Origin of the sequence: Ensifer sp. KUDG1 (assembly GCF_050434285.1) — a bacterium.
GTDB lineage: Bacteria > Pseudomonadota > Alphaproteobacteria > Rhizobiales > Rhizobiaceae > Ensifer.
The window spans coordinates 168482-279451 of record NZ_JBNDIG010000007.1; the positions used below are offsets into that span (position 1 = coordinate 168482).

116 protein-coding genes and 1 tRNA gene (2 of these 117 only partly in view) are annotated in these 110970 nt (G+C 63.0%); 49 read left to right on the forward strand and 68 right to left on the reverse strand.

Features of this window, described 5'->3' with window-relative positions; all coding sequences use genetic code 11:
- The 3 genes from mmsB to chvE form a co-directional block, all read right to left on the reverse strand.
- Nucleotides 1–706, reverse strand: partial view of a multiple monosaccharide ABC transporter permease gene (gene mmsB / locus M2267_RS18690; RefSeq protein ID WP_043611659.1) — the 5' portion only. Its footprint begins 503 nt before the window's first position; the window shows 706 of its 1209 coding nt (coding positions 1–706); the start codon lies at nt 704–706; its stop codon lies off the left edge, out of view.
- The gene (gene mmsA, locus M2267_RS18695) at nt 706–2241 is read right to left on the reverse strand and encodes a multiple monosaccharide ABC transporter ATP-binding protein (RefSeq protein WP_192446992.1); all 1536 of its coding nucleotides are present in this window, start codon (nt 2239–2241) and stop codon (nt 706–708) included. Before mmsA ends, mmsB begins: the two co-directional genes overlap by 1 nt.
- 98 nt (nt 2242–2339) lie before the next feature.
- The gene (gene chvE, locus M2267_RS18700; RefSeq protein ID WP_034793892.1) at nt 2340–3407 is read right to left on the reverse strand and encodes a multiple monosaccharide ABC transporter substrate-binding protein; all 1068 of its coding nucleotides are present in this window, start codon (nt 3405–3407) and stop codon (nt 2340–2342) included.
- A gap of 287 nt (nt 3408–3694) precedes the next feature.
- Between chvE and M2267_RS18705 the strand changes: the two genes are divergently transcribed.
- Together M2267_RS18705 and M2267_RS18710 are read left to right on the forward strand one after the other, a co-directional pair.
- Complete coding sequence (locus M2267_RS18705; protein WP_429116123.1) at nt 3695–4666, forward strand: LysR family transcriptional regulator; 972 nt, start codon at nt 3695–3697, stop codon at nt 4664–4666.
- Nucleotides 4667–4741: 75 nt separating this feature from the next.
- Nucleotides 4742–5191: a hypothetical protein gene (locus M2267_RS18710; protein WP_429116125.1), complete on the forward strand. Its 450-nt coding sequence runs from the start codon at nt 4742–4744 to the stop codon at nt 5189–5191.
- A 3-nt stretch (nt 5192–5194) separates the two neighbouring features.
- On the opposite strand, the gene M2267_RS18715 is transcribed toward M2267_RS18710, so the two are convergent.
- Entirely contained in the window at nt 5195–5449 is a 255-nt protein-coding gene (locus tag M2267_RS18715; protein ID WP_429116127.1) for a hypothetical protein, read from the reverse strand.
- Nucleotides 5450–5786: 337 nt separating this feature from the next.
- On the opposite strand from M2267_RS18715, the gene iolG reads away from it, so the two are divergent.
- Nucleotides 5787–6779, forward strand: a complete 993-nt coding sequence (gene iolG / locus M2267_RS18720; RefSeq protein ID WP_034793914.1) for an inositol 2-dehydrogenase — start codon at nt 5787–5789, stop codon at nt 6777–6779.
- An 84-nt stretch (nt 6780–6863) separates the two neighbouring features.
- Here iolG and M2267_RS18725 read toward each other — a convergent pair whose 3' ends face one another.
- Together M2267_RS18725 and M2267_RS18730 are read right to left on the reverse strand one after the other, a co-directional pair.
- Nucleotides 6864–9224, reverse strand: a complete 2361-nt coding sequence (locus M2267_RS18725; RefSeq protein WP_429116129.1) for a bifunctional diguanylate cyclase/phosphodiesterase — start codon at nt 9222–9224, stop codon at nt 6864–6866.
- Nucleotides 9225–9341: 117 nt separating this feature from the next.
- On the reverse strand, nt 9342–10568 hold the full coding sequence (locus M2267_RS18730) for an ROK family transcriptional regulator (RefSeq protein ID WP_429116131.1): 1227 nt from the start codon (nt 10566–10568) through the stop codon (nt 9342–9344).
- A 346-nt stretch (nt 10569–10914) separates the two neighbouring features.
- On the opposite strand from M2267_RS18730, the gene xylF reads away from it, so the two are divergent.
- From xylF to M2267_RS18745, 3 genes are all read left to right on the forward strand, one after another.
- Nucleotides 10915–11952, forward strand: coding sequence for a D-xylose ABC transporter substrate-binding protein (xylF, locus tag M2267_RS18735; protein WP_043611674.1), 1038 nt, complete (start codon nt 10915–10917; stop codon nt 11950–11952).
- 227 nt (nt 11953–12179) lie between these two features.
- Nucleotides 12180–13505, forward strand: a complete 1326-nt coding sequence (locus tag M2267_RS18740; RefSeq protein WP_429116133.1) for a sugar ABC transporter permease — start codon at nt 12180–12182, stop codon at nt 13503–13505.
- A gap of 12 nt (nt 13506–13517) precedes the next feature.
- On the forward strand, nt 13518–14303 hold the full coding sequence (locus M2267_RS18745) for an ATP-binding cassette domain-containing protein (RefSeq protein WP_034793927.1): 786 nt from the start codon (nt 13518–13520) through the stop codon (nt 14301–14303).
- A 68-nt stretch (nt 14304–14371) separates the two neighbouring features.
- Here the strand turns inward: M2267_RS18745 and M2267_RS18750 are convergent, their stop codons facing one another.
- Nucleotides 14372–14797, reverse strand: coding sequence for a GtrA family protein (locus tag M2267_RS18750; protein ID WP_429116136.1), 426 nt, complete (start codon nt 14795–14797; stop codon nt 14372–14374).
- Nucleotides 14798–14888: 91 nt separating this feature from the next.
- A complete protein-coding gene (locus M2267_RS18755) occupies nt 14889–15314 on the reverse strand; it encodes a hypothetical protein (RefSeq protein ID WP_429116137.1) in 426 nt (141 codons plus the stop codon).
- A 55-nt stretch (nt 15315–15369) separates the two neighbouring features.
- Here M2267_RS18755 and M2267_RS18760 point away from each other — a divergent pair, with 55 nt between their 5' ends.
- Nucleotides 15370–16842, forward strand: a complete 1473-nt coding sequence (locus M2267_RS18760) for a GMC family oxidoreductase N-terminal domain-containing protein (RefSeq protein ID WP_429116139.1) — start codon at nt 15370–15372, stop codon at nt 16840–16842.
- A gap of 36 nt (nt 16843–16878) precedes the next feature.
- The gene (locus tag M2267_RS18765) at nt 16879–17907 is read left to right on the forward strand and encodes an NAD-dependent epimerase/dehydratase family protein (RefSeq protein ID WP_043611680.1); all 1029 of its coding nucleotides are present in this window, start codon (nt 16879–16881) and stop codon (nt 17905–17907) included.
- Here M2267_RS18765 and M2267_RS18770 read toward each other — a convergent pair.
- The 3 genes from M2267_RS18770 to M2267_RS18780 are packed head-to-tail and all read right to left on the reverse strand — an operon-like array spanning nt 17891 to nt 21242.
- A complete protein-coding gene (locus M2267_RS18770; protein ID WP_429116142.1) occupies nt 17891–18649 on the reverse strand; it encodes an HAD family hydrolase in 759 nt (252 codons plus the stop codon). The genes M2267_RS18765 and M2267_RS18770 overlap by 17 nt on opposite strands.
- Entirely contained in the window at nt 18646–19653 is a 1008-nt protein-coding gene (locus tag M2267_RS18775; RefSeq protein WP_429116144.1) for a UbiA family prenyltransferase, read from the reverse strand. The genes M2267_RS18770 and M2267_RS18775 overlap by 4 nt, the downstream gene beginning before the upstream one ends.
- Nucleotides 19654–19697: 44 nt before the next feature.
- On the reverse strand, nt 19698–21242 hold the full coding sequence (locus tag M2267_RS18780; protein ID WP_429116145.1) for an ArnT family glycosyltransferase: 1545 nt from the start codon (nt 21240–21242) through the stop codon (nt 19698–19700).
- 367 nt (nt 21243–21609) lie between these two features.
- Between M2267_RS18780 and M2267_RS18785 the strand changes: the two genes are divergently transcribed.
- Nucleotides 21610–21686: transfer RNA gene (locus tag M2267_RS18785), tRNA-Arg, on the forward strand.
- Between the two features lie 113 nt (nt 21687–21799).
- On the opposite strand, the gene M2267_RS18790 is transcribed toward M2267_RS18785, so the two are convergent.
- The 5 genes from M2267_RS18790 to rfbC all read right to left on the reverse strand — a co-directional run bounded on the left by M2267_RS18790 (nt 21800) and on the right by rfbC (nt 24941).
- The gene (locus M2267_RS18790; RefSeq protein ID WP_429116147.1) at nt 21800–22336 is read right to left on the reverse strand and encodes an OmpA family protein; all 537 of its coding nucleotides are present in this window, start codon (nt 22334–22336) and stop codon (nt 21800–21802) included.
- 13 nt (nt 22337–22349) lie between these two features.
- The gene (locus M2267_RS18795) at nt 22350–23027 is read right to left on the reverse strand and encodes a L,D-transpeptidase (protein WP_043611686.1); all 678 of its coding nucleotides are present in this window, start codon (nt 23025–23027) and stop codon (nt 22350–22352) included.
- Between the two features lie 275 nt (nt 23028–23302).
- On the reverse strand, nt 23303–23617 hold the full coding sequence (locus M2267_RS18800; protein ID WP_429116149.1) for a hypothetical protein: 315 nt from the start codon (nt 23615–23617) through the stop codon (nt 23303–23305).
- A gap of 228 nt (nt 23618–23845) precedes the next feature.
- Complete coding sequence (locus M2267_RS18805) at nt 23846–24316, reverse strand: aminoacyl-tRNA deacylase (protein WP_034794215.1); 471 nt, start codon at nt 24314–24316, stop codon at nt 23846–23848.
- A 64-nt stretch (nt 24317–24380) separates the two neighbouring features.
- Entirely contained in the window at nt 24381–24941 is a 561-nt protein-coding gene (gene rfbC, locus M2267_RS18810) for a dTDP-4-dehydrorhamnose 3,5-epimerase (protein ID WP_429116151.1), read from the reverse strand.
- Between the two features lie 189 nt (nt 24942–25130).
- On the opposite strand from rfbC, the gene M2267_RS18815 reads away from it, so the two are divergent.
- The 10 genes from M2267_RS18815 (at nt 25131) to M2267_RS18860 (ending at nt 34444) form a co-directional block, all read left to right on the forward strand.
- Nucleotides 25131–25883, forward strand: coding sequence for a cephalosporin hydroxylase family protein (locus M2267_RS18815; protein ID WP_043611694.1), 753 nt, complete (start codon nt 25131–25133; stop codon nt 25881–25883).
- Nucleotides 25868–26404, forward strand: coding sequence for a GNAT family N-acetyltransferase (locus M2267_RS18820; RefSeq protein WP_082005872.1), 537 nt, complete (start codon nt 25868–25870; stop codon nt 26402–26404). The genes M2267_RS18815 and M2267_RS18820 overlap by 16 nt, the downstream gene beginning before the upstream one ends.
- A 1-nt stretch (nt 26405) precedes the next feature.
- Complete coding sequence (locus M2267_RS18825; RefSeq protein WP_043611697.1) at nt 26406–27131, forward strand: WbqC family protein; 726 nt, start codon at nt 26406–26408, stop codon at nt 27129–27131.
- Nucleotides 27128–27985 carry a phytanoyl-CoA dioxygenase family protein gene (locus M2267_RS18830; RefSeq protein WP_043611700.1) on the forward strand — a complete coding sequence of 286 codons (858 nt, stop codon included), beginning with the start codon at nt 27128–27130 and terminating at the stop codon, nt 27983–27985. The genes M2267_RS18825 and M2267_RS18830 overlap by 4 nt, the downstream gene beginning before the upstream one ends.
- A complete protein-coding gene (locus tag M2267_RS18835) occupies nt 27982–29133 on the forward strand; it encodes a methyltransferase domain-containing protein (RefSeq protein ID WP_043611702.1) in 1152 nt (383 codons plus the stop codon). The genes M2267_RS18830 and M2267_RS18835 overlap by 4 nt, the downstream gene beginning before the upstream one ends.
- Before the next feature lie 99 nt (nt 29134–29232).
- On the forward strand, nt 29233–30342 hold the full coding sequence (locus M2267_RS18840; protein ID WP_429116154.1) for a DegT/DnrJ/EryC1/StrS family aminotransferase: 1110 nt from the start codon (nt 29233–29235) through the stop codon (nt 30340–30342).
- 100 nt (nt 30343–30442) lie between these two features.
- The gene (rfbF, locus tag M2267_RS18845) at nt 30443–31210 is read left to right on the forward strand and encodes a glucose-1-phosphate cytidylyltransferase (protein ID WP_043611707.1); all 768 of its coding nucleotides are present in this window, start codon (nt 30443–30445) and stop codon (nt 31208–31210) included.
- On the forward strand, nt 31207–32274 hold the full coding sequence (gene rfbG, locus M2267_RS18850) for a CDP-glucose 4,6-dehydratase (RefSeq protein WP_429116156.1): 1068 nt from the start codon (nt 31207–31209) through the stop codon (nt 32272–32274). Before rfbF ends, rfbG begins: the two co-directional genes overlap by 4 nt.
- A gap of 8 nt (nt 32275–32282) precedes the next feature.
- Nucleotides 32283–33515: a methyltransferase domain-containing protein gene (locus tag M2267_RS18855; protein ID WP_429116158.1), complete on the forward strand. Its 1233-nt coding sequence runs from the start codon at nt 32283–32285 to the stop codon at nt 33513–33515.
- A gap of 191 nt (nt 33516–33706) precedes the next feature.
- A complete protein-coding gene (locus tag M2267_RS18860; protein ID WP_429116160.1) occupies nt 33707–34444 on the forward strand; it encodes a hypothetical protein in 738 nt (245 codons plus the stop codon).
- 77 nt (nt 34445–34521) lie between these two features.
- Here M2267_RS18860 and M2267_RS18865 read toward each other — a convergent pair whose 3' ends face one another.
- Genes M2267_RS18865 through M2267_RS18890 form a run of 6 tightly spaced genes read right to left on the reverse strand, consistent with a single transcriptional unit; the run spans nt 34522 to nt 40893 of the window.
- Complete coding sequence (locus M2267_RS18865; RefSeq protein ID WP_429116162.1) at nt 34522–35289, reverse strand: ABC transporter ATP-binding protein; 768 nt, start codon at nt 35287–35289, stop codon at nt 34522–34524.
- Nucleotides 35286–36119 (reverse strand): ABC transporter ATP-binding protein, encoded by an 834-nt coding sequence (locus M2267_RS18870; RefSeq protein ID WP_043611715.1) that lies wholly within the window; start codon nt 36117–36119, stop codon nt 35286–35288. The genes M2267_RS18865 and M2267_RS18870 overlap by 4 nt, the downstream gene beginning before the upstream one ends.
- Nucleotides 36116–37048: an ABC transporter permease gene (locus M2267_RS18875; protein ID WP_043611718.1), complete on the reverse strand. Its 933-nt coding sequence runs from the start codon at nt 37046–37048 to the stop codon at nt 36116–36118. The genes M2267_RS18870 and M2267_RS18875 overlap by 4 nt, the downstream gene beginning before the upstream one ends.
- Nucleotides 37045–38106 (reverse strand): ABC transporter permease, encoded by a 1062-nt coding sequence (locus M2267_RS18880; RefSeq protein ID WP_043611720.1) that lies wholly within the window; start codon nt 38104–38106, stop codon nt 37045–37047. The genes M2267_RS18875 and M2267_RS18880 overlap by 4 nt, the downstream gene beginning before the upstream one ends.
- A 42-nt stretch (nt 38107–38148) precedes the next feature.
- On the reverse strand, nt 38149–39789 hold the full coding sequence (locus tag M2267_RS18885) for an ABC transporter substrate-binding protein (protein ID WP_429116165.1): 1641 nt from the start codon (nt 39787–39789) through the stop codon (nt 38149–38151).
- Nucleotides 39790–39837: 48 nt separating this feature from the next.
- On the reverse strand, nt 39838–40893 hold the full coding sequence (locus M2267_RS18890; protein WP_429116167.1) for a dipeptidase: 1056 nt from the start codon (nt 40891–40893) through the stop codon (nt 39838–39840).
- A gap of 340 nt (nt 40894–41233) precedes the next feature.
- Here M2267_RS18890 and M2267_RS18895 point away from each other — a divergent pair, with 340 nt between their 5' ends.
- Entirely contained in the window at nt 41234–42508 is a 1275-nt protein-coding gene (locus M2267_RS18895) for an alpha/beta hydrolase (RefSeq protein ID WP_245281562.1), read from the forward strand.
- 36 nt (nt 42509–42544) lie between these two features.
- Here M2267_RS18895 and M2267_RS18900 read toward each other — a convergent pair whose 3' ends face one another.
- The 6 genes from M2267_RS18900 to M2267_RS18925 form a co-directional block, all read right to left on the reverse strand.
- A complete protein-coding gene (locus tag M2267_RS18900; protein ID WP_043611760.1) occupies nt 42545–43588 on the reverse strand; it encodes a Gfo/Idh/MocA family protein in 1044 nt (347 codons plus the stop codon).
- A gap of 5 nt (nt 43589–43593) precedes the next feature.
- Nucleotides 43594–44385, reverse strand: coding sequence for a ThuA domain-containing protein (locus M2267_RS18905; protein WP_371258817.1), 792 nt, complete (start codon nt 44383–44385; stop codon nt 43594–43596).
- Between the two features lie 109 nt (nt 44386–44494).
- Entirely contained in the window at nt 44495–45523 is a 1029-nt protein-coding gene (locus tag M2267_RS18910) for an ABC transporter ATP-binding protein (RefSeq protein WP_043611727.1), read from the reverse strand.
- Nucleotides 45524–45535: 12 nt separating this feature from the next.
- Nucleotides 45536–46366, reverse strand: a complete 831-nt coding sequence (locus M2267_RS18915; RefSeq protein WP_043611729.1) for a carbohydrate ABC transporter permease — start codon at nt 46364–46366, stop codon at nt 45536–45538.
- Nucleotides 46366–47349, reverse strand: a complete 984-nt coding sequence (locus M2267_RS18920; RefSeq protein ID WP_043611730.1) for a carbohydrate ABC transporter permease — start codon at nt 47347–47349, stop codon at nt 46366–46368. The genes M2267_RS18915 and M2267_RS18920 overlap by 1 nt, the downstream gene beginning before the upstream one ends.
- 116 nt (nt 47350–47465) lie before the next feature.
- Nucleotides 47466–48728: an ABC transporter substrate-binding protein gene (locus M2267_RS18925; protein WP_043611732.1), complete on the reverse strand. Its 1263-nt coding sequence runs from the start codon at nt 48726–48728 to the stop codon at nt 47466–47468.
- Nucleotides 48729–49090: 362 nt separating this feature from the next.
- On the opposite strand from M2267_RS18925, the gene M2267_RS18930 reads away from it, so the two are divergent.
- Nucleotides 49091–50113: a substrate-binding domain-containing protein gene (locus tag M2267_RS18930; RefSeq protein WP_043611733.1), complete on the forward strand. Its 1023-nt coding sequence runs from the start codon at nt 49091–49093 to the stop codon at nt 50111–50113.
- Between the two features lie 19 nt (nt 50114–50132).
- Here the strand turns inward: M2267_RS18930 and M2267_RS18935 are convergent, their stop codons facing one another.
- On the reverse strand, nt 50133–50474 hold the full coding sequence (locus M2267_RS18935) for an SMR family transporter (RefSeq protein ID WP_043611735.1): 342 nt from the start codon (nt 50472–50474) through the stop codon (nt 50133–50135).
- Between the two features lie 120 nt (nt 50475–50594).
- Nucleotides 50595–51155 carry a TetR family transcriptional regulator gene (locus M2267_RS18940; protein ID WP_429116170.1) on the reverse strand — a complete coding sequence of 187 codons (561 nt, stop codon included), beginning with the start codon at nt 51153–51155 and terminating at the stop codon, nt 50595–50597.
- A gap of 142 nt (nt 51156–51297) precedes the next feature.
- On the opposite strand from M2267_RS18940, the gene M2267_RS18945 reads away from it, so the two are divergent.
- A complete protein-coding gene (locus tag M2267_RS18945) occupies nt 51298–51690 on the forward strand; it encodes a globin (protein ID WP_192447034.1) in 393 nt (130 codons plus the stop codon).
- A gap of 2 nt (nt 51691–51692) precedes the next feature.
- On the forward strand, nt 51693–52061 hold the full coding sequence (locus M2267_RS18950; RefSeq protein WP_429116172.1) for a DUF423 domain-containing protein: 369 nt from the start codon (nt 51693–51695) through the stop codon (nt 52059–52061).
- Between the two features lie 89 nt (nt 52062–52150).
- On the opposite strand, the gene M2267_RS18955 is transcribed toward M2267_RS18950, so the two are convergent.
- The 5 genes from M2267_RS18955 to M2267_RS18975 form a co-directional block, all read right to left on the reverse strand.
- Nucleotides 52151–52465 carry an antibiotic biosynthesis monooxygenase family protein gene (locus M2267_RS18955; RefSeq protein WP_043620682.1) on the reverse strand — a complete coding sequence of 105 codons (315 nt, stop codon included), beginning with the start codon at nt 52463–52465 and terminating at the stop codon, nt 52151–52153.
- Nucleotides 52466–52474: 9 nt separating this feature from the next.
- On the reverse strand, nt 52475–52744 hold the full coding sequence (locus M2267_RS18960) for a hypothetical protein (RefSeq protein ID WP_043620684.1): 270 nt from the start codon (nt 52742–52744) through the stop codon (nt 52475–52477).
- 28 nt (nt 52745–52772) lie between these two features.
- A complete protein-coding gene (locus M2267_RS18965; RefSeq protein WP_043620688.1) occupies nt 52773–53186 on the reverse strand; it encodes a DUF2325 domain-containing protein in 414 nt (137 codons plus the stop codon).
- Nucleotides 53187–53389: 203 nt separating this feature from the next.
- On the reverse strand, nt 53390–54295 hold the full coding sequence (locus tag M2267_RS18970; protein WP_043620691.1) for an energy transducer TonB: 906 nt from the start codon (nt 54293–54295) through the stop codon (nt 53390–53392).
- A gap of 78 nt (nt 54296–54373) precedes the next feature.
- Nucleotides 54374–54811, reverse strand: a complete 438-nt coding sequence (locus M2267_RS18975; RefSeq protein ID WP_043620694.1) for a hypothetical protein — start codon at nt 54809–54811, stop codon at nt 54374–54376.
- Between the two features lie 251 nt (nt 54812–55062).
- On the opposite strand from M2267_RS18975, the gene hemP reads away from it, so the two are divergent.
- From hemP to M2267_RS19010, 7 genes are all read left to right on the forward strand, one after another.
- Nucleotides 55063–55200: a hemin uptake protein HemP gene (gene hemP, locus M2267_RS18980; protein WP_034794249.1), complete on the forward strand. Its 138-nt coding sequence runs from the start codon at nt 55063–55065 to the stop codon at nt 55198–55200.
- Nucleotides 55201–55210: 10 nt separating this feature from the next.
- On the forward strand, nt 55211–56272 hold the full coding sequence (locus tag M2267_RS18985) for a hemin-degrading factor (RefSeq protein ID WP_043620792.1): 1062 nt from the start codon (nt 55211–55213) through the stop codon (nt 56270–56272).
- A gap of 22 nt (nt 56273–56294) precedes the next feature.
- A complete protein-coding gene (locus M2267_RS18990; protein ID WP_043620697.1) occupies nt 56295–57245 on the forward strand; it encodes a heme/hemin ABC transporter substrate-binding protein in 951 nt (316 codons plus the stop codon).
- Nucleotides 57232–58350 (forward strand): FecCD family ABC transporter permease, encoded by a 1119-nt coding sequence (locus M2267_RS18995; protein ID WP_043620700.1) that lies wholly within the window; start codon nt 57232–57234, stop codon nt 58348–58350. The genes M2267_RS18990 and M2267_RS18995 overlap by 14 nt, the downstream gene beginning before the upstream one ends.
- 8 nt (nt 58351–58358) lie before the next feature.
- On the forward strand, nt 58359–59150 hold the full coding sequence (locus M2267_RS19000; protein ID WP_043620703.1) for a heme ABC transporter ATP-binding protein: 792 nt from the start codon (nt 58359–58361) through the stop codon (nt 59148–59150).
- A gap of 176 nt (nt 59151–59326) precedes the next feature.
- Nucleotides 59327–59695, forward strand: coding sequence for a DUF883 family protein (locus tag M2267_RS19005; protein ID WP_034794036.1), 369 nt, complete (start codon nt 59327–59329; stop codon nt 59693–59695).
- A 76-nt stretch (nt 59696–59771) separates the two neighbouring features.
- Entirely contained in the window at nt 59772–60203 is a 432-nt protein-coding gene (locus tag M2267_RS19010; protein WP_043620707.1) for a hypothetical protein, read from the forward strand.
- Nucleotides 60204–60310: 107 nt separating this feature from the next.
- On the opposite strand, the gene M2267_RS19015 is transcribed toward M2267_RS19010, so the two are convergent.
- From M2267_RS19015 to M2267_RS19025, 3 genes are all read right to left on the reverse strand, one after another.
- Nucleotides 60311–61813 (reverse strand): sensor histidine kinase, encoded by a 1503-nt coding sequence (locus M2267_RS19015; RefSeq protein ID WP_043620710.1) that lies wholly within the window; start codon nt 61811–61813, stop codon nt 60311–60313.
- A 198-nt stretch (nt 61814–62011) separates the two neighbouring features.
- Entirely contained in the window at nt 62012–62566 is a 555-nt protein-coding gene (locus tag M2267_RS19020) for an RNA polymerase sigma factor (protein ID WP_043620713.1), read from the reverse strand.
- Between the two features lie 8 nt (nt 62567–62574).
- Nucleotides 62575–62769, reverse strand: a complete 195-nt coding sequence (locus tag M2267_RS19025; protein WP_034794063.1) for a NepR family anti-sigma factor — start codon at nt 62767–62769, stop codon at nt 62575–62577.
- A gap of 154 nt (nt 62770–62923) precedes the next feature.
- Here M2267_RS19025 and M2267_RS19030 point away from each other — a divergent pair, with 154 nt between their 5' ends.
- Both M2267_RS19030 and M2267_RS19035 read left to right on the forward strand, forming a co-directional pair.
- The gene (locus M2267_RS19030; RefSeq protein WP_043620716.1) at nt 62924–63718 is read left to right on the forward strand and encodes a response regulator; all 795 of its coding nucleotides are present in this window, start codon (nt 62924–62926) and stop codon (nt 63716–63718) included.
- Between the two features lie 42 nt (nt 63719–63760).
- On the forward strand, nt 63761–63982 hold the full coding sequence (locus M2267_RS19035; protein WP_156134182.1) for a hypothetical protein: 222 nt from the start codon (nt 63761–63763) through the stop codon (nt 63980–63982).
- A gap of 193 nt (nt 63983–64175) precedes the next feature.
- Here the strand turns inward: M2267_RS19035 and M2267_RS19040 are convergent, their stop codons facing one another.
- From M2267_RS19040 to M2267_RS19080, 9 genes are all read right to left on the reverse strand, one after another.
- Complete coding sequence (locus M2267_RS19040; protein ID WP_043620719.1) at nt 64176–65759, reverse strand: FGGY-family carbohydrate kinase; 1584 nt, start codon at nt 65757–65759, stop codon at nt 64176–64178.
- Between the two features lie 148 nt (nt 65760–65907).
- Nucleotides 65908–66576 (reverse strand): HAD family hydrolase, encoded by a 669-nt coding sequence (locus tag M2267_RS19045; protein ID WP_043620722.1) that lies wholly within the window; start codon nt 66574–66576, stop codon nt 65908–65910.
- A gap of 6 nt (nt 66577–66582) precedes the next feature.
- A complete protein-coding gene (locus M2267_RS19050) occupies nt 66583–68067 on the reverse strand; it encodes a mannitol dehydrogenase family protein (protein WP_429116178.1) in 1485 nt (494 codons plus the stop codon).
- A 40-nt stretch (nt 68068–68107) separates the two neighbouring features.
- Entirely contained in the window at nt 68108–68881 is a 774-nt protein-coding gene (locus M2267_RS19055; protein ID WP_429116180.1) for an L-iditol 2-dehydrogenase, read from the reverse strand.
- Nucleotides 68878–69879: an ABC transporter ATP-binding protein gene (locus tag M2267_RS19060; RefSeq protein WP_034794095.1), complete on the reverse strand. Its 1002-nt coding sequence runs from the start codon at nt 69877–69879 to the stop codon at nt 68878–68880. The genes M2267_RS19055 and M2267_RS19060 overlap by 4 nt, the downstream gene beginning before the upstream one ends.
- Nucleotides 69880–69890: 11 nt before the next feature.
- Nucleotides 69891–70721 carry a carbohydrate ABC transporter permease gene (locus M2267_RS19065; protein ID WP_034794097.1) on the reverse strand — a complete coding sequence of 277 codons (831 nt, stop codon included), beginning with the start codon at nt 70719–70721 and terminating at the stop codon, nt 69891–69893.
- Between the two features lie 5 nt (nt 70722–70726).
- A complete protein-coding gene (locus tag M2267_RS19070) occupies nt 70727–71599 on the reverse strand; it encodes a carbohydrate ABC transporter permease (RefSeq protein WP_104668038.1) in 873 nt (290 codons plus the stop codon).
- Nucleotides 71600–71761: 162 nt separating this feature from the next.
- Nucleotides 71762–73072, reverse strand: coding sequence for an ABC transporter substrate-binding protein (locus M2267_RS19075; RefSeq protein WP_043620732.1), 1311 nt, complete (start codon nt 73070–73072; stop codon nt 71762–71764).
- A gap of 199 nt (nt 73073–73271) precedes the next feature.
- On the reverse strand, nt 73272–74225 hold the full coding sequence (locus M2267_RS19080; RefSeq protein WP_043620734.1) for a sugar-binding transcriptional regulator: 954 nt from the start codon (nt 74223–74225) through the stop codon (nt 73272–73274).
- A gap of 314 nt (nt 74226–74539) precedes the next feature.
- Between M2267_RS19080 and M2267_RS19085 the strand changes: the two genes are divergently transcribed.
- Entirely contained in the window at nt 74540–75901 is a 1362-nt protein-coding gene (locus M2267_RS19085) for an NAD(P)-dependent oxidoreductase (RefSeq protein ID WP_429116184.1), read from the forward strand.
- Nucleotides 75902–75921: 20 nt separating this feature from the next.
- Entirely contained in the window at nt 75922–77235 is a 1314-nt protein-coding gene (gene preA, locus M2267_RS19090) for an NAD-dependent dihydropyrimidine dehydrogenase subunit PreA (protein ID WP_104668042.1), read from the forward strand.
- A 76-nt stretch (nt 77236–77311) separates the two neighbouring features.
- Here preA and M2267_RS19095 read toward each other — a convergent pair whose 3' ends face one another.
- Nucleotides 77312–78334 (reverse strand): zinc-dependent alcohol dehydrogenase family protein, encoded by a 1023-nt coding sequence (locus M2267_RS19095; RefSeq protein ID WP_429116186.1) that lies wholly within the window; start codon nt 78332–78334, stop codon nt 77312–77314.
- 107 nt (nt 78335–78441) lie between these two features.
- On the opposite strand from M2267_RS19095, the gene M2267_RS19100 reads away from it, so the two are divergent.
- The 3 genes from M2267_RS19100 to M2267_RS19110 all read left to right on the forward strand — a co-directional run bounded on the left by M2267_RS19100 (nt 78442) and on the right by M2267_RS19110 (nt 82424).
- Nucleotides 78442–79341: a LysR family transcriptional regulator gene (locus M2267_RS19100; protein WP_429116188.1), complete on the forward strand. Its 900-nt coding sequence runs from the start codon at nt 78442–78444 to the stop codon at nt 79339–79341.
- A gap of 327 nt (nt 79342–79668) precedes the next feature.
- Nucleotides 79669–81345, forward strand: a complete 1677-nt coding sequence (locus M2267_RS19105; RefSeq protein ID WP_043620745.1) for an adenylate/guanylate cyclase domain-containing protein — start codon at nt 79669–79671, stop codon at nt 81343–81345.
- A gap of 149 nt (nt 81346–81494) precedes the next feature.
- The gene (locus tag M2267_RS19110) at nt 81495–82424 is read left to right on the forward strand and encodes a DMT family transporter (protein ID WP_429116189.1); all 930 of its coding nucleotides are present in this window, start codon (nt 81495–81497) and stop codon (nt 82422–82424) included.
- Between the two features lie 17 nt (nt 82425–82441).
- Here M2267_RS19110 and M2267_RS19115 read toward each other — a convergent pair whose 3' ends face one another.
- Nucleotides 82442–83095, reverse strand: coding sequence for a TetR family transcriptional regulator C-terminal domain-containing protein (locus M2267_RS19115; RefSeq protein ID WP_402320278.1), 654 nt, complete (start codon nt 83093–83095; stop codon nt 82442–82444).
- Nucleotides 83096–83375: 280 nt separating this feature from the next.
- Between M2267_RS19115 and M2267_RS19120 the strand changes: the two genes are divergently transcribed.
- Together M2267_RS19120 and hydA are read left to right on the forward strand one after the other, a co-directional pair.
- The gene (locus tag M2267_RS19120) at nt 83376–84626 is read left to right on the forward strand and encodes a Zn-dependent hydrolase (RefSeq protein ID WP_429116191.1); all 1251 of its coding nucleotides are present in this window, start codon (nt 83376–83378) and stop codon (nt 84624–84626) included.
- Between the two features lie 83 nt (nt 84627–84709).
- Nucleotides 84710–86164 carry a dihydropyrimidinase gene (hydA, locus tag M2267_RS19125; protein ID WP_429116193.1) on the forward strand — a complete coding sequence of 485 codons (1455 nt, stop codon included), beginning with the start codon at nt 84710–84712 and terminating at the stop codon, nt 86162–86164.
- Between the two features lie 93 nt (nt 86165–86257).
- Here the strand turns inward: hydA and M2267_RS19130 are convergent, their stop codons facing one another.
- Nucleotides 86258–86671 carry a cupin domain-containing protein gene (locus M2267_RS19130; RefSeq protein WP_429116195.1) on the reverse strand — a complete coding sequence of 138 codons (414 nt, stop codon included), beginning with the start codon at nt 86669–86671 and terminating at the stop codon, nt 86258–86260.
- Nucleotides 86672–86792: 121 nt separating this feature from the next.
- Between M2267_RS19130 and M2267_RS19135 the strand changes: the two genes are divergently transcribed.
- The 9 genes from M2267_RS19135 to M2267_RS19175 all read left to right on the forward strand — a co-directional run bounded on the left by M2267_RS19135 (nt 86793) and on the right by M2267_RS19175 (nt 97048).
- On the forward strand, nt 86793–87584 hold the full coding sequence (locus M2267_RS19135; RefSeq protein ID WP_429116197.1) for an ABC transporter ATP-binding protein: 792 nt from the start codon (nt 86793–86795) through the stop codon (nt 87582–87584).
- Entirely contained in the window at nt 87574–88038 is a 465-nt protein-coding gene (locus tag M2267_RS19140; protein WP_429116199.1) for an N-acetyltransferase family protein, read from the forward strand. Before M2267_RS19135 ends, M2267_RS19140 begins: the two co-directional genes overlap by 11 nt.
- Nucleotides 88035–88370, forward strand: a complete 336-nt coding sequence (locus M2267_RS19145; protein WP_402320292.1) for a hypothetical protein — start codon at nt 88035–88037, stop codon at nt 88368–88370. The genes M2267_RS19140 and M2267_RS19145 overlap by 4 nt, the downstream gene beginning before the upstream one ends.
- A gap of 2 nt (nt 88371–88372) precedes the next feature.
- Nucleotides 88373–89257, forward strand: coding sequence for an ABC transporter permease (locus M2267_RS19150; RefSeq protein ID WP_205238009.1), 885 nt, complete (start codon nt 88373–88375; stop codon nt 89255–89257).
- Nucleotides 89254–90123 carry an ABC transporter permease gene (locus M2267_RS19155; RefSeq protein ID WP_429116202.1) on the forward strand — a complete coding sequence of 290 codons (870 nt, stop codon included), beginning with the start codon at nt 89254–89256 and terminating at the stop codon, nt 90121–90123. Before M2267_RS19150 ends, M2267_RS19155 begins: the two co-directional genes overlap by 4 nt.
- Before the next feature lie 51 nt (nt 90124–90174).
- Complete coding sequence (locus M2267_RS19160) at nt 90175–91167, forward strand: ABC transporter substrate-binding protein (protein ID WP_043620767.1); 993 nt, start codon at nt 90175–90177, stop codon at nt 91165–91167.
- Between the two features lie 524 nt (nt 91168–91691).
- Nucleotides 91692–92879 carry an efflux RND transporter periplasmic adaptor subunit gene (locus tag M2267_RS19165; protein ID WP_429116204.1) on the forward strand — a complete coding sequence of 396 codons (1188 nt, stop codon included), beginning with the start codon at nt 91692–91694 and terminating at the stop codon, nt 92877–92879.
- Between the two features lie 14 nt (nt 92880–92893).
- Nucleotides 92894–96208, forward strand: coding sequence for an efflux RND transporter permease subunit (locus tag M2267_RS19170; RefSeq protein ID WP_429116206.1), 3315 nt, complete (start codon nt 92894–92896; stop codon nt 96206–96208).
- Between the two features lie 159 nt (nt 96209–96367).
- A complete protein-coding gene (locus tag M2267_RS19175; protein WP_429116208.1) occupies nt 96368–97048 on the forward strand; it encodes a Crp/Fnr family transcriptional regulator in 681 nt (226 codons plus the stop codon).
- 45 nt (nt 97049–97093) lie between these two features.
- Here M2267_RS19175 and ureG read toward each other — a convergent pair whose 3' ends face one another.
- The 14 genes from ureG to M2267_RS19245 form a co-directional block, all read right to left on the reverse strand.
- Nucleotides 97094–97705, reverse strand: a complete 612-nt coding sequence (gene ureG, locus M2267_RS19180) for an urease accessory protein UreG (protein WP_034794155.1) — start codon at nt 97703–97705, stop codon at nt 97094–97096.
- An 80-nt stretch (nt 97706–97785) separates the two neighbouring features.
- Complete coding sequence (locus M2267_RS19185) at nt 97786–98457, reverse strand: urease accessory protein UreF (protein ID WP_429116318.1); 672 nt, start codon at nt 98455–98457, stop codon at nt 97786–97788.
- Complete coding sequence (gene ureE / locus M2267_RS19190) at nt 98450–98923, reverse strand: urease accessory protein UreE (protein ID WP_429116210.1); 474 nt, start codon at nt 98921–98923, stop codon at nt 98450–98452. Before ureE ends, M2267_RS19185 begins: the two co-directional genes overlap by 8 nt.
- A 2-nt stretch (nt 98924–98925) precedes the next feature.
- Nucleotides 98926–99222, reverse strand: coding sequence for a putative quinol monooxygenase (locus M2267_RS19195; RefSeq protein WP_429116212.1), 297 nt, complete (start codon nt 99220–99222; stop codon nt 98926–98928).
- A gap of 170 nt (nt 99223–99392) precedes the next feature.
- Nucleotides 99393–99932: a peroxiredoxin gene (locus M2267_RS19200; protein WP_034794163.1), complete on the reverse strand. Its 540-nt coding sequence runs from the start codon at nt 99930–99932 to the stop codon at nt 99393–99395.
- 276 nt (nt 99933–100208) lie between these two features.
- A complete protein-coding gene (locus M2267_RS19205) occupies nt 100209–100880 on the reverse strand; it encodes a TIGR02117 family protein (protein WP_429116214.1) in 672 nt (223 codons plus the stop codon).
- 18 nt (nt 100881–100898) lie between these two features.
- Nucleotides 100899–102611 (reverse strand): urease subunit alpha, encoded by a 1713-nt coding sequence (gene ureC / locus M2267_RS19210; RefSeq protein WP_429116216.1) that lies wholly within the window; start codon nt 102609–102611, stop codon nt 100899–100901.
- A 3-nt stretch (nt 102612–102614) separates the two neighbouring features.
- Complete coding sequence (locus M2267_RS19215; protein ID WP_429116217.1) at nt 102615–103259, reverse strand: Urease operon accessory protein; 645 nt, start codon at nt 103257–103259, stop codon at nt 102615–102617.
- A 3-nt stretch (nt 103260–103262) separates the two neighbouring features.
- The gene (locus M2267_RS19220) at nt 103263–103673 is read right to left on the reverse strand and encodes a lysozyme inhibitor LprI family protein (RefSeq protein ID WP_429116219.1); all 411 of its coding nucleotides are present in this window, start codon (nt 103671–103673) and stop codon (nt 103263–103265) included.
- The gene (locus tag M2267_RS19225) at nt 103670–103975 is read right to left on the reverse strand and encodes an urease subunit beta (protein ID WP_060518934.1); all 306 of its coding nucleotides are present in this window, start codon (nt 103973–103975) and stop codon (nt 103670–103672) included. Before M2267_RS19225 ends, M2267_RS19220 begins: the two co-directional genes overlap by 4 nt.
- 72 nt (nt 103976–104047) lie before the next feature.
- Entirely contained in the window at nt 104048–104350 is a 303-nt protein-coding gene (locus M2267_RS19230; protein ID WP_043627336.1) for an urease subunit gamma, read from the reverse strand.
- 124 nt (nt 104351–104474) lie between these two features.
- Nucleotides 104475–105308 (reverse strand): urease accessory protein UreD, encoded by an 834-nt coding sequence (locus tag M2267_RS19235; RefSeq protein ID WP_429116220.1) that lies wholly within the window; start codon nt 105306–105308, stop codon nt 104475–104477.
- Nucleotides 105309–105482: 174 nt separating this feature from the next.
- Entirely contained in the window at nt 105483–106457 is a 975-nt protein-coding gene (locus M2267_RS19240) for a 2-hydroxyacid dehydrogenase (RefSeq protein WP_429116221.1), read from the reverse strand.
- 142 nt (nt 106458–106599) lie between these two features.
- A complete protein-coding gene (locus M2267_RS19245) occupies nt 106600–107610 on the reverse strand; it encodes an alpha/beta fold hydrolase (RefSeq protein WP_429116223.1) in 1011 nt (336 codons plus the stop codon).
- Between the two features lie 194 nt (nt 107611–107804).
- Between M2267_RS19245 and M2267_RS19250 the strand changes: the two genes are divergently transcribed.
- On the forward strand, nt 107805–108257 hold the full coding sequence (locus M2267_RS19250) for a MarR family winged helix-turn-helix transcriptional regulator (RefSeq protein WP_429116225.1): 453 nt from the start codon (nt 107805–107807) through the stop codon (nt 108255–108257).
- A gap of 91 nt (nt 108258–108348) precedes the next feature.
- Here the strand turns inward: M2267_RS19250 and M2267_RS19255 are convergent, their stop codons facing one another.
- From M2267_RS19255 to M2267_RS19270, 4 genes are all read right to left on the reverse strand, one after another.
- Nucleotides 108349–109467 carry a branched-chain amino acid ABC transporter substrate-binding protein gene (locus tag M2267_RS19255; protein ID WP_043626781.1) on the reverse strand — a complete coding sequence of 373 codons (1119 nt, stop codon included), beginning with the start codon at nt 109465–109467 and terminating at the stop codon, nt 108349–108351.
- Nucleotides 109468–109581: 114 nt separating this feature from the next.
- Entirely contained in the window at nt 109582–109926 is a 345-nt protein-coding gene (locus M2267_RS19260) for a DUF6867 family protein (protein ID WP_043626784.1), read from the reverse strand.
- A gap of 24 nt (nt 109927–109950) precedes the next feature.
- Nucleotides 109951–110676 carry an ABC transporter ATP-binding protein gene (locus M2267_RS19265; protein ID WP_043626786.1) on the reverse strand — a complete coding sequence of 242 codons (726 nt, stop codon included), beginning with the start codon at nt 110674–110676 and terminating at the stop codon, nt 109951–109953.
- Nucleotides 110676–110970: the 3' portion of an ABC transporter ATP-binding protein gene (locus M2267_RS19270; protein ID WP_043626789.1), read on the reverse strand. The gene runs 590 nt beyond the window's last position; 295 of the gene's 885 nt are visible here — the last part of the coding sequence; the start codon falls outside the window, past its right edge; its stop codon occupies nt 110676–110678. Before M2267_RS19270 ends, M2267_RS19265 begins: the two co-directional genes overlap by 1 nt.

The window sequence follows — 110970 nt, forward strand, 5'->3', positions numbered from 1 at the left end:
CGGCGGCAATGACCGCCATCTGCACGGCGAAGAAGATGAACGGCTCGTTTTCCGTGCCGTGCTGCTCGTTGATCTTGCGGTCGCGAATGCCCGCATAGATCGCGTAGCCGACGAGCGCGATGACGGCGACGAGCGCCACCATGTTCTGGATGGTCTCGGGCGCCGGGTTGAGGAAATAGAGGAAGTCCGGAACGAAGCCCGTCGACAGCAGCTGGAATTCCTTCGGGAACGGACCGATCGGGCGGCCGCCGAGCACCACATAGGTGAGCCCGCGGAAAACTAGCATGCCGGCCAGCGTCACGATGAAGGACGGGATCTTCTGGTAGGCAACCCAATAGCCCTGTGCCGCCCCCATGATGCCGCCAACGATCAGACAGGCGGGGATGACGACGATGGCCGGCAGCCCCCACTTGACCAGCATGATCGCCGAGATCGCGCCGATGAAGGCGACGATCGAGCCGACCGACAGGTCGATATGCCCGGCAACGATGATCAGCAGCATGCCGAGCGCCATGATGACGATGAACGAGTTCTGCAGCACCAGGTTGGTAATGTTGACCGGCTTGAACAGCACGCCATTGGTGACGAACTGGAAGAACAGCATGATCACGACGAGCGCGACCAGCAGGCCGTATTCGCGGATGTTGTTCTTGAGGTAGTCCCCGATCGAGGGCTTGTTGTTTTGGGTGCTCGTATCGGCGACCATTAGTGTTTCTCCCCTGAACGCATGATGGCACGCATGATGGATTCCTGGCTCGCTTCCGCCTTCGAAAGCTCCGCGACGATGCGGCCCTCGTTCATGACGTAGATGCGATCGCAGGTTCCAAGCAGCTCCGGCATTTCCGATGAAATCATCAGGATGCCCTTACCCTCGGCGGCAAGCTGGTTGATGATGGTGTAGATCTCATACTTCGCGCCGATATCGATGCCGCGTGTCGGCTCGTCGAGAATGAGAACTTCCGGATTGGTGAACAACCACTTCGACAAGACGACCTTCTGCTGGTTGCCACCCGAAAGGTTGACCGTTTCCTGATAGATCGAGTGCGAACGGATGCGCAGCTTCGAGCGATAGTCGGAAGCGACCTTCGCTTCCTTGCGATCGTCGATGACGCCGTTCGCGGCCACCGCCTTCAGGTTGGAGAGCGTCGTGTTCTCCTTGATGTTGTTGATCAGCACGAGGCCGAGCTGCTTGCGGTCCTCGGTGACATAGGCAAGCCCCGCATCGATCGCCCGCGGAATGGTGCTGACGTCGACGGGTTTGCCGCGCATCTTCACGTCGCCGGTGATCTTGTGGCCCCAGGACTTGCCGAAGAGGCTCATCGCCGTTTCAGTGCGCCCTGCCCCCATCAACCCGGCGATGCCGACGACCTCGCCGGCGCGCACCGTGAAATTGACGTCGTGCAGGAACTGCCGATCGCGGTGCTGCTGGTGGAAGACGTTCCAGTTCTTCACTTCGAGCAGCGTCTCGCCAATCTTCGGTTCGCGCGGCGGATAGCGGTCTTCCATGGCGCGGCCGACCATGCCCTTGATGATCCGGTCTTCGCCGATGTCTTCGCTGTGACAGTCGAGCGTCTCGACCGTGCCGCCGTCGCGCAGGATGGTGATCTGGTCGGCGACCTTCCGGATCTCGTTCAGCTTGTGCGAGATGATGATCGAGGTCATGCCCTGCGTGCGAAACTCCATCAGCAGCTTCAAAAGCGCGTCGGAGTCCGTTTCGTTGAGCGAGGCGGTCGGCTCGTCGAGGATCAAGAGCCGCACCTTCTTCGACAGCGCCTTGGCGATCTCGACCAGCTGCTGCTTGCCGACGCCGATGTCGGTGATCAGCGTCGCCGGGCTCTCGCTGAGGCCAACCTTCTTCAAGAGTTCCTGTGTGCGGGCGAAGGTCTGCGGCCAGTGGATCACGCCGTTGCTGGCGATCTCGTTGCCGAGGAAAATGTTCTCGGCGATCGACAGCAGCGGCACCAGTGCCAGTTCCTGGTGAATGATGATGATGCCGAGGTCTTCGCTGTCGGAAATCGTCGAGAAGCGGCGGGCTTCGCCGCCATAGTGGATCTCGCCGTCATAGGTGCCGGCGGGATAGACGCCGCTCAGCACCTTCATCAGCGTCGACTTGCCGGCGCCGTTTTCGCCGACGAGTGCGTGGATCTCGCCTTCGCGGACCTTGAAGCTGACATTGTCCAGCGCCTTGACGCCCGGAAACGTCTTGGTGATGCCCCGCATTTCAAGAATGATATTGTCCATGTTCAGTCATTCCAGCGGCAGTCTTTGAAGAGAGTACCGGCTCCGTCATCTGGATAAAAGGGCCCGCGCGCATGCACGGGCCCTCACGCTCAAAAAGATCAGTTGTTGATCTGGTCTTCGGTGTAGTAACCGGAGGAAACCAGCACGTCCTTGATGTTGGACTTGTCGACGGCAACCGGCTTCAAGAGGTAGGACGGTACGACCTTGACGCCGTTGTCGTAGGTCTTGGTGTCGTTCACTTCCGGCTCCTTGCCTTCCATGATCGCGTTGACCATGCCGACGGTGACCTTGGCGAGTTCGCGGGTGTCCTTGAAGATCGACGAATACTGTTCGCCGGCAAGGATCGACTTGACCGACGGCAGTTCGGCGTCCTGACCGGTGACGGCAGGCATCGCCATGTCGCCCGAGCCATAACCGACGCCCTTCAGCGCCGAGATGATGCCGATCGACAGGCCGTCATAGGGCGACAGAACGCCATCGACCTTGGCGTCGGTGTAGTTCGACGACAGCAGGTTTTCCATGCGGGCCTGGGCAACCGCACCGTCCCAACGCAGCGTGCCGACCTGGTCCATGCCCTTCTGGCCGGACTTGACGACGATCTTCTTGCTGTCGATCAGCGGCTGCAGGACCGACATCGCGCCATCGTAGAAGAAGAAGGCGTTGTTATCGTCAGGCGAGCCACCGAAGAGCTCGATGTTCTTCGGCTCGGTTGCGCCGTCGAGCTTGAGGCCCTGAACGAGCGAGGTTGCCTGCTGCACGCCGACCTGGAAGTTGTCGAAGGTGGCGTAGTAGTCGACATTGCCCGAGTCGCGGATCAGGCGGTCATAGGCGATGACCTTGACGCCGGCGTCGTGCGCCTTCTGCAGGATGTCGGAGAGCGTCGTGCCGTCGATGGCGCCGATGACGAGAACCTTGGCACCCTTGGTCACCATGTTTTCGATCTGGGCAAGCTGGTTCGGGATGTCGTCATCAGCAAACTGCAGGTCCGGCGTGTAGCCCGCTTCCTTGAACAGCTTCTCCATGGTCTCGCCGTCGGAAATCCAGCGGGTCGACGTCTTCGTCGGCATGGAAATGCCGACCGTGCCCTTGTCCTGCGCAAATGCCGGTGCAGCGAAGGACGCGATCGAAATCGCGGCGGCTGCGAGAAGCGAAGTCATCAATTTCATCAGTTCTCTCCCAAAAAAGTTGAAGCCGGCAGGCGAGAGCCTTTCCGTCTATGCGCAGCAATCCGCCGCCCGAGATCTTCGTCTCCGGCTGCGGTCAAGGTGAAGGAGAGGCCTCCCCGCCTCGCATGCTCCTACATGCGCTGGCACATAAGCAAAAACTGGAATGAAACCATATAACTGTCAAATACAATATTGCTTTGAATACATACCAAAAATGATATATCGAGCGTAAACAGTGTGATTTTTGAAAATCCCTGAAAACCAAATAAAAAAACGCAGAGGTTGAAATGCGCGATCAGAAACCGAGCACCGCCGGCGAACTCGTCGATTCGACGCTTTTCCGCTCGGGCCTGAAGATCAGCCACCTCCGCCTGATTCTCGCGATCGACGATCACCGCCGTATCAGCGCCGCCGCCGACGCCCTCGGCATCTCGCAACCGGCAGCATCGCGCATGCTCTCGGAAATCGAGACCATGCTGAAGGCGCCGGTCTGCGAACGCGTGGCGCGCGGCGTCCTGTTGACGCCCTATGGCGAAGCGCTGGCGCGGCGTGCGCGCAGCATCTTTCTGGAGCTGCGGGAGGCATCGCGCGAGATCAACGAGCTGAAGACCGGCAGCGGCGGTTCGGTCTCGCTCGGCTCTGTCACAGGCCCGGCGCTCAATCTCGCGGTGCCCGCCATCCGCCAGGTGATGACCGCCTATCCCGGCATCGAGATCAACGTCCAGATCGAAAACAGCAACGTGCTGGCAAGGGAACTGCTCGCCGCCCGCCACGATTTCATCATCGGCCGCATCCCCGACGACCAGCCGCCGCGGCTCTTCAACATGGTAGAGATCGGCTACGAGGAGGTTTGCCTGATCGTGCGCGACGGCCATCCGCTGCTCGACAAGCCCATGGTCGTCGCCGAGGACCTGCCCTCCTATGACTGGGTATTCCAGCCGCCCGGCACCCTTCTGAGACGCGCGGTCGAAGACAGTTTCGTGGCGGCCGGGGTGAGACTGCCGGCGACGGTGATCAACACCTCCTCGATCATCCTGACGCTGTCGATGGTGCGCAACACCAACGCAATTGCACCTGTGGCGCTCGACGTCGCCAACCTGATTGCCGGCAACGGCACGCCGGCCGGCGAAATCCGCATCCTGAAGACCGAAATCCCGATCCGAATCAAACCCTATGGGCTGATCACTGCCGAGGGACGCGCGCTGCCGCCGAGCGCCAAGCTGCTCTACGACCTGATCCTCAAGCAGGGCCGCGCCTGATCAGCCCGGGCATGATCACGCTGATCAGCCCGGGATAATATCCGCCTGTCATTTTGCACGGTGATCGGAGACGTCATGTTTGGAATGTCAGTCTTTCAGTCGGTGCTCGAGCGGCTGAAATCGGAAGAGGATATCGAACCGGCACCGGCCGAAGCGACGCGTGTCGCCACGCCTTATGCCCCGGCATTCGACAACACCTTTGCGGCCGAAAGCGCCCACTCGGCTGCCTTCGGCGCCGTCGAGCGCGCCTATCTCGATGCGTCCTTCGTGGAGCCACCGCCTCCACCGGTCATGCCGGATTATCTTAGCCGTACGACGCTTGCAGACGTGGCCGAGGAACTGGCGCTTGTCGACGGCGAAACGCAGATGACCCTTGCGGCAAAACGGCGGGCCTTCGCGGCCCTGAACCATCCGGACCGTCTGCCGGCCGCTTTCCGCGCCAATGCCACCGTGCGCATGAAGCTCGCCAACATGCTGATCGACGAAGCCGCAAAGCAGATGCGCGCCATCAACCCGGCGCCGTGAACCTCAGCCGGCAGTGTCGCTCCCGTCGCCCTTGCCTTGCCCCTCGTCCCCAGCTTTCTCGACGCCCTTCTCACTCGGCTTGTAGAAAACCAAGAGCGCCGCCGAGGCATAGGCGGTGACCGCGAGGAAAATCATCCCCCACATCGTTTGCTCGCCCAGGAACTCGACCACTGTCCAGACGCCGCAGAAGCCCACGATCAGCAGACGGATCCACAGTGGGCGGTAGAAGGGATGGTCCGGGTCGATGAATTTGAGCATTCTGTCCTCTGGTGGCCTTGTCGCGTGCGTCCCATTTAGGGGAAATTCGTCGCGGACGGCAAGGCCATGGCCTCCGACTCCCCTTGACGGACACAATAAAAATGGAATAAAAATTCCGAAATAATCTACATCGGCGACTTCATTCCAAATAAAGAAGTGACCGAGTGGAAATGGAGGTATCAAGGGAGAGGTGCTGAGCGCAGCGTTCCAACGCGCGGTCTTTCGTGGCAATTCTCCAAACCATTCGCGGAAGCAGCGTTCCGCGGCGCCTTTGCGCGATGAGCGCCGATCATCACGCCCCTTCCCGGTCGCGAACCGGAATTCGAGAGAAACAGAGATGACAGTCAGATTTGGTCTTCTGGGCGCCGGCCGCATCGGCAAGGTTCATGCGAAAGCCGTCAGCGGCAATCCCGACGCTGTGCTTGTTGCCGTCGCCGATGCCTTCCCCGCCGCCGCCGATGCCATCGCCAAGCAGTATGGCTGCGAGGTCCGCACCATCGAAGCGATCGAAGCGGCGAAGGACATCGACGCCGTCGTCATCTGCACGCCGACCGATACCCATGCCGACCTGATCGAACGCTTCGCCCGCGCCGGCAAGGCGATCTTCTGCGAGAAGCCCGTCGATCTCGACGCCGAGCGCGTGAAGGCCTGCCTCAAGGTCGTGAGCGAGACCAAGGCCAAGCTGATGGTCGGCTTCAACCGCCGCTTCGACCCGCATTTCATGGCCGTGAAGAAGGCGATCGACGCCGGCAAGATCGGCGATGTCGAAATGGTGACGATCACCTCGCGCGATCCGGGCGCCCCGCCGGTCGACTATATCAAGCGTTCGGGCGGCATCTTCCGCGACATGACCATCCACGACTTCGACATGGCCCGCTTCCTGCTCGGCGAAGAGCCGGTCTCAGTGACGGCAACCGCCGCCGTTCTCGTCGACAAGGCGATCGGCGAAGCCGGCGACTATGACAGCGTCTCGGTTATCCTGCAGACGGCGTCCGGCAAGCAGGCGATCATCTCCAATTCCCGTCGCGCCACCTACGGCTACGACCAGCGCATCGAAGTGCACGGTTCGAAGGGCGTGGCTTCGGCCGAGAACCAGCGCCCGGTCTCGATCGAGATCGCCAATGGCGACGGTTACACCCGCCCGCCGCTGCACGATTTCTTCATGACCCGCTACACCGAAGCCTATGCCAACGAGATCGAGAGCTTCATCGCCGCAATCGAAAAGGGCGCGGAAATCACGCCATCGGGCAAGGACGGCCTCGCGGCCCTCGCACTTGCCGATGCGGCTGTGAAGTCGGTCGTCGAGAAGCGCCAGATCAGCGTCGCCTGAGCCTTCGTCACGATTAACTGAAAAGGCCGGGCACCCTATGCCCGGCCTTTTTTTTCGTGGCCATGCTGCCCGGTCGTAGCCGCTTCAGCCGTCGGCGCGCGCCGGTACCTTCTCCCAGCGCGCGGTTTCCTGGCCGGTACTGGGGGCAGCCCCCGGCCTGCCGGAGAGGAAGCCCTGTATCTGCAGGCAGCCCTCCTCCGCAAGGATCTGTCTTTGCCGTTCGGTTTCGACGCCCTCGGTGACCACCGCAAGCCTGAGGCTGTGGCCAAGCGCGATGATCGCCCGGACGATCGCCTGTGCCGAAGGGTCCTTTTCCAGCGCCGCGGTGAAGCTGCAATCGATCTTCAGCTTGTCGAAGGGGAAGGTCTGCAGGTTGCTGAGCGACGAATGGCCGGTGCCGAAATCGTCCATGACGATCCGCACGCCAAGCACCCGCAGGCGCACCAGAACCGCCAGCACATCCTCGCGATTGTGCATCAGCGCCGCCTCGGTGATCTCGAGCTCGAGCCGCCAGGGATCAAGGCCGGTGCGGCGCAGGATGTTCGCAACCTGGTCAAAAAGATTGGGCAACAGGAACTGCACGGGCGAAATGTTGACGGAAATCGGCAGGGGTTCGTTCCACTTCGCCGCTTCCGTGCAGGCCTGCTCCAGCACCCATTCGCCGATCTGGATGATCGAACCGCTCTCCTCGGCGATCGGGATGAAGACATCCGGGCCAATCAACCCGCGCTGCGGGTGCTCCCAGCGCAGAAGCGCCTCATAGCCGATGACCCTGTCGCTCTGGACCTCGACCAGCGGCTGGTATTCGAGGAAGAACTGCCGGCGAAGCACCGCATGGCGCAGGTCGTTTTCGATCTGGCGGCGGGTGCGGACTGCCTCGTCCATCTCCCGGTCGAAAAAGCAGGCGATGCCCTTGCCGCTCTGCTTGGCGCGGTAGAGCGCCGTGTCGGCATTGTTGCGCAACTGGTCCGCCGTTTGCCCGTCGGCCGGAAAGATCGCAGCCCCGATGCTGACGCCGACGGCGGTCGGGTCGCGATTGGTGTCCATCTCGGCGGCAAACAGCGCCAGGATCCGGTCCGTCAGCTGCCGCGCCGCTTCCGGCTCCCTGCCGCCCACCTGGATGATCGCAAACTCGTCGCCGCCGAGCCGGGCGATCGTATCCTGCTCGCCGACGGCCGCCCGCAGGATATCGGCGACCTTCTTCAGGATGCGGTCGCCCTCGCCGTGGCCGAAGATGTCGTTGACCGCCTTGAAGCGGTCGAGGTCGAGGCAGAGGATCGCCAGTTCCTCGTTTCTCGCAGCCGCCGCCGCCAGCGTCTGGGCCAGCCTGCGGTCGAAGAAGGCGCGGTTCGGCAGATCCGTCAGCGCGTCATGATGGGCGAGATGTTCGATCGTGCGCTCGGCTTCTTTGCGCGCCCTAAGGTCGCGCACGAAGATAACGTCGCATTCCCGGCCGCGATATTCGATCGTCCGGCACATGAACTCCACCGGAATGGTGCGGCCTTCCGCGTTCAGAAGATCGATTTCGCCCGGACCATCGCCGTGCCTGTGGGCGTCCAATCCCTCTTCGCCGAAAACGAAGATATCCGCCGGAGACCGCCTGGAGAGTTCCGACAGCTTGCGGCCCGTCAGCCCTGCGAAGCGTTCGTTGGCGTCCACGATCACGCCATCGAAGACGATCGCCATCCCTTCAAGCGATGCATTGGCGAGCCCGCGCAGATCCGTCAGGTGCCGGTCGAGAAAGAGCGCGCCGAAGGCGAGCACGATCAAGGTGGTCGAAGCGGCAATGACGCCGCCCGCAAGCCAGGCGGGATGGATGGTCTCGGCAACGGCGACATTGGCCTCGGGCACCAGCGTGATGCCGCTCATCGAGGTGAAATGCAGCGCACAGATGCCGACGACCAGAAGCAGCGACGCGACGACCATGCGCCGCACGCCACGCAAGAGCTGAAAGGCGTAGAGCGCGGCCCCGGCCAGCATCGTCCCGGCGAGCACGGCGGAGACCGTCATTTCGGGATCGTAAGAAATATGCCCCTGGATCTCGATCGCCCGCATGCCGGTAAAGTGCATCGCCGCAATGCCGGCGCCGAGCAGCAGGCCGCCGCAGGTCATCGAAAGATGCGAGCGCCCGCCGAGGCCGATCGCAAAGGCGAGCCAGGACGCTGCGATCGCCACGGCCACCGAGAGGAGCGTGCCCCAGGCGCCATAGGCGACGGGAACGCCGCCATCATAGGCGAGCATGGCGATGAAATGGGTGGACCAGACGCCGATACCGCAGGCAAAGCCGCTGGCCGCGATCCACAAACCGCGTTGGCTGCCTTCGCTTCGCTGCGCGCGCAACAGGAGCAGCATCGTCGCGACGCTGCCTGCCAGGCAGACGATCGCGGCAGCCAGGGTGAGGCGCCAGTCATGATCGTCGCGTATGCATGCAATCACTGAAAACATAATCGTCTCCCGCGTCAGGCTCACCTTGACAAGGAGTCGCTAAATAACTGTAAATTGCATCGCTGGAATTGTTCACCTTCGACACAACCCCAAAAATGGTTGCGCCGAAAATTCGCCTCACCCGTGCATCGCGGATGCGCCGACGCTGGCGGTATCGCCATCGATCGCGCCGAGCGCCCGTGCCAGGTGCCCCTCGAAAACCAGGCGCTGCTCGTCGGCAACGACCGTGATTTCCGGCGCCCCCTGAAGCCGGATCTGCATCGATTGGGCGAGGCCCTCCTCGATCCCCGGCAGCATCAAATCGAAGTAGCGGAGGCCCGGTCCGGTGACATGGACGGGCATGCGCTCATAGAGGCTCAACATGCGCGAAATGCCGTTGCCGAGCGCGATGCCCGCCTGGCGAAAGGCATAGCCGGCCATGCGGTGGCCCTGCCGTGCGCTGGCGGCAATCTTGTCGAGTTCCGTTACCGGTACGAACTTGGCGGGAATGGTATCGGCCGGCACTTCGAAGGCCGCGCGCAGGATGCCGTAGAAGCCGGCGGCCGCCTCGATGCAACCATAGGCGCCGCAGCGGCAAAGGCCCGCCGACGGCATGTGCAGCATGTGGCCGAAATTCGGCGCGCTGACATCCATCTCGCCGCTCTGGCTCTTGCGCGCGACCCCGAGCCCGATGCTGTGCCCGAGCGAGATCGCCGCAAGCGCCCTAAAGCCGCTCTCCGGCTTGCGCTCGGCCTGGGCGGCGAGTGCCTGCGCGACCAGAAGGGTTTCGTTGCTGAGCATAACCTTCGCCCGCCAGTCCGGCGCGAGCAGCGCGGCGAAATCGAGCTCCTCCCGTCCGAACACCGGCGACCACAGGAGCCGCGCGGACGCGCCGTCCACCAGGCCCTTGCTGCTGATCGAGACAGCCAGCACCTGGCTGCGCTCCAGTCTCGACCGTTGCAACAGGCGCTCGAGCGCATCGACGAATGCCCGGGCGAAAGGGGCGGTACCGCGCTCATCGTGGTTTCGGGTTTCGTCGAAGCGGTCGAGCAACGTACCGCCGTAATCGACCAGCGAATATTGCACGATGTCGGACGAGATCCGGACGACGATCAGGTGGCCGTGATCGCGGCGTGGCGTGAACAGCACCCGTGGCCGCCCGCGCCCGCCCTGGACCTGCTGCTCCGCCTTGGCGAGCACGCCCGCCTTCTCCAGTTCGGCCGTGATCGCCGACACAGTCGCCGAGGCAAGCCCGGTCTCGGAAGAGATTTCCGTATGGGAAAGATTGCCGGCGCGCCGGAGCGCTGCAAGGACCAACGCGCTGTTTTGCTGACGCACGAGCTCAGTGCTGGACTTGGTCAGCATGAGACGTCCCTGTCAGTGGCGGATCCTTCGAACACATGCCCCTCCCAAAGCATCTGTTGACCGGCAAGACAAGGCGCCGAACACCTTGTCGACAGCCTTGTGGCACCGATTTTCGGGACGGTCGAGAAACATCGGACACGACCGCTCGCGGAGCACCTTGTTGATGCCGCAACCGACGCTTTCACGCCGTGTTGACAGCCTCAAAAATCCATGACATTCATTTTCTCGACTGTCGAGAAAATAATTCCGCACGGTGTAGCGGCACGATCTACGACAGCGTCTAAGGCTGGCAGAGGATGGTGCGGGAGGTTCGCACGCTCGGCCGGCCCTCACTCGGGAGGATGAAATGAAATCCGTTTTGAAGCTGATGGCAGGCGTTGCCGTCATCGTTTCCCTGCATTCCGTTGCCCAGGCAAAGGACCTGGTCGTCGGCGTTTCCTGGTCCAACTTCCAGGAAGAGCGCTGGAAAACCGACGAAGCCGCCATCAAGGCAGCCCTCGAAGCCTCGGGCGACAAGTACATCTCCGCTGACGCACAGTCGTCCGCCGCCAAGCAGCTGACCGACATCGAATCGCTGATCGCCCAGGGCGCCAACGCACTGATCGTGCTTGCCCAGGACAGCGACGCCATCGGCCCGGCAATCGAAAAGGCCGCTGCCGAAGGCATTCCGGTCGTCGGCTACGACCGCCTGATCGAAAACCCGGCGGCCTTCTACATCACCTTCGACAACAAGGAAGTGGGTCGCATGCAGGCCCGCGAAGTGTTCAAGGTGAAGCCGGAAGGCAACTACGTCTTCATCAAGGGCTCGTCTTCCGACCCGAACGCCGACTTCCTCTTCTCCGGACAGATGGAAGTGCTGAAGGAAGCCGTCGACGCCGGCAAGATCAAGAATGTCGGCGAAGCCTATACCGACGGCTGGAAGCCTGAAAACGCCCAGAAGAACATGGAGCAGTTCCTGACCGCCAACGACAACAAGGTCGATGCGGTCGTCGCCTCCAACGACGGCACCGCGGGCGGCGCAATCGCTGCCCTCGACGCTCAAGGGTTGGCCGGCTCCGTTCCGGTCTCCGGCCAGGACGCAGACAAGGCGGCTCTGAACCGCGTTGCGCTCGGCACGCAGACCGTTTCGGTCTGGAAGGACAGCCGTGAACTCGGCAAGCGCGCCGCAGAAGTCGCCGTCGAACTTGCCGGCGGCAAGAAGATGGAAGAAGTCTCTGGCGTCACCACCTTCAACGGCGGCCCGAAGGGCGTCGCCATGCAGTCGGTCTTCCTGGCTCCCCTGCCGATCACCAAGGACAACCTGAACGTCGTCATCGACGCGGGCTGGATCTCCAAGGCTGAAGCCTGCCAGGGCGTCAAGGGCGACGTCGCGGCCTGCAAATAAGCCGCACCAGCAGAACTGAGCGCTGACAAAAGACAAGCGCCGCAACGCAACCCGTTGCGGCGCTTGCGCAAGGTGCGGACGCGGCGGACAATACCGCTTCCGCGACCGCAACAATCAGCACGCAGGCTCGGTTTCTGCCGTCGCACCGGACTTGTCGCGTCCATTTGGGGCTCTTGGTGCCTCTGACGCGATGACATCAACAACATAAGTGGGGGGAAGGCACGTCCATGGCCGACATCACACAAGGCAACACAAAGGGCGCACAGACAAATCGCGCCCGTACAGCGGACGAGAACCCGGTAAAACGTTTCTTCCGCGCCACCGAGATCGACACCCGGCTGCTCGGCATGGTCGGCGCACTCGTCATCATCTGGGTCGGCTTCCAGATCATGACCGGCGGGCTGTTCCTGACGCCACGCAACCTTTGGAACCTGACGGTTCAGACCTCTTCTGTCGCCGTGATGGCGACCGGCATGGTGCTGATCATCGTCACCCGCAACATCGACCTCTCCGTCGGCTCCGTGCTCGGCTTCTGCGGCATGGTCATGGGGGTCATGCAGGCGAAGTTCCTGCCGCAATATCTCGGCCTCGAACACCCGGCCATCTGGATCATCACCCTTCTGAGCGGCATCGCCGTCGGTGCCGCCATCGGCGCGCTGCAGGGCTCGATCGTCGCCTTCCTCAATGTGCCCGCCTTCATCGTCACGCTCGGCGGCCTGCTCGTCTGGCGCGGCGCCACCTGGTTCGTCACCAGCGGCCAGACGGTCGCACCAATGAACGCCACCTTCCGCCTGATGGGCGGCGGCACAGAAGGCTCGATCGGCGCAACGGCCAGCTGGATCGTCGGCATCCTCGCCTGCATCGCCATCGTTGCCGCCATCCTCAATTCGCGCAAGCAGCGCAAGCGCTTCCGCTTCCCGCTGCGCCCGGTCTGGGCGGAGTACTTCCTGGCGATCCTCGGCTGTATCCTGGTGCTCGGCGCGATCACTGTCGCCAACAGCTACTACTGGCCGACCAACATCGCCCGCAAATATGCCGACGCCAACGGCATCGCCTGGCCGGACGGCGGCCTCATGATCTCGCACGGCATTGCCATTCCGGTGCTGATGGCGATCGCCGTCGGCATCGTCATGACCTTCATCGCCACCCGCCTGCGTTTCGGCCGCTATGTCTTTGCACTCGGCGGCAACCCCGAGGCGGCCGAACTCGCCGGCATCAAGACCCGCTGGGTTACCGTCAAGATCTTCACGCTGATGGGCATCCTCTGCGCCATCGCCGCGGCGATCTCGACCGCTCGCCTCAATGCGGCGACCAACGCGCAGGGCGAACTCGACGAGCTCTATACGATCGCCGCAGCCGTCATCGGCGGCACCTCGCTTGCCGGCGGCGTCGGCACGATCGCCGGCGCCATGATCGGTGCGCTCGTCATGCAATCCCTGCAGTCGGGCATGGTGCTCCTGGGGATCGACAGTCCGTTCCAGCGCATCGTCGTCGGCGTGGTCCTCGTCGTCGCCGTCTGGCTCGACACCGTCTACCGCGCCCGCGCCAAGTAAGGAGTACGATCCATGAAAGACCAACGCACTCCGCTTGTGGAAATGAAGAACATTTCCATCTCCTTCGGCGGCATCCACGCGGTGGACAACGCCTCCGTCGATCTCTACCCCGGCGAAGTCGTGGCCCTGCTTGGCCACAACGGCGCCGGCAAGTCGACCCTGATCAAGATCCTCTCGGGCGCCTACAAGCGCGATGCCGGCGAGATCCTGATCAACGGCGAGGCCGCCGACATCAACAACCCGCGCGACGCCAAGAAATACGGCATCGAGACGATCTACCAGACGCTCGCCGTCGCCGACAACGTCGACGCCGCCGCCAACCTCTACCTCGGCCGTGAACTGCGCACGCCGTGGGGCACGCTCGACGACGTGGCGATGGAGGCCAAGGCCCGCGAAGTCATGGGGCGCCTCAACCCCAACTTCCAGCGCTTCAAGGAGCCGGTGAAGGCGCTTTCGGGCGGCCAGCGGCAATCGGTGGCGATCGCCCGCGCGATCCTCTTCGACGCCCGCATCCTGATCATGGACGAGCCGACGGCAGCCCTTGGGCCGCAGGAGACCGCCCAGGTCGGCGATCTCATCAAGCAGCTGAAGCGCGAAGGCATCGGCATCTTCCTAATCAGCCACGACATCCACGACGTCTTCGACCTCGCCGACCGCGTGTCGGTCATGAAGAACGGCCAGGTCGTCGGCCAGGCCCGCACCGAGGACGTCACCAAGGACGAGGTGCTCGGCATGATCATCATGGGCAAGGTACCGCCCAAGGCCATCCCCGGCCCCGGCGCCATGCAGGTGGCGTAGGCCAAGCGGTCGGCTTCATCGCGCAAGACCACACTCTCAACGACGCCGCGCCCCCGGGCGCGGCGTTTCTATTTGCCCGATGAGGCTCGCCCCGCCGCACGGGCCGGCTCCGTGCCGCCCGCTTCGCCAGCACTGCGAGTGCGAAAAATCAGCGTCCGGCTCAGCGCATAGTTCACCGAAAAGACCAGGAGCAGCGCCAGCGCCTGGGCAACGACATAGTGCATGACGGCCGATAGCAGCAGGAAGGCAACTGCGTTTATTCCGGCGCCAAAGGTCGATACCGCCAAGAACTTCGGCAGCGCCTTCAGGTGCGGTTCGTCAGATCGGAAGGTAAAGCGCCGCTGCAGGCAATAGTTGACGACGACGGCAAAGTAGAAGGCGATGGTGGACGCATAGACCGGTTCGAGCCGCGCCGTCTCGACCAGCACGGCCAGCGTGGCCACCTGCAGGCTCGCCGCGATGCAGCCGCAGGCGAAATAGCGAACAAAACTCATATCCAGAAGGCGTCTCATCCCGTGCCTTTCGCATAGAGCGACGTCCGGCGACTGGCGCACAGACGGTCGTCGTCTGGCCGAAAACAACGTTTTAGTAGCTTTTGCTTATAAGAGCAGCTAGAAATACAGGCAGTAAAGAGCAGACAACCGTATTCATCAAAACAGCGTCAGGCTCCTTACGAGGGGTCGGCTTGATAACGGGGCTCGGGCAATGTCGCAGCACTTTCAGCAGGCCATCCTGGCGCTCGGCGAGACGATCGCCCATGAACGCGGCGCGACCGATGACAGCCGCGGCGCCCTGGGCGTCCGTGCGGCAGAGTTCCTGCTGAAAGTTCATCGTCAGATGCCCGACTATCTGCGCCCGCCCTTCCATAGTCTCGTGCTTCTTTTCAATGCCTGGCCGCTGCTGCGCAGAGGCAAGTTCTTTCATCAGCTTTCGCTCGACGATCGGCTGACCGAACTCGACAAATGGCGGCAATCCCGCCTCGAGTTCCGGCGGCGTTTCGTCGAGTTCCATATGTCATTGGCATTATTCTGTATTTACTCAGACCTTTACGGCCAGGACTACCAGCATGAACCTGTCGCAACCGGAGCGCCGGCTGGCCCCTGAGAGGCTCGCCCCCGACATCATTGTCATCGGCTCCGGCCCGGGCGGCGCGGTGACCGCCACCCGCTGTGCGGAAGCGGGCAAGTCCGTGCTGATGATCGAGGAAGGTCCGCATCTGGCGCTTGAGTCCGCGCCGCATTTCTCCCGCGAGGAAATCCTTCAGAAGTACCGCAACGCCGGCATCAACATCGGCTTCGGCGCTACCAAGATCGCCTATGTCGAAGGCTGCTGCGTCGGCGGTGGCAGCGAGATCAACCGCGGCCTCTACCACCGCACGCCGCAGGCGGTGCTCGACCGCTGGATAAGCGACTATCGGGTCGATGCGCTGACACTCGAAGATCTGACCCCGCATTTCGACGCCTGCGAGGCGGTCGCCAGGGTCGAATACCTGCCCGGCCCTGCGCCGCAGCTGTCGACGCGGCTCGACGAGGGTGCGCAGCGGCTCGGCTGGTCTTCCCTCGAAGTGCCGCGCCTCTATGCCTACGCCGCCGCCGGGGCCGGCGGATCTCCGGGCCGCAAGCAATCGATGTCGGCAACCTTCGTGCCGCGCTTTCTTGATGCCGGCGGCATGCTGCTGGCCGATACCTGCGCAACCAGGCTTACCCATGCGAACGGGCAGTGGACGGTGCATGCGCGCAGCAAGGGGGCGGGAGGCACACGCCAGATCGAGCTGAAGGCAAAAACCGTCTTCGTTGCCGGCGGCGCGGTGCAGACCCCGTGGCTGCTGCGCCGCTCCGGCATCACCCGCCACGTCGGCGACAGCCTGCGCTTCCATCCGATGCTGAAGGTGGTGGCGGTCTTCCCCGACGAGCTCAACACCCCTGGCGAACTCGAGCCCGTCCACCAGATCAAGGAATTCGACCCACGCTTCAGCATGGGCTGCTCGATGAGCAAGCGGCCGGCACTGGCGCTTGCCATGGCGGCGCATCCGGAGATGATCGACGCGGTCGACCAGGACTGGCGGCGCATGGCGATCTACTACGTGCAAAGCACCGGCGGATCCGGCAAGGTGAGATCCCTGCCCGGCTTTCGCGATCCCCTGGTGCGGATCGGCCTTCAGCCCTCGGATCTGAAGGAGCTGGCCGTCGGCCTCGCACGCCTCGCGGAGGTTCTCTTTGCCGCCGGCGCCCTTGCGGTCTATCCGAGCATTCCGGGCTATCCCGTGCTGAAATCGCTGGCCGATATCGCCAAGCTTCCCGAAACGCTTCCTCCCAAGCAGGCAAACGCCACCGCACTTCACCTCTTCTCCTCCTGCCCGATGGGCGAGGATGCCGAAAAATGCGCGGCGAGTTCGTTCGGGCGCGTGCATGGCGCCAACAATCTCTACATCGCCGACGCTTCGCTTCTGTGCGGCCCGACGGTCGTCAATCCGCAAGGAACGGTGATGGCCGTCGCGCATCGCAACATCACACGCGCGCTCGAGGATCGGGCGATCTGATCGGACTATTCCCGCAGACAGGGGCTGGAGGGACACATGCGACATTTGATTACCGGCGGATCGGGTTTCATCGGCAACCTCGCAGCACGACGGTTGCGCGAACACGGCGACGAGGTGCGGGTGCTCGACCTCTGGGAGGATCGCTCCCGCCCGGCCGATATCGAGTTCGTCAATTGCTCCGTGCTCGACCGCGACGGCGTGCGCGCCGCCATGCGCGACGTCGACGTCGTTCACCACAATGCGGCGCTGGTGGCGCAGACGGATGCGGGGCGCGACTACTGGAACGTCAATGTCGAGGGGACCCGCATCGTCTGCGAGGAAGCCGCAAGCGCGGGCGTCCGATCGCTGATCCATGTCAGCTCGACCGCCGCCTACGGCATCCCGCCGTCCGGCCCGATTACCGCGGCGACCCCGCTTCGTCCGGTGGAGCCCTATGGCAAATCGAAGCGCGCCGGCGAAGAGGTCGCCGAAGCCATCTGCGCGGCCGCCGATATGACCCTGATCACCATCCGCCCCCGGGCGACCCTTGGCGGCGGCCGGCTCGGCATCTTCCAGATCCTCTTCGAGTGGATCAGCGAAAACCGCGCCGTCTATGTCATCGGATCCGGCAACATCAAGTTCCAGTTCGTCCACGCCCATGATCTCATGGATTTCTACATGCTGGCGCTGAAGGCCGGCCGGAGCGGCACCTACAATGTCGGCACCGACCGCTTCGGCACGTTGCGTCACGACCTGGAGGCCCTGATCCGCTATGCCGGCAGCACTTCGAAGGTCCGGAGCCTGCCGACTGCCGCCACCATCAACACGCTCCGGGCGCTGCATTGGCTGAGGGTCTCGCCGCTGGTGCCGTGGCACTATCTTACCTACCACAAGGAATGCTACTTCGACGTCGAGCCTCTGCTTGCCATGGGCTGGCGGCCGAAATACTCCAACGAAGCCATGCTGCAGGAGAGCTACGACTGGTATCGGCAGAGCGCGAAGGTCGCCTCCGCCATCACCGCAAAGAGCCCGCACCGCGCCCCACTCAAACAGGGCGCGCTCTGGCTGCTCAAGATGATATCGTGAGCGAGCGGGGCGCTGGAGCCGGCGCGCCCATCGGCAGCGGCTCCGTCACCGGCCAGAAGATCTCGTCGTCATAACTGCGAAACGTATCGACGCCGGCGATCGGCCTTGCGCTGCGGATGAGCGCCCGCATGCCGTGGCTCTGCGCCACGGCCCAATCGCGCTCCACCCGGTCGCCGATCATGATCGCCTGCTCCGCCGGCACCTGCGCACAGGCAAGCACATGGGCAAGACCGGCCGGATGCGGCTTCAGAACGCCGACTTCGGGATCCATGGCGGAGACGACAATGCTGGCGCCAAGGCCAAGCGCCTTCAGTTTCTCCGAAGCCGGATAGTCAGACAAAACGGCAATCGTCTTTCCCTGGGCTGCAAGGCCGGCAAAGACCCGCTCGATACCGTAGCACCGGCAAGCCGGAAGGAGATCGAGCGGACGCCGTTCGATCCATTCCTCGACGGTTTTCCTGACGGTCTCCGGCGACCGCCCGCACCGATCCGCGGTCAGTTCGTATTGCCGCTCGGCCACATCGGTCGCCAACGCATCGCCCAGTTCCTCCCGGCAGTCGCGAAAGGCGCGCAGGATGCGGATGGTGCCAAGGCTGCACCTGCGCGCCGCGTCTGCAACAAGCCGTATCAACATGCGTGCCCGCAGCCGCCGCTGGTCGTATAGCGTCCCGTCGAGATCGAACACGACGAGGCGTAACCGATCCCAATGCAAAGCTCCGTTGGGCAACTCCGATCCCGTCATTGCAGCGACGAGATCGGTACGAGGAACGGGGCGGCCATGAAGTCCAGCATCGGCACGTTGACGAAACTCGCGAACAGGAAGACGACGACAGTCAAGGTCAGCATGACGTCCAGCCGGCGCGAATGAAACAGCCTTTCCGGCCGCTGCACCACCGATCCGGGGCGCGTGGCAAGCCAGAGATAGACGGCGAAGAGGCCGCTGATGAACGGAAAGACGAGGATGTATTCCACCCGGTACTTCACCAGGAAAACGCCGAGCAGAAAAGCCGTCATCATCGCGTAGACGAAACAGGAAACGGTCAGGCTCTCCTCGGTGTAGTACTCGAACGACCGCCTGTATTTCTTCAGGACCGCGACCCCGGCATTCGCCGCGATGTCGCGATATTCCCCGAGCCGCTTGGCCGCCATCAGGAAGGCGCCGGCCATCCAGTAGGCCGCAAGCACGCTGACCGGCGGCAAGGTCACCTGATCGACGATCGCCCAGCCGAGCAGGAAGCGGATCGGGTTGTTGAGGCACTCCGTCAGCACATCGAGATAGGGCTTGTCCTTCGCCCGGATCGGCTCGACGTTGTAGAGAATGCCGGACAGCAGGAAGAGCAGCGACGTGGCGAAGAACACCTTGCCGATCACCGACGCAAGCAGCAGTCCGATAGCGGCAAGCAGCAGATATTCGCCGTAGACGATGCGCGGCTGCATCTCGACGACGACGGCACGACGCTGCGACTTGGTCGGATGGGCCGCGTCGCGCTCCCGGTCGAGCCACTCGTTGATGACGTAATTGGCCGATGCGATCGAGACCGCGCTCAGAAGCCCCACGGGAATGTTGATGACCAGAGCCGCCGGATCGGGCTCGCTGAGGGCACAGGCGAGGATCAGCCCCGGCAGGATGAAGACATGCTTGGTGACATGGTCGAACCGGGCCAGCGACAGGTAGTCGCTCGCCCTCCCCTGCGGCTGGGCGCCCAACGCCTCGATGCGCGTCGTCTCTTCAGGGTTCACTGGCATGTCTCTCTCCTTGTCTAGAGACCACGCACGCCTGTCTCGGGCGCCTACGGCGCCCCGGTATTTGCCGTCTGGTAGATGCGACCATCGCTCTCGGAGCGCACGAGCTTCAGCTTGGCGAGCTTGACGAGTTCTTTCTCCGTCACCAGGTAGAACCGCCAGTCGATCGCATCGACAAAGACGACATAGGCATTCTTCTGCGCCATATCCTCGCGAAACCGCTCGAGCTGCAGGTCGAGCGGACCGGCATCGCTTTCAAGGCCGGTGCGCCGCTCGCTATGGGACGGTATCCAGTCCGTCGAGCGGCGCGTCAGGAAATTGAGCGGGTCGCAGGCATTGGTGAAGATGACCGCATCGGCCGGCAACGCCCTGACGGCGCGAACGATCGGCGACGACTTCCAGGCCGTGCTCTGAAAGCCCACCCCTTCGCGAAAGGCTTCCGCCGTCTGGGCGGTGCTGCGCAGTCCGTGGATGGCAAGAAGGCAGAGCAGGATCAGCGCCAGCGAACGGCGAACGACCGGTGCGGCATCGACGCGACCGCAATAGTCTGCCGCTGCAATCACCAGGACGAAGATGATGGCGACATAGAAGGGAAGCGAGTAGCGCGTGTTGAGCTGCAGGTTCGCCTCCACATGCACGGCAAGCACGACGAACAGCAGGTAGAAATATCCAAACAGGCCGAAGATGAGCGTCATCAGATCGCGGTCGTCCGGCCGGCGTTCGGGCCAGTTTCGCTTCAGCGTCTGCACCAGGACAACCGTCGCCGCGACGAGCGCGAGAAGCAGCACCGGGATGCGGATCACCTGCGGCACCTGGCTCGGCAGCAGAAAGCTCGCCAGAAGCGACAGTCCGCCCAGCCAGCGGTCGGCATCGGCATTGCCATAGAACCAGAGCGCGCGGCCGACCGACCGGCCGACCAGCAGCTTGCTGACGATCACCCAAGAAAGAAAGATACCGGCGCTACCGACGAACAGGAGGGCGACGTCGAGGAGCCTTTGGCGAAGAGACCGCGCCGAATTGTAGAAGAGCGCGATGGTGGCAAAGGCTGCCCCCACCGGAGGCGCCACGAAGCGAGCGAGCATGGCAAACCCGACGCAGGTGGATGAGGCAAGCAAGGGTCTGCGCCCCTCGCCGCGCATGTAGCGAATGAAGAAACGGATGCCGAGAAACGTCAGCGCCAGGAACAGCGCCTCCGACATCGCGATCGTGCTCGTCCAGAGGAAAGTCGGATTGACGATGATCAAAAGCGTTCCGACGGTCACGAAGAAAGGCTGGTCCGGCAGCGCCGTCCTGAACAGCGAAACGACGAGCCAGGTATTGAGAAGATAAAGCAGAAAGGCGATGCCGAGCGCGACATGCTCGAGCGCAAACCCAAGGGATCCCCCGGCACCCAGCATCCACGCGTAAAGCGGCGCGTCATAGGGCGTGCTGACGATCTGCATGTAACGCGTCGAATCCGGAAGGATGCCGATACCGTTCCAGGTGTTCAGCACGAAAAGCACGGCCGCGAGCGCAACCAGACACATCAATACGGGATCGGAGCGCAGCCTCTCCAACGCCGGTTCGCCGGTCGTGAGATATCGGTTGACCAAAATCTGCCCCCTCGCCTGAAGCAATTACGCGAGCACTGGGTACTGGAGCACTTGGTTACTGGAACGCTTGCCTACTCGAGCACTGGGTATATTAATTTAGAATTATCTATAACGACGAATTTATAACGCACAGCGCCTCGTCGCAAGGCGGTTTGCCTGACCAATTCTAGCTACATCGGGTGGGTGATCCGGTCATTTGGGTTGGCTATCGCCCGGCGCCATTGCCCGAAGCGATGCGCCGCGATCACAACGCGGGCACAGGATGGCTGTTTCTACCACAATCTCTTGCAATGACCATTGAAGCGACGCGCAAGCTAGGCTAAGAACCGCTCACAGCCTGCTTCGGCGGCCCTGCCGCCAAACGGATGCACCCGTAGCTCAGCTGGATAGAGTGTTGGATTCCGATTCCAAAGGTCACAGGTTCGAATCCTGTCGGGTGCGCCATTTAAGTTTCAGCCAGACTGTCCGCCTTTAAGCGAACTGACCCGCAAAAGCGCTCGTCCGCCTGCGCACAATGATTCTCGCGATCGAGTTCTGCTTTTGCGAACAGAGCCCGCTCAAGTCGCGTCGCGTTCCATCCTGAGATTGGAGACAACGCGGCGGTTTTGGACCTTGCAGGAGCGCTCGGTGCAGTCGCGCACTTCGCGGTCGTTGCCGTAGCCCTTGGCCCAGAGGCGGTTGGGGTCGACGCCCTTGGACACCAGATAGGCCATCACCGCGTCGGCGCGTTTCTGCGACAGGGTTTCCATCTTGGAGGCGGAACCGCTGTCGTCGGAGAAGCCCTGCAGTTTCACCAGCCAGCGCGGGTTGCTGTTGAGCCAGATCGCCTGCTTGTCGAGCGTCGCCTTGGCGACGCTGTCGAGTGTGGAAGAATCCTGGGTGAAGTAGGTCCGGCGGCCGACATTGAGGATAAAGTCCTCCTCGGTGCCGACGGAAACGGTCTCGAAGCCAGGCGCCGGGTCGTCGGTTTTTCCGGTCATCGGCACGGCTGCTGGCTCTTCGACCGCGGCGATTTCGGTAGTGTTGCAGGAAGCAAGCGTCAAGAGAATGGCGGCCGCCGACAGCAGCCTCGTCAATCCGGTCATAGCAGGCATCGGGTGATATTCCTCATTCGACCGGAGTTGCGACCGGGGTTGCTTGGCTGACCTCGGGGGCCTTGTCGGCGATATGCGGCAGCACCTGCACCGCCGTGCCGATCGGACAACGCTGGTAGAGGTCGATCGCATCCTCGTTGAACATGCGGATGCAGCCGCTGGAGGCATCCTTGCCGATGCTGCCGGGCTCCAGCGTGCCGTGGAAGCGGTAGCCGGTATCGACGCCGTCGCGCAGCAGGTACATGGCGCGGGGTCCAAGCGGATTTTTCGGCGAGCCGCCCTCGACGAACTCAGGCAGTTCGGGGTGGCGCTCGCGCATCTCCGGCGGCGGCGTCCAGCGCGGCCAGAGCGACTTGCGGTCGATCGTCGCGCGGCCGTACCACTTGAAGCCTTCTTTCCCGACGCCGACGCCATAGCGGATGGCCGTCTTGTTCTCCATGATCAGGTAGAGAAAGTGGTGCCTGGTATCGACGACGACGGTGCCGATCGGCTCGCTGCTGAAGTATTTGACGACCTGGCGTTGCCATTTCCTGTCGATATTGGCGAAATTGGTGCTCCGGTACGTGACGCCGTTATCGACGGCCGGGCCGGAAAAATAGGATGTCGCCTTTGCGAGTGCCGGGCTCTGAAGCGCGTTGGCGCCAAGCAGCGCCAAACCACCAAGCATAGTTTCCCTGCGGGTCCACACCATCGGCAATATCCCCCGAAAGCCAATTAGCGAGGCTGCAGTAAATCAGATTTTTGAACTGCTACAACAGAAAATTCTCAAGCATCGATTCTTTCATGACGGCCGCCCAATAGATTGGCTCTTCTCACTGTGGACGCCAACAGGGCAGGTAGGAGACACCATCAAAGCTCACAACAGATGAGCTTCCCTTTGCCTCACCGCCACAAAGCGACGCTGCGCCGGGCGCATCTCAAGCACCGGGCGAGCATCGGCCGCGATCGCCGACAACACAAGGCAGATTACTTGATATCGCGGGCCTGCCCTGAGGCTCGCAGCTCCGCGAGCGTCTTTCCAAGGCAGCTTCCGCCGGCATCGGAGCCAACCGCCTTGGCCTCGCCATGCAGCGTGATCGTGCCGGCGAAGTTGTCCGAGGCCATGTAGGTCGCGGTGCCGTCCTCCGTCACCTTGGACAGATAGAAGGCGTGCTGCGTGCCCTTGTATTCGCAGGCGACGGCAAACGGAAATTGATCAAACAGGACGCCTTCGGCATGTGCCGAAGAGCCGAAGGCCTGAACGCTGGCCGCAACCAGCAGTACTGCCAGAGACTTGGACATATTCGCAGAGCGTATGTGCACCATCGATCCCCCAACCCAGCTAGATAAAGGTGTCCGTCGAGCGCGATGGTGCCGCCAAGCGTGCGCTTTGACAAGCCCGACGGGCCAAAATCGGGTACAGCAACTCTCGACCACCGGTTGGCGGTCCCTTCCCGCTTCAAGCGGATGGTGCCACCGAATGGCGGCCAGCGGCACGCCGGCGCAAGTGAGCACGTTCTGACCGGCCCGTCACGCCGGATGGCTGAAGCGGGCGATCTGTGCGCCCCGCATCAGGTTGCGGAAATTCGCGCCGCTCATATGCACCAGCGTCCGATGATCGCCGCCCTCGAAATAGACGTCACTTACATCGCCGAGGCTTTCGTCGAGCAGAACCGGAACGTCATAGGCCGAACCGACCGGCGGCACGGCGCCGATGTCGCAATCGGCGAAGAGATTGCAGACTTCCTCTTCCGAGGCGAGGCCGAGGCGGCGGTCCATCACGTCCTGCAGGGTCGAGAGTTCGACCCGGTGCGTGCTCGGCACGACGGCGAGCACGTAGCCCATTTCGTGGTGAACGACCACGGACTTGGCAAGCCGGCTGCCCGGCACATGCGCGGCTCGTGCCGTCTGGCTGGTGGTCGCGGTGCGGTGATGGTCAACGGTGTCGTAAGCGACACCCGAACCGTCGATATAGTCCTGAAGTTTTCTGGCGATCGTCATCGTCGACACCCCTTCTCTCTCGTGGTGGCGCGGAGAAGTCATTGTCCTCCCATCCCTCACGAAGTCAACGACGGGCGGCGGCGATCCTGTTCGGCAGCAAGGGGAGCGCCTGGTCGCGCGGCGACATCTGCGAGACCGCCAGGGGCCAGTCGATCGCGAGCCTTGGATCGAGCGGGTTGAGCCCGCCTTCGGCCTCGGGCGCATAGGGCTTGTCGTGCAGATAGATCAGCTCGCAGTCCTCGGTCAGCGTCTGGAACCCATGGGCAAAACCGCCGGGGATCATCATCGAGCGGCCGTTGTCCGCGCTCAGCACTTCGCCATGCCATTGCAGATAGGTCGGAGAATCCGGCCGCAGGTCGACCGCCACATCGAAGACCGCGCCGGAAAGGCAAGAGACGAATTTCGCCTCGTCGTGCGGCGCCTGCTGGAAGTGCAGGCCACGGATCGTGCCTGCTGCCTGCGTCAGGGTGTGGTTGATCTGCGCGATCTTTCCATCGCCACCGAAATCGGCCAGCGCCTCGCGACAGAAGAAGCGCGAGAAGAAACCGCGATCATCGCCCCTGCGTTGCCGCTCGACGACGATGAGACCCGCTATGGGTGTAGAAATTCGATCGAATCGCGACATGGTTCCTTCCGCCAGAACCAAGCTCTACCCGTCTTTTCGCCCTTAAGAAACCGGCCTTGACCGTATTTGCAATTGCCGACATGAAAGCGTTCACAGGAAAGCGTTACGAATCGGTGAAAGCGCCATTTATCGCGATTCGCGGTCGAGGCGTATCCGTAGGTTGTATCCAAAAAAGGGTGTCAGGCAGCAATGGCAGTGGAAGACGATCGTCTCGCATTCGAAGCCCACAAGACGGAAATGGCGCTCGCGCTCGGCAAGGACGAGGACGCCTTCCAGCAGTCGCTCGACACCCTGGTAACGCTCGACAAGTACGACTACTCCTATCTTTGGTCCTTCATGGGCGTGCCGATCATCCAGATGCCGGCCGATGTGATGGCGACCCAGGAAGTCATCTGGAACACCAAGCCCGACATTATCATCGAAACGGGCGTCGCGCGCGGCGGCTCGGTGATCTTCATGGCGGCGATGCTGCAGCTGATCGGCAAGGGCAAGGTCATTGGCGTCGATATCGACATCCGCGCCCATAATCGCGACTCCATCGAAAATCACCCGATGTCCCCCCGCATCAAGCTGATCGAGGGCCCGTCGACTGCGGCCGAGACGCTTGAGAAGGTGAAGGCCGAGATTCCGCCGGGCGCTTCGGTGATGATCGTGCTCGACAGCGACCACAGCCGCGACCACGTACTGGATGAATTGCGCACCTATGGTCCGCTGGTGACCGAGGGGCAGTATGCGGTCGTTGCCGACACGCTGCTTGGCTGGGGCGAAGCATCCCAGACACCGACGAAGCGCTCAAAAGTCTGGCATCCCGGCGACGAGCCGTATGCTGCGCTCAACGCCTATCTCAAGGAAACAGATCGCTTCGCGGTCGATGAGGTACTGAACGGTAAGCTCGTCCTTTCCAGTTCGCCAGGAGGCTACCTGCGTTGCGTCAAGAAGTAGGATCGGACGTAGGCCGCGTTGCCTTTCGCGATGTTATCGAGGACGATCTCCCCCTCCTTTTCGAACTGCGCCGGGATCTGCCGCTGCAATCGCTGCTGTTGACCGTTCCGGACGCGCTGGACGACGCCTCGTTGCGGGCCTGGGTCGAGCGCCGACGCCAGGATCCGGGCGGCATGTTCCGGATGATCGTCGACACCGCAGCGGACGAGCCCGTCGGATACACCCAGGTCAGCCAGGTTCACCGAAAGAACCGCACCGGTTTCGGTGGCATTTCGCTGGCCGCGAAGGCGCGCGGGCGAGGCCTCGGCCAGGCCACGCTGAGAGAACTCGTGCGCGTCGCCCGCGAAGAGCTTGGCCTGATCAAGCTGCTCTCGGAAGTCCGGGTCGACAATTTTGCCGCGCTGCGACTCAACCTCTCGGTCGGCTACCATGTTGTCGGCACGCTGGAAGATCACTTCACCGACAGTCTCGGCGAGACCCATAATGTTCTCCTCCTCGAGCGAAAGCTGAAACTGACCTGACATGACAGCCGTCGTCATTTCCCAGCCGATGCTTTTTCCCTGGCCGGGCTTCTTCGAGCAGCTGATGCTCGCCGATAGCTACATCTATCTCGATGATGCGCAATTTTCGAAAGGCAGCTTCACCAATCGTATCCAGCTCCTGAACGGTGACGACCGAAGCTGGATGACGATTCCTCTTGCCGGCAAGGGCAGCTTCCAGAAGATCCAGAACCTGTCGGCAACCGGCGACACCTGGCGGACCAGCCATCGCTCGCTCCTGCGCCAGTCGCTGAGCGCCGCGCCCTACATCGATGATGCGCTGGCAATCTTCGACGAGGTTTATGCCCACGACGCGATCTGCGATCTTCTGATTGCCAGCATCGACCTCCCTGCCCGCTATCTCGGCATCGGCGCCGAACGGGCCTCACGCCGATCGAGCGAAATGGCGATCGATGGCACCTCGTGGCAACGGGTGCTCGACCTGGTGCTTTCGGCGGGAGGCACGCGCTATTTGACCGGGCATGGTGCGGCCAATTACCTCGATCATCACGCTTTCGAGGCGGCCGGCGTCAACGTCGAATACATGAATTACAGCTGCACGCCGTGGCCACAGCCTCGCGAAACCTTCACGCCCTATGTTTCCGTGCTGGACCTTATCGCGCGCACCGGCCCGGACGCACGCAAGCATTTGTTACCAACTACCACCCCATGGCAGGAATTCCTGAAGGAGGAAACAGGCGTATCATGAAAAAGGGCACCATCATCTCCGAAAGCGCGCGCCAGGAATTCAACGCCAATGGCTATCACGTCGTTCCCGGCTTCTACGACATCCAGTCGGAGGTCGCCCCAATCCAGGAGGGCGTGCGCCAGGTTCTCGAACTGATCTGCAAGAAGTACGGTGTTGATGCGCCGACCGGTACTGCGCATGAGGCGATGACCATCGCCTACCGCAAGCTGATTGCGGTCAACCGCTCCTGGGGCGGCGAGGTCTACGATGCAGTCAAGCAGATACCCGCCTTCATGCGCCTGGTGAGTTCTGCCGCCAACGACGATGTCTTCAAGGCGCTGCGCCCCGGCAGCATGCCGGGCATTGCCGCCGGCGGCTATGGCATGCGCATCGACAATCCCGGGGAAGAGAAGTTCCGCGCACAGTGGCACCAGGAATTCCCATCGCAACTGCGCAGCCTCGACGGAATCGTCTTCTGGACCCCGCTGCTGCCGGTGACGGCCGATATGGGCCCGGTTCAGATCGCCGAAGGATCGCAGGCCGAAGGGCTGGTCCCCGTCTATGAGGACGATGCCGGTGTCGGCAAGACTGGCGCCTACGCGCTGCACCTGCACAAGGGCGAGGAGCGCCTGGCGCGCTACAAGCACGTTGCCCCGCTCAGCAAGCCCGGCGACCTGATCCTGATGGATTTCCTGACACTGCATCAGTCCGGCCACAACGTTTCGCAGACGCCGCGCTGGAGCATTCAGTTCCGCTATTTCAACTTCGCCGAACCCGTCGGCGTCCGCATCGGCTGGAAGGGCTCGTTCGCCGCCGGCGTCAAGTTCGCTGAAGTGCTGCCGGAGCTGGTGGCACCGGAAGGAGAGCTTGCATGACGGCCTGCCGGGTTTGTGGCGGCCATATCGGGAGTGCGACCTATGAGGTGCCCGCCCCCGCATTGACGTCGATCATGACATTGCTCGACGTCGCGACGCGCGTCTTCGTCTGCGAGACCTGCGGCCACGCGCAGAGCGACGATATTCCCGACATCCAGGCTTTTTACGACACCGGCTATCGGATCTCCCTGAACAGCGAGAACCACGACCAGATCTTTTCGGTCGCGGCCGACGGAACCATCACCTATCGCACCGACCATCAGGCGGCGCTGGCGCTGCGATTGCTCGACCTGCCGGAAGGCGCCAACATCCTCGACTATGGCGCCGCCAAGGCCGATACGTTGCGCAAGATGACGGCGGTTCGCGACGATCTCCGCCCCCATGTCTTTGATGTCAGTGCCGACTATGTGGCCGCATGGCAAGGCTGGGTGCCGGAAGCGGCACAGACCGTCTATTCCGTGCCGGAAACCTGGCATGGTCGTTTTGACGCCGTCATGAGCCATTTCGTGATCGAGCACGTGGCGGATCCCGTCGGCTTCATGCGCGACGTGCGCGACCTCCTGCGGCTGAACGGCGCCTTCCTGTTTTCCGTGCCTGACGTCGCCGGCAATCCGGGTGACATGGCGGTGGCCGACCATCTCAACCACTTCAGCGGCGCATCGATCGCCCACGCGCTGGCGGCGGCCGGCTTCCAGGTTGAGGCGATCGACAACGCCTCGTTCCCCGGCGCCTTCTTCGTCGTAGCGCGCCGCACGGAGGGGCCTGTCGAGATGTCCGGCACATCGGCTGAGCCCGCCGATGCAGCCAAGGAGGCTCGCGACATCTGCTCCTTCTGGGATCGTGCATCCGAAACGCTTCAGGGCGGTAGCGAGCGTTACGCCAAGCGTAAGGTCGCGATCTACGGCGCCGGTTTCTACGGAAGCTGGATCTATTGCCGGATCGGTCAGGCCGTCGACGTCGTGGCGTTCCTCGACCGCAACGAGAACATGAAGGGCGCCACCCATTTCGGCATCCCGGTGCTTTCGCCCGAGGAACTGCCGCAGGAGGCCGAAGCGCTGTTCATCGGCCTCAACCCGCTCAAGGCCCGTGCTGCGATTGCCGCGCAACCCTGGCTGCAGCGGGATGGGCTTGACCACGTCTGGCTCTGACGAGCGCACTAGCAAGAGGCCGGAGCGGGACGAAACATCGTGAAATCCCGCCCGGCACCCCTCGCCCCGTACGACCTCCCGATTCACCAAGTGCTCCCGATGAAACCCCGCATCCTCTACACCAAACCCTCGATCACCGACCGTGAAGTGGCCTATGCGACCGATGCGGCGGCCAATGGCTGGGGCGAGCGCTGCTACGACTATATCAACCGCTTCGAGGCGGCCTTTGCCGCGCATCTCGGCTCGACGCACGCGATTTCGACGTCGAGCTGCACCGGCGCGCTGCACATGGGGCTCGCCGCGCACGGCGTCGGCCCCGGCGACGAAGTGATCCTTGCGGACACCAACTGGACGGCATCGGCTGCGCCTATCGTTCACCTCGGGGCAAAACCGGTTTTCGTTGACGTCCTTGCAGACAGCTGGTGCGTCGATCCGGAAAAGGCGGAAGCAGCGATTACGCCGAAAACCAAGGCGATCATCGCCGTCCATATCTACGGCAATCTCTGTGACATGGACCGCCTGCTTGAGATCGGTGCCCGGCACAACATCCCCGTCGTCGAGGATGCCGCAGAGGCGCTCGGATCCGAGTGGCATGGCCGCAAGGCCGGATCGCTCGGCGCTTTTGGCGCTTTCTCCTTCCACGGCACTAAGACCGTGACGACGGGCGAAGGCGGCATGTTCGTCACCAGCGACGAGACGCTCTACGAAAAGGTGCTGACGCTTTCCAATCACGGCCGCGCGCGGGGGCAGAAAAAGCAGTTCTGGCCGGACGAGATCGGCTTCAAATACAAGATGTCGAACCTGCAGGCCGCCATCGGCCTCGCACAGATCGAGCGCGTCGGCGAGCTCGTCGATCGCAAGCGCGAGATCTTCTACGCCTATCGCGAGCAACTTTCTGGCGTGAACGCCATTGCCATGAATCCAGAGCCCGAGGGAACGAAGAACGGCTTCTGGATGCCGACCGTCGTCTTTGCACCGGAAACCGGCGTCACCCGAGAGGCTCTGCAGGGTGCCTTTGCGGCCGAGAACATCGACGCCCGCGTCTTCTTCTGGCCGCTGAGTTCGTTGCCGCCCTTTGACGAGGCGCCTGCGAACGCCATGGCCTATGACCTGCCGGGGCGCGCGATCAACCTGCCGAGCTATCACGACATGACATCCGACGAGATCGGCCGCGTGGTCGAGGTCCTGCGCGGCTGCCTCGCCGCCTGACCACAGCGTTTCGGAGACCACCCACGCGCAAGCTCGCCCGGATATTAGAAGTCAGGAATGCGTCGTGCCGGGGGCGGACGCAAGCACGGGACTGGGTCGCATGAAAATCGTCATTCTCGCCGGTGGTTATGGCACGCGTATCTCGGAGGAGAGCCATCTCAGGCCAAAGCCGATGATCGAAATCGGCGGACGGCCGATCCTGTGGCACATCATGAAGATCTACAGCCACTACGGCTTCTCGGATTTCGTGATCTGCCTCGGCTATCGCGGCTACATGATCAAGGAATACTTCGCCAACTACGTGCTGCATTCCTCCGACGTCACCTATTGCATGGCGACGGGCGAGACCCTGTTTCATTCCAACAAGGCCGAGCCCTGGCGCGTGACGCTCGTCGATACCGGAACGGACTCCATGACCGGGGGACGCCTGAAGCGCGTGGCCGACCATCTCGGCGATACGTTCTGCCTTACCTATGGTGACGGCGTCGCCGACATCAACATCAAGGCGCTCACCGAATTCCACCGCCATCATGGCCGCCAGGCGACGGTCACGAGCGTGGTTCCGCCCGGCCGCTATGGCGCGCTCGCCGTCAGCGACGGACGGGTCAGAAGTTTCATCGAAAAGCCGGCAGGCGACAACGGCCACATCAATGGCGGCTTCTTCGTCCTCAACCGCTCGGTGCTCGATCGCATCGAAGGCGATCAGACGCCGTTCGAAGCGGGGCCTCTGGAAGGGCTCGCCGCAGACGGCCAGTTGATGGCCTTCGAGCACACCGGCTTCTGGCGGCCGATGGATACTCTGCGCGACAAGAACCAGCTCGAAGACCTCTGGCAGAGCGGAGCGGCCCCCTGGAAAGTCTGGGCATGAGCAGACTTGCAGACCCGTCCTTCTGGGCCGGAAAGCGGGTGATGCTGACTGGTCACTCCGGCTTCAAGGGAAGCTGGGCCCGCCTGTGGCTGACGCAGATGGGCGCAGAGGTGACCGGCTACGGCCTGTCGCCGGCGGCCACACCCTCGCTGCACGCACTGCTCGGATCTGAAACGGCCACGGACGAACATTTCGCCGACATCCGCGACGGCGACACGCTCGCATCTGCCGTGCGCGCCTGCGACCCGCAGATCGTCCTTCACATGGCGGCCCAGCCTTTGGTTCGCGAGAGCTACCGGACGCCGGTCGAAACCTTCGACGTCAACGTCATGGGCACGGTGCGCCTGCTGGAGGCGGCACGCGCGGCCCCTTCCCTCAAGACCGTTCTGGTCGTCACCACGGACAAGGTCTACCGCAACGACGAAAGCGGCCGGCATTTTCCGGAAGACGCCGTGCTCGGCGGCCATGATCCCTATTCCGGTTCGAAGGCCGCCTGCGAGTTGGTCGTCTCGACCTGGCGGGATTCCTATCTGCGTGAACGCGGCATAGCGGTGGCGACCGCCCGTGGCGGCAATGTGCTCGGCGGCGGCGATTTTTCCACCGACCGGCTGGTTCCGGATATCGTTCGAGCTGCCCTTTCGGGCGAGACACTGGACATCCGCAGCCCGATGGCGACACGGCCCTGGCAGCACGTTCTCGACTGCCTGAACGGATACTTCGTCTATGCCGAGGCGCTTCATGGCGGCGAGACCGATGTGGCCGCGCTGAATTTCGGCCCGGCTCCCGAAGAGCGACAGATCCCCGTCCGCGACGTTGCCGCCGCGATCCAGACAGCAATGGGCTTGCCCGCGCAATGGCGCGACACCTCATCCGAGGACCAGCCGCACGAGATGAAGACGCTCGGGCTCGACCCGGCGCTCGCCGCACGCACGCTGCCATGGGCAACACGCCTATCCCAAGACGAGGCCATCGCTTGGACCGCGCGCTGGTACGACGGCTGGCGCCGCGGCGCCGACGCCCGTGACCTGACACTCAGCCAAATCGACGCATTCATGAGAGGCTAACGACTTCGATGTCCCACAACTGCCGTTTCTGCTCGACACCGCTCAAGACCGTCGTTGCCGACCTGGGTTCCACACCTTGGTCCAATTCCTTTCTCGAACCGACGCAGGAAGCCATCGCCCGCGAGCGCTCGTTCCCGCTGAAAGCGATGGTCTGCTCCGAGTGCCTGCTGGTGCAGACGACGGAAAACGTGCCGGCCGACGAGATTTTCACCGACGGCTATGCCTACCTCTCCTCCTTCTCGACAAGCTGGCTCGAACACGCGCGCCGCTATGCCGAGAGCATGACCGAGCGCTTCGCGCTCGACGACAATTCGCAGGTGGTCGAGATCGCCTCGAATGATGGCTATCTGCTGCAGTATTTCGTCGCCAAGGGCATCCCGGCACTCGGCATCGAGCCGGCCGCCAATGCCGCCCGGCTGGCCGAGGAGCGCCAGGTGCCGACCGAGGTCGCCTTCTTTGGACGGGGGACGGCAACGGAACTCGTCAAGCGCGGCATTCGCGCCGACCTCACGGCGGCCAACAACGTGCTCGCCCATGTTCCCGATATCGCCGACTTCGTCGGCGGCTTCGCCATCCTGCTGAAGCCCGATGGCGTTGCGACGTTCGAGTTCCCCCACCTGCTGCGCCTGATGGAAGGCGTGCAGTTCGACACGATCTACCACGAGCACTATTCCTATCTGTCGCTGGCGGCCGTCGAACGCATCTTCGAAAGCTCCGGCCTCAAGGTCTTCGACGTCGAGGAACTGCCGACCCATGGCGGCTCGCTGCGCGTCTATGCGCAGCTGAGATCCGGCGTACGCGAGACGACGCTGGAGCTCGAGCGGTTGCGGGCGACCGAGGCGCTTGCCGGGCTGATGCGGATGGAGACCTACACGGCGTTCGACGACCGCATTGCCGCCGTCTGCAAGGATTTTCAGAACTTCCTGGCAAACGCCAAGGCCGAGGGAAAAACCGTAGCCGCCTATGGCGCTGCGGCGAAGGGCAACACCTTCCTCAATGTCTGCGGCCTGTCGCCCAGCGAGATTGCCTTCGCCGTCGATCGCAACGACCTGAAGCAGGGCAAGCTCCTGCCCGGCACCCATATTCCGGTGCACGCGCCGACGGTGATCGAGGATGCGAAGCCCGACTATCTGGTCATCCTGCCCTGGAACCTGAAGACCGAAATCGTCGCAGACAACGAGGCAATTCGCGACTGGGGCGGCCGCTTCGTCGTCGCCATTCCGAAGCTGAGCGTCTTCTAATACGAGCGACCGGGACGTGTGGACAGTTCTCAACCAGACCGCGTTGAGCCACCCAAAATCGACTTTATTGATCGCCTTAGGTCGCTTTGCCGTAAATTCGGTGACTTTGCCGTAAATTCGGCACGATCTAAGTGAACGTCAGGGGTGGCGTGGGTATTGACGGTTGAAAAAAATGCACCCAAGGAGGTGCTATGTCCACGATTGACCTATGCCTTGTCGCCACCCGGCGCCCGGACCTGCTTGCCCAGACGCTGGCGAGTTTCCGGGACAAAATCTTTTCCAGGCTCGACCTGCGCGGCGCCTATCTCAATCTCGATCCGGTTTTCGGGTCGGAAGAGGATCATTGCGCCTGCGTCGAGATTTTCCGCAACCATTTCCCCGACGGAACCGTTTTCCAGCCCGAGAGCCCGGGCTTTTGCGCGGCCGTCGCGAAGCTCTGGTCGGCCACCAGCGCCGACTACGTCTTCCATCTGGAGGACGACTGGATCTCGCTGCGGGACATAGGTGAGGAACTGCTGACGCCGTTCGCCGATCCGGCGATCAGCCAGGTCTCGTTCCATACGGCGGACCAGAACTGGGATATCCGCCGCAAGGGCCATTTCCACCGGCGCAACGAATACGCGTATCTGTTCGGGATCAAGATCCCGCTGTTTCGCACGTTCCCGAAATTCACGACGTCGCCGTCGATCCTTCGCGGCGACTTCGCGCGCCAATGCGCCGGTCTGATGGACCTCTCGCGCGATCCGGAGAAGCAGTTCTATTCGGGCGTCAACCCGGCGATGGAGGCCTATGTCGCCAGCCGCCGCAACTATATCTTCTCGCCCGAGTCGCAGCCGGTCATCAAGGATATGGGTCGGGAATGGCGCGAGCAGCGCCGCATCCAGAAGGTGATCACCGACTCGACCTCGGTCTGGCGGCAAAGCGCTTAACGCGCCGGGCTTGGGCACCGGATGCTTCGAAATGAAGCGATACAAGCGGGACAATGGCCCCGCTTGTATCCATACCGTCACGCGGTGACAGCAGCGTCCTTGCGCTGAAAGCCCTTGCTCGCGACCATGAGGCTGCGCGTGTAATCCTCACCGATACGCCCGGCGACGAGATCCGCTGAGGACAGGCGCTCGACCACGCGTCCACCCTGCATCACAGCCAGCCGGTCACACATATGGGTGACGACGCCGAGGTCATGGCTGACCATGATGAAGGTCAGCTTATGGTCGCGCCGGACCTGTTCGAGCAGGTTCAACACTTCCGCCTGCACCGAAGCGTCAAGCGCCGAGGTCGGTTCGTCGAGCAGCAGGATCGAGGGTTCTAGGATCAACGCGCGAGCGATCGCAACGCGCTGGCGCTGACCGCCCGAAAGCTGGTGCGGATAACGGAAACGGAAACCCGACCCGAGACCGACCTCGTCCAGCGCCTTCAGGATGCGTCGCTCGCCGTCGGCAACGCCGTGGACCGCCAGCGGTTCCAGCAATTGCCGGTCGATCGTCTGACGCGGGTGCAGCGAGCCGTAAGGATCCTGAAACACCATCTGCACGGCGCGGTAGAAGGCCTTGTCGCGTTTTGCCCCCTGCAGGACACGATCGTGCACGCGAATGGCGCCGCCCGTGACCGGCGCGAGACCGGCGATCGCCCGAAGCAAGGTCGACTTGCCCGATCCGGACTCGCCGACCAGCCCGAAGGATTCGCCGGGTGCGATCTCGACGCTGACGTCGTTCAGCGCCTTGAACTCGTCATAGGTGACGGAAAGGTTCGAAACGGAAACGGCAGAGGTCATTGGGCCCACTCCGGCTTGCGGTCGAGAACCGGCAGCGGATGACGATCGGATCCGATCGCCGGCATGCAGTTCAGCAAACCTTGGGTATAGGGATGCTTGGCATTGGCAAGCTCGGATGCGGCCAGTTCCTCGACGATCCGGCCGGCATACATGACGATCACCCGGTCGCAGAAGGAGGAGACCAGGCGCAAGTCGTGCGACACGAAGATCAGGCCCATGCCACGCTCGGCCACCAGCTTGTCGAGGATGCCGAGCACTTCGAGCTGCACCGTCACGTCGAGCGCCGAGGTCGGCTCGTCGGCGATCAGCAGTTCCGGCCCGGCAACAAGCATCATCGCGATCATCGCGCGCTGGCCCATGCCGCCCGAAACCTCGTGCGGATAGAGATCGTAGACACGCTTCGGATCGCGGATCTGCACCGCCGAGAGCATGTCGAGCGCCCGCTCCCGGGCCTCGCTGCGGCCGACATTCTCGTGCTGCCTTAGCGTCTCGACGATCTGCCGGCCGATGCTCATCACCGGGTTCAGCGAGTACTTCGGATCCTGCAGGATCATGGCAATGCGCTTGCCCCTCAGGTCCCTTCGAACCTTCGGCGATGCGGCAAGCAGGTCGATACCGTCAAAGTTCAACTGCTTTGCCGTCACCTGCGCATGACCCGGCGTCAGCCCCATGATCGCCCGGCCGGTCTGCGACTTGCCGGAGCCGCTTTCGCCGACGATGCCGAGGCGTTCGCGGCCGAGCGTGAAGGAGACGCCGCGCACGGCCTCTACGAGGCCGGTGCGGGTCGGGAACGAGACCTTGAGGTCTTCAACGGTCAGAAGCGCACTCATTGGCCGCTCTCCCGCGGATCGAGCGCATCGCGCAGACCGTCACCGAGCAGGTTGAAGCCGAGGCTGACGATCAGGATCGCGATGCCGGGCATGGTTGCCACCCACCACTGGTCGAGGATGAAGCGGCGGCCAGACGCGATCATCGCACCCCATTCCGGCAACGGCGGCTGAGCGCCGAGGCCGAGGAAGCCCAAGCCGGCAGCCGTCAGGATGATGCCGGCCATGTCGAGCGTGACGCGCACGATCAGCGACGACATGCACATCGGCATCACATGGCGGAAGACGATGCGGATCGGCGACGCGCCCATGAGCTGAACAGCGGCGATGTAGTCGGAGTTACGCACCGTCAGCGTCTCGGCGCGGGCGATACGCGCATAGGGCGGCCAGGAGGTGATGGCGATCGCGATGACGGCGTTCTCGATGCCCGGTCCGAGCGCTGCCACGAAGGCGAGCGCCAGCACCAGCTTCGGGAAGGCGAGAAAGATATCGGTGATGCGCATCAGCACGGCATCGACCCAGCCGCCAGCATAGCCGGCGACCGCGCCGACGATGAGCCCGACAGGTGCAGCGATGATCGCAACGAGAAGCACGACGGCCAGCGTCAGCCGCGAGCCGTGGATCAGCCGCGAGAGAATATCGCGGCCGAGATCGTCGGTGCCAAGCAGGTAGCCAGGGGTTCCCGGCGGCAGCAGACGGGCGTTGGCGAGATCGCCGATATAGGGCGAATGCGGCGCCAGGAGATCGGCGAAGGCGGCAACGAAGACCAGCGCCAGCAGGATGAGCAAGCCGAGAACGGCAAGCTTGTTGGCGGCAAAGCGCTGCCACGTCATGTAGGCGCGGCCGAGCCGCGCCTGGGTGCGCGACTGCGGGCGATCGGACAGCAGCCATTCGCGACGCGTCATCGGACGGGTTTCGGTAACGGTGCTCATCGCTGGCGCGTCCTCGGGTCGAGCGTCCGGTAGAGAAGATCGGACAGGAGATTGATGCCGATGAAGACCGAACCGATGATGATGGTGCCACCAAGCACGGCGTTCATGTCGGCATTCTGCAGCGAATTGGTGATGTAGAGACCGAGGCCCGGCCAGGCGAAGACGGTTTCGGTCAAGACCGAACCTTCGAGCAGGCCTGCGTAGGAAAGTGCAATCACGGTGACGAGCGGCACGGCCGCGTTCCGGAGCGCATGGCCCCAGATGATCCGGGTCTCCGACAGGCCCTTGGCGCGCGCCGCGACGATATACTCCTGCTGCAACTCGTTGAGCATGAAGCTGCGCGTCATGCGGCTGATATAGGCCAGAGAGAAATAGCCGAGCAGCGAGGCCGGCAGGATGATGTGGCGGAACACGTCCCAGAGCACATCCCACTGCCGCTGCCAGAGCGCATCGAACAGATAGAAGCCTGTGATCGGCGTGAACGTGTATTCGAACACGATATCGATACGGCCGGGATAGGCAACCCACTTCAGCCGCGCGTAGAACACCAGCAACGACAGAAGCGCCAGCCAGAAGATCGGCACGGAATAGCCGACGAGGCCGATGACGCGCACGATCTGGTCGGCAATGCTGCCGCGCTTGACGGCGGCAAGCACGCCGAGCGGAACGCCGAACAGGGCGCCTATGAGCGTGCCGAGCGTCGCGAGTTCCATGGTCGCCGGGAAGACGCGACGAATGTCGGTCATGACCGGATTGGTCGTCAGCACCGAAATGCCGAAGTCACCGGTCAGCGCCTGGCGGACATAGATGAAGAATTGTTGGTAGAGGGGCAGATTGAGCCCCATCGCCTCGCGCGTCCTTTCGACGACATGCGTCGGCGCCCGGTCGCCGAGAACGGCCAGAACCGGGTCGATCGGAATGACCCGACCGATAAAAAAGGTGACGGCCAGAAGGCCGAGATAGGTGGTGATGACAACGACAAGAAAGCGCAGCACCGCTGCCACGATCTTACCGGGACGGGCGCGTTTGCGCCCGTCCACTGTCCCTGTTCCGCTCATGCTCAAGGGAACGATCCTTTCGGTTTATTCCTTCGAGACGGCTTATTCTTTGGTGATGCCGGCGACGAAGTTGGTGTCGAAGCTCGGACCGAGCTTCAGGCCCTTGACGTTGCCGCGGTAGCCGGCGACTTCGGTCTGCTGGAAGATGATGACGAACGGGCTTTCGCCCAGCACCGTCTTCTGCAGTTCCTTGTAGGTCTCCGCACGCTTGGCGCTGTCGCGCTCGAGCAGAGCGTCCTTGGTCTTCTTCGTCAGCTCCGGAACGTCCCAGGCATTGCGCCAGGCAAGGGTCTTGTTCTTGCCTTCGTCGGAGTTGTCAGGGTTGCTGGTGAAGGTTTCGGCGTTCGAGTTCGGGTCGAAATAGTCCATGCCCCACTGACCGATATACATGTCGTGGTTACGGGCACGATACTTCGTCAGCGTCTGCTTGCCGTCGCCCGGGATGATCTCGAGCTTCACGCCGGCCTGGCCGAGGGTCTGCTGGAAGGACTCGGCAATGCCGGTGACCGGCTGACCGTTGCGAACGTCCATGGTGACGGTGAAGCCGTCAGCGAGACCAGCCTTGGCCAGCAGTTCCTTCGCCTTGGCGACGTCGAGCTTGTAGGGGTTCTCGTCGATCGCGCCCAGAACGCCCTTCGGCAGGAAGCTCTGGTGGATCTCGCCGATGCCCTTGATCAGGGTCGAGCCGATCGCATCGTAGTCGACCAGGTACTTGAACGCTTCGCGCACTTCGGGCTTGGCGAGGTTCGCATTCTTCTGGTTGAGGCTGATGTAGTAGACCGTGCCCTTCGGCGCGTTCGTCGTGGCAAGGTCGCCATTCTTCGAAACGGCGTCGAAATCGCCAGGCTCGAGGTTGCGCGCCACGTCGATATCGCCCGCTTCCAGCGCCAGGCGCTGGCCCGAGCTTTCCTTCATGTGGCGATAGATGACGCGGGCGAGCTTGGCCTGTTCGCCATAGAAGTTGTCATTGCGCTCGAGCACGATGACTTCGTTGGCGCGCCATTCGCGCAGCTTGAACGGGCCGGAACCGGCATAGCCGGTCTTCAGCCATTCGTTGCCGAAGTCGTTGTCGTACTTGTACTCGTCCGTCGGCGTGACCGGCTTGACGTTTTCGAGAACGAGCTTCTTGTCGAGCACGGCGCCCACGGTTGCCGTCAGGCAGTTGAGCACGAAGCTCGGCGCATAGGCCTGATCGACGGTGAAGACGAAGGTCTGCTCATCCGTTGCCTTGGCCTTTTCCGTCACGTTGTCGCCGGTGAGGCCAAACTGGGTGAGGATGAAGGCCGGGCTCTTGTCGAGCTTCACGGCGCGCTCGAACGACCAGGCGACGTCTTCAGCGGTCACCGGGTTGCCGGAAGCGAACTTCAGGCCGGGCTTCAGCTTGAACGTATAGGTCAGGCCGTCGTCGGACACGGTCCAGCTGTCGGCGAGGTCGCCGACGACCTTGGTCGTGTCGTTGATGTCGAGGCGCACCAGCATGCTGTAGGTGTTGCCGGTGATTTCGGCCGCGGTCAGCTCGAAGGCTTCGCCCGGATCCATGGTAATGACGTCGTCGATCGCAAAGGCTTCGACCAGCGTGTCCTTCGGCGTTTCCGCGAAGGCCGGTGCGGTTGCAGCCATCACCATGGCCAGCGCCGCAGAAGCCGTCAGAAGACGAAGACGTCCATTGAGCTTGTGCATCATGTTTGCAGTTCCCTCGTTTGCGCCCTTTTGGGCCCCTTCTTCATGGATTCAGGCGGCCTCGTGCCAAGCCTGCCCCAGAACTCTCCACCAGTTCTCCCGGCATATCTTTGCCAGTTCGGCATCACCATATCCGGCGCTTCTGAGCGCTGCAACGAGCGCCTGGCTACCGGCAGCATCAGCGATCCCCTCTGGGATCGTCGCCCCGTCGAAGTCCGAACCGAGTGCGACACACTCGACGCCCATGCGTTCGACGAGATAATCGACATGGCGCACCATGTCGGAAAGTGGCGTTGCGGCATTCTCCTGCCCGTCGGCGCGCAGCATCGTCGTCGCGTAGTTGAGCCCCACAAGGCCCTTGCTTTCGCGGATCGCGTCGAGCTGCTTGTCTGTCAGGTTGCGCGCAACCGGGGTCAGCGCATGCACATTGGAATGGCTGGCGACCAACGGCTGGTCGGTGGTCTTCGCCACGTCCCAGAAGCCCTTCTCGGTGATGTGTGCAAGATCGATCAGGATGCCCAGACGGTTGCAGGCCCGCACGAGTTCGAAGCCCGCATCCGTCAGCCCGGGTGCGGTGTCCGGAGACATCGGATAGGAGAACGGCACGCCATGGCCGAAGACGTTGTGGCGGCTCCAGACAGGCCCAAGCGAACGCAGGCCCGCGGCATAGAAGGTTTCAAGCGCGGAAAGGTCCGCGCCGATCGCCTCGCAGCCTTCCATGTGCAGAACCGAGGCGAAGACGCCGGCTTCGACCGCCCCGCGGATTTCGGCGGTCGACCGGCAGAGCTTCCACGCCCCTGCCCGGTCGAGGCGCACGGCGATATCGGCGAGCTCCATGGCGATCGCCAGCGATGGCAAATGTTCGAGCGGTGCCGAAAGCGGTGTTTCGTAGTGACCGCTCTCGTTCGGCGGTTGCAGGACGAGATCACCCGAGGGCACGTAGATTGCCGAGAGGCCACCGACGAGGCCGCCCGCCTTGGCGCGCGGCGCATCGATATGGCCCTGGTCGATGCCGTCGACGAATTCGCGTACCGGGTCCTGGCCCTTCCGGGCGTTCTGCCACAGACGCAGAAGCACGTCGTTATGGCCATCGAAAACCGCCTGCATTCCTGAATTTCCTTATCATTTCAGGGAGATCGGACGGGCCGTTCGGGTCACGTCCAGGAGAAAGTCGAAGCGATGCTAGTGAAAGCCCAAAGCCTTTTCAATGAATATAAGGGGGTTTTACCCAGGCCTGCCTGTAGCGAAATGTTGCATGATTGCCGCATCGCCGCCGGCAAACGCAGCCCTCACAGGCGCTTGGGGTCGGTCGAGGGGTGAAAATCGGCCGTTTCTCATGCATGGAGACAACCGGTCCGGATGTTTCGGGTCGGTTGCGCCGCATGATGCGGCACTGGGGGGTTGGTTGCTGCGTCCGTTTTCTACCTCGAAGGGGCACTGGAGCCGCATCGCCGCAACACTTCTGCTGGCCGCAACGCTTGCGGCGTGCGCCGGCCGCCCGGTTGGGGTGCTCGTGCCTTCGGGCACGACGGGCGGCGCCTCGCAGGTCGACCTGATGGTGGCGACGACACGCGCGCCGACCGCAGAGCCGGGCGTGCTTTTCAGCGGCGAACGGTCGGTACAGCTTTCTCTAACGGAGATCGTCGTCTCCATTCCGCCCGAGAAGAACCGCGAAGTCGGCCAGGTGCAGTGGCCGAAGAAACTGCCGGCCAATCCGGAGCGCGATTTCTCGACCGTCAGCGTAACCCCGCTCAACGAGGGCAACGACGTTCAGAGTTGGCTGAAGGGCAATCTGCCGAAGACGCGACGCGTACTGATCTTCGTGCACGGCTTCAACAACCGCTACGAGGACGCCGTCTACCGTTTTGCCCAGATCGTGCATGACAGCGGCACCGACGTCGCGCCGGTGATCTTCACCTGGCCCTCGCGCGCCAGCATCTTCGACTACAATTACGACAAGGAAAGCACCAACTATTCGCGCGACGCGCTGGAGGAACTTCTCAAGCGCGCCGCGAGCAATCCCTCGGTTGGTGAGATCACCGTGATGGCCCACTCCATGGGCTCGTGGCTGACAGTCGAGGCGCTGCGCCAGATGGCGATCCGTGACGGACGCATCGCCCCCAAGATCACCGACGTCATTCTCGCATCACCCGATCTCGACGTCGACGTCTTCGGTCAACAGCTCCGCGCCATGGGCGAAAAGCGGCCGAAGTTCACGCTGTTCGTGTCGCGCGACGATCGGGCGCTGAACCTGTCGCGGCGTATTTCCGGCAATGTCGACCGTCTCGGACAGATCGATCCGACCGCCGAGCCCTACCGCACGCAGCTGGAGCAGGCAGGCATCAGCGTCATCGACCTGACGGCGCTGAAGGGCGGCGACAAGCTGAACCACGGCAAGTTCGCCGAAAGCCCGGAAGTCGTGCGGCTGCTTGGCAACCGCCTGATCGCCGGTCAGACCGTAACCGATTCCGATGTCGGGCTCGGCGAGCGTCTTGGGGCCGTCACGCTCGGCGCCACCCAGACGGTCGGCAGTGCGGCAAGCCTTGCGGTCTCGACACCGATCATGATTTTCGACCCCAACACCCGCAGAAACTACGACGCGCAGGTGCGGCGGCTCGGCCAGTCGATGGAAAACACCGTCGGTTCGGCGGTGACGCCTTGGACCGGGCCGCAAAGCGGGGGAGTTGCCAAAAGCACCACCCCCGATCGTCACTCGCGCTAGAGCGCCCCGCGTTCATACGAACGCGCAAAGGGCGCTTTAGACGGGAAGCTCGCGCCGCCCGGCTTCCGTCTCCATGGCCAGGTCGAGGACCTTCTGCAGGTTTGCGGCATGGCGGAACCCGGGCTCTTCGGTCTTGCCCTTGCGGACGGCAGCCACGAAGCGCTCGTAGTTCGTCGCAACGGTGCCCGCATCGACATCGCGCCAGGTCGCGGTTTCCACGTCCGCGCCGAGGCAGGCGCGCAGCGTCGACCCATCGGGCGTGTGCACCACTTCAAGCGCACCCTTGTCACCGTGCAGCCTCAGCCGCAGCTCGTTCAGATGCCCGGTCGCCCAGCGGCTGGCATGGACGACGCCCATGGCGCCGTTGCCGAACTCGGCCGTCATGACGAAGCTGTCATTGGCGTCGAGGTCATACTCGCCGATGCGGTTGCCGGGCGCCTTGTCGAAGGTCTTCAGCCGCGCGAAGATCCGGGCGGCATCCGTGCCCGCGCCATAGCCGGCAAAATCGAGGATATGAATGCCGACATCGCCGAGCACGCCGTTCGAACCGTGCTTGGTCGAGAGCCGCCACAGCCATTGCGATTCCGTCGCCCAGTCACCCCAGGCCTTGGAAACGAGCCAGCTCTGCAGGTAGGAAGCCTCGAGATGACGCAGCTTGCCGACCTCGCCGGCAAGCACCATGGCGCGTGCCTTCTGTAGCGGTGCGACGTTGCGGTAGGTGAGATTGACCATCGTCACCAGACCGGAACGCTCGGCCGCTTCGGCCATCTCCGCCGCCTTGGCATAGTTCTCGGCAAGCGGCTTTTCGCAGAGCACATGCCTGCCGGCAGCGATCAGCGCCAGCGTTGTCGGGTGATGCGCCTTGTCCGGCGTCACGTTCGTCGCTGCATCGAACTTGCCCCAGGCGATCGCCTCGTCGAGCGAGGTGAAGGTCTCGGCAATGCCGTGCTTGTCGGCAAAAGCCTTGGCCCGTGCGGGATCGACGTCGACAGCGCCGACCATCTCGACGCCTTCGATCTTGGCAAAGGCCTGGGCATGGCTGTTCGCCATGCCACCGGTTCCTACAATGAGAAGACGCATGATGCTCACCTGTATCCCGCTTCGCCGGCCTGGTGCAGCCGTGGACCGCGCTCGACGATCGGCTCCAGCGCCTTTTCGACCGGCACGTTCGGCGCATCGTGGATCGCCGTGTAGCGGTTGTCGGCGTTGTAGGCCCACTTCACCGAATTGCGCAGCACCTTCTGAACATTGGCGTCGTGATAGGTCGGGTAGGTCTCATGTCCCGGACGGAAATAGAAGATGTTGCCGGCACCGCGGCGCCAGGTGAGCCCCGAGCGGAACACTTCGCCGCCGGCAAACCACGAGATGAACACGGTTTCGAGCGGCTCCGGCACCGAGAACTGCTCGCCGTACATCTCTTCGTTTTCAAGCACGAAGTTTTCGTCGAGACCTTCGGCAATCGGGTGACGCGGATTGATCGCCCAGACGCGCTCGCGCTCGCCGGCCTCGCGCCACTTCAGCGCGCAAGGCGTGCCCATCAGCCGCTTGAAGATCTTGGAGAAATGGCCGGAATGCAGCACGATCAGGCCCATGCCTTCCCAGACGCGCTTGGCAACCCGCTCGACGATCTCGTCGCTGACGGCGCCGTGGTCCTTGTGGCCCCACCACAAAAGCACGTCGGTATTGGCAAGGCGCTCGACGCTCAGGCCATGTTCCGGCTCCTGCAGCGTCGCCGTCGTCGCCTCGATCGCAGCTTCCGTATTCAGCGCCGCCGCGATCGTGTTGTGCATCCCGTTTGGATAGATGCTGCGGACGATTTCGTTGGTCTGCTCGTGAATATTCTCGCCCCAAACGACTGTTCTGATAGGCACGGTCATTCTCCTTGCGTGTTCGCCCGTTGTGGGCATGTCGTCTTACGATAGATGGGGCCGCCAGGAATTGGCGACCCCGAAGCTCTGGGTGTCTTCGAGCTTGATCGGGTCCTCGTCAGGCAGCCCCTTTCATGGGTGCGCGGCCGAGTGCCTGCCCCGATGCATCGAAGCGGTGGATGTTGCCGCCGAGCGGCGAGATGTGAATTGTCTCGCCCGGCCGGTGATGCGAGGTGCCGCCTTCCCGGACGATGACCGGTTCGCCAGCGCCGATGTCGAGATAGATGTAGCTGTCGGACCCCAGCATTTCGGAATGCACGACCGTTCCAGACCATTGACCCCCACTCACCTTGATCTCCAGATGCTCCGCTCGGATGCCGATCGTATGGGCATCGTACGGCGCAGCCAGTGCGCCGGACAGAAAGTTCATCTTCGGCGAACCGATGAAACCGGCGACGAAGACGGAGTTCGGGCTTTCATAGAGTTCGAGCGGTGTGCCGATCTGTTCGACCCGGCCATCCCGTAGCACGCAAATGCGATCCGCCAATGTCATCGCCTCGACCTGGTCGTGGGTGACATAGATCATCGTCGTCTTGTGCATGCTGCGATGCAGCTTGGCGATCTCGATGCGGGTGGCAACGCGTAGCGCCGCATCGAGATTGGAGAGCGGCTCGTCGAAGAGAAAGACCTTGGGATCGCGCACGATCGCCCGGCCGATCGCCACGCGCTGGCGCTGACCGCCGGAGAGCTGCCGCGGCAGCCGCTGCAGATAGGGCGTCAGCTGCAGCATTTCGGCGGCCGCCTCGACTCGCTTCTTGCACTGGTCCTTGTCCTTCCCCGCAAGCTGCATGCCGAAGGACATGTTCTCGAACACCGTCATATGCGGATAGAGCGCATAGGACTGGAACACCATCGCGATACCGCGCTTCGACGGCGTCAGCTGGTTGACCACCTGCCCGTCGAAGGACAGCGTGCCGGACGAGATGTCCTCGAGCCCGGCGATCAGCCGCAGCAGCGTGGACTTGCCGCAGCCGGACGGCCCGACAAAGACCATGAACTCGCCGGCCCGGATATCCATGCTGACGCCCTTGATCACCTCGAAGGCGCCGAAGGACTTGCGGATGTTGCGCAATTGAAGTTCTGCCATGGGTTCCTCCCCTTATCCTTTGACGCCGCCGGCCGTGAGTCCGGAGATGATCCGCCGCTGGAAGATCAGCACGAGGACGACCAGAGGCACGGTGACGATGATCGATGCGGCCATGATGTTGCCCCATGGAATTTCGTACTGGCTGTTGCCCGAGAGCAGCGCGATCGCGACCGGCACGGTGCGCTGGCTGTCGGATGACGTGAAGGTCAGCGCGAACAGGAACTCGTTCCAGGCGGCGATGAAGGCGAGCAGCCCCGTCGTCACCAGCGCCGGCCACATCAGCGGCATGAACACGCGGGTGATGATCACCCACGGCGTAGCGCCATCGACGATCGCCGCTTCCTCGATCTCGACCGGCAGGTCACGCATGAAGGTGGTGAGCACCCACACCGTGAAGGGCAGCGTAAAGATCATGTAGGAAAAGATCAGAGCCAACGGCGTGTTGAAGATCCCGACCGCTCGGATCAGTTCGAAGAGGCCCGCAAGCACCGCGATCTGCGGGAACATCGACACCGACAGGATCGTCAGAAGCAGCAGCGCGCGTCCACGAAACCGCACCCGCGCCAAGGCGTAAGCGGCGGTGACCGCAAGCAGCAGCGAGACGCAGACCACGATCGTTGCGACCATGAGCGAGTTGGCAAGGTTGCGCAGGAAGCCGCTGCTGGTGACGATGCCGGCATAGTTGTCAAAAGAGATCTCGGTCGGCCAGTAGTCGACCCGGAACAGCGCCGTTCCGGATTTGAAGCTCGTCAGCACCGCATAGTAGAACGGGAAGACGGCCATGATGATGATGGCGGCAACAAGGGCGTAGAACGCCGTGCGCTTGGCGAGGGTGGCAACCATCAGCGTTCTCCCTCCAGATTGACGCGGCCGAACCACATATAGGCAACGGTAATCGCCGCAATGATCAGGAACAGCATCGTCGAGGCCGCGGCGCCATAGGCGAACTTGTCGAAGTCGAACAGGTTTTCGCGGGCCAGTACCGACATCGTCTTGGTCTGGGCGTTGTTGGGCGTCAGCACATAGATCAGATCGAAGATGCGCAGCGCATCGAGCATACGGAAGATCACCGCCACCATCAGCGCCGGACGGATCAAGGGCAGCGTCAGCCGCCAGAAGACCTTGAGCGGATGCACGCCATCGATTTTCGCCGCTTCGTAGATATCGGAAGGCACCATCTGCAGTCCGGCGAGAATGAGCAGCGCCATGAAGGGCGTCGTCTTCCAGACGTCGACGATCAAGACGGCGACCATCGCGGTCTCGGGATTGGCGGTCCAGGCGATCTTCTGGCTGATCAGGCCGAGGCCGAGCAGAAGATCGTTGAGGATGCCGAACTGGTCGTTGAGCATCCAGGCCCACATCTTGGCGGACACGATCGTGGGGATCGCCCAGGGGATCAGGATCGCCGCGCGCACCAGTCCACGGCCCGGGAAGTTTGCGTTCAGCACCAGCGCAACGGCAAGACCGAGCACCGTCTCGATGGTGACCGAGAGCGCCGAGAACTTCAGCGTGTTCCAGACGGCGTTCCACCAGGCGGGATCGGCAAGCAGGCCGTTGTAGACCGTGCGCCCGCTCTTCAGCGTGATCCAGGAAAGGTAATTCTTGAAGCCGACGAACTCGGCGCCTTCGAGATTGGTCAGAGACGCATTGGTGAAGCTGAAATAGACAGTGCGGATGAGCGGCCAGCCGGCAACGAGGGCCAGCACCAGAAGCGTCGGTGCGAGAAAGATCCAGGCGGAGCGGATGCGCTCGGCATTAAGGTCGGAGCGGATGCCCGCCTGCTGCCCGAGAGCGGAAGGCGGGTCTGCGACGGAAAGGTCGGTCATGTCTGTACTCACCTTTGCCATTCGGCGCGCGGCCGAGCGATTGGTCGGAGAGGAATGGCGGTGGCTCGGTGGAGCGAAGGGAGGCTTGAGAAGCACTCCCCTCGCCCCCGGGAGGATCACCAGTTGTCGCCCTTCATCTCGGTGAGTTCGACTTCGAGCAGTTCGAGATTTTCCGCGGCCGTGCCGTTGCCGGAAAGCGAGTTATGGACCGCGTTCCAGAACTTGGCGGAAACCTCGTTGTATTTGACCTTGGTGACGGCGGACGGGCGCGGCACCGCGCTTTCGAAGATTGGCTTCCAGGCCGGCATGAACGGCTGGGCCTTGGCGACGTCCGCATCGTCGTAGAGTGCTGCAACCGTCGGCAGGTTGGAAAGCTCGATCGCCCGGCGCTTCTGCACCTCGGCCGACGAGAGGAACTTGGCCAGCGCAATCGCCGCTTCCTGATCGTCGGAATATTTGGAGACGGCGACGTTCCAGCCGCCAAGCGTCGACGACGGCTGGTCGCCATCGGTGGCCGTCGGCAGCGGTGCGACGGCGAACTTGCCCTTCACCGCGCTGTCGTCGCCATTGCCGAGCGCATAGGCATAGGGCCAGTTGCGCATGAAGACGGAGTTGCCGGTCTGCCAGACCCCGCGAGATTCCTCCTCCTGGTAGGCAAGCACACCCTGCGGCGAGATCGTGCCGACCCATCCCTTGATGCGGTCGATCGCGGCGGCCGCCTTCTCGTTGTTGATCGAGATCGTGCCATCCGGCTCGACGATCTGGCCACCACCCGACGATTTGACCCATTCGAGTGCGTTGCAGGTCAGGCCCTCATAGGCATTGCCCTGGAAGACATAGCCCCAGAGATCGGCCTGGCCAGCGGCCCGCTCCTTTTCCTGGATTTCCTTGGCGGTCGCCGCCAGCTCGTCCCAGGTCTTCGGCGGCGTCTTGCCGTATTTTTCGAGCAGGTCCTTGCGATAGAACAGTGCCGGCGCGTCGGTGAAAACCGGCAAGGCCACGAGGCGACCGTTCACCGTCTGCGAAGCGATGATCGACGGGAAGTGCTGGCCGACAACGTCCTTTGCCGCTTCCGTCAGATCGACGAACTGGTCGGCCAGCTGCGGCGCCCAGACGACGTCGGTCTGGTAGACGTCGACATCCTTGTTTCCGGCGGCAAGCCACAGCCGGTACTGGCTGAACTGCTCGCTGCTCGACGGCGGCATGGTGACCAGGCTCACCTTGTGCCCGGTCTGCTTCTCGAAAATGTCCAGCTGTTCGCGAATGAAATGGACGTTCTTGCCGGTCGTGTTGGCGGCGAGCGAAAGCTCGGCGGCGCCAGCCGTCCCGGCTACAACGATTGCGGCACAAAAACTCAGCACATTGAGCGTGGTTGTCATTGGGTCGACTCCTCCTGTTCCCCCTCCACCGCACGAAAGCTCCTCGGCAAATTCGAAAGCGGTTTGGATGAGAAAAAGTTGGCAGAAGATGGAAAAACTGTCAATCCACACACTTAGAAAAGTCGCTCAAGCGTGGACAAACCTTAAATACACGTTATTTTTCATATAAATAACGGAGGAAGGCAAAATTCTTCTGCCTCTCGCAGCACCCCGTAAAATCAAAGGGGATCTGCGTTAATTGAAAACGCTTTGGTAAAACTGGCATCCTTTGACGGCACCCGACGTCGCCGACAAACCGATTGTTACGGGCAGCGAAGGTGTATACTTCTGGGACCGGGCTAGGCTGAGGAAACGCATATCGAATGAAACTGAGGGAGTTCGCACAACAACTGGGCCTTTCGCCGACAACGGTCAGCCGAGCGCTGAGCGGTTACCCCGAAGTCAGCGAAAAGACGCGCAAGCGCGTGGCCGAAGAGGCAACCCGCCTCGGCTATCGTCCGAACATCAATGCCGTGCGGCTCGCCACCGGCCGCGCTGGCGCGATCGGCGTCGTCATGGGCCGCTCCGGCGAGTTCCATTTCTCCGAATTCATGGGCGGCCTTGCCGAACGGCTCGGCACCGAGGATATCGACATTCTCGTCAGCCCGATGGACGACAAGAACCCCACGGGTGAAATCCAGCTCTATAGTCGGCTTGCCGTCAGCGGCCGCGTCGATGCCGTGATCGTGCACTCGCCCGAACCGAACGACGAGCGCATCGCCCTCCTCCACAAGCTCGGCATGCCCTTCCTGGTGCACGGCCGCTCCGATATCGACGTGCCGCACGCTTGGCTCGACATCGACAACGAGGGCGCGATCCGCCGCGCGACCTCGCACCTCATCGATCTCGGCCATCGCCGCATCGCCATGATCAACGGCCGGCAGGGCCGCACCTTCTCGCTTCACCGCGACAAGGGATATCGAGACGCGCTGCAGGCGCGCGGTATCCCCTTCGATCCGCGCCTCGTCGCCCACGGTAACTTCACCGACGAACTCGGTTTCCGCTTCGCGCGCTCGTTCCTGGAACAGACGCCCCGCCCGACTGCCTTCGTCGCCGGCTCGATGATGACGGCACTCGGCATCTACCGGGCAGCACGGTCGATGGGTCTGGAGATCGGCCGCGAGGTCTCGGTCATCGCCCATGACGACGTCTTCCCCTACCTCACGGCGGACAACATGGTGCCGTCGCTTTCGGCGACGCGCTCTTCGATGCGCGCGGCCGGCGCCCGCTCGGCCGACCTCGTGCTGCAGCTTCTCTCAGGCCGGCCAACCGAAGAGGTTCACGAGCTCTGGCCGGTCGAACTGATCCTCAGGGAATCGACTGCGCCCCCTCCGCCGGACAAATGACCTCAGGCGGCTGGCCACGTCAGTGGAAAGTCGACTTGGAAAAGAGGTTGAGGACAAGCACGCCGGCGATGATCAGGCCGAGGCCGAGGATGGCCGCCAGATCGAGCTTCTGCCCGAAGGCGAAATAGCCGACGAGCGAAATCAGGACGATGCCAAGGCCGCTCCAGACCGCGTAGGCGATGCCGACGGGGATGAAGCGCAGTGTGTAGGACAGGAAGAAGAAGGCGATCGCGTAGCAGACCACCATCATCACGGTCGGCCCCAGGCGGCTAAAATGCTGCGCTGCCTGCATCGCCGAGGTGCCGAGCACCTCGAAAACGATCGCTGCAACCAGGACGGTATAGAGCATAGCGGGGTTCATGGGAGACTCCATTCCGGATCAGAGCAGTTCCAGGAAAAGTGCAAAGCGGTTTTCCGTCCGGAGCTGCGTGATTTCAAAGACTTAGATCACTTCAATGTTTCGATAAAACGATGAAGTGATCTATTGCGCCGAAAGCGCCTTGAGATTTTCAACAAGACCGATCCGTGCCTCGGCATCGAGATCGTGGCTCTGCATCAGATCCGCGAGCCACACACCGTCGCAGGCAAAGCGCGCAAGAACGCAGCCGGTCGAGCCATCCGTCTCCGCAAACTCCGCCGATCGCCGGCTGACCCAGTCGCGCCAGCGGCTCTTCAGATGCGGCTCGGCAATCAGCGCGATCGTCAGCATGCGCCAGCCGGGCACGTCGGTCGCGGGATCGAGCGCGAAGCAGACGTCGATGTAGGCGCGGGTAAAGCGCCCCTTCGCTGCCGGGTCGCGCGCCATCGCCGCCTCGATCTCACGATCGAACCGCGTCACCAGATCGTCGAACAGCCCGTCGAGAAGCGCGAGCTTGTTCGGGAAGTGATGCAGCAGCCCGCCCTTGCTGACCCCGGCCGCCTGCGACACGGCATCGAGCGTGATGCCGGCCACCCCCTGCTCGTGCGAAAGGCGTGCGGCAACCTCCAGCAATTGCTGGCGCACCTGTTCCGGCTGTTTTTTGCGGCGATGAGCTTCGGTCATATCCTCATAAAGATACCGTCTAGACGGTTTGTCAAGAGAAGCGATGTTCGACCGCGATGAAACGCCGCAAATCCGCGGCCTGAAAAATCGTTGTTCGCCCGGTCGCCGCGCGCTAGGACCGACAGAACGAAGGACGCAGACCATGGCGGAACCGGAAACCACGACCCTCTATGAAGCCATCGGCGGCGACCCGACGGTTCGCGCGCTGACGCGTCGCTTCTACGAGTTGATGGACACGCTGCCGGAGGCGGCGCGCTGCCGCGCCGTGCATCCGCCCGACCTCTCCGGCAGCGAAGAGAAGTTCTACGAATACCTGACCGGCTGGCTCGGCGGACCGCCGATCTACGTCGAAAAGCGTGGCCACCCGATGCTGCGCCGCCGCCATTTCGTCGCCGAGATCGGGCCGCAAGAGCGGGACGAGTGGCTGCTCTGCTTCACCCGGGCGCTTGAGGAAACCATCGAGCATCCGAAACTCAGGCAGATCATCCTCGACCCGATCACCCGTCTCGCCCTTCACATGCAAAACAAGGAATGACCATGTCGCACAGCGGATTTCGCGCAACGACGCTATTTGTTGCCGGCTTGATGGGCCTGACCGGCGTTGTCAGCGCGGCCGCCGCTTCGCATGGCGAAGACCCGCGGCTGCTTGCCGGCATTTCGGCGATGTGCCTCGCCCACGCCCCGGCACTGGTGGCGCTTTACGCGGCGTGGCCGCACTTTCGAACGGCAGCCATTGCCGCACTCCTGATCGCGGCCGGCACGGCGCTGTTCTCCGCCGATCTAGCCATGCGCCATATCGCGGGCCACGGCCTCTTCCCGATGTCCGCTCCCCTTGGTGGCACGACGATCATGGCAGGCTGGCTCGCCGTTTCGCTCGGCGCCTTCCTGCCGAAGAAGACGGCCTGACACAAAAACAATTTGCCTCCCGGGAGAGATCCATCCGGGAGGCGAATAACACGCGAAATCAGGATCATATCTCAGCGCTAGCGCGCGGATCAGGCGCCTTCGACGGCCGAAAAACCCTCGAACTTCGGCGGACCGAGATACATCGCCTTGTTCTCACCGGCATTCTTGTGCGCCGCGCGGAAGTTGTCCGACTTCGTCCAGGCGGAAAACGAATCCCTGTCCTTCCAGACCGAGTTCGAGACGAAGAGCGTGTAGCCCTCCTCCGGCACGCTGTCGCCGCGCAAGAGGTGGAAGGAAACGAAGCCGGGCATTTCCGAAAGGCTGGAATCCCGCCCCTTCCATACGGCCTCGAAAGCCTCTTCGTGGCCGACGGCAATACGGAAACGGTTCATGGCAACAAACATCAGGAACTCCTAGGCGCTTTCTTTTTTTCGGGCGGCGTCGTTGGCGGCACGCGGAAAGGCGAGGATAGTTCCTTCCTTCGGCTCCACAAGCCCGAGCGGGTCGCGCACCGGCGGGCGGGCCTGCCAGGTGGGGAACTCCGCGACATTGGCATTCTCTTCCACCATGCGCGCCCGTCGCGTCAGGATCTCGTAGAGTTCAGGCACCAGGCCGTCGCCCTGCTGGGCGGCCAGCTTGTGCAAGCCGATCATCATGGCAAGGTCGGGACGTTCTTCGTTCATTGCAAATTCTCGTCTGGTCTTGGGAGGATTACCGCTCGTTGCGGCTGGTGGTCAGGTCCTGAAGCGCGCGCTCCAGGCTCGACTTCGAGCCGTTGCGCAGCGGCACGAAGGCCTTGCCCCACTTCTTGCAGCCAGTCTTCACGCGAAGACATGCGTCGTGGCTGATGCAGTCGATGGGGCAGAAGACACAGTCGACGGACGGCAACACCCGGTCGATGCGCGATACGGCCTCGCGCAGGCCCCCATCGTGGTGCAGCAGTTCGGCGCCGAAGGAGCTGGCGATTTCGCGCAAGTGCGCCACCTGGCAATCACGGCCGCCGACATAGAGGAAGCTGCGCCCTTCGAGCGTCGCCTTGCCGGCCTCCTGGCGGGGCTCGACCGGTTCCGAACCGGAGCGACCCTTGCCGTTCTTCGCCGCATTCTGGTGACGCTTGCCGCGCATGCAATCTTCTCCGCCTGGTCGCGCGACAAGGGCCTTCGTCAGGCAGCCGGTCGCATCGGGAAATCCTCTCGACACACACCCTTCGGCTGCGTGACGAGGGCAACCTATTAAACTTGATAAACAGAGTAAAGTATAAACATGAGTTTTCTAATCATATTTTTTTCTTGCAGCTTCTGCGCGAATTCTGCCGCAAGAGGAGAAGATCAGCGGACGCTCGCAACCATCGGCACGATGAAGGATTCGGAGCTTGGCGCTCCGGCCGGAAACGCCGGGAATGGCGCAGCGCGGCGAACCGCATCGATGGCAGCCTCATCGATCGCCGGCGAGCCGGAACTGCTCGCGAGGCTGACACGCGTCAGGTTTCCATTCGATGTCAGCGTGAAACGAACGGTCGCCGTGCCGGATACACCGTCGCGCCGTGCGGCGGCCGGAACCTTGAACCGGCGCGTGATCCGCTTGCGGATCTTGCCGCCGTAATTCTCCATGTTGGCGTTGCCGACCTCGGACGCGCGGCTGTTGCCATTTGCTGCGGATGAACTGCCATTCTCCTGGCCGTCCTGCTTACCCTTGACCTGGTTCTGCGCCTGCTCACCCTGGTCGCCCGCTTTCTTGCGGGTCACCTTCTTCTTTTTCACCGGCTCCTTCTTCGGCTCCGGTTTTTCGACCTTTTCCTTCTTCGGCTCCTCGGGCTTTTCTTCCGGCACGACGGTCTCGACCGGCGCGACGCTCGCCGTCACCACCGCCTCGGCAACCTGCAGGGTAGGCATTTCCTCGGCCGGCAGGATCACGTCCGCCTCGGTCGCCGTCAGATCGTGGGGCTGCTCTGCAGCGATCTCCTGCGTGGGGGCGACATCCTCGACCGGCTGGATCTCGGCGGGCTGAACCTCCTCGGGCAGATCGTCCGTGGGCTCGACGACATCGGACACTTCGCCCGATTGCAGCGTTTCCTCGAAAGCATCGCCAAGGAGCGCCACTTCGACGCTTTCGCCGCCCTGGATCAGATCCAGTTGCGTCTCGGGCGGGTTGCCGCCGAACAGCGTCGCGAGCACGACGCCATGTGTTGCAAGCGATAAGACGGCGGCCCCGGTCCAGATGACGATACGCTTCATTGCAGCCTTACCTTCGTCGCACCAGGGCGACGCAAACCTCATGCTCGGATTGCCGGACGCGCTCAGCCCCCGTCCCGCTCACCCCTTGAGTTCGACCGACGACTTGGAGCCGGTCTTGATCCCACTCATGCACGCACCCGGCTGAACGCCGTCGCCGACACAGGCCGGCGCATCGTTGATCAGCAGGCTCTTCACCGCATCACAATTGGTGCCGGGCAGATCGAACTGGCGAACCTTGGTCTTGCCGGCGGGAAGATCACGGAAATCGAGCACGGCCATGCGCTCGACCAGCCCCTTCTGATCGAAGATCACAAACTCGAAGGAAACCTTGCTCAACGACTGCGCAAATTCGTTGCCGGCAACGAAGGTGAGCTTGCAACCCTTCTGCGACGGCGCCACCTCGTTGAGCTCGATCGTCAGCCCCCCGGCCGCTGCGGTCTCCTGCGCCTTGGCGGCGGTTGCGGCAACGAGAGCCGCAAGAGCAACGGAAACAATCGGAAGGCTGGGAAACTTCATGACGACACCACTCCAAAGGATCGAGCACACCACCGAACGCCGGCCGCACGCCCTTGTCCACAAGCCGGCAGCAACTAACTTGAGTTTATAAGTCCGGTATTGCGTCCATAAATAAATATGAGTAATGAAGTCAAGATAGTAATCGAATTGCACGGCGGGAAATGCGGGGAAATCAGCGCGGCCTGCCCACTCGAAACGGCCGAAACACAGTGACCAACGACAACAATCTCGCACGCCCCTCGGAGCTTCCGGTGCTGACCGGACGGGCGCAAAGGATCATCGAAAGTCGCGAGCTCTTCGGCACCGAAAACGAGATTCTCATTTCCCACGACGGCGCGATCTACCGCATGAAGATCACCCGTCAAGGCAAGCTGATCCTGAACAAATAGGCAGATGAAAATGACCGAGAGCCTTCGCCCCACTCCTTCCGAAATCCGCGCCTACCGCGCCGAAAACCCGAAGATGCGCGAGCGTGATATCGCAGCCCAGCTCGGCGTTTCCGAAGCCGCGCTGGTTGCTGCCGAATGTGGGCTGACGGCCGTGCGCATCGATGCCGACGCCAACCGCTTCCTGTCGCGCGTCGAGGAACTCGGCGAAGTCATGGCGCTGACCCGAAACGAGAGCGCCGTTCACGAAAAGATCGGTGTCTACGAGAAGATCACCACCGGCGAGATGGCGAGCATCGTGCTTGGCGAGCAAATCGACCTTCGCGTTTTCCCGAGCGCCTGGGCACACGCCTTTGCCGTGACGAAGAAGGACGACAAGGGCGAAGTGCGCAAGAGCCTGCAGTTCTTCGACAAGTGGGGCAACGCCGTACACAAGGTGCACCTGCGCGCCGCATCGAACGACGCGGCCTATGAAAAGATCGTCGCGGACTTCCGCCTGGACGACCAAACGCAGGCGTTTGTCGCCGACACCAGCGTTCAGCCGACGGACGACAAGCCTGAAACCGTCGTCGACGTCGTCGAATTGCGTGACCGCTGGACGAAAATGACGGACACCCACCAGTTCCACGGCATTCTGCGCAAGCTGAAGATCGGTCGCCGCCAGGCGCTGAGCAACATCGGCGACGATTTCGCCTGGCAGCTCGATCCGCAGAGCGTCGAAGCGATGATGCAGGCGAGCGCCGAAGTCGAACTGCCGATCATGTGTTTTGTCGGCAACCGCGGCATGATCCAGATCCATTCCGGCCCGATCGAAAAGATCGCGACGATGGGCCCCTGGCTCAACATCATGGATCCGACCTTCCACCTGCACCTGCGCACCGACCACATCGCCGAGCTTTGGGCCGTGCGCAAGCCGACGGCCGACGGCCATGTCACCTCGATCGAGGCGCTCGACGCCAAGGGCGAGATGATCATCCAGTTCTTCGGCAAGCGCAAAGAGGGTCTGGCCGAGCGTCCGGAATGGCGCTCGATCGCCGAGGGCCTGCCGCGCCTCGATACGACGGTCGCCGCCTGAGCGAGAGAATAGGATACGCAAGATGATCAACGGTCTCGACTTCCGTCGCCTTCGCCGCTCGGGCCTGGCGCTCGGCGCCTTCGCCCTTTCGGCGACATTCCTGCTGCCGGCGGTGGCACCCGATGCCCCCGCCTTCATCCGGGCGGCCATGGCCGAGGATGCGCAGAAGGCCGACGTCTCGCGTGTCGTTTCGGTCGGCGGCGCCGTCACCGAGATCATCTATGCGCTCGGCGAAGAGGGCCGTCTCGTCGGGCGTGATTCCACCAGCACCTATCCGGAAGCGGCAAAGACGCTTCCGGACGTCGGCTATATGCGCCAGCTCGCGCCCGAAGGCATCATCGCCGTCAACCCGAGCGCCATCGTCGCCGTCGAAGGCAGCGGCCCGCCGGAGGCGCTGGCCGTGCTGAAGGGGGCCAACATTGCCTTCACCAGCGTGCCGGAGACCTTCGACAAGGGTGGCATTCCCGCCAAGATCCGTGCCGTTGGCGCCTTCCTCGGCGTCGAGGACAAGGCCGAAACGCTCGCCAAGAGCGTCGAAGCCGATCTCGATGCGGCCGTGGCCGAGGGTTCCGCGCGTGCAGACAGCGAGCGCAAGCGCGTGCTCTTCATCTTGAGCACCCAGGGCGGCAAGGTCATGGCCTCCGGTCAGGGTACCGCCGCCAACGGCATCATCGAACTCGCCGGCGCGGTGAACGCCGTTGGCACCTTCCCCGGCTACAAGGCGCTCAGCGACGAAGCGATCGTCGAAGCCAAGCCCGACGTCATCCTGATGATGGATCGCGGCGGCGAACACTCCGCCAAGGCGGAAGAACTCTTCGCCATGCCGGCGTTGAGCCTGACCCCTGCGGCCAAGAACAAGGCGCTCGTGCGCATGGACGGGCTGCACCTGCTCGGCTTCGGCCCGCGCACGGCAAGCGCCGTTCGCGAACTGAATGCCGCCATCTACGGGAAGAAGGCCAATGCCTCGCAGTGAGGCATTGGACCGCGGCATGCGCCTGACCGGATTGGCCGCCGACATCCGCGACGAATGGCGTGCGGGCAATCGCTCGCGGCTCGCCCGGCTTCTCGTCGTCGCCCTAGCGGTCATCGCCATCGCCACCTTCGTCGGCTCGATCATGACCGGTGCGGCCGACGCGTCGCTCGCCAATGTCTGGCGCTGGCTGATCGGCGAGGCCGACCAGGCCTTGAGCATCCGCGACCGCATCATCATTCTCGATATTCGGCTGCCGCGCGCCGTGCTCGGCATGCTCGTCGGCGCGTCGCTCGCGGTTTCCGGCGTGGTCATGCAGGGGCTGTTCCGCAATCCTCTGGCCGATCCCGGCCTCGTCGGCGTTTCCTCGGGCGCAAGCCTAGGCGCCGTGCTGCTGATCGTGCTTGGCACCACCACCTTCGGGCCGTTGTTTGCCCTGTTCGGTTTCTATGCGCTGCCGGTCGCCGCCTTCTTCGGCGGCCTCGTCACGACGCTTTTGCTCTACCGCATTGCCACGCGCGGCGGACAGACCTCGATCGCCACCCTGCTTCTGGCCGGCATCGCGCTTGGTGCGCTGACCGGCGCCGTCACCGGCGTGCTGGTGTTCATGGCCGACGACAAGCAGTTGCGCGACCTCACCTTCTGGGGCCTCGGGTCGCTGGCCGGCGCCAACTGGACGAAGATCCTGGCATCGGCGCCGATCATCCTGCTTTCCCTCGCCGTCACGCCGTTCCTTGCCCGCGGCCTCAACGCGATCACGCTTGGCGAGGCGGCAGCCTTCCATATGGGCATTCCTGTCCAGCGGCTGAAGAACGTCGCGATCGTCAGTGTTGCTGCGGCGACCGGCGCGTCGGTTGCCGTCAGCGGCGGCATTGGCTTCGTCGGCATCGTCGTGCCGCACCTGCTGCGCCTCGTCATCGGCCCCGATCACCGCTACCTTCTGCCGGCCTCGGCTCTGCTCGGCGGGACGCTTCTGATCCTTGCCGACATGATCGCCCGCACCATCGTTACCCCGGCGGAGCTGCCGATCGGCATCGTCACCGCTTTTATCGGCGCACCGTTCTTCCTCTGGATCCTGCTGCGCGGCCGTTCGAACATGGGATTGTGAGCAAAGCCATGATCAACGTTTCCAATCTCTCCGTCCGCCTCGGCGGGCGACCGGTCCTCCACGGCGTTTCGCTTGACGCACGACCTGGCGCGCTGACGGCGATCGTGGGCCCGAACGGCTGCGGCAAGACCACGACGCTGAAGGCCATTTCCGGAGAGCTTGCGCCAGCGGGCGGGACGATCCGCATCAACGGCCGTGACCTGCGCGGCCTGAAGCCCTGGGAGCTCGCGTCGATGCGTGGCGTGCTGCCGCAATCGACCGTCATCTCCTTCCCGTTCACGGTGCGCGAAGTGGTTCGGCTCGGACTTGCCGCAGGCGCAAACGCCGACGCAGCGCTGCACGACCGGATCGCTGCGGAAGCGCTCGAAGCGGTCGATCTCGGTGGTTTTGCCGGGCGCTTCTACCAGGAACTGTCCGGTGGCGAGCAACAGCGCGTGCAGCTTGCCCGCGTGCTTTGCCAGATCTCGGAACCCGTTGCCGATGGCGAGCCGCGGTATCTCTTGCTCGACGAGCCCGTTTCCAGCCTCGATATCCGCCACCAGCTCGGCATCATGCAGCTTGCGCGCAACTTTTGCGAACGCGGCGGCGGTGTGGTCGCCGTCATGCATGACCTCAATCTCACCGCCATGTTCGCCGACCATATGGTCATGATGAAGGCCGGCAAGGTCCGCGCCAGCGGCGCGCCTGCCGAGGTGCTGACGGACGAGACGATGGAAGCGGTCTTCGGCTGCCGCATGCGGGTGGGCGTCGCGCCGCCCGCACCCGTGCCCTTCGTGCTGCCGCAAACCGCATCGCTCTGACGCGAGCGCACGCCCGGATTCTTCCGAGAGCCAACACCAAGATTTATCGAAACAATTTCCGCACTTGCGCGTTGTCTTCCCGAAGCGCCGGCGCAGGCCTGCAGTTGTGCCCGCCGGTTTGATCAGGAAGCGCCGACCGTTCGCGGCCGGCGCATGTGTGAAAGGGAGTATTCGTCATGGCGTCAGGCCTCTTCTCCGGTTCGAGCTCGCGTTCGACAAAAAGCAACGGCAAGCTCGCCGACATCTCCATCGAGGAACAACTGGGCGAACTGCGCAATGATGTGGCGACGCTCGTCGCCCTCCTGGCCGATCGCGGATCGACGGCTTCGCAACAGGCCCGCAGCAAGGCGCAGGACGCCCGCGAGCAGGCCGAAGCGGGCCTCAGCGAGCTGTTGGCAAGCGGTGAAGATCTGCTGGCCGAGCTTCGCGATCGCTACGCCGGCACGGAAAAGCAGGTTCGGCACGCCGTGCGCGAGCATCCCGTTGCCACCCTCGGTGCCGCCGCCCTGATCGGTCTGGCGATCGCCGCTCTTCTTCGTCGCTGACGACGATGCGAGCCGTTAAGGCGGATGGGTGCAACCCATCCGCTGAGATCGAGGGGCAGATGACCGGGGGCAATTCATGGGACCATTGACTGCAGCCCTGACCGCGCTGATGAGCGCCGATATCGGCGCGGCCACTGCGCGCGTGAAACGCAACGCGATCCTGTGGGGCATCATGGGATTGCTGCTTGCCACAGCTTATGTCTTCGGCCTCGCGGCCACATTCCTCTATCTCAGCGAAGTGTACAGTCCGGTCACGGCCTCCGTCGCGATCGCGATCGCGTTTTTCGTGACCGCGCTGGTGCTGTTCGGCATCATGGCGATGCTGCAAGGTCGCGACCGCCGCCTGGCCGAAGAACGTCGCCGACGCAGACAAGTGCAAACCAACCTGACACTGCTTGCCGCCGCGGGCATTCTGCGCAAACAACCGCTGCTGGCTGTCGCTACCGCACTTGCGATCGGAGCACTGGTCGGAACCGGCAAACGGCGCGAGCGCCGGCGCGACGACTGACGATCAAGCACGGGCTTCCCAGCCCGTTTTCGAACTTTCCCCGCTCCGAAGACCGTTGGTGTCTGGCCGGAGAAGCTTGCGCGCTTGCGTCGGTTGCGATCAACGCCTTAAAGCGGCAGGCGGATAAGCGCGGTAACGCCGGCTGGCAGATACTCCACCTTGACCGAGCTGCCCAAGACCTTATCGAGGCTCCGCTCGATCAGGATCGAGCCGAAGCCGCGCCGCTTCGGCTCGCGCACCGGCGGCCCGCCGACTTCGGTCCAGGTGAGATGCAGAACGCTTTCGCCATCCTCGATCATGTTGCGCGCCGTCAGAACGACCTTCCCCTTCGGCACCGACAGCGACCCGTATTTGACGGCATTGGTGGCAAGCTCGTGCAGAACCAGACCGAGGCCGACCGCCTGGTCAGGCCCGAGCGATATCTCGTCCTTGTGGATCTCGATCTGCTCGGCATAGCAATTGACATGCGGCAGCAGCTGCTTGGCGATGAGGTCGGCAAGCCGGATCGTGCCCCATTCATGGTCGGAAAGCAGCCCGTGCGCTTCGGAGATCGCCTGCAAACGGCCGGCAAAGGCGGTCATGAATTCCGCCGGATCGCTCGTCTGGCGCAATGTCTGGCGGGCAAGCGACTGCAGCATCGCGAGCGTATTCTTGACCCTATGGTTGAGCTCCTTCAGCAACAGCCGGGTGCGCTGCACCGACGCCTGCTGGTCGGTGACATCGATGGTGACGCCGATGAACGTCAACGGATTGCCCTTGCTGTCACGATCATGCACGCGGCCGCGCCCGAGCAGCCAGCGGCCGGTGTCGCCGACACGGAACATGCCGTCGTACTCATCATCGGCCTTCATCGCCTGGCGCAGCTTTGAAAAGGTCGCGCCGCGATCGTCGATATGAATCGCTCCGAAGATCTCGCGGGCGCCGACGAAACTGTCGGCCGGCAAGCCGAACATGCGTTTCATCGCGCTGTTGCCGGCAATGGCCCCGGAGCGGATGTCCCACAGCCAGCTGCCGATGTTCGCCGCTTCGAGCGCCATGGCGTGGCGCTGCTCCTCGCGTGACAGCGCCGCCTCTTTCAGCGCGCGCCGGCGCGCTTCGTCCTTGATCTTGAAGAGGGAAGCAGCAAGCCCGGCGAGCCGCCCCAGCTGGTCCATCAGCGCCTGCGGCACGTCGGCGCGCGGCTTGTCGTCGAGAACGCAGACCGTGCCGACTGCCTGCCCCTCGAGCATGATCGGCGCGCCGGCATAAAACCGCAGGAACGGCGGGCCGACCACCCGCGAGCGCCGCATGAACCGCGGATCAGTCGATGCGTCGAGCACGACAAGGCTGGCACCCGCCTCGGCCGCCACCTGCACGCAAAAGGACTCCTCCGACGACGCCCGGCTCTCCGTGGTTCCGACCGCCGCCTTGAACCACTGCCATTCGCGATCGATCAAGGTTACCAGCGCAATCGGCGCCTCGAAGAGGCCGGCCGCAATTTCAACGATGCCATCGAAATCCCGGTCCGGCACCGCCATGTCGGGCACGGTCGCGTGCAGGACGCTCAGACGCTCGGGCGCGTCGAGCAGCCTCGTGACGGGCGGGTCTGTCCTTTCAGTCCTCATGCGCATTCGGTCTCAATTCCCAATCTGAGCGGGCTGGGGAGCCCCTTGAGAGCTGCACCCGCATCTCGCTCGGTTCTGGGCATATCGACCCAAAATCGTCATGATTGCGCTCTGCCTCCACCAACCGCCTGTCCCTCTCGGGCGCAAGCGTCAGTGAAAGCAGGACACCGTCGCTTTTGCAACGGTGTCCAGTTCGAAACTTCCTCAGGAAACGAAGGCGCGCGACGTGATCGGGGCCGACGTCTCGTCGGGGCCGTAGTCGTTTTCGCCCTTCACCTGAAGAATATCCTGCAAGCGCTGGCGCGCGCGGTTGACGCGGCTCTTGATCGTTCCGAGCGCGCAGCCGCAGATCGTGGCCGCTTCCTCGTAGGAAAAGCCGGAGGCGCCCACGAGGATGATGGCTTCGCGCTGGTCGGGCGGCAGCATCTCGAGCGCCTTGCGGAAATCCTGCAGGTCCAGCGAACCATATTGCTCGGGATGATGGGCAAGCGACTCGGTGAAATGCCCGTCGCTGTCCTGAACCTCGCGTCCGCGCTTGCGCATTTGGCTATAGAGCTCGTTGCGCAGGATGGTGAAGAGCCAGGCCTTCATGTTGGTGCCCATCTCGAAGTGATCCTGCTTCGCCCAGGCCTTCATGATGGTATCCTGGACCAGGTCGTCGGCGCGATCGTGACGGCCGATCAACGACATGGCGAAGGCACGAAGGCTCGGCAACGCGGCCAGCATCTCACGTTTGAAATCATTATTTTCGGATGACATTCCGGTACTCACTCCCTGCCCTGCAGCGCCGATTGCTGCTCGGCCGCGTCGAGTTTTTCCAGAAGATCGAGAAAACGCGCGGGTATCGCCTCTTCCTGCACGGACTGATAGAGCGCCTTCAGCTTCGCTGCAATTTGCGCATTTGGATCTTCTGTCCATAAGGTCGTGCCGGTGGTCCGCCCTGCCCCTGTTTTATGTTTCATTTTCAAACTGTCGCCTTCAACTGTCCGTAATCGCCAAAACTGTCCTTAGCCGCCATAACGCCGCTGAAAATTGAAATGTTCCCTCGCGGAACCTTTTTTTACGAAGAGCGTTCTCGCAACGTCACCGTAAAACGATTTTCGAGGGAGTTCCTCTATGACATTGTCCACGCGGATCGCACCGCTCCTGCCGTACCTGCGCCGCTATTCACGCGCGCTGACCGGCTCGCAGACATCAGGCGACGCCTATGTGGCCGCCGTTCTCGAAGCGCTGATCGCCGACACGTCGATTTTCCCCGAAGCAAGCAATGACCGCGTTGGCCTGTTCCGCCTGTTCACCTCGCTCTTCGGATCTTCGTCCGTGCTCGTCCCGGAACCGGTCTCACCCTTTGCCTGGGAGCAGCGCGCATCGATCAATCTGGCAACCGTCTCGCCTCTTGCCCGCCAGGCATTCCTTCTGGTCTCGGTCGAAGGCTTCCGGCCCGAGGAAGCGGCCGAAGTTCTCGACGTCAGCACCGACAAGGTCGGCGGCCTGCTCGATCGCGCCTCGCAGGAAATCTCGCGCCAGGTTGCAACCGACATCATGATCATCGAGGATGAACCGCTGATCGCCATCGACATCGAACAGATGGTCGAAAGCCTCGGCCATCGCGTCACCGGCATCGCCCGCACGCGCGACGAAGCAATCGCACTCTACAAGAAGACACGGCCCAGCATGGTGCTTGCCGATATCCAGCTTGCCGACGGCAGCTCCGGCATCGACGCGGTCAACGACATCCTGAAGACGAGCGCCATTCCGGTGATCTTCATCACCGCCTTCCCGGAGCGGCTCCTGACCGGCGAACGGCCGGAACCGACCTTCCTGGTCACCAAGCCGTTCAATCCGGACATGGTCAAGGCGCTGATCAGCCAGGCTCTGTTCTTCAACGAATCCACCAAGGCGGCGGCCTGAGCGCGACTGCATGTTTCCCTCGACTGTAAAGGTCGAGGGGGCATGCAGCCAATCAAGATCCTGCAGCGGCTCCGCGTCTTCCGGCGTGTGGCCGCTGCAGGTCGTTTTGGGAGCTGGTTCGGCAAGATTGCCGGAACGTCCCGACGAGAAATCTCTGACCTGACATCGGCAATTTCATCACTCGCCCTGCGCGGTGACCGGCGGCTTGTTCCCGTCGCGCGTCACCAGATGCTGTCAGATTTCTCGCAAGAGACAGCCACCTGAAAACACAACAGCCAGTGCCGAGGGAAGGCACTGGCTGGTATGTGCAACTCACTCGGGGAGTGTGAGTTGTAGGCCGGCGGTCTGCCTCCGGCGCCGCATTGGGGGCTATGCGCGCCACCGTCCGGTCAACAACAAAATGCGCGACACGGAAAAAGGTTCCACGGCCCCGCAACAAGCTTTTCGGCTGCAGCCGTCACTCCATTTTGTCGAGCTCGTCACGGTGGCGATAGAGCGCCAGGAAGCGGCGATAGTCGCGATCATAGGCGTCGCGAACCGCCGCGTTCGGCAGGCGCTCGTGCCCACCCGACGCCATTTCGGCGCCGGCTGCGGCGAGATCCGCATGCATGCCGCCGGCAACTGCTGCCGCCATCGCCGTACCGAGCAGGACGGCATCCGGCGCCTCCGGCGCCACAACCCGGCAGCCGGTGACGTCGCAATAGAGTTCCATGAGCAGCGCGTTGCGGACATGGCCGCCGGTGACGTGCAGCGTGTCGAGCTGGTAGCCGACCTCCCGCATCATCTCCAGGATGTGGCGGATGCCGAGCGCGATCGCGACGCAAGTGCGCCAGTAGAGACGGCAGAGCGCGTCGAAGGAGGAATCGAGCGGCAGACCGCTGATGACGCCGAGGCCGTGCGGGTCGGCGAGCGGCGAGCGGTTGCCGTGAAAATCGGGCAGCACATGCAGCCGCTCGGCAAAGGTCACGCCCTGCTCGGCGCGCAGTTCCTGCACCCGCGCGATGATCCGGCCATGGGTTTCGGCGGTTGGCTCAAGGCCTCCGCCATGCAGCCGCACGATATGATCGAGCAGCGCGCCGGTCGCCGACTGTCCGCCCTCGATCAGCCAAGCGCCGGGCAGCACCGCTTCGTAGTACGGCCCCCACATGCCGAAGCCCGGCTTCATGTCCTTGGAAAAGGCGACGATGCAACTCGACGTGCCGGCAATCAGCGCCAGCTGTCTTTCGAGCTTCTCCGGCTTGCCGATGAAGCCGCCGACAACACCGAGCGCGCCGGCATAGGCGTCAATCATGCCGGGCGCCACCTGGCAGGCCTCGTCGAGGCCAAGCTCGGCAGCGGCTGCAGCGCTCAGGTGGCCGACGGAGCTTCCGATCGGCAGGGTTTCTTCCGGCAGGCCGCCGCGCTCGATGAGATCCTCGAGCCCGATCTTTGCGAGATAGTCCGGCTGCCAGCCGCGCTTCTCATGCGCCAGGTAATTCCATTTGGCCGTCAGCGTGCAGCGCGAGCGCGCAGCACTGCCGGTCGCCCGCCAGGAAAGATAGTCGGCAAGATCGAAGAAGAAGCCGGCCTTCTGCCATTGCTGCGGCAGGTTCCGCTTCAGCCACATGAGCTTCGGCATTTCCATTTCCGGCGACATCACGCGGCCGGAGAAGTCGAGTACCGGATGACCGGTCGCCGTGCAGAAATCCGCCTCGGCGAGCGCCCGGTGGTCGAGCCAGACGATCGTGTCCCAGCGCGCCTCGCCCTTGCGGTTGACCGAAAGCGGCTTGCCCTCACGGTCGCGCACCACCAGCGAGCAGGTGGCGTCGAAGCCGATCGCCGCAATATCCTCCGCAGCGATCCCGGCCTTTTCCTTCGCCGCTTTGACGGCGCCGCAGACGGCGCGCCAGATATCTTCGGAATCGTGCTCGGCGTGGTTTTCTTCCGGCCGGTTCATGGCGATCGGCAGGTCGGCGCGCGCAAGCAACCTGCCCTTGCCGTCAAAAATACCGGCGCGCGCACTGCCGGTACCGACATCGACCGCAACGACGAATTCACGCATCAAAGAAAGTCCCCGCCCCCAAGATCACGCTGATTTAGGATCTGCCAGACCCCGTCACAACCGTGATCGATTGTCATGAAGGAGAGCGGACGTGCAGGCGGAAAACCGCGCACATGTTCCTCGTCCCGCTCCCGTTTCGTCCCTGCTGCTACCGGCCGACAAACTGTAACAATTCGCCCATGTCGTCAAACAGCACATCGGGACTGAGGGCGGCAAGACTCTGCCGATGCTTGTCGGTACGCGCATGGCTGCCGCCGGCAAAGGCGAAGACCCGCATGCCCGCCGCCTTCGCCGCCTCTATCCCGGCCGGGCTGTCCTCGATGACGACACAGTCGTGAGGTTCGAAGCCCATCTGGCGGCTCGCGTGGAGAAAGAGATCCGGCGCCGGCTTGCCGTGTTTCACCATGGTGGCGGAGAAGATGTTGGGCTCGAAGAGATCGATGAGCCCGGTGACGGTCAGCGACAGGCGGATGCGCTCGGGTTGGCTGGACGAAGCGACGCAGCAGGCGCCCTTCAGGCCTTCGACGGCGCCCCGGATGCCGGCGATCGGCTGCAGCTCGGTGCGAAAACGGTCGTAAAGGCGAAGGCGCATGCCTTCGAGAAACGCATCGTCGGTCGCAAGCCCGTATTCGTCATGCAGGGTCGCCGACATGCTTTTGAGACTGCGTCCGAGAAAGCGTTCGGTCGCCTCCTCGGTGGTCATGGAAACTCCGGCGGCCGAAAGCACGTCCACCAGCACCTCCAGCGAGATCGGCTCGCTATCGACAAGCACCCCGTCGCAATCGAAGATCACTAACCCCGACGCCGCATCCGCCATCGCACTTCATCCCTCAAGCTTGCCGTCCAGATAAAGCTGGAGCGTAGCGCGCGTACCCTTTTCCCAGAGGGTTTTCAATGCATGGGCGAAACGACGGCGGAAGAGATCGGAGCGGGCGACGTCGCCGAAGATGTCGCCAAGCGCCAGGAAGGCCATGGGATCGTCCTTGGCGGCAAGCGCCGCCCTGTTCAGCCGGTCGGCGCTTTGGTCGTTAAAGACGATCGTCTTGCCGCTGTCCGACGTGCCGGCGAAGTATCGGCACCAGAGCGCAGAGACGAGCGACAGCCCGACGACATCCTCGCCGCGCGCCAGCCGATCGGCGGTCGAGGGCAGTATGAATTTCGGCTGCCGGTTGGAGCCGTCCTGCGCCAGCCGTGGGATCGTGTCGCCGATCTTCGGATTGGAAAAACGCGTCTCGATCAGCTTGTAGTAATCGCCGAGATCGGTGTTCGGCACTGGCGGAATGACCGGGATAATTTCGTCATGCTCAAGCTTGGCAAGGAAGGCGCGGATCAGCGGCTCCTCCATCGCCTCGTGGACGAAATGAATGTCGAGAAGAGCGGCGGGGTAAGCGATCGCCGCATGGCCGCCATTGAGGATGCGGATCTTCATGTGCTCGTAGGGCGCGACATCAGGCACGAACTGGACGTCGACCTTCTCCAGGGCCGGGCGACCGAGCGGGAAATGATCCTCGAGCACCCACTGCTTGAACTCCTCACAGAACACCGGCCAGGCGTCCTCGATGCCGTAGTCGTCGGCAACGATGCCGATCTCGCGCGCGCCGGTCGCCGGCGTGATGCGGTCGACCATGCCGTTCGGGAAAGCGACGTTGGCGTCGATCCAGTCGGCGAAGGCCGGATCATGGAGGCGGGCAAGCCCCGAAACCGCCGCATGGGTAACCTCGCCATTGCCCGGAATGTTGTCGCAGGACATCACGGTGAACGGCGGCACGTTCCTGTCGCGACGCGCCTTCAGGCCGGCAACGATCAGTCCGAACACGGTCTTCGGAGCGGCCGGGTTCTGCGCGTCGGCGACGATGTCCGGATGGGTCGGGTTGAACACGCCCGAGGCCGGATCGATGAAGTAGCCGCCTTCGGTGATCGTCAAGGAGACGATGCGGATCGAGGGATCGGCGAGCCTGGCAACGATCCCGGCGACGTCACCCGGTTCCAGATAATCGATCATGGCGCCGGTCACATGGGCGCCTGTGCGGTTGTTGTCCTGCTCGACGACGGTCGTCAGGAAATCCTGCGCGGCCAGCTTGGCGCGCATTGTCGCGTCGGAGGGAAGCACACCGGCGCCGATGATCGCCCAGTCCCTGTCGAAGCCGGCGTTGAAGAGATCATCGAGATAGACGGCCTGGTGCGCCCGGTGGAAGTTGCCGACGCCGAAATGCACGATGCCCGCCGTCAGTTGCGACCGGTCGTAGGCAGGCACGCCGGCTTTGGCCTTGATCGTGTCGAGGGCGGCAGTTGAGAGTTTGGTCGTCATGATCCCGTATCCTTTCGAGGCTTCACCGGCTGACGCCGGTTCAGCTCATCCAGTTGCCGCCGTCGACGTTGTAGGTCTGCGAGACGACGTAGTCGCTCTCGGCTGACGCGAGGAAGATCGCCATGCCCGTCAGGTCCTCGGCCGTTCCCATCCGGCCGAAGGGCACCTCTGCGCCGACGAGCTTCTTCTTTTCGCCGCGCGGACGGTTCTCGTATTTTGCGAACAGCGCATCGACGCCGTCCCAGTGTTCGCCATCGACCACACCGGGCGCGATCGCGTTGACGTTGATGCCGTGATTGATGAGGTTGAGGCCGGCCGACTGGGTGAGGCTGATGACCGCCGCCTTGGTGGCGCAATAGATCGCGACCAGCGCTTCGCCGCGGCGTCCGGCCTGGCTCGCCATGTTGATGATCTTGCCGCCGCGCCCTTGCACGATCATCTGCTTTGCGGCCGCCTGCATGGTGAACAGCGTTCCAGCGACATTGATCGAAAACAGCCGGTCGTAGCTATCGCGGGTGATCTCGACGATCGGCGCCAGGTCGAAGAGCGCGGCATTGTTGACGAGAATGTCGAGCCCGCCCGTTTCCTTGACGACCGCGGCGATCGCCGCATCAATGGACGCCTGGCTAGTGACGTCCATCTCGACCGCATAGGCGCCGGCACCGATTTCGGAGGCCGTCTGCCGCGCCCGCTCGATGTTGATGTCGGCGATCGCGACCGTGGCGCCCTCGCGGATATAGGCCTCCGCAAAGGCACGACCGATCCCCCGCGCGGACCCGGTGATCAGCGCGCTCTTTCCTTCAAGACGTTTCATCGAACTGCCAGCCCCTTTTCATCGAACCTGTGGACGCGCTGCGGATCGGGCGTCAGGAAGACGCGGTCGCCGTGGGTCACCGCGAAGTCACCGCTGACGCGTGCCGTCACCGTGCCGACATTGTCGACATTGACATGCAGGAAGGTGTCGGAGCCGAGATGTTCGGCGACACCGACCGTGCCCTGCCAGGTTCCGCTTTCCTTTGAAAGCGCCAGGTGTTCGGGACGAATGCCCATCGTATGCGCCTGATAGGCGGAAGCCGCCGCACCGCTGACGATGTTCATGCGCGGCGAGCCGATGAAGCCGGCAACGAACAGATTGTCAGGCTTGTGGTAGAGGTCGAGCGGCGAGCCGACCTGCTCTATGCGGCCGCGGTTCAGCACCACGATCTTGTCGGCCATGGTCATGGCCTCCACCTGGTCGTGGGTGACGTAGATCATCGTCGTCTTCAGGTCCTGGTGCAGCTGGCTGATTTCCAGCCGCATGTTGACGCGCAGCGCCGCGTCGAGGTTCGACAGTGGCTCGTCAAAGAGAAACGCCTTCGGCTGGCGAACGATCGCCCGGCCGATCGCCACGCGCTGGCGCTGGCCGCCGGAAAGTTGCCGTGGCTTGCGGTCGAGATAGTCGGTGAGGTTCAGCACGCGGGCTGCATCCGACACCTTCTTGTCGATGACGGCCTTGTCTTCGCCCGCCATCTTCAGCGGAAAGGCGATGTTGGAACGCACGCTCATATGCGGATAGAGCGCGTAGGACTGGAACACCATCGAGAGACCGCGCTGGGCCGGCGGCAGTTCGGTGGCGTTCTTGCCGTCGATGACGATATCGCCGTCACTGACGTCTTCCAGGCCGGCGATCAGCCGGAGCAGCGTCGACTTCCCGCAACCGGACGGGCCGACGAAGACGACGAACTCGCCATTGTTGATGTCGAGGTCGATCGAGGGGATGACGGCATGGGCGCCGAAGACCTTCGAAACCTTGCTGAGTGTAATGCTTCCCATTGTCGTATCCCTTATTTGACCGCGCCGAAGGTAAGGCCGCGCACGAGCTGCTTCTGCGAGAACCAGCCGAGTATGAGGATGGGGGCGATCGCCATGGTCGAGGCGGCCGAAAGCTTGGCGTAGAACAGGCCTTCGGGGCTCGAATAGGAGGCGATGAAGGCTGTCAGCGGCGCCGCCTTGGCGGCACTGAGGTTCAGCGTCCAGAACGCCTCGTTCCAGGCGAGGATGATGTTCAAGAGCAGCGTCGAGGCAATGCCGGGGATCGCCATCGGCGTCAGCACATAGATGATCTCCTTGGAGAGCGAGGCGCCATCCATGCGGGCCGCTTCGAGGATCTCGCCCGGGATCTCCTTGAAGTAGGTGTAGAGCATCCAGATGATGATCGGCAGGTTGATCAGCGTCAGCACGATCACCAGGCCGGTGCGGGTGTCGAGCAGGCCGGTGTTGCGGAACAACAGGTACATCGGCACCAGTACGCCGACCGACGGCATCATCTTGGTGGACAGCATCCACATGAGCACGTCCTTGGTGCGCTTGGTCGGCGAGAACGCCATCGCCCAGGCGGACGGGATGGCGATGATCAGGCCGATCAGCGTCGAGCCGAAGGAGACGACGACCGAGTTCATGAAGTGCAGGAAGTAGTTCGAGCGGCTCTGCACCTCGTGATAGTTCTCCGTCGTCCAGTCGAAGAAGAACAGCGACGGCGGCGAAGCGATCGCCTCGGCCTCGGTCTTGAAGCTCGTCAGGAACGTCCAGAGGATCGGGAAGAAGATCAGGATGCCGATCGTCCAGGCGACGACGGTGACGACGATCTTTCTTTGGGTGGAGACGTTGCGTGCCATGGTTCTCAAGCCTCCAGCGTCTTGCCGATCATGCGCATCAGGAAGAATGCGACGATGTTGGCGAGGATGACCGCGATGATGCCGCCGGCCGAAGCACCGCCCACGTCGAACTGCAGCAGGGCCTGCGCATAGACGAGGAAGGTCAGGTTGGTGCTCTGCGTGCCCGGGCCGCCATTGGTGGTGACCAGGATTTCGGCAAAGACCGAGAGCAGGAAGATCGTCTGGATGAGAATGACGACCGTGATCGCGCGGGAAAGATGCGGCAGCACCAGGTAGATGAAGCGGCTCCAGGCGCCGGCGCCGTCCATCTGGGCTGCTTCCTTCTGCTCCTCGTCGAGCGACTGCAGTGCCGTCAGAAGGATGAGCGTCGCAAAGGGCAGCCATTGCCAGGCGACGATCAGGATAACCGACATCAACGGCGCGTTGGCGAGGAAGTCGAAGGGTTGAAGCCCGAATAGCTTGGCGATCCACGCAAAGAGCCCGTTGACCGGGTTCATGAACATGTTCTTCCAGACGAGCGCTGCCACCGTCGGCATGATCAGGAAGGGAGCAATGACGAGGATGCGCACGATCCCCTGCCCGAACATCGGCTGGTCGAGCAGAAGCGCCAGCGCGATGCCGCCGACGACGGTGATGAACAGCACGCCGAGCACGATCGCCAGCGTGTTGAAAATCGCCTGAAAGAAAGCGGGATCGGTCAGGAAGTATTTGTAGTTCGTGAAGCCGGCGAACTCTTCCATGCCCGGCATCAACAGATTGTAGCGCAGGAACGAGAAATAGATCGTCATGGCCAGGGGAACGATCATCCAGGCCAGAAGCAGAAGCACCGAAGGCGCGATCATCAGCCGCGCGGCGGAGCGTGTGTGCAAGGTCGCCATGGCGTCCCCCAAATGATGGAATTCAACGCGTGTTCGAGAGCTCGGACCGGGCGCGCGTGGGCTGACCGCGCGCGCCGCGGAAAATCCTCCAGGAGAGCTGCCCGGAGGAGAATTACCGGGGCGCCGGCCATTTGCGGCCAGCACCCCGGGCCCTTGGGAGCCTCACTTGATGTAGCCAGCCTTGGTCATCTCACGCTCGGTGAGCTGTTGGGCGCTGGCAAGCGCCTGGTCGACGCTCATCTGTCCGGCAAGCGCTGCCGAGAACTGCTGGCCGACCGCCGTGCCGAGACCCTGGAATTCCGGGATCGCCACGAACTGCACGCCGACATAGGGAACCGGCTTGACCGCCGGGTTCTTGGGATCGGCCGCGTTGATCGAGTCGAGCGTCATCTTCGCAAACGGTGCCGCCTTCTGATACTCGGGGTTGGCGTAGAGCGAGGTGCGCGTGCCCGGAGGAACGTTGGCCCAGCCTTCCTTGTCGGCGACGAGCTTCAGATAGTCCTTACCGGTTGCCCAGGAGATAAACTTCTCGGCCGAGGCGACCTTCTGTGAGCCCGCGGGGATGGCGAGGTTCCAGGCCCAGAGCCAGTTGCCGCGCTTGCCGAGACCGGTGTCGGGGGCCAGCGCAAAGCCGACCTTGTCGGCAACGGTCGATTCCTTCGGGTTGGTAACGAAGGACGCAGCCACCGTCGCGTCGATCCACATGCCGCACTTGCCGGTCTGGAACAGCGACAGGTTCTCGTTGAAGCCGTTCGAGGATGCGCCGGGCGGTCCGGCGTCGTTCATCAGCTTGACGTAGAAGTCGAGCGCGTTCTTCCATTCGGGCTGGTCGAACTGCGGCTTCCAGTTTTCGTCGAACCAGCGGGCGCCGAAGGCGTTCGCGGTCGCCGTCAGGAAGGCCATGTTCTCGCCCCAGCCGGCCTTGCCGCGTAGGCAGATGCCGTAGACTTCGGCGTTCTTGTCGGTGATCTTGCGCGCCGCGTCGGCGATGAAGTCCCAGGTCGGTGCGTCGGGCATCGTCAGCCCCGCCTTCTCGAACAGGTCCTTGCGATACATCACCATCGAGCTTTCGCCGTAGAAGGGTGCTGCATAGAGCTTGCCGTCGATGGTGAGGCCCGAGCGGATCGCCGGCAACAGGTCGTCGACATCGTAGTCCGCGCCGAGATTGTCGAGCGGCAACAGCCAGCCCTGCTTCGCCCAGATCGGCACTTCATAGGTGCCGATCGTCATGATGTCGTACTGGCCGCCCTTGGTGGCGATATCGGTCGTCACGCGCTGGCGCAGCACGTTTTCCTCAAGCGTTACCCACTCGAGCTGAATGTCCGGATTCTTGGACGTGAAATCCTCCGTCAGCTTCTGCATCCGGATCATGTCGCCGTTGTTCACGGTCGCGATCGTCAGGGTTTCTGCTTGGGCCAGACCCGACAGTGCGACTGCCGAGCACGTGCCCAGCAGGAAAGTTCTCAAGTTCATCGACTTCCTCCCAGAAGAAATTGAGCATTTGCCTCGCTCATGGGCAATTACTCACTTCTCGTGACAAAATGTCAATGTGCAATCGTTGCTGCGCTGCACACGGGAACATTAGAAGATTGTTTTGACTGCCGATTTTTTCGTTACGCAAATGCGAAAGGCCGGCGCATTGGCCGGCCTTTTCAAACGTTTCGCATTACGCTCAAGCGTTGAGCAGATAGCTCGCAGTCGCCTCATCGGTGATAAGGCCGTTGATAATTCCGCCCTTTACCGCCGCCCTCAGCGCCTCATATTTGCGCCGGCCCTTGGCAAGCCCGATCACCGAGGCCTTGTCGCGCGGCGGCAAGGGAACGGACGCGACGCGCTCGTTGAAGCTGCCCGAGAGCAACGCGCCGTCATGATCGAACATCCAGCCGCAGATCTCGCCCGCAGCACCCGCCTTGGTCAGGCCGGCCATCTCCTCTTGCGCCAGAAACCCGTCCTGGCAGAGCGGCGCATCGGGCCCGAGTTCGCCGACGCCGACGAAGGCGACATTGGCCTCGGCGCCGAGCTTGAGCGCCACCTGCACCAGGCTCTGGCTGTGCAACACCTCGCGCTCCTCGGCCGAAGCGGCGAGCACCGGCAGCGGCATCGGAAAATGCCGCGCCTTGACCGCATCGGCCATGCTGAAGATGACGTTGTAATAGGCGGCCGAGCCGTCGAGGCCGATATTGCCGGTGAGCGACACGATGCGGTGTTGCGGACATTCCATCGGCGGCAACTGGTCGACCGCCGCCTTCAGCGTGCGGCCGGTACCGATCGCCAGCACCTGCGGCTCCGGCGATTTCAGCCAGCGCTCGATCTCGGCAGCACCCGCCTCCGCGATGCCGACGGTCGTCGAGGTCGAGCCCGGATCGCTCGGCACCACCTCCACATGTTTCAGCCCGTATTTGTCGCGAAGACCTGCCGCGGCTTCAAGGCAGGCCGCGATCGGATGATCGAGCCGGACCTTGATCAGCCGCTCGGACATGGCGAGCGAAACCAGCCGCTGCGCCGACTGGCGCGAGATCCCCATGACGGTGGCGATCTCGTCCTGGGTTCGGCCGGCGACATAGTATAGCCAGCCAGCCCGGGCAGCATCGTCAAGCCTGTTGTTCGCCTCGCCCCTGCGCGCCATCGCTGTTCTCCGTTCCCCCCCCCGATCACGATACTTTTGGATCCTGTCGATCCAAAAGTATCGTGATCGATCCTCATAAGCAGAGCGGGGTGCGGGCGGAAAACCGCGCACACTTTTCCTCACCCCGCTCTGATCTGCTGCCACTATTGCCCCTCCCTGTCAAACATCGGCCAAGAACAAGGGCTTGGCAGGTCTGCTCCAAAGCCCGGGAGCACAACGCTTTTTGCCCGTTTCGGCCCCAAATTTTTACCGTTTGATAAAAAAATAAAGCGTGTTACCGTTCCATCATCCTGAGAAAACATTGGGAGCCAAAAATGGGAACGACACAATCTGGGATCCTCGGCGGCCGCCTGCCGCTCGGGGAGTACGAGAGCAATTTCTCCGACCTGCATCCGCCGCTCGACAAGCACGAGGCCCTCGTCGCTTCCGACCGCTGTTATTTCTGTCATGACGCGCCGTGCATGACGGCCTGTCCCACCTCCATCGATATCCCGCTGTTCATTCGGCAGATATCGACGGGCAACCCGATCGGATCGGCCAAGACGATCTTTGATCAGAACATCCTGGGCGGCATGTGCGCCCGCGTCTGTCCCACCGAAACGCTCTGCGAACAGGCCTGCGTTCGCAACACCGCCGAGGAGCGCCCGGTCGAGATCGGCCGCCTGCAGCGCTATGCGACCGACGTGGCGATGAAGGAAAACAAGCAGTTCTACACCCGCGCGGAAAGCTCCGGCCGCAAGGTGGCCGTCGTCGGCGCCGGCCCGGCCGGCCTTGCTGCCGCCCATCGGCTCGCCGTCAAGGGCCACGACGTCGTGATCTACGATGCCCGTCCGAAGTCCGGCGGCCTCAACGAATACGGCATTGCCGCCTACAAGTCGGTCGATGACTTCGCCCAGAAGGAAGTCGACTACGTGCTGGCGATCGGCGGCATCGAAGTGCGCCATGGGCAGGCACTCGGCCGCGACTTCACCCTTGCCGACCTTTCGGAGCAATATGACGGCGTCTTCCTCGGCCTCGGCCTTGCCGGCGTAAACGCGTTGCGCCTCGAAGGTGAAAATGCCGAAGGCGTTGACGACGCCGTCGACTTCATCGCAGCGCTTCGCCAGTCGAAGACCAAGGCCGACATTGCGGTCGGGCGCCGCGTCGTCGTTCTCGGCGGCGGCATGACCGCCATCGACGCGGCGGTGCAGGCCAAGCTGCTCGGCGCCGAAGAGGTGACGATCTGCTATCGCCGCGGCAAGGAGCACATGAACGCCTCCGAGTTCGAGCAGGACCTGGCGGCCTCCAAGGGCGTCACCATCCGCCATTGGCTGCAGCCCAAGCGCATCGCCGAGAAGGACGGCAAGGTCGCCGGCATCGAGCTGGAATACACCACGCTCGAAGACGGAAAGCTGACGGCAACCGGCGAAACCGGTATCATTGCCGCCGACCAGATCTTCAAGGCGATCGGCCAGAGCTTCCTCGGCGCAGGCCTCGGCGCGCTGCAACTCGAAGGCGGCCGGATCGTTGCCGACGCCGAAGGCCGCACGTCGCTCCCCAACGTCTGGGCCGGCGGCGACTGCGTGCTCGGCGGTGAAGACCTCACGGTCTCCGCCGTCGCCATGGGCCGCGACGCGGCTGAATTGATCAATCGGGCCTTCGCCGCGGCTCAGCCGCGCGCGAGCGCAGTTGCCTAAGGGATCGGGAGGAGAAACCAATGGCTGATCTTCGCAACAATTTCGTCGGCATCAAATCCCCGAACCCGTTCTGGCTGGCATCCGCGCCGCCGACGGACAAGGCCTACAACGTCGAGCGCGCCTTCAAGGCGGGCTGGGGCGGCGTCGTCTGGAAGACGCTCGGCGAGGAAGGACCGCCGGTCGTCAACGTCAACGGACCGCGCTACGGCGCGATCTGGGGCGCCGACCGCCGCCTGCTGGGCTTGAACAACATCGAGCTCATCACCGACCGCGACCTCTATGTGAACCTGCGCGAAATGAAGCAGGTGAAGATGAACTGGCCGGATCGCGCCCTGATCGCTTCGATCATGGTGCCCTGCGAGGAAGAGGCGTGGAAGGCGATCCTGCCGCTGGTCGAGGAAACCGGCGCTGACGGTATCGAACTCAACTTCGGCTGTCCGCACGGCATGTCCGAGCGCGGCATGGGTGCTGCGGTCGGCCAGGTGCCGGAATACATCGAGATGGTCGTGCGCTGGTGCAAGCAGTACACGCGCATGCCCGTCATCACCAAGCTGACGCCCAACATCACCGACATCCGCAAGCCGGCGCGTGCCGCCAAGGCCGGCGGCACCGACGCCGTGTCGCTGATCAACACGATCAACTCGATCGTTTCCGTCGATCTCGACAACTTCGCCCCCAACCCGACGGTTGGCGGCAAGGGCACCCATGGTGGCTATTGCGGCCCTGCGGTCAAACCGATCGCCCTCAACATGGTCGCCGAGATCGCCCGCGATCCGGAAACCTATGGGCTGCCGATCTCCGGCATCGGCGGCATCACCACCTGGCGCGACGCGGCCGAGTTCCTGGCGCTTGGCGCCGGCAACGTCCAGGTCTGCACCGCGGCGATGACCTACGGCTTCAAGATCGTTCAGGAAATGATCTCGGGCCTTTCCGACTGGATGGATGCCAAGGGTCACCGCAATCTCGACGACATCACCGGGCGCGCGGTGCCGAACGTCACCGACTGGCAGTACCTGAACCTCAACTACATCGCCAAGGCGAAGATCGACCAGGATGCCTGCATCAAGTGCGGTCGCTGCCACATCGCCTGTGAGGACACCTCGCACCAGGCGATCACGCAGTTCGTCAACGGCGTACGGCACTTCGAGGTGATGGAAGACGAGTGCGTCGGCTGCAATCTCTGCGTCAACGTCTGTCCCGTCGAAAACTGCATCACCATGGAAGAGCTGCCGGTCGGCACGATCGATCAGCGTACCGGCAAGCCGGTCGATCCGAACTACGCCAACTGGACCACACACCCGAACAACCCGATGGCCCGCCAGGCCGCGGAATAACGATACCCGAGCGGGTTTGCCCGCACCGCATCGAACGAAGCCGCCGGACCTCCAGCCGGCGGCTTCGTCGTTCAACTCAAACCTCGACGACCACCTTGCCGAACGGACCGCGATCGAGATGCGCGAGCGCGTCCGGCAATTCGGAGAACCGGTAGCGCGCGTCGATCACCGGTTTGATCCCTGTCCGATCGATGGCGCCGACAAGATCTTCCAATGCCCGGCGATGGGCGACGCCGATGCCCTGGATGACTGGCGATTTCAGAAGAACGGGCGTCACCGGCGCAGAGATCTCGGCGCCCTCGAATACCCCGATGACCGAAATCCGCCCTTGCACGGCCACAGCTTGCAGCGACTTGCCGAGATTGGCGCCACCGGCGATCTCCAGGATATGGTCCGCGCCGCGATCGCCGGTGATCTCAAGAACGCGCTCCGCCCAATCCTCGCTCACGCGGTTGATGCCATGGTCGGCGCCCAGAGCAAGCGCGCGCTCGAGCTTTTCCTGGCTCGCCGACGTGACGATAACCTCGGCGCCATGTGCCTTTGCGATCTGCAGGCCGAACAGCGATACGCCGCCGGTGCCCTGCACGACGACGCGGTCGCCGGCCTTCGGATGCCCCTTCTCGACCAGTGCGAACCAGGCCGTCACCCCGGCACAGGGCAAGGTGCTCGCCTCAGCGTCGTCAAGGCTTTCAGGCGCCTTCACGAACCAGCCCTCCGGAAAGGCGACATATTGCGAAGCGACACCCGGATTGAGACCGCCGAGCGCGAAGGAGGTGGGGTGACGGGCCGTGCCCGGCTTCTGGCCGTCGATCCAGGTGGGATCGAAGACGGAGATGACCCGATCGCCCGGCTGGAAGCGGGTGACGCCCCGGCCGACCGCTTCGACCACGCCGGCCATGTCGGAGCCCGGCACGAAAGGGAAGGAAAGCGGCATGCCCATGCCGTTTTCCAAGACCAGCTTGTCGCGGAAATTGAGCGACAGGGCAGTCGTGCGTACCAGCACCTCGCCCGGACCGGCCTCAGGAACGCGTCGTTCGGTAATTTTGAGGTTTTCGGCTCCAAGCGCGCCGACCGTCCATTCCTTCATCAGTCTTGCCATGGTCCGTTCCTTTCACTGGATTGATCTGATGGAGGAAGCATAGCGTTGAATTTATCTCTCCAGTTGCGATAAGAATTCGCCATATTGGTTCTTAAGGGGAGACAATCATGGAGCGGTTGGGAGGCATTTCGATCTTCGTCGAGGCGGTCGACGCCGGTGGATTTTCAGCGGCGGCCGAACGGCTGAACCTCTCGCGCTCCGCTGTCGGCAAGACGATTGCCAAGCTTGAACAAAGACTTGGCGTCCGGCTCTTCCATCGCACGACCCGCACACAGAGCCTGACGGCCGAAGGCCAGCTCTATTATGAAAGTTGCCTCAGAGCCGTTGGTGAGATTCGTGCCGGCGAAGCACTGCTGGAGTCGGGCAAGCAGGAGATCAGAGGTCGGCTGCGCATGTCCCTGCCCGTGGTTTTCGGACGGCAATGCGTCATGCCGCTCTTGTCGGAACTGCTGGGTCAGCACCCGCTCCTGGAACTCGACGTCAATTTCAGCGACCGCAGGGTCGATCTTGTCGAGGACGGATTCGATCTCGCCATTCGCACAGGTCCGCTGCCCGATGAACCCGACTTGATGGCGCGCAAGGTTGCCGACCAGCCCATGACGGTCTGCGCCTCCCCCGCCTACCTGCAGCGGCACGGCACGCCGCGCAGCATCGATGACCTTCCTGGCCATCAAGCGATCCTTTATCGGCGCAGCAGCGATGCGCTTTCCTGGTCCTTCCCGATCAAGGGAGCGGCACCCCGGCAGGTGACGCCGCCGGCGCGGCTGAAACTCGACGACCTGACCTCGATCGCGGATGCGGCGGCAGACGGCTTCGGCCTTGCCTGGCTGCCGTGCTGGCTGGTGCGCAGTCACATCGACTCAGGACGGCTCGTCCGCATTCTTGCTGATGTGCCCGCCCTCTCCTTCGCAGCCCATGTCGTGTGGCCGCGCACGCAATACATGCCGCCGAAATTGCGGCTGATGATCGACACGCTGGCCGATCGACTGGCCCCCATGATGCAATGATCCGCGGAGCATTCCTGCTTCCGAAGGCGGCGGCGTGCGGAGAGTGGCCGGCATTGGCGGCCGCTTCGCCCGGCTCTGCGGATCGCGCCCGCACCCGAGCGCGGACCGACGGCCGAATTCCGTTGAATAGCCTTCCCAGCCGATAACGAACAGGACACGAAAACGAAACAGATTGTGTAAAAATGGTAAGTTGTCGGCTCGCACGATCTGGATAATAAGGGAGAACTCATACGGGGTGCGCCGCGGGCTCGATCAGGGCCGTAGCGCTGTCTCCGACGGTTTTGACACTGCAGCCGGACGACGCTCCGGCAGAGCCGGACTTGTTGCTTGACGATCATTTCGGCCAACCGACGCAAGCGAATTCACCTCGTCTCCGGGGCCATCCTCGGTACGTTCGTCCTGGCGCATTTCTTCAATCATTCGCTCGGCCTGATCTCCATCGAGGCGATGGAAACCGCCCGCAGGGGCTTCAATCTCATCTGGCACAGCCTGCCCGGCACGGTGCTGCTCTATGGCGCCCTGCTTTTGCACTTCGTCATGGCGCTCGAAAGCATCTACCGCCGGCAGACACTCAGAATGCCGGCGCGCGAGGCGCTGAAGATCGTCTTCGGTCTGAGCCTGCCCTTCCTGCTGATCGGCCATGTCACCGCCGCGCGCGTCGAGCCTCTCCTCACCGGGATCGACGCCGACTATCCGGACATGCTCCGCACGCTCTGGTCGAATTCGTTCAACGCCATCAGGCAGTCCGTCGCCCTGCTGCTCGTCTGGGGCCACGGCTGCCTCGGAGCCTGGTTCTGGATGCGTGGCCGGGCCTGGTTCCCGCGCTACGAAATCCTGCTCTACACGGTCGCGATCCTGGTGCCGATCTTCGCGTTGCTCGGCTTCGTCAGCGGCGCCCGCTCGATGGAGGACGGTTACGCCGAACATGGCGGCTACGGCGACCGTTCTTATTCGAAGCCTCAGTTCGACCTGACGCTCCTGGAGGATATTCGGCTCGGCCTCTATTTCGGCTTCGGCGGCCTGATCGCCGGCACCTTCCTGCTGCGGGCCATGCCGAAGGGTGGGCGTATTCGCGTCCGCTACCCCGACGGCCGGGTCGCCACCGTCAATCTCGGCTTCAGCGTGCTCGAAGCAAGCCGCGCGGCCGGCATTGCACATGTCTCGGTCTGCGGCGGCCGCGGCCGATGCTCGACCTGCCGCGTGCGCATCATCCAGGGCCTTGAAGACCAGCCGCCACCCGAGGATGCGGAGCTTGCGACCCTCACGCGGATCGGCGCGCCCGACAATGTCCGCCTCGCCTGCCAGTTCCGCCCGGTGCACAATGTGACGGTCGTGCCGATCCTCGACAGCGACAGCCTCGGCATCAAGAAGCAGATCGGACGCGAAGGCGGCGAAGGCCGCGAGCGGCGCATCGCCGTGCTCTTCTGCGACCTGCGCGGCTTCACCAGTATTGCCGAACACAAGCTGCCTTTCGACACCGTGTTCCTGCTCAACCGCTACTTCGAGATGGTCGGCGAAGCCGTCGAGGATTCCGGTGGCGTCATCGACAAGTTCATCGGCGACGGCGCTTTGGCGATCTTCGGCCTGAAGAGCACCTATACCGAGGCCTGCCGCCAGTCGCTTGCCGCCGCCGTGCGCATATCCAAAGGCCTCGAAACGCTGAACCAGACCTTCCGCGGCGAGCTCGACGAACCGCTGCGCATCGCCATGGGTCTGCACGCAGGCCCGGCGATCATCGGCGAGATCGGCTACGGCCAGGCGACATCGCTGACGGCGGTCGGCGATACCATCAACACCGCGAGCCGGCTCGAGGGCCTCGCCAAGGAACATGACGTGCAACTGGCCGTCTCGGCCGAGCTCGTCAACCGCGCGGGCCTGGTGATCGAAGGGCACGAGCGACTGGACATCGGCCTGCGCGGCCGGCAGGCGACGCTCGAAACCTGGATCGTCGAGGACGCCGCACGCATCTCCGAGGCCTTGCAGCCAGCCCCGTCAAACGCGTAAGGCAACGCTTGAATGCGTGAAACAGTTTCACGCCCGACGTTGCATACGTTCAAGCCGTTGGATCTTTTCACGGTTTCAATGAGGCGCTGAAATGATCTAGTAGTAGAGATCCTTCCCGCCCTCGCCGCCGATCCAATCCGGAAGCCCGCATGAAACAGGACGTCTCCCCGAAAACCGCGCACCAGGTTCATGCGAAAGGCGCCGAGAAGCTGAAGGCGCACCTGGCGATGATGACCTTCGCCGTCCTGATCGCCGGCTCCTTTTCCTTCGGCGGCCTTGCCACCCAACATATGGGCGCCGGGCCGCTGACGCTCTGGCGCTATCTGTTGACCGTCGTGGTCCTTGGCCTTCTCACCTTCGGCTATGCCCGCGTGCCGTTTCATTTCCCCAGGCAAGCATGGCGCTTCGTGATCCTCGGCGGGCTGATCGCTGTCTACATGCTGACGATGTTCAAGGCGCTGGAGTTCACCAGCCCGGTTTCGACAGGCGCGGTCTTCACGCTGATGCCGCTCTTGAGCGCCGGATTCGCGTTCGTGTTGCTCGGTCAGCATACCCGCCCGGGCGTGCTCGCCGGGCTCATTATCGCCGCCCTTGGCGCCGTCTGGGTGATCTTTCGCGCCGATGTCGGCGCGATCCTTGCCTTCGACGTCGGCCAGGGCGAATTGATCTTCTTCGTCGGCGTCGTCTGCCACGCGGTCTATGTGCCTCTGATCCGCAAGTTCGGCCGAGAGGAAAGTCCCTTCGCCTTCGGATTCTGGGTGGCGGTCTTCACCGTGCCCTGGCTGCTGGTGCCCGGCGGCGTCGGCCTCGTCACCGCCGATTTTGCCGCACTTCCGGCAATCGTCTGGATGGCCGTGCTCTATCTTGCCGTGGTTACGACCGCGATCACCTTCCTGCTTTTGCAGTACGCTTCGATGCGGCTGCCGGCATCGAAGGTGCTCGGCTACGGCTACCTGACGCCAAGCTTCATCATCCTGCTCGAAGGTCTGCTCGGTCACGGCTGGACCAGCCTGCCGGTGCTTGCCGGCGCGCTCACCACCGCCTGCGGCCTGCTCTTGATGGCGCTGCTGCCCGATTGAAAATCAGAAAGAGCGGCTCAGACCACCGGCTGCTCGCTCACCTGCAGCCCGTCGACGAAGAGCCGCTCGAGAAAGCGTGCCGCATCCTCGAAACGTCCATCCCCGGCATTGCCCTGGCCGAGCACGGCGCGCACCTGCACATCGAAGTCGGCATAGTGCTGGGTGGTGGACCAGATCGCAAAGATCAGGTGATAGGGATCGCATTTGGCGATCTTGCCGGCCTTGGCCCAGGCGCGGATCACCTCCGCCTTCTCGTCGACCAGCGACTTCAGCGGTCCTTTTAGCTCGTCCTCGATATGCGGCGCGCCCTGCAGCACCTCGTTGGCGAAGAGCCGGCTTTCGCGCGGATAGTCACGCGCCATTTCGAGCTTGCGCCGGATATAGCTGCGGATTTCGGCGACCGGGTTCCCCTCGGCGTTGAACTCCCGCAAGGGGTCAAGCCAGGTGTCGAGCACGCGGTCGATCAGCGCCCGGTGCATCGCCTCCTTGGTGCGGAAATAATAGAGCAGATTGGGCTTCGACATGCCCGCCACTTCGGCGATCTGGTCGACGGTCGAGCCGCGAAAACCGTTGGCGGAAAAGACTTCGAGCGCCGCCTCGAGAATGCGCTCTTCCTTCTCCCCCTGTATCCGGGTCCGCCTCTGGGTCCTGGCAGCTCTCGGTAATACCATCTGTCCCCCTGGCGATGCCCGCGCCTCGTCGCGCAGGAACCGGCTGCCCAATTTCTGGCCTCGCCATCTTCTTGGGCAACAACTTCGTTTTTTTGTTTTTCCGGCTTGAGTGCCGCAACGGAAGTTGTAATGTTTACCAACCGGTCAAATTATCAGCCAGTTCACCGCCAAAGGCAACGGCTGATCGAAGGGCACCAGAAAAAACCAAGCCTGGATTTGACCACGGGAACATAAGGGCGCGCCGATCAAGGCAAAGCCCTGAAAAGATGAGGAGACCGCCGTGGCTGCACCTGGCGAGAACATGCGCGTCAATGCCGACCGCCTGTGGGATTCACTTATGGAAATGGCAAAGATCGGCCCTGGTGTCGCGGGCGGCAACAACCGCCAGACGCTGACCGACGAGGACGCCGAAGGGCGCCGGCTGTTCCAGTCCTGGTGCGAAAAGGCCGGCCTTACCATGGGCGTCGACACCATGGGCAATATGTTCTTCACCCGCCCCGGCACCGACCCGGATGCCCTGCCCGTCTATATCGGCTCACACCTCGACACCCAGCCGACCGGCGGCAAATATGACGGCGTGCTCGGCGTGCTCTCGGGCCTTGAGGTCGTTCGCTCGATGAACGATCTCGGCATCAAGACCAAGCACCCCATCGTCGTCACCAACTGGACCAACGAGGAAGGCGCGCGCTTTGCGCCCGCCATGCTTGCGTCCGGCGTCTTTGCCGGCGTGCTCACCCAGGACTTCGCCTATGGCCGCAAGGACCCGGAAGGCAAGACCTTCGGTGACGAGTTGAAGCGCATCGGCTGGCTAGGCGACGAAGAAGTCGGCGCCCGCAAGATGCACGCCTATTTCGAATATCACATCGAGCAGGGCCCGATCCTCGAGGCCGAGGGCAAGGACATCGGCGTCGTTACGCACTGTCAGGGCCTGTGGTGGCTGGAGTTCACGCTGACCGGCCGCGAAGCCCATACGGGTTCGACCCCGATGAACATGCGCGTCAACGCCGGCCTTGCCATGGCCCGCATCCTGGAAATGGTCCAGGGCGTCGCCATGGAGAACCAGCCGGGCGCCGTCGGCGGCGTCGGCCAGGTGTTTTTCTCGCCCAATTCCCGCAACGTGCTGCCGGGCAAGGTGGTCTTCACCGTCGACATCCGCTCGCCCGACAAGGCCAAGCTCGACCGCATGCGCGCCAAGATCGAGGCCGAAGCGCCAAAAATCACCGACGCGCTCGGCGTCGGCTGTTCCATCGAGGCGATCGGCCACTTCGAGCCGGTCACCTTCGACCCGAAACTGGTCAGTGCCGTGCGCAACGCCGCCGAGCACCTCGGCTACAGCCACATGAACCTCATCTCAGGCGCCGGGCATGACGCCTGCTGGGCCGCGAAGGTCGCGCCGACGACGATGATCATGTGCCCCTGCGTCGGAGGCCTCAGCCACAACGAGGCGGAGGACATCTCCAGGGAGTGGGCCAGCGCCGGAGCCGACGTCCTCTTCCACGCCGTCGTCGAAACGGCCGAAATCGTCGAATGAGTTTTGCGGGCGGGACGAAAGTTCCGCCCTTTTTCGTGGCGGCCATGCGGCTGCCGGAAGCGCAATCGCGAGGATCAAGAACCATGAGCACTGTCATCAAGGGTGGAACCATCGTCACGGCCGACCTGACCTACAAGGCGGACGTCAAGATCGAGGGCGGAAAGATCGTCGAGATCGGCCCGAACCTCTCCGGAACGGAAACGCTGGATGCCAGCGGCTGTTACATCATGCCCGGCGGCATCGACCCGCACACCCATCTCGAAATGCCCTTCATGGGCACCTATTCCTCGGACGATTTCGAAAGCGGCACGCGCGCAGCGCTCGCCGGCGGCACGACCATGGTCGTCGATTTCGCGCTGCCCTCGCCCAACCAGTCGCTGCTCGAAGCGCTCACCATGTGGGACAACAAGTCCACCCGCGCGAACTGCGACTATTCCTTCCACATGGCGATCACCTGGTGGAGCGAGCAGGTCTTCAACGAGATGGAGACGATCGTCAAGGACAAGGGCATCAACACCTTCAAGCACTTTATGGCCTACAAGGGTGCTTTGATGGTGGACGACGACGAGATGTTCTCGTCTTTCCAGCGCTGCGCCGCCCTTGGCGCGCTGCCCTTGGTCCATGCCGAAAACGGCGACGTCGTCGCCCAGTTGCAGGCAAAGCTTCTTGCCGAAGGCAACAACGGGCCGGAAGCCCATGCCTATTCACGTCCCGCCGAAGTCGAGGGCGAAGCGACCAACCGCGCGATCATGATCGCCGACATGGCCGGCTGCCCGGTCTATATCGTCCACACATCCTGCGAACAGGCGCATGAAGCGATCCGCCGTGCCCGCGCCAAGGGCATGCGCGTCTTCGGCGAGCCGCTGATCCAGCACCTGACGCTCGACGAAACCGAGTATTTCAACAAGGACTGGGACCATGCGGCCCGCCGCGTGATGTCGCCGCCCTTCCGCAACAAGCTGCATCAGGACTCGCTTTGGGCGGGCCTCGCCTCCGGCTCGCTGCAGGTGGTGGCGACGGACCATTGCGCCTTTACCTCCGAGCAGAAGCGCTTCGGCGTCGGCGATTTCACCAAGATCCCGAACGGCACCGGTGGTCTCGAAGACCGCATGCCGATGCTGTGGACCCATGGCGTCAACACCGGCCGCATCACCATGAACGAGTTCGTGGCCGTGACCTCGACCAATATCGCCAAGATCCTCAACATCTACCCGAAGAAGGGCGCGATCCTCGTCGGCGCCGATGCCGACCTCGTCGTCTGGGATCCGAAGCGCTCAAAGACGATCTCCGCCAAAAGCCAGCAGTCGGCGATCGACTACAACGTCTTCGAGGGCAAGGAAGTGAAAGGCCTGCCGCGCTTCACCCTCACCCGCGGCGTCGTCGCGATCGAGGAAAGCACGATCAAGACCCGCGAGGGCCACGGCGAGTTCGTCCGACGCGACCCCTTCCCGGCCGTCAGCTCCGCCCTTTCGACCTGGAAGGAAGTCACCGCCCCCCGCGCCGTCCAGCGCACCGGCATTCCGGCCACGGGCGTTTGAGGCCTCATGTTTCGCGGCTTGCACGTCTTCGCGCCGCTCTGTCCCATCGGACATGTCCCGCCACCATGGCGGGGCGCTTCGGCCTGGGAGCCGTCAGCCGGGCACGAGGTGATCGAGCTCGGGAAGCAGCACGAGGCTTTCGCGCTGGTTCGGGTCCGTGCGCGCGATGACGGCCGAACAGGGCGCGTTCGAGCGGTTCTCCGGCAGATGCGGCATGCCGGCGGGGATGTAGACCATCTCACCGGCCCGAGCGACGACGTGCTCCTCAAGCCTCGCGCCAAACCAGGTCCAGGCCTCTCCGGAAAGCACGTAGATCGCCGTCTCGTGGCTCTCGTGCAGATGCGCCTTGGCGCGCGCGCCGGGCGGGATCGTCACGATATGCATGCAGAGCCCTGTCGCCCCGACGGTCTCCGCCGCAATGCCCTCGAAATAGTTGAGCCCCTGCTGGCCGGCCACGGCGCCTTCAGGACGAACCACGCGACAGCCCGGATTGGATGATCGAGACATGAGCGTTCTCCAGAATTCCCTGAAAAACCAGCAACAAACGGCTTCGCACCCAAATCCGCGATTGCATGTTGCCGGTCCGGATAGCAGTCTGACACAGACCAGCCAGAATGAGTATTCGCCGATGACGTCCAATACCGCATCCGTGGTTTCGGCCCGGGACCTCTGCCTGACTTTCGAAACCGCCGATGGACCGGTGCATGCGCTGACCGGTGTCAATCTCGACGTCGCCAAAGGAGACTTTGTGTCCTTCATCGGACCGTCCGGCTGCGGCAAGACGACCTTTCTGCGCGTGATCGCCGATCTTGAAAAAGCGACGTCCGGCAAGATCAGCGTCAACGGCATGACGCCCGAGGAAGCGCGCAAGGAGCGCGCCTATGGCTATGTCTTCCAGGCGGCCGCGCTCTATCCCTGGCGCACGATCGAAAACAACATCGCCCTGCCGCTGGAGATCATGGGCTATTCGAAGGAGGAGAAGAAGGCGCGCATCGAGCGCACGCTCGACCTCGTCAACCTCACGGGCTTCGGCAAGAAGTACCCGTGGCAGCTCTCCGGTGGCATGCAGCAGCGCGCCTCCATCGCCCGCGCACTCGCCTTCGATGCCGACCTGCTTCTGATGGACGAGCCCTTTGGCGCGCTTGACGAGATCGTGCGTGACCACCTCAACGAACAGCTGCTGAAGCTCTGGGCGCGCACCAACAAGACGATCTGCTTCGTCACCCATTCGATCCCTGAAGCTGTCTACCTCTCAACCAAGATCGTGGTGATGAGCCCTCGCCCCGGCCGTGTCACCGACGTGATCGAATCGCCGCTGCCGCGCGAACGGCCGCTCGGCATTCGCGAAACGCCCGAGTTCCTCGAAATCGCCCATCGCGTTCGCGAAGGCCTGCGCGCGGGACACAGCTATGACGAATAGCATCGGCATCCGCCGGGCCGAACAGACCGACATGGCCGCCTGCGCCGGCATTCTCAACCGCTGGATCGACGCGACGGCCTGGATGCCGCGGGTGCACGAGCATGCCGATGTCGAACGCTATTACGCCGAGACCGTCTTTGCCGAACGCACCGTGTTCCTGGCCGAGGACGATGGCGAGATCGCCGGCTTCCTTTCCCTCTCCGACGACCACCACGTCACCGCGCTCTATATCGACGAGCGGCACCGTGGCGCCGGCATTGGCGCTCGGCTGATCGACACCGCCAAGGCGATGTCACCGGACGAGTTGAGCCTTTGGACCTTCGAAAACAACCGTGATGCCCAGCGCTTCTACGAGCACCAGGGCTTTAAGGCTGTGCGGCGGACCGACGGCGACAACGAGGAACAGCTGCCGGATATCCTCTATCGCTGGCGCGGCAGGGAGGTGCGGGCATGAACCTTGCCTTTGGCCTCTGGATGCTGCTCGCAACGACGATCTTCCTCGGCGGCGCCACGGCCTCGCGCGCCTATGTCTCCAACAACCACCTCGGCACGCTCTTCCTGGCACTCGGGCTCTACGTGGTCGGCAACATCATCATGGTGAAGCTCATGCGCGAGGGCGGCCTCGGCCTTGCCATCTCGTTGTCGGCGATCGTGCAGCTCGTGATGGTCAATGTCATCGCCTTCACGGTGTTCGGCGAACGACTGAGCCTCACACAGGCCGCCGGCGTGCTTCTTGGCATCGTCGCCATGGGCCTGATGTTGTTGCCCGCAAGCGGAAAGGCGTGACGATGCAGGAACCAAGTTTCATCAGGGACAAGTTGGTGCCGGTCGGCACAGTCGTCCTGCTGCTGATCGCCATCTGGTATGTCGCGGTCGTCTTCCTCAACGCGCCCTTCGAGCGTGATACGGCAGCTCGCGCCGGCACCGAGATCAGCTTTTCCGACATCGTGCGCAACACCATGGCGCAGGAACGTCCGGTCCTGCCGGCACCGCACCAGGTGGTCGCCGAGATCTGGGACACCACCTTCAACAAGGCGATCACCTCCAAGCGCAGCCTCGTCTACCACGCCTGGATCACGCTCTCGGCGACCCTGCTCGGCTTCGGCATCGGTGCAGCACTCGGCATCCTCCTGGCAGTCGGCATCGTGCACAACCGCGCGATGGACCGCTCGCTGATGCCCTGGGTGATCGCCAGCCAAACGATCCCGATCCTCGCCATCGCGCCGATGATCATCGTTGTCCTCAACGCCATCGGCATTTCCGGGCTGTTGCCGAAGGCGCTGATCTCGACCTATCTCTCCTTCTTCCCTGTCGTCGTCGGCATGGTGAAGGGCTTGCGCAGCCCCGAGACGATCCAGCTCGACCTGATGCACACCTACAATGCCTCCTCGGCCCAGACCTTCTGGAAGCTGCGCTGGCCGTCGTCGATGCCCTATCTCTTCACTTCGCTGAAGGTCGCCGTCGCCATTTCGCTGGTCGGCGCCATCGTCGGCGAATTGCCGACCGGTGCTGTCGCCGGCCTCGGCGCGCGGCTGCTTGCCGGCTCCTACTATGGCCAGACGGTCCAGATCTGGGCAGCGCTGTTCATGGCGGCGGCTCTTGCAGCCGTTCTCGTCATGATCGTCGGCTTCGCCCACACCGCCGTCCTCAAGCGCATGGGAGCCAAGCCATGAACCTCCCCGTCCTTGCTGCTGCGATCATCTTCTGGCTCGCCGCCTGGGCCTTCAACGAATGGCTGGTACGCCAGAAATTTGAAAGCGATATCGCCAACAGCGCCGCCCGCTTTGCCGTGCCCCTGCTTTTCGGCATCACCATCCTCGTCCTCTGGGAAGGCGTCGTGCGCGGTTTCCAGGTTCCGTCCGTGCTTTTGCCGGCGCCCTCGATGATCTGGCAGAGGCTGATCAACTCGCTGCCGACGCTTGGCGCCGATTTCCGCCAGACCTTCCTGAAGGCGGTGCTGATCGGATATGCGCTCGGCTGCGGCCTCGGCTTTGCCGTCGCGATCCTGATCGACCGGTCGCCCTTCCTGCAGAAGGGCCTCCTGCCGCTCGGCAATTTCGTCTCGGCCCTTCCCGTCATCGGCGTCGCCCCGATCATGGTCATGTGGTTCGGCTTCGACTGGCAGTCGAAGGTTGCCGTCGTCGTTATCATGACCTTCTTCCCAATGCTGGTGAACACGGTTGCCGGCCTTGCCGCCGCCAGCCACATGGAACGCGACCTGATGCGCACCTACGCTGCCTCCTGGTGGCAGACGCTGGTCAAATTGCGCCTGCCGGCCGCCTGGCCGTTCATCTTCACCGCGCTCAAGATCAACTCGACGCTGGCGCTGATCGGCGCCATCGTCGCCGAGTTCTTCGGGACCCCCATCGTCGGCATGGGGTTCCGGATTTCCACGGAAGTGGGACGCATGAATGTCGACATGGTCTGGGCCGAGATTGCCGTTGCGGCGGTCGCCGGTTCCGCCTTCTACGGGGTGGTCGCACTCATCGAGCGCGCCGTCACCTTCTGGCATCCCTCCATCCGCGGAGGGCGCGCCTGAGCCTGCTTGAAGAACTTAAATAAAACGAAGTAAAAACAAGAGGGAACTGACATGAACAAAAGACTTGCATCGCTTCTCGCCGCAGGCGTCTTTTCGCTCGCAGCGTTCCAGGCTGAAGCCGCCGAAAAGGTGACGCTGCAGCTGAAGTGGGTGACCCAGGCGCAGTTTGCCGGCTACTACGTCGCAAAGGACAAGGGCTTCTACGAAGAAGAAGGCCTCGACGTCGACATCAAGCCCGGCGGTCCGGACATCGCACCGGCCCAGGTGATCGCTGGCGGCGGCGCCGACGTCATCGTCGACTGGATGCCGTCGGCCCTTGCGACCCGCGAAAAGGGCGTGGCCCTCGTCAACATCGCCCAGCCATTCAAGAAGTCGGGCATGATGCTGACCTGCCTGAAGGAAACCGGCGTCACCAGCCCCGACAAATTCAAGGGCCAGACGCTGGGTGTCTGGTTCTTCGGCAACGAATATCCGTTCCTCTCCTGGATGTCGCACCTGAAGATCCCGACCGACGGCGGGCCGAACGGCGTTACCGTGCTGAAGCAGGGCTTCAACGTCGACCCGCTGATCCAGAAGCAGGCCGCCTGCATCTCGACCATGACCTACAACGAGTACTGGCAGGTCATCGACGCCGGCATCAAGCCGGACGACCTGGTGACCTTCAAGTATGAAGACCAGGGCGTGGCGACGCTTGAAGACGGCCTTTACGTGCTTGAGGACAAGCTCAAGGATCCGGCTTTCAAGGACAAGATGGTCAAGTTCGTCCGTGCCTCGATGAAGGGCTGGAAATACGCAGAGCAGAACCCGGACGAGGCCGCCGATATCGTTCTTGAGAACGACTCCACCGGCGCCCAGACGGAGAAGCACCAGAAGCGCATGATGAGCGAAGTGGCGAAGCTCACCGCCGGTTCCAACGGTTCGCTCGACGAGGCAGACTACAAGCGCACCGTCCAGTCGCTGCTTTCGGGCGGTTCCGATCCCGTGATTTCCAAGGAGCCTGAGGGCGCCTGGACCCACGAGATCACCGACGCCGCGCTGAAATAGGACCTGTTTCCACAAAGCAAAAGAGGGTCGCACGGCTCAGTATCGTGCGGCCCTCTTCCGTTTTCTTAGCGGTCGTTCGCATCCGCCAAGCTGCTGCCGGTACCGGGCGTGGGGGTGGTAACGCGGCAAGCAACGGCGCTACCTTTGCTTGCCACTGTCAAGATCGTGTCAAGATCGCAACCATAACCGCAGAACGAACTGAATATTGAGGCACCATCGCTTCGAGCACTCTTGTAAGCGTGCAAGGCCGAGATTACATAGGCGACGATGTTTGTTGGAGGCAGGCATGATGGAGGACGTCTTTTTTCCAGTGCCATGCCTGCGGTAACCGGTCCCAGTTCCGCCCGCGTCTACGGTCTGATACCGTGCACGCGGAGCGCGAAGTGAGGAGAAGCGCAGTCCTCTGTCCCCGTGCAATCGACGGGGCGCGATGTCGGCGCGATAAAATCGCCTGATTGCCCGTGGATCCTGCCTTGAGCGGTGATCCGCTCGATGTTGTTTCCATTGCCGGGACTGTAAAGCCGATGGCTCAAAAAGTATTGCCTGTTCTCAGCGTGTGCGCTGCGATGACACTTGGTTCGCTTTCCTTCGCCCGGGCGGAGGAAGCAGCGCAACCGAAACCAGCGCCGACCCTTCCCTCCATCGTCGTGACGGCGGCGGTCGACAAGCCGATCAGCGACCGGGTGGTTGCAACCGGCACCATACAGGCGGTCGAGCAGGTCTATGTTGCGCCGATGGTCGACGGCCTCTCCATTCGTTCGCTCAATGTCGACGTCGGCGACAAGGTCGAGGCCGGCAGCGTCCTGGTGGTTCTCAACGACGACGCGCTTCGCCTGCAAAAAAGTGAGCTCGAGGCGGCGCTCGCCAAGGCCGAGGCCGGACTGGCGCAATTGAACGCCCAGCTCACCGAAACCAGGGCCAACAACGACGAAGCCAAGCGGGTCAGCGATCGCGCCGCCGGGCTCTCCAAGAACGGAACGGTTTCGACCGCCGAAGCGGATCGGGTCCGGGCGCTCTACATCGCCATGCAGGCCCGCGTTCGTTCCGCCGAGCAGGCAGTCGCTGTCGCAACCGCAGACATCAAGGTGGCTGAGGCGCAGATCGAAGACATCGACCTTCGCTTGACGCGCTCGGAAGTGAAAGCCCCGGTCGCCGGCGTGATTTCTGCCAAGAACGCCAAGATCGGCGCCATTGCCAATGGCAGCGGCGAGCCGCTGTTTGCGATGATCCGCGACGGGGCGATCGAAATGAAGGCAGACGTTGCCGAGGCCGATATCATCAAGCTCGCGGTCGGCCAGCCTGCAACCGTGACCCTTGCGGGCGGCAACACCAAGGTCGAAGGATCGATCCGACTGATCGCTCCGACGGTCGATCCGGTGAGCCGCCTCGGCACCGTCTTCATCAGCCTCAACGACACCACGAAGGCACGCGCGGGCATGTATGCAAGCGCGCTGATTACCGCCGAGCAGAAGCGGGCGGTGGTCCTGCCGCAGACAGCCGTTACCAACGAGGATGGCCGCACCATCGTTCGCAAGGTCGAAAACGGCGTCATCCGTATTCTGCCGGTCAAGACAGGGATCTCGGACGGCAAGTTCGTCGAGGTGCTCGAAGGCCTGACGGCGGGAGAGGAAGTCGTGGCAAGAGCCGGCGCCTATGTCCGCGACGGCGACCACATCAACCCCGTCAAGTCTGCTGAACCAGCGACAAACTGACAGGAACCGTGACCATGAATTTCTCAGCCTGGTCCATACGCAATCCGATCGCACCGATCCTTGCCTTTTTCGTGCTGATGGTGCTCGGCTATCAGTCGTTCAATAGCCTGCCTATCACCCGCTTCCCCAACATCGACGTGCCGATCGTCTCGATCAGCGTGGCCCAGAGCGGTGCCTCGCCTGCCGAGCTTGAAACGCAGGTCACCAAGGAAATCGAGGACGCGGTCGCCAGCGTCACCGGTGTCGATCATATCCAGTCGACGATCAACGACGGCACATCGACCACCGCCGTGATCTTCCGCATGGAAGTGCCGACAACCCAGGCGGTGCAGGACGTGAAGGATGCGATCGACCGCATCCGCAGCGACCTGCCGACCTCGATCGAAGAGCCGATCGTCTCCAAGGTCGATGTCGAAGGCCAGGCGATCCAGACCTTTTCCGTCTCGGCGCCCGGCATGTCGCTGGAAGAGCTTTCCTGGTTCGTCGATGACGTCATCAAGCGCGAGATCCAGGGCAAGAGCGGCATCGGCCGCGTCGACCGCTACGGCGGCGCCGACCGGGAAGTGCGCGTCGAACTCAACGAAGACAAACTGAATTCGCTCGGCATCACCGCCGCAGACGTCAATGGCCAGCTGCGCCGCATGAACATGGACCTCGGCTCCGGCCGCGGCCAGGTGGGCGGCAGCGAGCAGGCGATCCGCACGCTCGGCGACGCCCGCAATGTCGACCAGCTCGCCAACACGATGATCTCGGTCCCGAGCGGCCGTTTCGTGCGCCTGTCCGATCTGGGCACGGTCACCGACACCTATGAGGAGCCACGCTCCTTCTCGCGCTTTAACGGCACCCCCGGCGTGACCTTCGCAGTTTTCCGCGCCAAGGGCGCCTCGGAAGTCAGCGTCGCCGAGACGGTCGCCAAATCGCTCGAGAAGATCCGCGCGGCGAACCCGGACGTCACCATCGAGATGGTCGACGATTCCGTCTACTTCACCTACGGCAACTACGAAGCGGCGCTGCACACGCTGATGGAAGGCGCGCTGCTCGCCGTCATCGTCGTCATGCTGTTCCTGCGCAACTGGCGCGCCACGCTGATCTGCGCCGTCGCCCTGCCGTTGTCGGCCGTTCCAACCTTCTGGGTCATGGAACTGCTCGGCTTCTCGCTCAATCTCGTCAGCTTCCTCGCACTGACGCTCGCAACCGGCATCCTTGTCGACGACGCCATCGTCGAGATCGAGAATATCGAGCGGCATATCCATATGGGCAAGTCGCCCTACAGGGCGGCGATCGAAGCGGCGGATGAAATCGGCCTCGCGGTGATCGCAACCACGTTCACGATCATCGCGGTTTTCATCCCGGTGTCGTTCATGCCGGGGATTGTTGGCCAGTACTTCATCCAGTTTGGCCTGACCGTCGCCGTCTCGGTCTTCTTCTCGCTGCTCGTTGCACGCCTGATTACGCCGGTCATGGCCGCCTATATGATGCGTCCGTCCAAACTTGACGGGCATCATGCCGAAGACGGCACCCTGATGCGCGGCTACACGCGTCTGGTTCATGCGACGACGAAACGCTGGTACATGCGCTACCTGACGGTGCTCATCGCGATCGGGGTGACCGTGGCGTCCGTGGCCGCCTTGTTCATGTTCGTGCCCGGCGGGTTCCTGCCTCCGGACGACACGTCGCGAGTCAGCCTGTCGGTCGAACTGGCGCCTGACGCTATGCTGGAAGACACCGACCGGACGACCGCGCAAATCTACGAAAGGGTCAAGGACCTGGACGGCGTGGAAAGCGTGTTCGTGCTTGGCGGTGCCTCGCCCAAGGGTGACCTGGAACTGCGCCGGGCCACCGTGACGGTGCTGCTCGAAAAGCGCGACCACTCGCTCCTCAACAAGGTGGTCAACGACGTCTTCGGCAAACTGCCGGTCGTCGGCCAGTACCTGCCGAAGTTGCCGCCATCGGGCCGCATCATTCCGCAGTCGCAGATCGAGAAGGAGATCTTTGCCCGCGTTCGCGATTTGCCGGATGTCCGGGTGATCAAGCTCAACGACCGAGGCGAGCGGGAACTGTCGTTCAATCTGCTCTCCAACAACGAGGCCGATCTCGACAAAGCCGTCGGCATTCTGGAAGGAAAGCTGCGCAGCGATCCGTTGCTGGCCAATGTCAGCCCGGACGGCGCCCTTCCGCGTCCCGAGTTGCAGATCCGTCCGCGCGACGAGCAGATGTCGCGCCTCGGCATCACCACGGCACAGATCTCCGAAGTGATCCGCGTCGCCACCATCGGCGATATCGACGCTGCATTGACGAAGATCGCCCTTGACGGCCGGCTGATCCCGATCCGCGTGCAGATCAACCGCGACTTCCGCACGGATATCGCCGCGATCCGCAATCTGAAGATCCAGACCGCTTCTGGCTTGACGGTGCCGTTGTCGAGCGTCGCCGACATCAACTATTCCGAAGGCCCGAGCTCGATCAAACGCTACGACCGCAACCGCGTCGTGGCGCTCGGCGCGGATCTTCCGATCGGCGTGGCGCTCAATACCGCCTCGGCGCGCTTCCTGCAGATTGCCGACGAAGCGAAGATGCCGTCGACGGTTCAGCTGCTGAAGAGCGGTGACGCGGAGGTCGAAGAGGAAATGCAGCAGAGCTTCGTCAATGCGATGCTGCTCGGCCTGATGCTGGTGCTGGTGGTGCTGATCCTCCTGTTCAAGGACGTGATCCAGCCGTTCACCATCCTGTTCTCGCTGCCGCTTGCGATGGGCGGTGTCGCAGCCGGCTTGATCCTGACCCAGAACTCGCTGTCGATGCCGGTGCTGATCGGCATCCTGATGCTGATGGGCATCGTCACCAAGAACGCCATCCTGCTCGTCGACTTCGGTATCGAGATGATGCATCACGGCATGGACCGGACGCAGGCGATGATCGAAGCGGGCCGCAAGCGCGCCCGCCCGATCATCATGACATCGATCGCCATGTCGGCGGGCATGCTGCCCTCCGCGCTTGGCGTCGGCGAAGGCGGCTCGTTCCGCGCCCCGATGGCGATCGCCGTGATCGGCGGCATCATCGTCTCGACGGTTCTCAGCCTCGTCGTGGTACCATCGTTCTTCCTGATCATGGACGACCTGTCGCGCCTGCTCGCCTGGGCTTTCGGACGCTTCGTCGGCAAGAAGGACGAGGAGAACCTGCCGCTCGACCGCGAAGCCCTCACGGGCCTCGTGCACGAACAAGGCAAGACGATCGAGAGCCTGGAAGACCGGCTGAAGACCCTGGAAACGGACCAGACCAAGGCACGGTCCGGCGGCAAGGTGATCAATCATCCGGCGCTCGCAGCCGAGTAAATCGTCACCGGCGTGGCCCTCCAACCTGGGCTGCCACAATTCCAAAGCAAGCCCGCGCCCTGCAAGCGCGGGCTTTTTGTTGTTTCTATTTGATCGAGGTCAAACCACGATCCGCAAAGCCCACTACCCTGACGCCGGATTTTACTCAGGACGGGTACGATGAAGACGTTGCGATTGAACTCGAACGACAGAGCGGTGCTGCTCGGCTCCTGCTTTTTCGAAAAGCTGCCGGCGGCGGCATCGAGCGCCATTCTCGATGATGTCGTGGTTTCCACCCACGAGGAGCACGACATACTGTTTGGCCAGGGCGAGGCGCTGGACCATGTCTTCTTCGTGCTTTCCGGCCTGGTGCGGCTTTATCGGCTGGGCAAGGACGGGCGCGAAGCGGATATCGCCGTCTTCCCGAAGGGCGAGCTTTTCGGCGAAAGCGCCATGTTCCTTGGCAACCGCGCCACCGCCAACGCCCAGGCGATCGAGACGACGATGCTCGCGCGCATCGACAGCCGCAGGCTTCGCAAGTTGGCCGAACAGTCACCCGAGATCGCCGACGCGCTGATGCAGCTTCTGTGCCGGCACGCGCAAATGGCCGAGGATTGCCTGGCCGAAGACCGGCTGCTGACGGCGCCGCAGCGGGTCGCAAGCTACATTCTCGGCAATTGCCCCGACGGCATCACCAACTTTTCCTTCCGCCTGCCCTTCCAGAAGAATGTGCTGGCCGGCAAGCTGGGCCTGGCGCCCGAGGCACTGTCGCGCGCCTTCTCGGCCCTTCGCCGCTCCGGCGTCACCGTCAAGGGCCGCGTCATCGAGATCCACGACCGGCAGGCGCTGGAGCGCTTCTGACGCACTGACAAGCTCAGGCGCCAGAAGCAACAAAAGCGGAAAGCGTCAAAGCCCACCGTGCAGCGTCAGGAAATCGACGATCCGGTTGATGCCGTCGCCGCGCTTCATGTCGGTAAAGACGAAGGGCTTTTCCGCCCGCATGCGCGTCGCGTCCCGCTGCATCACGTCGAGATCGGCGCCGACGTAAGGGGCGAGATCCTTCTTGTTGATGACCAGAAGGTCCGATTTGGTGATGCCCGGCCCGCCCTTGCGCGGTATCTCTTCGCCCTGGCAGACCGAAATGACATAGATCGTCAGGTCGGCGAGATCGGGCGAAAAGGTCGCCGCGAGATTGTCACCGCCGGATTCGATGAAGACGACATCGAGATCGGGAATGCGGCGGTTGAGATCGGCGATCGCCTGAAGATTGATCGTGGCGTCCTCGCGGATCGCCGTGTGTGGGCACCCGCCGGTCTCCACCCCGACGATGCGATCGGACGGCAGCGCCTGCATACGCACCAACGCCTCGGCATCTTCCTTGGTGTAGATGTCGTTGGTGACGACGGCGACGGAGTACTTCTCCCGCATCGCCTTGCAGAGCTTGTCGGTCAGCGCCGTCTTGCCCGAGCCCACCGGCCCGCCGATGCCGACGCGAAGGGGACCGTTCTTCGATGCCATCTGGATGTCCTTTCAAGGTGGAAGCAATTGCAGGGAAAGTGTGAAGCAGCGTTCCGTCTGAAATCGCGCAGTTCTATAGATTACGAACGGAAGAGCCGCGAATGCAGGCTCTCGTGCCTGAGCGCCGAAATATCCGCTGTCATCGTGGCCGAGCCGAGATCGTCGAGCGAGGCGCCGGCGGCCTTGACGGCTGTCGCCGCGATGACCGGTTCGAGCGCTGCGATGACACCGACGCCATCGCGCTGGCCGGTCACGCCGCAACGGATCGCCACCGAGACGGCGTTCGAGACGGAGGCGTTGAGATAGGCGGCAAGCGCCGGCTCGAGGCCCGTTTTATGAGCGCCGGCGACGGCACCGACTGCGACCGGATAGGCGACACTTTCAGGCAGCGCATCGAGAACCGGATGCGGCCACGAGCGCGCCGCTGCCAGAAACGCCTGGCCCTGCAGCATGGTTTCCATATGGCGCTCGCGGCCTCCGGCCAGGGCTTCGGCAAGCTCTGCCGCCGCAGACAGCCGGGCATGGTCGTTCACGGCACGATAGCTCTCGGCCAGAAGCAGCGCATCGTTCCAGCCGGAACCCAGAGAGACGACCGTCTCAAGCCAGTTGCGAAGCTCGCCGGCGTCGCTCACCAGACGATCGTGAACCGCCTGCTCGAGCCCGCTGGAATAGGAAAAGGCGCCGACCGGAAAGGCCGGCGACATCCATGTCGCGAGGCGAAGCAGCGCTTGCGTGCCGACCCGCTCAGCCATGGTGGTGGTGGCTGTGGCCATGGTTGTGACCGCCAGCATGGTAGGCGCCGCGCAACGGATGGAAAGGCAGCGAAACCTCGCTCACCGCCGCGCCCAGGCCTTCGAGCATCTGGCGGATCACCGGATCGCGGGCAATCAGGATGCGGCCTTCTTCGAACTGCGCCGGCAAATGGCGATTGCCGAGATGCCAGGCAAGCTCGATCAGATACATCGCGTCGCGCGGGCGGATTTCGTAGAGCGCTTCCGGTGCCGCGACGATACGGATATGGCCGCCGCCCTCAAGCACCAGGAGGTCGCCATCGGCAAGCATCACCGCTTCCTTGAGATCCAGCATCACCACATCGTCGTTTTCGAGATGCAGCAACTTGCGGCGCAGATGCCGCGCGTCGTGCGTCAATGTCACACTATGAAGCGGTGCAATATCGGCCGGTCCCGGTGAAAGAACCTCTGTCGAACGATAAGGCATCGTCAGAGAACCTCGACCTTTTCCGGCGTCACGAGCTCGATGCGCGCCTCGACCAGCAGGTCGGCCATCGCCGCCTGAAAGGCCTTCAGATGGGGTTCCTCGAAATGCGCGTCGACGGCGGCCTTGTCCTTCCAGGTCTCGACAAACACCATCACATCGGGTTCGGCCGGCTTGCGATAGAGGTCATAGGTGATGCAGCCGGCCTCGCGCCGCGTGGCCTCGATCAGCGGTGCTGCAAGCGACACCACTTCCTCCCCCTTGCCCGGGTGTGCGGTCAGGTAGGCGATAATGTAAACCATTGAACCCTCGATATCTTTTCTGTCGGCTACTTTAGCAAGAAAAAGCACTGGCGCCAGCGGGGAGCACGGCTTTTCACACGCCTGCGGCGACTGGGACCGCGCAAGAAAAAGCCCGAAGACCGGATCCGATCTTCGGGCTCTTTCCAATCAGGAACGGTAGACCGCTGCCATCAGGCGGCGAGCTTCTGGGACTTCAGCGTCTCCAGAATGTTCTGCGGCGAGGACACGCCATAGGGGTCGCTGTCGCAGTTGTCGGAATAGCCTTCTTCCTCGAACCACTGCTCGACAACGCCGTTGTTGACGACGGCAGCGTAGCGCCAGGAGCGCATGCCGAAGCCGAGATTGTCCTTGGCGACGAGCATGCCCATCTTGCGGGTGAACTCGCCCGAACCGTCCGGGATCAGCTTGACGTTTTCAAGGCTCTGAGACTTGCCCCAGGCGTTCATGACGAAAGCGTCGTTGACCGAGATGCAGTAGATTTCGTCGACGCCTTCGGCGCGGAAATCGGCCGTCAGCTTTTCGAAATCGGGCAGCTGGAAGGTCGAGCAGGTCGGCGTGAACGCGCCCGGCAGCGAGAACAGCACGACGCGCTTGCCTGCGAAGTAATCGTCGGAGGACACGTCCTCCCAGCGGAACGGGTTCGAGCCGCCAACGGCCTCGTCGCGAACGCGGGTGCGGAACGTTACAGCGGGTACTTTTCTGCCAAGCATCGTCATCTCCTTTGGACCACGATGATCTGGGTCGGCTCGACCAAAATCATCAACGTGATCGTCTCTTGTAAGTTAGAGCGGGATACATGCGGGAAACCGCAAACCGCTCTGGCGCAGCTCTCGGTCGGCAGGTCTTGGGAGGATTGCTGGCAACCGAGGAAGGTCAGCCGTCTTCCTATCGGATCTTGCGCTGCGGCGCAGCACGAAAGGCCCCAATTCACATGCAAGCATGGCAGCCATGCGGTGGCCGCATGGCTGCCAGCTGCCCGTCATTGCTCAGTTATGGAGCCGCAGCGACAACCCAAGACTTGGCGGAACCGGGTTCCACAGGCCGGTTCGCAAGCCCGCCTCTCGCAACGCCCGCGCCGTCCATGTGTTGCAGCCGAAGAGCGCGTTGAAGCTGCCACCAGCCTCGAAGAAGCGGTCGTTGCCATTGTAGGAAAAGCCCTCGACCGGAACGACGGCTCCGGCCTCGCGGGTGAAGCTCTCAGCCACAAAGTCGAGCAGCCGATCGTATCCCGCTTCGTTCAGCTCGAAGCCGGCGACGGCCGCCTGCGGCTCGACGATCCGGCCGGCGATATCCACATGCATGACCGAGCGGTCGAGCGTGAGCGCCTTGAACACCGGCCCGGCCTTCAGCTCCGACCAGGTCGGCGTTTCCAGATAGAAGGAGCGCCCGCCCCAACCGAAGATCAGCCATTCGGCCTGCGGATGCGCAAGCGGTACGCCGGCCGCCTCGACAAACCCGAACCGCGCCCGGGTCTCGTCCGTCAGGGGTATGGCGATGTCCGTGTGGATCGGGCCGGAAAGCAGAAGGATGCGGGTGCCCCCGGTTGCGGTCGCAGAGGCGGAAACCGGCAGGAGCGGCCGCGGCAGCAGGGTTCCGACGACAACGGCAAGCACCGCCGCCAGCAGGCCGAAGAAAACCCATTTCAGGCCACGCTTCATTCCCTGTCCCTGCCTGCTCTAGAACAGGAAGTAGCGCTGTGCCATCGGCACGACCGTCGCCGGCTCGCAGGTCAGAAGTTCGCCGTCGGCGCGCACCTCGTAGGTCTCCGGGTCCACCTCGATATGCGGCAGCAGGTTGTTGTGGACCATCGACGCCTTGCCGATGCCGCCGCGGGTGTTGCGGACAGCCACGAGCTGCTTGGCGACGCCGAGCTTGGCGGCAAGGCCGGCATCGAGCGAGGCCTGCGACACGAAGGTGACGGAGGAGCTGGTGCGGTTCTTGCCATAGGCGGCAAACATCGGCCGGTAGTGCACCGGTTGCGGCGTCGGAATGGAGGCGTTCGGATCGCCCATCGGCGCCATCGCGATCGAGCCGCCCAGCAGCACGAAGTCGGGCTTCACGCCGAAGAAGGCCGGGTTCCAGAGGACGAGATCGGCACGCTTGCCGACCTCGATCGAGCCGATCTCGTGGCTGAGGCCGTGGGCGATCGCCGGATTGATCGTGTATTTGGCGATGTAGCGCTTCACTCGGAAATTGTCGTTGTCGCCGGTTTCCTGCGGCAGGGGCCCGCGCTGGCGCTTCATCTTGTCGGCGGTCTGCCAGGTGCGGATCGCCACCTCGCCGACGCGGCCCATCGCCTGGCTGTCCGACGAGATGATCGAGAAGGCGCCGATGTCGTGCAGGATGTCCTCGGCCGCGATCGTTTCCTTGCGGATGCGGCTCTCGGCAAAGGCGATGTCCTCGGGGATCGACGGCGACAGGTGGTGGCAGACCATCAGCATGTCCAGATGCTCGGCCAGCGTATTCTTGGTGTAGGGTCGCGTCGGGTTGGTCGAGGACGGGATGACGTTCGGCTGGCCGCAGATCTTGATGATATCAGGCGCGTGGCCGCCACCCGCCCCTTCCGTATGGAAGGCATGGATGGTGCGGCCCTTGATCGCCGCGATCGTGTCTTCGACGAAGCCGCTTTCGTTCAGCGTGTCCGTGTGGATCATCACCTGAACGTCGTATTCGTCGGCGACGCCGAGGCAGCAGTCGATCGCCGCCGGCGTCGAGCCCCAGTCCTCGTGCAGCTTCAGCGAGGTGGCGCCGGCAAGCACCATTTCCACCAGAGCACCCGGCCGCGAAGCATTGCCCTTGCCGGCAAAGGCGATGTTCATCGGGAAGCCATCGGCCGCCTCGATCATGCGGGCGAGATGCCAGGGACCGGAGGTGCAGGTGGTTGCAAGCGTGCCATGCCCCGGCCCGGCGCCGCCGCCGAGCATGGTGGTCAGCCCGCTCACCAGCGCTTCTTCGATCTGTTGCGGGCAGATGTAGTGGATGTGGCTGTCCATGCCGCCGGCGGTGATGATCTTGCCTTCGCCCGCGATGACCTCCGTGCCGGGACCGACGATGACGGTGACGCCCGGTTGCGTGTCCGGGTTGCCGGCCTTGCCGATGCCGGCGATGCGTCCGTCCTTGAGGCCGATATCCGCCTTGACGATGCCCCAGTGGTCGATGATCAGCGCGTTGGTGATAACAGTGTCGACGGCGCCCTCGGCGCGCGTCATCTGGCTTTGCCCCATGCCGTCGCGAATGACCTTGCCGCCACCGAACTTCACCTCCTCGCCATAGGTGGTGAAATCCTTTTCCACCTCGACGAAGAGTTCGGTATCGGCGAGCCGCACCTTGTCGCCGACCGTCGGGCCGAACATGTTGGCATAGGCCGCACGCGACATCTTGTAGGGCATGGTTCAGGCTCCTTGGGACGAAGAAGAAACGGGATGGAGGCGGCGAAGACGGCCGCCAGCCGCAAGCGCGTCGACATGGCGGCGCTCGGCGGCAAAGGGATGCCATTCCCAGCCGACATGACCAAAGCCGGCAAGAACGACATCGTCGTCAGGCGTCGCGAGATGCGCGAGGATATCGGCAATCACGATCATCCCGCTCGACGGAACGACGTAAGGATCTGGCGAAAAGCCGGCGAGATCCTGCTCCACCTGCTCGTGCACATCGACCGGAACGACGCGAAAGCCGCGGTTGGTCGAGCGGGCGAAGCTCTCGAAACCGACAGTGTAATCGTCGCAGAAGTCGTCGAGGTCCGGATGCGTTTCCGCAAGCCCGGCGCGCATCGCGGCAAACTTCGCGCCGGAGCGAACGCACCAGATCTCCCGCGCCTGGCGCACCGTGGCGTTCGTCTTCCAGCGGCCACCGCCGAGCATGGAAATCCCCGGTCGCCCGGTGTTGCAGACGGCGACGATATCGGTCCTGTGGCCGCCGGAGCCGACAGAGCGGCAATCGTTGAAGCGCACGACGAGATCGGCACCATCGATCGTCGCGCCGGCGCCGTCAGGCACCTCGCCATTGCCCACGATCATGATGACGCGGCCAGCCTGCAATGATCAGTTCCCTTGGGTTTCGAGAAATTCGTTGAGTTCGGCGGTGCGCTTCTGCGTAAGCTGGGCAAGGCAGCCCGAAACCAGCATCGGCTCCGCCTGGCCGCCACGGGCCTGGAAGCCGGCAAACTCGCATTGACCGTCGCGATAGCCGATCCAGGCGCGCTGCGCCGTCTTCAGCGCCTCGACCGCGCCGATATCGGCGCCTTCCAGCTCCTTGTCGACATTCTGCGCCGCCGTCATCGCCTGCCGGTAGACTGCATTCAACTCCGCGTCGGCCGCTTCATATTCCTGGTAGGCGCAGTCATTCAGATCCGGCTGAGTGATCGCATTCGCACAATCCGCGTCCGGCTCGTCCTCGGCGAGCGCCGGCGCAGCAAGCAGCAGAAGCAGCCCGAGAACCGGCAGCGCCCTCATAGCTTGCCCATCACCTGCTGGCGGAAGCCATAGACCTCGCGCTTGCCGGAAAGCGGTATCAGCGTCACCTGGCGTGTCTGGCCCGGCTCGAACCGCACGGCCGTGCCGGCGGGAATGTCGAGCCGGCGACCGTAGGCGGCCTTGCGATCGAACTTAAGTCCCGCATTGGTTTCGGCGAAGTGATAGTGGCTGCCGACCTGGATCGGGCGGTCGCCGGTATTGGCGACCTCGATCGTCGTCGTGTCGAGGCCGACATTGAGCTCGATCTCTCCGGCCGCCGCGATGATTTCTCCTGGGATCATGGTCTTCTCCTCAAGCCGCCCTCGGCCGGCCGCATACTTTTATCCCGCATTCAGGCTTCAGGCGCCCTGCGCCTAGCGGATGGGCTCGTGCACGGTGACGAGCTTGGTTCCGTCAGGAAAGGTCGCCTCGATCTGGATGTCATGGATCATCTCGGCGATGCCCTCCATCACCTGCTCGCGCGTCAGCACCTGCGCACCCGCCTCCATGAGTTCGGCGACCGAGCGCCCGTCGCGCGCGCCCTCGACGACAAAATCGGTGATCAGCGCGATCGCTTCCGGGTGGTTGAGTTTCACGCCGCGCTCCAGGCGCCTACGGGCAACCATGGCCGCCATCGAAATCAGCAGTTTGTCTTTCTCGCGCGGGGTAAGATTCATGCGTCGCCACCGGTTGTTCGTGAAGCAATTCCCTGGGAAATCTGCGAAGCGGTCTTCCGCCAGGAATTACAAAGTTTCAATGCGTTAGATCGTTTCACTGTTTCAAATAAAAATGTGAAACGCGCTAGAGTACCCAGACTTTCGGCACAGTCTTCTGCTTGCGCAAGTGCGAAATAACCGGGATGAGGATTTTTCTGAGCGCGAAGCCATCCGGCGCCACGAAACGGGCAACCAGCTTGTCGCGGCCATGGACCTGAAAATGGCTGATGCCGACGCCCGCTGCGCCATCGACGAGCGACCGAAGACGCGGCAGTTGGAGTTCGCAGTCCGGACCGACATAGAGCAGCGTGGCAAAGGCAGCCGCACCATCGAGCACCGCCTTGCGTTGGGCGAGACTGGCGACTTCTCCTGATAGGGCGAGATTGTCCGCATGCAGCAGTTTGCCCTCGCTACGGATGCGCCAGCGATCGCGGAAGAGCCCGGTTTCAACTGCCTCACCCATTGCCTTGCGGCCGAGCAGCACCGCTTCGACCGCGAGAAACGTCGAGTCTGAGGCAAGTTCCACCTCCAGCGAGCGCGCGAGCGAGGCCCGGTCGAAGAGGATCGTCTCCTGCGGCAGCCAGTCGACGCGCGCGCCGGCGGCAACCTCGATACGGGTCGCCACTTCGACGGTATCGGCGCTCGCCTTATAGATCTTCTCGCAGGCCTGCGTCGTCACCGTCACCTCGGTTTCGGCCCCTGCCGCGACCTCCCAGATCATCCGATCGCCGCCGGTAAGCCCGCCGGAAGAATTGATGAGCACTGCCTCCATCGAGGTATCGAAGGTCTTCGGCAGGCGGATCTTGGCGCAGCCTTCCTGGTAGAGTTCGGCAATGCGGCTGTGGCCGAGCGCCGCCTTGGCGACCAGCCGTCCCTTGCCCCAGGCCCGCTGCGGGGCGATGCGTGCTGCCTTGTCCATCTCAGACCGCTAAGCGGCGTCCTTCATTCGAGGCACAGTGCCCATTGAGCCCACCGCCTTATCTTGGCGCTATCGTCCGCATCGCGGCACGACAAGTCAAGTTATTGTTTTGCAAAGAAAATCGTCAACATGCTGCATTTCCATGCAGGCTCTGCGCAGAAAACGGGCAGCCTTCTACACGACGCGATCCGGCGGTTCGCGACCATCGAAGAAGGCGGTGACATTGTCGACTACCTTCATGCCCATGGCGACGCGCGTCTCCTCCGTCGCACTGCCGAGATGTGGAAGCAGAACGACATTTTCGAGCGCGCGCAGACGTTCCGGCACGTTCGGTTCCGCCTCGAAGACATCGAGGCCGGCGCCGCGAATGACACCGTTTTCGAGCGCCGCGATCAGCGCCGGCTCGTCGATCACATCACCCCGCGCCGTGTTGACGAGGTAGGCGCTTTTCTTCATCAGGGCCAGGCGTTCGGCATTGATCAGGTGCCGGTTTTCGCCGCCGCCAGGGCAATGCAGCGACACGAAGTCCGCCACCTTCAGCACGTCCTCGACCGTGTCGAGTTGGCGGGCGCCATAACGGCTGGCCTCGGCCGGGTCGATGCGTGAGCGATTGTAGAAAACGACATCCATGTCGAAGCCGAAGTGGCAGCGCTTGGCCATCGCCTTGCCGATGCGGCCGAAGCCGATGATGCCGAGCGTCTTGCCGGTGACCTTGCCGCCAATCATGTGGGTCGGGCGCCAGCCGGTCCATTCGCCGGCCCTCACCTGCCGCTCGCCCTCGCCTGCCCGCCGCGCGACCGCAAGCAGCAGCGTCATGGCGATGTCGGCGGTGCAGTCGGTCAGCACACCCGGCGTGTTGGTGACGACGATGTCGGCAGCCTTGGCGGCCGCAACGTCGATGTGATTGTAGCCGACGCCATAGTTTCCAAGGATCTTCGCGCGGAGACCGCCGCGGGCAAAGAGGTCGGCCGGAAGCCGGTCAGAGACCGTCGGGAGAACGGCGTCATAGGTCCGCAGTGCTTCGGCCAGTTCTGCGGCTGTCAGCGGCACGTCCCCTTCGTTCAAGGTGACGTCGAAGCGTTCGGCAAGCACCTGCTCCACCGCTGCCGGCCAACGACGGGTGACGAGAATGCGGGGTTTCGAGCTCATGCCTGCCTCCGGATCAGAATCGCTGCGAGATAGTGCACGAAACGGCGCGACGCGACAGCTATCTCGACAAGCGAAACACCTATCACAAAAAGCAAAAAAGAGGCGCCGTTGCCGGCGCCTCTCATCGTGATTTCAACTGCCATCAGGCCTTGGCGAAGGCGAGCAGGTCGGCGTTGAGCTGGTCCTTGTGGGTGTCGGTGATGCCGTGCGGTGCGCCGGCATAGACCTTGAGCTCCGCATGCGGCACCAGCGTCTTCGAGGCCCGTGCCGCCGCATCGATCGGCACGATCTGGTCGTCGTCGCCATGGATGATCAAGGTCGGCACGTCGAACTTCTTCAGGTCCTCGGTAAAGTCGGTCTGCGAGAAGGCGACGATCGAGTCATAGGTGTTCTTGTGGCCGGCCATCATGCCCTGCAGCCAGAAGCTGTCGATCATGCCTTGCGAGGCAACCGCGCCCGGGCGATTGAAGCCGAAGAACGGACCGGACGCGATATCGCGGTAGAGCTTGGAGCGATCCTTGAGGCTTGCCGCCTGCAAACCGTCGAAGACGTCCTTCGGCAGGCCACCGGGGTTCTTGTCGGTCTTGACCATCAGCGGCGGCACCGCCGAGATCAGGCCGGCCTTGGCGACCCGGCTGGTGCCGTGGCGGCCGATATAACGGCTGATCTCGCCGCCGCCGGTCGAAAACCCGGCGAGGAAGATGTCCTTCAGGTCGAGCGCATTGATCAGGTCAGCAAGGTCGTCGGCATAGTGATCCATGTCGTTGCCGTCCCAGGGCTGCGACGAACGGCCGTGGCCGCGGCGGTCATGGGTGACGACGCGGAAACCGTTGGCGGCAAGGTGGAAGGCCTGCGCTTCCCAGCTGTCCGACGACAGCGGCCAGCCGTGGCTGAGCACGACGACCGGGCCATCCTTCGGCCCCCAGTCCTTGTAATAGATCTCGACGCCATCGCGGGTGATGATGCGGCTGCCCATGGTGTTTGCTCCCTTCGTGCCGGACGCGCCGGCGGTTGATACAGTGTTGGATGCGGCCTTGGCCGGCGTGTTCATGGCATGGACCGCGACTGCCGTGGCGGCAGCGCCAAAGGCGGCCGAGAGAACGCTGCGGCGGGAGATGCTGTTGGCTTCGGTCTTGCTGATTGCCTTGCTCATGGAACGCTCCTTCTTCCCTGCGGTCGTGCCGCGCTATAGTTAGATATCTAGCGATTAAATCGTGCACGATTTATATACATTTATATCGCCATCGATTAGATCGTGCACAACATTTATAATGCGACCGCACGACTGTCAATGCCTTGCGATTATATCGTGAACGATTTATTTTGAACGCATGACAGGAGAAAGCGATGACTGACACCAACTCCAAGAACGACGAGGCGATGCTGGCGCTCGACAGCTTCCTCTGTTTTGCGGTCTATTCGGCAAACCACGCCTTCACGCGCATCTACAAGCCGCTGCTGGAGGAACTTGATCTCACCTACCCGCAATATCTGGTGATGGTGCTGTTGTGGGAGAAAGACGACCAGACGGTCGGCAGCCTCGGCGAACGGCTCTTCCTGGAATCGAGCACTTTGACGCCGATGCTGAAGCGCCTGGAGGCCGGCGGCTACATCGCCCGTGTGCGCGACAAGGCGGACGAGCGGCAGGTCCGGGTGCAATTGACCGACATGGGCAAGGCGTTGCGGCAAAAGGCAGTGGAAGTGCCCCGCAACCTTGGCGAAGCGACAAAGCTCGGCCCCGACGATCTCCAGCGACTGCGCGCCGAGGTCTCCTCACTCAGGGACACGCTGCTGAAATAGCCGACCGCTGCGCCGACACCTCACCAAAAAGAAAAGCCCGGCGATCGCTCGCCGGGCCCCAACCAGTCGGACACAAGGTCCGAACTCAGAACTACTCGTTCTGGAAGTAGTTGTACTTGCCGTCGTCACCCTTCTTCCAGGTGTACATGACGTAGTCCGGACGGGTGATGTCGCCCTTTTCGTCATAGCCGAGTTCGCCGATTGCGGTCTTGAACGGACCCTTTGCCTTGATGGCTTCGGCAACTGCCTGCGGGTCGTTGCCGCCGGAAGCCTTGGCAGCTTCTGCGATGACCTGGAGAGCGGCGTAGGCGTAGAGCGTGTAGGCTTCCGGTTCGAAGCCGGCAGCGCGGAACTTCTCGACGAGGTCCTTGGCAGCCGGGTTCTTGCGCGGATCCGGAGCGAACGTCATCAGCGTGCCGTCAACGGCGTCGCCGGCGATCGAAGCCAGTTCGTTCGAAACGATACCATCGCCCGACATCAGGGTAGCCTTGAGGCCCTGGTCCTTCATCTGGCGCATGATCAGGCCGGCTTCGGTGTGCAGACCGCCGTAGTAAACGATCGAAACGCCAGCTTCCTTCATCTTGGCGATGAGCGCCGAGAAGTCCTTGTCGCCGGTGTTGATGCCTTCATAGAGGGCTTCGGTGAGGCCGGCTTCGTTCATCGACTTCTTGGTTTCGTCGGCAAGGCCCTGACCATAGGGGGTCTTGTCGTGAATGACGGCGATCTTTGCGTCCTTGAAGTTGGCGGCGAGGTAGGCACCGGCAACTGCACCCTGCTGGTCGTCACGGCCGCAGGTACGGAACGTGTTCCAGAGACCGCGCTCGGTGAACTGCGGGTTGGTGGAGGCCGGCGTTACCTGCAGGATGCCGTTTTCGGCGTAAACTTCAGAAGCCGGGATGGACACGCCCGAGTTGAAGTGACCGACAACGAACTTCACACCGTCAGCAACGAACTTGTTGGCGACCGAAACGCCCTGCTTGGCGTCCGAAACGTCGTCGCCGAGCACAACCTTGATCTGTTCCCCATTGATACCGCCGGCAGCGTTGATGTCAGCGGCGGCCTGCTCTGCACCTTTCTGGAGCTGTGCACCGAAAGCGGCGTTCGGGCCAGTCAGCGGGCCGGCGACACCAACGAGAATATCAGCCCAGGCGCTGCCGCTGAAGGCAACCATAGCCGTCAGCGCGACCGCCGACAGAAGAGACTTTTTCATCTTGTTACTCCCAATTATTCGAGCGGGTCTCGTTACCAACCTGCGCAATGCCCACCATAGTTGCGCCGGTGTTTCTTTCGCACCGGCCGCGGCGGCCGGCGCGCGCTGTTCCCTTTATTTGGCTTTCCATGAGAAAGGCGAAGCCTTCTCATAGAGCCAATAGTAGTTATTGGTCATTTGCTTGGTCCGGTAGTATCGGAAACCTGCGGTAGCAAACAACAAAAGCACGATCGTGTCCACGATATAGTAGTGCAGGCTGAACATCGTGCCCTCGAAGAGAGCGTGATGCACGAAGCGGATGCCAAGCCCCAGCAACGCAACGTAGAGAAGGAGGCGCGGAAACTCCTCCCAGCTTTCGGCGACGCTCTTGCCGGTACGCCACGCCGTCCAGCCGCCGAGAACGCAGCTGATGAAAAGAAATTGCCAGATCGACACTTCTTCGTAGAGAATTCCCTGCATGTCACTTGCTCCAGATGCAGCCGTTCAATGACGGCCGCCTTCGAGATAGGCCGCGCGCACTTCCGGATTGGCGAGCAGTTCCTTGCCGGAACCGCTCATCGTCACCCGGCCGTTGACCATCACGTAGCCGCGGTCCGAAAGCTTGAGCGCACCGAAGGCGTTCTGCTCGACGAGGAAGACGGTCAGCCCCTCTTCCTTGTTGAGTTTCTTGATCGCTTCGAAGATGCCCTTGACGATCAGCGGTGCGAGACCGAGCGACGGCTCGTCGAGAAGCAGGAGCTTCGGCCGGGCCATCAGTGCGCGGCCGATCGACAGCATCTGCTGCTCGCCGCCCGAAAGCGTGCCGCCGCGCTGCGCCTGGCGCTCCTTCAGGCGCGGGAAAAGCGCAAACACCTTTTCCACGTCCTGGTCGAAGTGCTTCAGGTTGTCGAGGCTGGCGCCCATCTGCAGGTTTTCAAACACCGTCATGCGCGGGAAGATGCGCCGACCTTCGGGCGACTGCGCGATGCGCAGCCGGGCGATCTCGTGCGTCGGCATGCGGGTGATGTCCTGGCCTTCGAAGAAGACTGAACCGGTACGCGCCTGTGGGCTGCCGCAGATGGTCATCATCAGCGTCGACTTGCCGGCGCCGTTGGCACCGATCAGGCAGACGATTTCACCGCGGTGAACTTCGACATCGACCCCGCTGAGCGCGCGGATGTTGCCGTAGTAGGTCTCGACGGCTTTAACTTGGAGAAGAGGCGCCGTCATCAGTTGGTGCCCCCCTGCCCGCCTTCGATTTCCTCGATTTGTTCGATCACCTCTTCAACCTCTTCATCCTCGACACCCAGATAGGCCGCAATGACCCTCGGATCGTTCTTCACGAAATCCGGTGTGCCGTCGGAAATCTTCTGCCCATATTCCAGGACCACCACGTGGTCGGAAATCTCCATGACCACGGACATGTCGTGTTCGATCAACAGGATCGACGTGCCGGTATCGGCGCGAATGCTTTTGAGCAATTCGTTGAGCGCCAGGGACTCGCGCGGATTGAGACCGGCGGCC

What these genes read in the sequence shown, in the direction of transcription:
- rfbC (WP_429116151.1), bottom strand. Translation starts at nt 24,941, where the DNA reads ATGTCGCGATTCGATCGAATTTCTACACCCATAGCGGGTCTCATCGTC.
- M2267_RS18710 (WP_429116125.1), top strand. Translation starts at nt 4,742, where the DNA reads ATGTTTGGAATGTCAGTCTTTCAGTCGGTGCTCGAGCGGCTGAAATCG.
- M2267_RS19235 (WP_429116220.1), bottom strand. Translation starts at nt 105,308, where the DNA reads ATGGACAAGGCAGCACGCATCGCCCCGCAGCGGGCCTGGGGCAAGGGA.
- M2267_RS19040 (WP_043620719.1), bottom strand. Translation starts at nt 65,759, where the DNA reads ATGCGTGAATTCGTCGTTGCGGTCGATGTCGGTACCGGCAGTGCGCGC.
- ureE (WP_429116210.1), bottom strand. Translation starts at nt 98,923, where the DNA reads ATGCCTTATCGTTCGACAGAGGTTCTTTCACCGGGACCGGCCGATATT.
- chvE (WP_034793892.1), bottom strand. Translation starts at nt 3,407, where the DNA reads ATGAAATTGATGACTTCGCTTCTCGCAGCCGCCGCGATTTCGATCGCG.
- M2267_RS18890 (WP_429116167.1), bottom strand. Translation starts at nt 40,893, where the DNA reads ATGCAGGCGGTTTTCGATGGCCATAACGACGTGCTTCTGCGTCTGTGG.
- M2267_RS18965 (WP_043620688.1), bottom strand. Translation starts at nt 53,186, where the DNA reads ATGCGCGGCAAGCGTCACCAGAATGCGGCGAAGAACGGCAAGGGTCGC.
- M2267_RS18740 (WP_429116133.1), top strand. Translation starts at nt 12,180, where the DNA reads ATGGCCGACATCACACAAGGCAACACAAAGGGCGCACAGACAAATCGC.
- M2267_RS18755 (WP_429116137.1), bottom strand. Translation starts at nt 15,314, where the DNA reads ATGGAACTCGACGAAACGCCGCCGGAACTCGAGGCGGGATTGCCGCCA.
- M2267_RS18855 (WP_429116158.1), top strand. Translation starts at nt 32,283, where the DNA reads ATGTCCCACAACTGCCGTTTCTGCTCGACACCGCTCAAGACCGTCGTT.
- M2267_RS19230 (WP_043627336.1), bottom strand. Translation starts at nt 104,350, where the DNA reads ATGAATCTTACCCCGCGCGAGAAAGACAAACTGCTGATTTCGATGGCG.
- M2267_RS19240 (WP_429116221.1), bottom strand. Translation starts at nt 106,457, where the DNA reads ATGAGCTCGAAACCCCGCATTCTCGTCACCCGTCGTTGGCCGGCAGCG.
- M2267_RS19260 (WP_043626784.1), bottom strand. Translation starts at nt 109,926, where the DNA reads ATGCAGGGAATTCTCTACGAAGAAGTGTCGATCTGGCAATTTCTTTTC.
- M2267_RS19025 (WP_034794063.1), bottom strand. Translation starts at nt 62,769, where the DNA reads ATGAAACATAAAACAGGGGCAGGGCGGACCACCGGCACGACCTTATGG.
- M2267_RS19255 (WP_043626781.1), bottom strand. Translation starts at nt 109,467, where the DNA reads ATGAAAAAGTCTCTTCTGTCGGCGGTCGCGCTGACGGCTATGGTTGCC.
- M2267_RS19000 (WP_043620703.1), top strand. Translation starts at nt 58,359, where the DNA reads ATGATCAACGTTTCCAATCTCTCCGTCCGCCTCGGCGGGCGACCGGTC.
- M2267_RS18940 (WP_429116170.1), bottom strand. Translation starts at nt 51,155, where the DNA reads ATGACCGAAGCTCATCGCCGCAAAAAACAGCCGGAACAGGTGCGCCAG.
- M2267_RS18805 (WP_034794215.1), bottom strand. Translation starts at nt 24,316, where the DNA reads ATGACGATCGCCAGAAAACTTCAGGACTATATCGACGGTTCGGGTGTC.
- M2267_RS19160 (WP_043620767.1), top strand. Translation starts at nt 90,175, where the DNA reads ATGAACAAAAGACTTGCATCGCTTCTCGCCGCAGGCGTCTTTTCGCTC.
- M2267_RS18960 (WP_043620684.1), bottom strand. Translation starts at nt 52,744, where the DNA reads ATGAACGAAGAACGTCCCGACCTTGCCATGATGATCGGCTTGCACAAG.
- M2267_RS18800 (WP_429116149.1), bottom strand. Translation starts at nt 23,617, where the DNA reads ATGTCCAAGTCTCTGGCAGTACTGCTGGTTGCGGCCAGCGTTCAGGCC.
- iolG (WP_034793914.1), top strand. Translation starts at nt 5,787, where the DNA reads ATGACAGTCAGATTTGGTCTTCTGGGCGCCGGCCGCATCGGCAAGGTT.
- M2267_RS19225 (WP_060518934.1), bottom strand. Translation starts at nt 103,975, where the DNA reads ATGATCCCAGGAGAAATCATCGCGGCGGCCGGAGAGATCGAGCTCAAT.
- M2267_RS19095 (WP_429116186.1), bottom strand. Translation starts at nt 78,334, where the DNA reads ATGGCAAGACTGATGAAGGAATGGACGGTCGGCGCGCTTGGAGCCGAA.
- M2267_RS19080 (WP_043620734.1), bottom strand. Translation starts at nt 74,225, where the DNA reads ATGGCGCGCAGGGGCGAGGCGAACAACAGGCTTGACGATGCTGCCCGG.
- M2267_RS19135 (WP_429116197.1), top strand. Translation starts at nt 86,793, where the DNA reads ATGACGTCCAATACCGCATCCGTGGTTTCGGCCCGGGACCTCTGCCTG.
- M2267_RS18775 (WP_429116144.1), bottom strand. Translation starts at nt 19,653, where the DNA reads ATGCCAGTGAACCCTGAAGAGACGACGCGCATCGAGGCGTTGGGCGCC.
- M2267_RS18900 (WP_043611760.1), bottom strand. Translation starts at nt 43,588, where the DNA reads ATGCGTCTTCTCATTGTAGGAACCGGTGGCATGGCGAACAGCCATGCC.
- M2267_RS18885 (WP_429116165.1), bottom strand. Translation starts at nt 39,789, where the DNA reads ATGATGCACAAGCTCAATGGACGTCTTCGTCTTCTGACGGCTTCTGCG.
- M2267_RS18715 (WP_429116127.1), bottom strand. Translation starts at nt 5,449, where the DNA reads ATGCTCAAATTCATCGACCCGGACCATCCCTTCTACCGCCCACTGTGG.
- M2267_RS19150 (WP_205238009.1), top strand. Translation starts at nt 88,373, where the DNA reads ATGCAGGAACCAAGTTTCATCAGGGACAAGTTGGTGCCGGTCGGCACA.
- M2267_RS19110 (WP_429116189.1), top strand. Translation starts at nt 81,495, where the DNA reads ATGAAACAGGACGTCTCCCCGAAAACCGCGCACCAGGTTCATGCGAAA.
- M2267_RS18970 (WP_043620691.1), bottom strand. Translation starts at nt 54,295, where the DNA reads ATGAAGCGTATCGTCATCTGGACCGGGGCCGCCGTCTTATCGCTTGCA.
- M2267_RS18870 (WP_043611715.1), bottom strand. Translation starts at nt 36,119, where the DNA reads ATGAGTGCGCTTCTGACCGTTGAAGACCTCAAGGTCTCGTTCCCGACC.
- M2267_RS19085 (WP_429116184.1), top strand. Translation starts at nt 74,540, where the DNA reads ATGGGAACGACACAATCTGGGATCCTCGGCGGCCGCCTGCCGCTCGGG.
- M2267_RS18935 (WP_043611735.1), bottom strand. Translation starts at nt 50,474, where the DNA reads ATGAACCCCGCTATGCTCTATACCGTCCTGGTTGCAGCGATCGTTTTC.
- M2267_RS19265 (WP_043626786.1), bottom strand. Translation starts at nt 110,676, where the DNA reads ATGACGGCGCCTCTTCTCCAAGTTAAAGCCGTCGAGACCTACTACGGC.
- rfbF (WP_043611707.1), top strand. Translation starts at nt 30,443, where the DNA reads ATGAAAATCGTCATTCTCGCCGGTGGTTATGGCACGCGTATCTCGGAG.
- M2267_RS19060 (WP_034794095.1), bottom strand. Translation starts at nt 69,879, where the DNA reads ATGGGAAGCATTACACTCAGCAAGGTTTCGAAGGTCTTCGGCGCCCAT.
- M2267_RS19195 (WP_429116212.1), bottom strand. Translation starts at nt 99,222, where the DNA reads ATGGTTTACATTATCGCCTACCTGACCGCACACCCGGGCAAGGGGGAG.
- M2267_RS19075 (WP_043620732.1), bottom strand. Translation starts at nt 73,072, where the DNA reads ATGAACTTGAGAACTTTCCTGCTGGGCACGTGCTCGGCAGTCGCACTG.
- hydA (WP_429116193.1), top strand. Translation starts at nt 84,710, where the DNA reads ATGAGCACTGTCATCAAGGGTGGAACCATCGTCACGGCCGACCTGACC.
- M2267_RS18840 (WP_429116154.1), top strand. Translation starts at nt 29,233, where the DNA reads ATGAAACCCCGCATCCTCTACACCAAACCCTCGATCACCGACCGTGAA.
- M2267_RS19015 (WP_043620710.1), bottom strand. Translation starts at nt 61,813, where the DNA reads ATGCGCATGAGGACTGAAAGGACAGACCCGCCCGTCACGAGGCTGCTC.
- xylF (WP_043611674.1), top strand. Translation starts at nt 10,915, where the DNA reads ATGAAATCCGTTTTGAAGCTGATGGCAGGCGTTGCCGTCATCGTTTCC.
- M2267_RS18925 (WP_043611732.1), bottom strand. Translation starts at nt 48,728, where the DNA reads ATGACAACCACGCTCAATGTGCTGAGTTTTTGTGCCGCAATCGTTGTA.
- M2267_RS18795 (WP_043611686.1), bottom strand. Translation starts at nt 23,027, where the DNA reads ATGGTGTGGACCCGCAGGGAAACTATGCTTGGTGGTTTGGCGCTGCTT.
- M2267_RS18730 (WP_429116131.1), bottom strand. Translation starts at nt 10,568, where the DNA reads ATGCTGACCAAGTCCAGCACTGAGCTCGTGCGTCAGCAAAACAGCGCG.
- M2267_RS19185 (WP_429116318.1), bottom strand. Translation starts at nt 98,457, where the DNA reads ATGGCTGAGCGGGTCGGCACGCAAGCGCTGCTTCGCCTCGCGACATGG.
- M2267_RS18835 (WP_043611702.1), top strand. Translation starts at nt 27,982, where the DNA reads ATGACGGCCTGCCGGGTTTGTGGCGGCCATATCGGGAGTGCGACCTAT.
- M2267_RS18745 (WP_034793927.1), top strand. Translation starts at nt 13,518, where the DNA reads ATGAAAGACCAACGCACTCCGCTTGTGGAAATGAAGAACATTTCCATC.
- M2267_RS19115 (WP_402320278.1), bottom strand. Translation starts at nt 83,095, where the DNA reads ATGGTATTACCGAGAGCTGCCAGGACCCAGAGGCGGACCCGGATACAG.
- M2267_RS18790 (WP_429116147.1), bottom strand. Translation starts at nt 22,336, where the DNA reads ATGCCTGCTATGACCGGATTGACGAGGCTGCTGTCGGCGGCCGCCATT.
- M2267_RS18910 (WP_043611727.1), bottom strand. Translation starts at nt 45,523, where the DNA reads ATGGCAGAACTTCAATTGCGCAACATCCGCAAGTCCTTCGGCGCCTTC.
- preA (WP_104668042.1), top strand. Translation starts at nt 75,922, where the DNA reads ATGGCTGATCTTCGCAACAATTTCGTCGGCATCAAATCCCCGAACCCG.
- M2267_RS19200 (WP_034794163.1), bottom strand. Translation starts at nt 99,932, where the DNA reads ATGCTTGGCAGAAAAGTACCCGCTGTAACGTTCCGCACCCGCGTTCGC.
- M2267_RS18705 (WP_429116123.1), top strand. Translation starts at nt 3,695, where the DNA reads ATGCGCGATCAGAAACCGAGCACCGCCGGCGAACTCGTCGATTCGACG.
- ureG (WP_034794155.1), bottom strand. Translation starts at nt 97,705, where the DNA reads ATGGCATCGAAGAACGGTCCCCTTCGCGTCGGCATCGGCGGGCCGGTG.
- mmsA (WP_192446992.1), bottom strand. Translation starts at nt 2,241, where the DNA reads ATGGACAATATCATTCTTGAAATGCGGGGCATCACCAAGACGTTTCCG.
- M2267_RS18945 (WP_192447034.1), top strand. Translation starts at nt 51,298, where the DNA reads ATGGCGGAACCGGAAACCACGACCCTCTATGAAGCCATCGGCGGCGAC.
- M2267_RS18815 (WP_043611694.1), top strand. Translation starts at nt 25,131, where the DNA reads ATGGCAGTGGAAGACGATCGTCTCGCATTCGAAGCCCACAAGACGGAA.
- M2267_RS18930 (WP_043611733.1), top strand. Translation starts at nt 49,091, where the DNA reads ATGAAACTGAGGGAGTTCGCACAACAACTGGGCCTTTCGCCGACAACG.
- M2267_RS18985 (WP_043620792.1), top strand. Translation starts at nt 55,211, where the DNA reads ATGACCGAGAGCCTTCGCCCCACTCCTTCCGAAATCCGCGCCTACCGC.
- M2267_RS19220 (WP_429116219.1), bottom strand. Translation starts at nt 103,673, where the DNA reads ATGAGGGCGCTGCCGGTTCTCGGGCTGCTTCTGCTGCTTGCTGCGCCG.
- M2267_RS18955 (WP_043620682.1), bottom strand. Translation starts at nt 52,465, where the DNA reads ATGTTTGTTGCCATGAACCGTTTCCGTATTGCCGTCGGCCACGAAGAG.
- M2267_RS19205 (WP_429116214.1), bottom strand. Translation starts at nt 100,880, where the DNA reads ATGAAGCGTGGCCTGAAATGGGTTTTCTTCGGCCTGCTGGCGGCGGTG.
- M2267_RS18875 (WP_043611718.1), bottom strand. Translation starts at nt 37,048, where the DNA reads ATGAGCACCGTTACCGAAACCCGTCCGATGACGCGTCGCGAATGGCTG.
- M2267_RS18905 (WP_371258817.1), bottom strand. Translation starts at nt 44,385, where the DNA reads ATGACCGTGCCTATCAGAACAGTCGTTTGGGGCGAGAATATTCACGAG.
- M2267_RS19155 (WP_429116202.1), top strand. Translation starts at nt 89,254, where the DNA reads ATGAACCTCCCCGTCCTTGCTGCTGCGATCATCTTCTGGCTCGCCGCC.
- M2267_RS19130 (WP_429116195.1), bottom strand. Translation starts at nt 86,671, where the DNA reads ATGTCTCGATCATCCAATCCGGGCTGTCGCGTGGTTCGTCCTGAAGGC.
- M2267_RS18830 (WP_043611700.1), top strand. Translation starts at nt 27,128, where the DNA reads ATGAAAAAGGGCACCATCATCTCCGAAAGCGCGCGCCAGGAATTCAAC.
- M2267_RS19145 (WP_402320292.1), top strand. Translation starts at nt 88,035, where the DNA reads ATGAACCTTGCCTTTGGCCTCTGGATGCTGCTCGCAACGACGATCTTC.
- M2267_RS18915 (WP_043611729.1), bottom strand. Translation starts at nt 46,366, where the DNA reads ATGGTTGCCACCCTCGCCAAGCGCACGGCGTTCTACGCCCTTGTTGCC.
- M2267_RS19175 (WP_429116208.1), top strand. Translation starts at nt 96,368, where the DNA reads ATGAAGACGTTGCGATTGAACTCGAACGACAGAGCGGTGCTGCTCGGC.
- M2267_RS19020 (WP_043620713.1), bottom strand. Translation starts at nt 62,566, where the DNA reads ATGTCATCCGAAAATAATGATTTCAAACGTGAGATGCTGGCCGCGTTG.
- M2267_RS19250 (WP_429116225.1), top strand. Translation starts at nt 107,805, where the DNA reads ATGACTGACACCAACTCCAAGAACGACGAGGCGATGCTGGCGCTCGAC.
- M2267_RS18725 (WP_429116129.1), bottom strand. Translation starts at nt 9,224, where the DNA reads ATGTTTTCAGTGATTGCATGCATACGCGACGATCATGACTGGCGCCTC.
- M2267_RS19045 (WP_043620722.1), bottom strand. Translation starts at nt 66,576, where the DNA reads ATGGCGGATGCGGCGTCGGGGTTAGTGATCTTCGATTGCGACGGGGTG.
- M2267_RS19050 (WP_429116178.1), bottom strand. Translation starts at nt 68,067, where the DNA reads ATGACGACCAAACTCTCAACTGCCGCCCTCGACACGATCAAGGCCAAA.
- M2267_RS18750 (WP_429116136.1), bottom strand. Translation starts at nt 14,797, where the DNA reads ATGAGTTTTGTTCGCTATTTCGCCTGCGGCTGCATCGCGGCGAGCCTG.
- M2267_RS19005 (WP_034794036.1), top strand. Translation starts at nt 59,327, where the DNA reads ATGGCGTCAGGCCTCTTCTCCGGTTCGAGCTCGCGTTCGACAAAAAGC.
- ureC (WP_429116216.1), bottom strand. Translation starts at nt 102,611, where the DNA reads ATGCCCTACAAGATGTCGCGTGCGGCCTATGCCAACATGTTCGGCCCG.
- M2267_RS18760 (WP_429116139.1), top strand. Translation starts at nt 15,370, where the DNA reads ATGAACCTGTCGCAACCGGAGCGCCGGCTGGCCCCTGAGAGGCTCGCC.
- M2267_RS19100 (WP_429116188.1), top strand. Translation starts at nt 78,442, where the DNA reads ATGGAGCGGTTGGGAGGCATTTCGATCTTCGTCGAGGCGGTCGACGCC.
- M2267_RS19065 (WP_034794097.1), bottom strand. Translation starts at nt 70,721, where the DNA reads ATGGCACGCAACGTCTCCACCCAAAGAAAGATCGTCGTCACCGTCGTC.
- M2267_RS19055 (WP_429116180.1), bottom strand. Translation starts at nt 68,881, where the DNA reads ATGAAACGTCTTGAAGGAAAGAGCGCGCTGATCACCGGGTCCGCGCGG.
- M2267_RS18770 (WP_429116142.1), bottom strand. Translation starts at nt 18,649, where the DNA reads ATGACGGGATCGGAGTTGCCCAACGGAGCTTTGCATTGGGATCGGTTA.
- M2267_RS18975 (WP_043620694.1), bottom strand. Translation starts at nt 54,811, where the DNA reads ATGAAGTTTCCCAGCCTTCCGATTGTTTCCGTTGCTCTTGCGGCTCTC.
- M2267_RS18995 (WP_043620700.1), top strand. Translation starts at nt 57,232, where the DNA reads ATGCCTCGCAGTGAGGCATTGGACCGCGGCATGCGCCTGACCGGATTG.
- M2267_RS18950 (WP_429116172.1), top strand. Translation starts at nt 51,693, where the DNA reads ATGTCGCACAGCGGATTTCGCGCAACGACGCTATTTGTTGCCGGCTTG.
- M2267_RS19010 (WP_043620707.1), top strand. Translation starts at nt 59,772, where the DNA reads ATGGGACCATTGACTGCAGCCCTGACCGCGCTGATGAGCGCCGATATC.
- M2267_RS19170 (WP_429116206.1), top strand. Translation starts at nt 92,894, where the DNA reads ATGAATTTCTCAGCCTGGTCCATACGCAATCCGATCGCACCGATCCTT.
- M2267_RS18765 (WP_043611680.1), top strand. Translation starts at nt 16,879, where the DNA reads ATGCGACATTTGATTACCGGCGGATCGGGTTTCATCGGCAACCTCGCA.
- M2267_RS19245 (WP_429116223.1), bottom strand. Translation starts at nt 107,610, where the DNA reads ATGAGCAAGGCAATCAGCAAGACCGAAGCCAACAGCATCTCCCGCCGC.
- M2267_RS18825 (WP_043611697.1), top strand. Translation starts at nt 26,406, where the DNA reads ATGACAGCCGTCGTCATTTCCCAGCCGATGCTTTTTCCCTGGCCGGGC.
- M2267_RS18860 (WP_429116160.1), top strand. Translation starts at nt 33,707, where the DNA reads ATGTCCACGATTGACCTATGCCTTGTCGCCACCCGGCGCCCGGACCTG.
- M2267_RS19165 (WP_429116204.1), top strand. Translation starts at nt 91,692, where the DNA reads ATGGCTCAAAAAGTATTGCCTGTTCTCAGCGTGTGCGCTGCGATGACA.
- M2267_RS19070 (WP_104668038.1), bottom strand. Translation starts at nt 71,599, where the DNA reads ATGGCGACCTTGCACACACGCTCCGCCGCGCGGCTGATGATCGCGCCT.
- M2267_RS18865 (WP_429116162.1), bottom strand. Translation starts at nt 35,289, where the DNA reads ATGACCTCTGCCGTTTCCGTTTCGAACCTTTCCGTCACCTATGACGAG.
- rfbG (WP_429116156.1), top strand. Translation starts at nt 31,207, where the DNA reads ATGAGCAGACTTGCAGACCCGTCCTTCTGGGCCGGAAAGCGGGTGATG.
- M2267_RS18920 (WP_043611730.1), bottom strand. Translation starts at nt 47,349, where the DNA reads ATGACCGACCTTTCCGTCGCAGACCCGCCTTCCGCTCTCGGGCAGCAG.
- M2267_RS19035 (WP_156134182.1), top strand. Translation starts at nt 63,761, where the DNA reads ATGCAGCCAATCAAGATCCTGCAGCGGCTCCGCGTCTTCCGGCGTGTG.
- M2267_RS19030 (WP_043620716.1), top strand. Translation starts at nt 62,924, where the DNA reads ATGACATTGTCCACGCGGATCGCACCGCTCCTGCCGTACCTGCGCCGC.
- M2267_RS19140 (WP_429116199.1), top strand. Translation starts at nt 87,574, where the DNA reads ATGACGAATAGCATCGGCATCCGCCGGGCCGAACAGACCGACATGGCC.
- M2267_RS18990 (WP_043620697.1), top strand. Translation starts at nt 56,295, where the DNA reads ATGATCAACGGTCTCGACTTCCGTCGCCTTCGCCGCTCGGGCCTGGCG.
- M2267_RS18880 (WP_043611720.1), bottom strand. Translation starts at nt 38,106, where the DNA reads ATGAGCGGAACAGGGACAGTGGACGGGCGCAAACGCGCCCGTCCCGGT.